The sequence below is a fragment of the Methylomonas sp. MgM2 genome (assembly GCF_054172045.1).
This window is the reverse complement of sequence record NZ_JBSYXO010000003.1, coordinates 115,344-230,686: the sequence shown is the minus strand read 5'-3', so window position 1 is coordinate 230,686 and position 115,343 is coordinate 115,344. Positions and strand designations below refer to the sequence as shown.

The following is a 115,343-nucleotide window of genomic DNA, read 5'->3' as shown; positions in this document are numbered from 1 at the left end:
GAGCGGATGCTTTTTCGGAATCCGCGCTTCCAGGGTTCGGTAACTGAACAGTTCTTCTTGATTAATGTCGGCGCGCGCATGAGAGCAATGCAATATATTTGAGATAGAACTGTTTTGTCATTTAAAACAATATCCTATGAGTCATCCTCACGCCTGACTCAACGACTCAATCGCTTGCGGGCGAGATAAAATCAACAGCCTGTTAAGCCTTGCAGTTTGGGTGGCAGTTTGCCGCTTACTGTGGTTGGCCGGGAAAACGATTTTGGGAGTATGAATGCCGCGCCGTCAGTGGAGGCCTGCGTGAGAACGTAAAACGCTAGTCGCGTAGAATGTGCTAGTTTCAGGATAGGGGTGGCCATGAGTAAACCGACCCCAAGCCGTCAACAAGATTTAATTTGCAGGGACAACAAATGGCAAATAAGCCGTCCTTCAAAGTGTAGGTGCGATTAGCTTGCGTAATCGCACATTTCGAAGCCAACATGCCTCCGATTACGCTATCGCTAATCGGAGCTACGCGGGCTAAAACTTTGCTGATTTCTCCGCTTCGACCTCGAGCAAGACTATCGCCACATGGACTTTGCCATCCGCGCTCAAAGGCACTTGACCCAGATAACTGGAGCAAACCGCTTCGATAAACGATTCTCTAAGGTTTTCCGGAATCCGTTGCGTGTAAGGCAGCCAAGTGGTTCGAATCCAGCCTGCCAAACCCGCCCGACCCTCGTGGGTCATATCTTTGGCGACGAGTTCGAGCCGTTTGACGATAAAGCCGGTGACTTCCAGCATCACCCGGTATTCATCGACCGCTGGAAAGGTATACGGAAACTCGAAGCCGATAAAATAACGCGACTATGGAGCCATATTCTTGACTCGGTCAATTGCTGCCAGCATGCCGGTAGCATCGCCTTTGCCGCCCATGAGCAGCAGGATTTTGCCGCCGCTTTTCAGGCTTCGGTATAAACCGTCGAGCACCGGGTGGTGCTGCTTGACCCAATGCAGCACCGCGTTGGAGAAAACCACGTCAAAACACTCGGCAAAGCTTAACTTCCCTGCATCCATGACCTGGAAGGTTAAGTTGGGATGCTGCTTTTCCGGATATCGGCGCTTGGCCAAAGCGATCATCGCGTCCGAGTTGTCGATGCCGACCACCGTGCCGCAGTCGACGATTGTGGCGATTTCCGCCGTGACTTTGCCATTGCCGCAGCCTAAATCCAGTACGGTTTCGCGTCCGGTTAACTGCAAACCTGCCATCAGTTCTTTGGCCCATTGCTGTTGGGCCTGCGAGTTTCGGGCATAGTCCCGGGCATTCCAACGGTAAGTCTCCAATTTTGTCTCCTGTGTCATGGCGTAGGGTTTACGGCTGCGTCAGCCGCCGTGCTATTTGCGCTAAAACCGCCGTCTTTAATATCACGGCGTTGCATAAAGCCAATATCGTCGGCCAAGCGATTGCAACCACTGATCAGCGCCTTGATCGATGCGCTGACGATGTTGCCGTCCATGCCGACGCCATAGGCGGTTGGGCCGTTTGCAGCCGCCAGTTCGACAAAGGCGCAAGCCTGGGCATCGCTGCCGCTGCCGACCGAGCGTTCCTCGTAACTGCGCACCGATACTGCGCCGCCGAGCGAGCCTAAGGCCTGGATGGCCGCGGCTATCGGTCCGTTACCCGCGCCGGTTAAATCGCGCGGTTTGCCGTCCCATTCGATTTGCAGCTGTATGCCTTGGCCTTGCGCATGCTCGAACAATTGATGGCCCAGATAACGCAACGGCTTTGCCGCGTTGAGATAAGTTTGGGCAAATAGCTGCCACAACTGTTCCGCGCCGATTTCGCCGCCGTGGCGGTCGGCATGGCCTTGCACCACTTGCGAAAATTCCATCTGCAGATGGCGCGGCAACACGACGCCATAATGGCTTTCCAGTAAGTGGGCGATGCCGCCCTTGCCGGACTGGCTATTGATGCGGATCACCGCGTCGAAACCGCGGCCGACGTCGGCCGGATCGAAGGGCAGATACGGCACGTTCCAGGCCTTACCGGGCTGTTGCGCGGCAAAGCCTTTCTTGATGGCGTCCTGGTGCGAGCCGGAAAACGCGGTGAACACCAACTCGCCGGCATAGGGTTGGCGCGGCGGCACGGCCAGACCGGTGCAAGCCTCGAAATCACGCACCACCGCATTGATGTCCGAAAAATCCAGGCCCGGCGCCACGCCCTGGGTGTACAGATTCAAGGCCAGCGTCACCAAATCCACGTTGCCGGTGCGCTCGCCGTTGCCGAACAAGCAACCCTCGACGCGCTCGGCGCCGGCCATCAACGCCAGTTCGGCGGCGGCTACCGCGGTGCCGCGGTCGTTGTGCGGATGCACGCTGAGAACGACGCTGTCGCGGCGGGCGATTTGGCGGTGCATCCATTCGATCTGGTCGGCGTAAACGTTCGGCGTCGCCGTTTCCACCGACGCCGGCAAATTCAGGATGATCTTGTTGTCGGGCGCCGCGCCCCAGGCGGCGCTGACCGCATCGCAAAACTCGACGGCGAAATCCGGCTCGGTGGCGCTGAAGGTTTCCAGGCTGTATTGCAAGCGCCATTGGGTTTCCGGCTGGTCTTCAGTCAATTGCTTGACCAATCGCACCGCATCGACGGCCATCGCCAACACCTCGGCCCGGCTCATGCCCAATACCAGTTCGCGAAACGGTGAGGATGTGGCGTTGACGATATGCACGATGGCCGAGCGCGCGCCGCGCAAGGCTTCTACTGTACGCCGCAACAGCGTTTCGCGGGCGTGGCTAAGTACTTCGATGGTCACGTCGTCCGGTATCAAGGCCTCGTCTATCAAGCGGCGCACGAAATCGAAGTCGGTCTGCGAGGCCGACGGAAACGCCACTTCGATTTCCTTGAAACCGATGCCGCACAAGGTGCGGAACAGGCGCAGTTTGCGTTCGGCGTTCATCGGTTCGAACAAGGCTTGGTTGCCGTCGCGTAAATCGGTGCTCATCCAGATCGGGGCTTGGGTCAGCGTGCGATTGGGCCATTGCCGGTCGGCAAGCGCCATCGGCGGGAATGGACGGTATTTGCTGGAAGGGTCGGTCAACACGGCTTTAAGTTCCTAAAGATTTGGTAGCCGATAAGATAAGCCAAACCGATCGTCAGGCGATTGCGTTTATGCCATGAAAAATGCCATATTTTGATATAATATTGCGGTAGTAACGGAGAATGGTTTATTTAATTGTTTTAGTGTTTGGATAACGGGCATTTTATGGAACTGGATCGCTACGACAGTCAAATCTTGAACATCCTGCAAACCGACGGCCGCATCAGCAACCAGGAATTGGCCGACCGCATCGGCCTGTCGCCGTCGCCTTGCCTGCGGCGGGTGCGGGCGTTGGAGGAGGGCGGCCTGATCGTCGGCTACCGGGCGCTGTTGGATGCCAAAGCCTTGGGTCTGACGCTGACGGCCTTGATCCACATTTCTATGGACCAACACACGCCGGAACGTTTCAGCGCCTTCGAAGCGGCGGTTGCCGGGATTCCGGAAGTGATGGAATGCCTGTTGATCACCGGCCAGGCCGCCGATTACCAACTCAAGGTTATGGTCAAGGACTTGGACGCCTATCAGGAGTTGCTGTTGAAACGCATCACCGGCATTCCCGGCGTGAGCGGGGTGCATTCCAGCTTCGTGTTGCGGCGGGTGGTGGATAAGACGGCGTTTCCGCTCGGGGCCGGGCTATGAAGTTTCCGAATCCTATATGGCTGATTGCTTGACTGAGCGCTGACCTGATTTCCTACCCTATACCATTATCCAAGGCTACCGCGAGTACAAGCGCACACGGGAATGTTCTGTTGCGGTCCAAGCGGGAAACGCAATACGGTTATATGCAGTCGGTTGGCGAGCGGCGTCGGTTAGGGTATGCTTTCTTGCCCATTTTATTGATATGCCGGGCCTAGCGGTTAGAGGGTCCGGTGAATGATAAAGATGACTTTTAGGCGCCTACATGAGCACACACACTAACTCGCAACGCATCACTATTCCGCGGATTACAAGCCTTAAAGGAAAAGGCCGTATTGTCTCGCTAACCGCTTATACCGCCCCCATGGCGGCGCTGATGGACGAGTTTGTCGATCTGATAATAGTCGGCGACTCTACCGGTATGGTAGCTTACGGTATGGATTCAACGCTGACGGTGACATTGGATATGATGATCCGTCACGGGCAGGCGGTGGTGAAGGGTAGCTCTCGCGCATGTGTCATCATCGATATGCCGTTTGCCAGTTACCAGGAGTCGCCGCAACAGGCCTTTCGGAACGCGGCGAAAGTGATGGCCGAAACCGGCGCGCAAGGCGTCAAATTGGAAGGCGGCAATGAAATGTTGGAAACGGTTGATTTCCTCACCAGCCGCGGGATTCCGGTAATGCCGCATATCGGCCTGATGCCGCAGCACGTTAATGCGATGGGTGGGTATAAGTTTCAGGCTAGGACGGCCGAAGACATTGAACAACTGGTTGCGCTGGCGTCGGCATTTGAGCGGCGCAACGCATTCAGTCTGTTGATTGAAGGTACTTCGGAAGCCGCTGCACGCAATGTCACCGAGGCAGTGAGAATTCCCACGATCGGCATCGGCGCTTCGCCGGCCTGCGATGGTCAAGTATTGGTTACTGAAGATGCGCTGGGATTATTTTCCGACTATACCCCCAGATTCGTGAAACGATATATCGATCTGAGTGCATTGATTCGGGATGCCTTTGCCCGCTATGAACATGAAGTCCGTACCGGCGCTTTCCCGGCCTTGGAGCATTGTTTTGGAGTCGACAAAAATCCGCCTGACGGTACCGACGGCTGAGGCTTGAGTTTTGCGCATTTATTGCCGATTAGACCGCTCGAAAAATGACGGATATCTGCATCATTTTTGATTTGGACGGCACGCTGGTCGATAGCGAGGGTTTGTGCAATCAAGCCTTTCTCGACCTATTGCCGCAACTGGACGACACCTTGCCGTCGTTGGTGCAACGTTATCGCGGACTTAAACTGGCGCCCATACTGGCCGATATTGAACAACGCCTGGGACTGAAACTACCGAGCGGCTTCGAGCCGGTTTATCGTCAGCGTGTTGCGGAACTCTTCGCGACAGATTTAAAGCCCATGCCGGGCTCTAGCCGTGGTTGTTTCAAATCTGGCTGAAACGACGTCCGGTCGGGAAAATGAGGCCCCGACTTAATAAACGTCTCTGACGTAGCGTTTATCTTTTTTCAGCTGATTGACATATTCGGTCGCCTCCGTCACGGATTTATTGCCGTGTATCCTTATGATGTCCAACAAAGCTTGATCGACGTCTTTGGCCATGCGATAAGCGTCGCCGCAGACGAAGAAATAACCCCCTTCTTCCAGCCACGCATAGAGTTCCGCTCCGTTTTCCATCATGCGGTCTTGGACATAGATTTTTTCCGGCTGGTCGCGGGAGAAGGCCAGGTCCAGACGTGTCAATAGGCCGCTGGCTTGCATGGCTTCGATTTCGTCGCGGTAGATGAAATCGGTGTCGGCATTGCGGTCGCCGAAAAACAGCCAATTCTTGCCTTTAGCGTTTCGGGCTTCGCGCTCTTGCAGGAACGCGCGGAACGGAGCGATACCGGTACCGGGACCAACCATGACCATAGGCAGGCTGTCATCGCTAGGAACACGGAAGTTATTGTTCGGCGTGAAGAAAATCTTTACCTCGCTGTCGTCGGTAGCCAAGTCGGCCAGATAGGTGGAGCATACGCCCTTATGGTGGCGGCCATGCGCATCGTAACGGACGCTGGCAACACACAAATGCACCGAATCGGGATGTTTTTTACTGCTGGACGAAATCGAGTAGGCTCGGTGTTGCAAGGGTTTCAGCAAACTAAGAAATTCGGCAGCCGACATTTCGATGCCGGGGAATTGCAGCAATAAGTCCAAGGTATCGCGTCCCCATAGATAATCGTTGAGCCTATCTTTATCGCCATTCTTTATCAGCGAATTGAGTTCCTGATCGCCGGAGCGGTTTGCGATTTCCTCCAATAATTCTTTGCTGGGCAGTTTAATTTCAAACTGGGTGCGTAAAATCTCGGCCAATGCCATCAGCCCACCGTTGACCGGCACTTCTTCGTTGCCGCTACAGCCCAGAACTTTCAGGATTTCCGATACTAATTCAGGACAGTTTGTCGGGATCACGCACATGGCATCACCCGCTTCATAGCTCAAATCGGAGCCAGCGATCGATATTTCGTAATGGCGAGTTTCCTTTGACGAGTGTTCGGCTGTCAGCAAACGGTTGACCAGCATTTTTGCCGGGAACGGGTTTTTGCGGTTGTAAGCTGATTTGGCGGCGCTTGGCGCTTCGCTGTCTATAATCGAAACGGTGGCGGCGCCTTCGGCCATCAACGGAATCACTTCGCTGATCCATTTTTCCGCCGGGGCTTCAAAGTCGACGTCGCAATCGACGCGATCGAAAAAGCGGGTAGCGCCCAACTCCCGGAGGCGATTATCCCAATCTACGCCGGCTTGGCAGAATAAATCGTAGCTGGTGTCGCCTAAGGCCAGAACCGAATATTTGACGTTTTCCAAGCGCGGCGCACCGTCGCCGCTGGCCGCTTCCCACAGTATTTCAGCATTATCCGGCATGGCGCCCTCGCCGTAAGTACTAGTGATGACGAGCAGGTATTCCATACCGGCTAATTGACCGACTTCGACTTCATCCATCCCTTTTACGACCGGAACTAAACCGTGCGCTTTAGCTCTGTTTGCGGCATCGTTGGCCAAGGATTCGGAATTGCCGGTTTGACTGCCATAAAGGATGTGCAGAGTGCGGGCGTTGGCGGGATTTATGCTGTTTGCGCTGTGCAGCATATGGCTGTGCATACCGGCAAAAAAGCCGCTCAGCCAGGCACGTTGAGTATCACTGTAAGGCGCGTTTAAAGGGATAAAAGGTGCTTTCATTATTTTACCATCTGTGGGCAGCATCGGAGCTGGCCGGTCTCTTTAATAGATTTTATCAGTTAGCGATAGGGCGGGCTTGCGCCCGCCTGTTATCAGATCAAGCCGACTCGCTTTCCAGCATGCCTTTGACTATGCTTAGGCTTTCCAGGCTGGCCAGGTTTTTATCGACGGACGGTACACCGGTTAGCGCCCGGCGGTTGATGTTGTCCTGTTCGATAATCCAGGCGGTGGAGCCGATGGAATAGATGCTTTGTACGTCGCGCAACATTAAAGTCGCTTTATAGTCGTTCAAGCGTTTTTCCGCCATTAACGTCGCTAATTGAGCGTCGTCATATTGGCTATAGGCTTCGCGCAGGTTTTTAATCAGCGCATCCTGTAGTTTGCGCGGGCGTTCCATGATGAGTTTGCGCGCATGTTCGTCGATCAGGGCATCGCTTAACGGCAGGCCGGCTTTTTGAAGCTGGTCTTTAGCGATTTGCTGCGCTTTGTCGATCACGGCGTAGCTATTGATCAATTTTAAGGTTAGCTCGCCGTCGATGTCTCCATACCCCGGAATCGCACCGTTAAACAACGTGGTATTCGTCAGGTAAGCCTTTTTAACCAACGCGATTTGTTTTTGGGCGAAAGCGACGGAAAGTTCCTCTATCATCGTCTTACGGTCCATGGACTGGCTTAAAAACTCAGCGGTTTGGGTTCTGTTCAACCACAACGGTAAAGCGAATTTGAAGTGCTGGCGAGCTTCCGCCCAATTGCTCAGGATCGCTTTGGCTTTTTCCGAGGCGGTGTATTCGATATGTAACTCCAGCATGTAAAGGATGAACTGCTCGTGGGCTGCTGCGATATCGGAGCCTTCAGTCAGGGTATGAATGCTGACTGAGGTTTTATCATACAAAGCTTCCAGGCGGTTATCGGGGTCGTATTGATAGGCATTACCTCCGGACATGCCGGTGCAGAAACCTTTGCCGAATCCGCCTAAATTCAATACCGCGCCGTTGATCATATATTCGCAAGCGAAATCGCCTACACCCTCAACGACTGCCATCGCGCCGGAGTTACGCACCGCAAAGCGGTCGCCGGCCTCGCCGTTGATAAAGGTTTTGCCGCCGGAGGCGCCGAATAAGGCAAAGTTGCCGATCAGCACGTTTTCGCCGGGCAGCTTCGAGCCGCCGCCGGGCGACTTGACCACGATGATGCCGCCGCAGGAGGTCTTACCGACACCGTCATTACATGTGCCTGTATGCTCCATGCGTATACCGTCGTTGTTGAATGCGGCATAACTTTGGCCCGCCGAGCCATGCGTGCGGACGATGATCGTATCGTCGGCCAGATAGCGGCGGCCGTGTTGATTGGTGTAGATGATTTTCGACTCGGCGATTTTATCATCGCTTAGTTCGTACTGTAGCAGACGCTCCAAATCGATAGCGGTTTGGCCGCCGACGGATTTGTTACGATTATTCAGTTTGAGTTTGTCGCCTTCTATGATCACCCGCGTTTGACCTTTTTCAAACAGCGCCGATTTGACTTTTGGGAAAATGATGTCGTCGATCGAGTAGTCTTTTTCCAAATAAATCGGTTTTTCGATTTTGACTTCCCGCACTTCGGTCAGGAGTTTTTGCAAATGAATCTGGCCGACCATGGCAGGGTGGTCGATTAAATGCAGAAGATGAGTTTGTCCGCGGATTTCGCGCAAGCTGGTATAGCCAAGATCGGCCAGAATTTCTCTGACTTCGTGAGCCAGATTCATGAAAAATTGCGCCAGTACGCGCGGATCGCCTTTGAATTCTTCATGAGCGGTAGTCAAACCTGCCGGACAACGGATGTTGCAGTTTTTCGCCATCACGCAACGCAACATCATCAATGCGGTGGTGCCGAATTCGAACGAGTCACCCCCGAGAATCGCGGATTTGACCACGTCGGCGCCGTTTTGATGCGCCGAACTGCAACGCAAAACGACTTTATCACGCAAGCCGTTCACGGATAATGCTTGATGAACTTCGGCTATGCCTATTTCCGGCGAACGGCCGGTGTTTTTCAAGCTGGTGACCGCCGCGGCACCGGTACCGCCGGTGTTACCGGCCACGTTGATGACGTCGGCTCCGGCCTTGGCTACGCCGACCGCAATGGTGCCTATGCCTTCGGAAGACACCAGCTTGACAACGACTTTTACCCGGGCTGCTTTTGCATCGTGAATCAGCTGTCCTAGGTCTTCGATAGAGTAGGTGTCGTGGTGCGGCGGCGGGCTGACCAGTTCGACTTTGGGGGTGCCGCCGCGTAGCGCGGCGATTTCGACCGATACTTTAGGCGCGGGTAACTGACCGCCTTCGCCGGGTTTCGCGCCCTGGCCGATTTTGATTTCGATCTCTTCTATGGTCGGATCCGCCAAGTAGCCGGCCCACACACCAAAGCGGCCCGATGCGAATTGTTTGATTTTGCTGGAGCGCAGCGTACCGAAACGGCTGGAATGTTCGCCCCCTTCGCCTGAATTGCTTTTCGCGCCGGCTATGTTGGTGCCCATGGCCACCGCCTCGTGCGCCTCGGCCAGCAACGCGCCGTGACTCATGGCGCCGGATGCGAGAGTAGCCGTGATTTCGTGGGCCGGTTGAACGGAATCTAGGGCAATGCCGGGACGGGTATCGCGAATGTTGTTCAGGTAAAAGTAGATCGGACTGTCGCTGTCGTTAGCACGGGCGTTGATGCAGCTGCTTTCAACGGTCAGCACGAAATCGCTTCCGGCAAAACGCACTTTTAAGTGCTCGGACAATTGTCCCAATCTGGCCTTGCTGTTGTTTTCGTTAAAGCGAATGTTGAAAACGGCATCATTCACTTTTTCGACCTGCAGACCGCGGATCGTGAAATTGTTATTGCCGTACAAATCCTGAGCACCCAACAGACGATCGAAATCTTCTTTGCCGAGAGCGGTCGAAACATCGGCAGGAAATTCCATAACGTCGCGCAGCGCGGCAGGGCGACTGGCACGTTCTTGCGCTAAGTTGCGGGTAAAGCTGCGGTAAGCCGGCGTAATGCCGAACGTATCGATTTGTTCCGGCGTGCGTTTTTCATAACCGAAGTCGCGATATGCGGTATCGCTAGCCTGCTTAGCCTGTTGTTTCTGCGGCGTTGGCTCCAGGCCTACTGCCGCACCTGTTTCAGCCGCTATATACAGGATAGGCTCGTCGGTCATGTTGATATATTCGCGTACCGCGATATTGCCGAAGGTGTGGCCGGCGCCTTCCTGACGCTCTTTGAATAAGCCCAGGAACGGAATGTCGTTTTCATCCTTGACCGACATTGCTTTATGGTGCCATTCGGTGGCGCTGGCGGCGATATCGGCGTAACGCACGCCGCCAACCGACGAGTTGATATTTGGGAAGTAGGGCTTTAGTTTGGGTTCGTCGGTATCCAGATAATTGGATTCGAAAAACTCGCCGCCTATATAACTTTCCACCGTACACAGGCCGAATTTGCCCATGGTTTTCATCAGCGATTTTTCGACGCCTTTTTGGAAGTTGTTTAAGGCTTTTTGACGTGTTTGGTTGTCCGGGTATTCGGTTATGATGCGGTTATGCACGCTCAACGGGCAAATTGCCGAGGCGCCGAAGCCCAATATGGTAGCCACATCATGCGGGCTGGCTGCCTGGCCGGTTTCCAAAACCAGCGAAGAATTGAAGCGTAAGCCTTGTTTAACCATATGTTGGTTGGCCGCAGCGACCATCAACAGAGCCGGGATCGCGGCTTTGGTCTGGCCGATATCGGTATCGCTTAGGATGATGATCCCGATATGGTTGCGTGCAGCTTGTTCGACGTGTTCGCAGACCGACTGTATGGATTCTTCTAACGCGTTTTCGTTTTTTTCCGGATCATCGAAATCCGGGGTGTAAACCATGTCCAAGGTGATGGTTTTGACCTCGGTTTGCCGGCGGATTTGTTCCAACTGCGTGCGTTGCAGGATGGGCGATTCGATCATCAACTGTTTGCTGGTGGGAGGTGCGAATGTCGGTTTTGCACCTAAAGCCACGCGCAAAGTCATGCCGTCGCTTTCACGCAACGAGTCCAGCGGCGGGTTGGTGACTTGGGCAAAGCGTTGGCTGAAGTAACGCGACATGCCGCCTTCGGCTGCGCTCAGTGCGTTAGGAGCCAGGCCGTATCCCATAGCCGAGACTTTTTCCAAACCGCTTTGTAGAATCGGATCGAGCAAAAACTTAAAGCTTTCCTGATTCAACGCATAGGCCGTATGGCGTTGATCGATGTTGAACTCGTGGTCGTTGCCGATTTCAGACAGATCGACTTTAGGCAGACCGCTAATGTGAATGCAGCGCTCGGCCAGCATGGCTTTGTAGTCTTTTTCCTTGGCCAGTTTTTCTAAAACTTGGTGGCTGTCGTAAGATTGGCCCGTGCTGTGGTCAAAATATAGCATCCCTCCTGCTTCGATACGGCCCCGTTTCAGTACTTGGTCAGGCGGGAAATCGATTTGGCCGGCTTCCGACATGACGGCCAAATAGTCGGTGGTTTCCACTGAACGCAGCGGGCGCAAGCCTAAGCGGTCGAGGCGGGCGCCGACGCGGATACCGTCGTTGAAAATCAACGCGGCCGGACCGTCGTTTTTTTCTTCATATAAGCTGAAATATTCCAGCATGGCCCTGACGTCGTCGGACAAGGTCGGGTCGTTTTCCCAAGCCGGAGGCATCATTGCCAAAATGGCGGTGACGATGTCCAGCTCGTCTTCGTTGATACGGCGAGTCAGCGTCTGATCAAGACGACCTGAGTCGGATTGTCCGCACGGAAACACGATATGTTTGTTATTTTGGCGGGCGATGGCATTTTCGCTGAGGCGGTTCTTCTTGTCGGTGTTTAACTCCCCGTTATGCGCCATGTATCTGAACGGCTGAGCCATCATCGTCGCCGGTGCGGTGTTGGTTGAAAAACGGGTGTGGAAAAACAAGGTGCTGATTTCGTGATCCTTGTCGTAAAGATCGACGAAATACGGAATGACTTCGAACGAATTCAAGCGGCCTTTATAGACCAATGTGCGCGAACTCATTGACAATGGATAGAAACCGATCAGTTCCGGCCGACTGAAACCGTCGGCTTCGATTGCCAACAGGGCTTTTTGGATGTGTTTTTCAAATTCGTCGCGGCCGGCATCCTTTAAAGAAGCAGGGCGACCGAAAATCAGTTGTTTGATCGGCAGTTGGGCTTTGATCGCTGCCGTGTTGAGTACCAGTTTGTCTACCGGCACGTCACGCCATTTGATGACGGGCAGGTCGAATTCCTTCAGATGGTCTTCAACCAACAGCGTTGCCGCAGAGTCGTAACGGTCATGATCTTCCGGAAAAAAGAAATTGGCGACGCCGAATTGACCTAGTTCCAAATTTTCAATATTCGTAATCTTACGGAAAAACTTAAGCGAAATATCAATATTAACACCCGCACCATCACCTATGCCTTCGGCGCTCATGCCCCCTCGGTGAGGAATCGTACATAGCGCTTCGTGGGACTTGATCAATAGATCATGCGTTTGTTTGCTATCCTTACGCGTGATGAATCCAACTCCGCAACTGTCTTGGGATAAGTCGGAATCATAAAGCATATGTACTGAGTTGTTTTTCTGGGCGTTATTCATCATTGCTATCCAGATCCTGTCATGCTTATTCAAATACGTCGCCGTATAAAAACGGTTCACGCTGTTTATGGTGTTTCGGTCTGCCGCGTGTTAGAGTCGTCGAAAGCAGCCAGAAACATGCGAACTTATTTAAATTTCACTTAGTGAAACTTTCTAATCATAACATGTGGCTGCTTTTCTGTCATTTCACGAGCTGTGGAGTATGCCAGGGAAACTGTTAACTTTTAGTGTTTAAAATCGTGACGAATATGAAACAAGAATTCGATGTAGTCATAGTGGGCGGGGGTATGGTCGGTGCCGCGGTGGCGTGCGGTCTGGGCAATAGTAATCTAAGAGTTGCGGTAATCGAATCGAAAGTGCCGAAACCGTTTTCTTCCGACCAGCCGCATGACCTGCGGGTTTCCGCTTTGAGTGTTGCATCTCGAAAAATCATGGAAACCGTCGGTGCGTGGCAAGGAGTCGTTTCGAGGCGCTTTTGCCCTTTCCGGCGTATGCGGGTGTGGGAAAATGCCGGCGATACGACATTCAATAGTAACGATATCAACGCGCCGGAGTTAGGTTATATCGTTGAAAATCGCGTGACGCAGTTGGCGCTGCTGGACCGATTGGAAGCATTTGATAACGTTAAGTTGATGATGCCGCAAACGATTAGTCAGATTCATTACGATGGCCATGCGAGCGAAATCGTATTGGACGACGGCCAGGTTTTATACGCCAAATTGCTAGTGGGAGCCGATGGCGGGCAGTCACGGGTCAGACAAGCGGTAGGATTGGGTGTGACCGGGTGGGATTACCAACAACATGCTTTGGTAATCTATGTCGAAACAGCATATCCGCAACAGGATATTACCTGGCAGCGTTTTGTTTCCAGCGGTCCTCAAGCCTTTTTGCCGCTCACGGGAAATTACGGTTCGATCGTTTGGTATCAATCTCCTGATGAAGTGCGCCGCTTGCAAGCCTTGTCGTTCGAGCAATTGAAGTCCGAATTGGAGGCTGCTTTTCCCGAGTGTTTGGGGGAAATAACTCGGATATTAGGGGTGGCCAGCTTTCCGCTCAGACGACAGCATGCGCAAAGTTATGTCAAACAGGGCGTGGCGCTGGTCGGCGATGCGGCGCATATGATCAATCCTTTGGCCGGTCAGGGTGTCAATATCGGTTTACTGGATGCCGCAGCCTTGGCCGAAGTCGTGGTTGACGCGCATACGCACGGTAAAAATATTGCCGATGTTTCAGTGCTTAAGTGCTATGAGTCCATGCGCCGCAACGAAAATCTAAAAATGATGACGGTGATGGATCTGTTCTATCAATCCTTCAGTAACGATATTTTACCGGTCAAGCTGATTAGGAATATCGGCTTAGGCTTAGCGGAACGTTTGACTCCTATCCGAAATAAGGTCATGAAAGCAGCGATGGGTTTGGAAGGGAAGTTGCCCAAGTTAGCCAAGGGCGAAAGCCTTTCTGTTAACGGATTTACTAAGTAAATCAAAGTTTGCCGGATGCGATTACAACGGAAAATCCGGAAGCGGCAAATTTTTCGGGTTACGATGACGTCTGTCGAAAAAAATAACCTCGATTGAAGTTGTAATAGTTTTGCAGCAAATGATTGTTACACTCGCCCGGTTTAAGTTTTGAAAACTATAAGATGGCTTGACATTCAGCGTTCCAATTGAACGGTTCCGATTTTTCTATTTTCGGAAATATCTAACCACCTGTGCCTAACCGGCGCACAATGGCGATTTTGTCCGATGACATTAAGGCGACCCAAAATGAATAAATCATATAACGCAACGCTTGACCCCGATTCGATCAAAATCATTGAAGCGCGGCATCATGATCCTTTTTCGATTTTGGGCCGCCATCCGCACGGCAAGCTATTTAAAGTGAAGCTCTATTTACCTTATGCGGAGTCAGTTTATTTCGCCAACGGCGGCCCGGAAATTCCGCGTCTGCCGGAAACCGATTTTTTCGAGTGTGTCGCCGAGCCGAGGGCGTTGGGCGAACATTATCAACTGTCATGGATTGATAAGAACGGCGAGCAACACACGGCTTACGACCCCTATGATTTTGATGTGCAATTATCGGAATTTGACCGCCATTTGTTTGCCGAAGGAAAACACTGGCATGCCTACCGTAAAATGGGGGCACATCTTCATACTGTCGATAACATTTCGGGTGTTTTGTTTACAGTCTGGGCACCGAATGCTGGACGTGTCAGCGTTATAGGCGATTTCAATCGTTGGGACGGCCGTTGCCATCCGATGCGCTGCCTTGGCAGTAGTGGAATTTGGGAGCTTTTTATTCCGGGCCTAGAGGCGGAGCGTTTGTATAAGTTTGAGCTCTTGAATCGCCATACCGGTCAGCTTATCAGCAAAACGGATCCTTATGGGCGGCTGTTTGAGTTGCGGCCCAATACCGCCGCCGTCATCGTGGATGATACCGTTTATGACTGGCAAGATCGGACTTGGATGGAAAACCGAAGTAGTCATGATTGGTTGCACGAACCGATGTCGATTTACGAAGTTCATTTGGGATCATGGAAGCGCGATCATTCGGGCAATGTTCTGGGCTATCGCGATTTGGCCGATCAACTCGTCGACTATGTGAAAGAACTTGGCTTCACTCATATTGAATTAATGCCCATTACCGAACATCCACTGGATGCGTCGTGGGGCTATCAGACAACCGGTTATTTTGCGCCGACCAGCCGCTTCGGCAGGCCGGATGATTTTCGCTATTTCATAGACACTTGCCATCAAAATAATATAGGCGTCATTTTGGACTGGGTTCCCGCTCATTTTCCCAAAGATGATTTTGCATTGGCCCGTTTCGACGGCACCGCGCTTTACGAACACGAGGACCCGCGCAAAGGCGAACATCGGGATTGGGGTACCCTGATCTATAACTACGGCCGCAATGAAGTCAAAAACTTTTTGTTATCCAGTGCGATTTTCTGGTTGGAGGAGTTTCATCTGGACGGTTTAAGGGTCGATGCAGTCGCATCGATGCTCTATTTGGACTACTCCCGTAATGATGGCGAATGGGTTCCGAATCAATACGGCGGCAACGAAAATATCGAGGCCATCGATTTTTTCCGGGAATTGAACACTGTGACGCATCAGCAACATCCGGGCACAGTGATGATGGCGGAGGAGTCGACGGCTTGGGGCGGCGTGACTCGCCCGACATATGTCGGAGGCCTGGGTTTTTCGATGAAATGGAATATGGGGTGGATGAACGACATCCTCGAATATATGAAGGAAGATCCGGTTCATCGCCGTTATCATCATGATAAATTGACCTTCGGTATGCTCTACGCGTTCACCGAAAATTTCGCCTTACCCTTTTCCCACGACGAAGTGGTGCATGGCAAGGGATCGATGGTCAATAAAATGCCGGGCGACGAATGGCAACGCTTTGCGAATCTCCGTTTACTTTATACGATGATGTTCACTTATCCGGGTAAAAAGCTCTTGTTTATGGGCTGCGAATTCGGACAGGGTACGCAATGGGATTCTAGCGCTTCACTGGACTGGTATGTGCTGGATTACTCGCACCATAAAGGCATACAAAACCTTCTGAAAGAATTGAATAGGATTTATCAGTCTGAGCCGACCTTGTTTAAGCACGACTTCGATCATCACGGCTTCGAATGGATAGATTGCCACGATGCCGAGCAATCGGTGATCAGCTACCGGCGTAAAATTCAAGATCAAGAGTTAATCATCGTGCTCAATTTTACGCCGGTCGTTAGACATAACTACCGCATAGGGGTGCCGCTGGAAGGGGTTTATCAGGAAATCTTTAACTCTGATTTGAGTTTGTACGATGGTAGCAACATTGCAAACTCTCCAATCGTGTCGGACCCGATCCAATGGATGAATCTGCCTCAATCGATTTCTCTGACATTACCGCCGTTGGCCGGAATTATTCTGAAAGCCGAAAAGTCCAAGCAGACCGATTTAAATTAGTTTTAGCGAGTAGGGCAACAAACTGATTGCAGTTTCGCTTTAAATTAGGTGGGGGTTATTTTTGAATATTGCCAAAGACTTCGCTTTCGTTGATGTCGGATCGCCCCCTGTGCCACAATAGTTGCCGCAGCCGTATTTCTGTTTCTTTCCGTTGAAACGAAATTCATAGTGCCAATACTGATCGCCCTTCGATTTAACGATAAACCTTTATTATCGGTTTTTTGATATTCCGGTTGCTTTTAACTTCTTTATTTCCGCATCGAATATCGAATCTAAAATTCGGGACAAAATAGCCGGATTAGGGGGGCTAGGGACATAAAAAACCCCGCTAAGCCAGTAAACTTGCGGGGTTGCGGGATTGCTTGGGTCTGCTAGAGACCGCTACAGGCTGTAGTACATATCGAACTCAACAGGATGAGTGCTCATGCGTAGGCGCTGTACGTCTTGTTTTTTCAGTGCAATGTAACCGTCGATCGCATCGTCGGTAAATACACCGCCGCGAGTCAAGAATTCACGATCTTGATCCAGCGCATCTAAAGCTTGATCTAAAGAGAAGCAGACTTGAGGAATGTTTTTCTCTTCTTCCGGCGGCAAATCGTATAGGTCTTTGTCCATTGCGTCGCCTGGATGGATTTTGTTTTGGATACCGTCCAAACCGGCCATCAGCATCGCAGCAAACGCCAAGTATGGGTTAGCAGTTGAATCCGGGAATCGGACTTCGATACGACGTGCTTTAGGGTTATTGACGTAAGGCACGCGGATAGATGCAGAACGGTTACGCGCAGAATAAGCCAGCATCACAGGCGCTTCGAAACCGGGTACCAAACGTTTATAGCTGTTGGTAGAGGCGTTGGTTAGTGCGTTCAAGGCTTTGGCGTGTTTGATGATGCCGCCGATGTAATACAGTGCGATTTCAGACAGGCCGCCATATAAGTTGCCGGTGAACAGGTTAACGCCGCCTTTGGCCAAAGATTGGTGAACGTGCATGCCGTTACCATTGTCGCCAACCAACGGTTTAGGCATGAATGTAGCGGTTTTGCCGTATGCGTGGGCGATGTTGGTGATGACGTATTTCAATTCCAGTACTTCGTCGGCCTTTTTAACCAAGGTGTTGAATTTGGAACCGATTTCGCACTGGCCGGCTGTTGCCACTTCGTGATGGTGTACTTCCAGGGTTTGGCCCATTTCTTCCATTACCAAACACATCGCGGAGCGCATGTCTTGTAAAGAGTCGACTGGTGGGACTGGGAAGTAACCCCCTTTTACGCTTGGGCGGTGACCGATATTGCCGTTTTCGTAGACTTTCTCCGAGTTCCAACCGGCTTCTTCGGAGTCAACTTTATAAGAGCATCCGCTCATGTCGGCAGACCAGCGTACGTCATCGAAAATGAAGAATTCGTTTTCCGGTCCGAATAAGGCAGTGTCGGCAATTCCGGTGGATTGCATGTAAGCTTCGGCGCGTTTTGCGATTGAGCGTGGGTCGCGTTCGTAGCCTTGCATGTCTTTTGGCTCGATGATGTCGCAACGCAAGATCATGGTTTTGTCATCAAAGAACGGATCGATTTTCGCGCTGCTGGGATCAGGCATCAGAATCATGTCGGATTCGTTGATGTGTTTCCAGCCGGCAACAGAAGAGCCATCGAACATTTTACCTTCTTCGAAGGTGTCTTCATCGACAGTGTGAGCAGGGTAGGTCACGTGTTGTTCTTTACCACGCGTATCGCAAAAACGAAAATCGACGAATTTAACGTCATTTTCTTGCATCATTTTTAAAACGTTCTCTACTGACATCGGCCAAAGTCTCCTAAAGTGTGCTTGTTTATTGTTAGTAAGTATATAAACGGCAATTACAATATCATCAATCTTGACAAAGAGCCACAGCAACAAACGCTTATTTTTTGCGTATGATTTCGGGCTCTTTTACGCCAATGGTTTGGATTAAAAGGTTAGGATCATATCCATTGCTATTTCGAACTGGTCGCTTTCAGTTCCTCCGTCAAACGCAGGGCTGGAATTTCCGTCCGCATCGAACCAATCGTAGCGTAGTTCAGGCCGTAGTTTTATCCACGAGGTGGGTGTGTAGTTAACGCCGCCGGTGACTTCGTAATAACTTCCGTCATATCCCGTGCGGAAACCGGTACTGTCTCTGAACCATTCGCCTCGAACACCAGCGGCTAATTTATCATTGATGTCATAATATAAGTAGCTGTTGATTCCGTACCAGTCAGCGTTTTCACCTTCAACCGGTTGGTTGTCTTCGGTGCCGTAGTCATGCTGCAGAACCACGTGCAATTTTTCGGTGAAGTTGTGTTGCAAGACGACGCTGTACATCGTGGTGCCGTTATTGACGTGTTCGCTTTGATTGCCGGTAATTAAAGAAACCGCCAATGAAGTGTCCGCGTCGTCGGTAGTAAACGTTGCTCCGCCGAGGAAGCTCCAGGCGCCCGGATCATCGCGAAAATTGTCCCAACCCATCACGGCGCCACCGGTGATGGAGATATTGTTGTTGATGTCGTAATTCAGTAATGCGCCGGTATGCGTGAACGGTTCGCCATAAAGCATGGTGTAGGCGTGTGAATAAAAGAAGTTGTCCGGAGATGTCACAACCTCATAGCCGATAATGGTGTAAAAATGCCCGATCTTCGCGGTAATACCGTTGCCGAATGGCGCATAGATTTCGGCGTATGCTTGCGGGAATGCAACATCGTAATGACCTACGTCATCGGGCAGGATTTGATTATCCCATCCTCTTGCTTGGGTTTTGGCTGAGTCGGTACCGAACATGAAATCGACACGGCCGCCAAAATCCCAGTCATTGCCTTTGTTCAGGCTCTTCTCAATGAATAAGTTCAACTGATTAAGCTGGAAAGTGTTGACTTGATCGTTAAAGCTAATTGGATAATTGCTTTCGTCTTTGTTGTCGTGAGATGCCCAAGTAACACCCCCGTCTATCCAGCCGCCAACGCTAATGTTGTTGTTTTTTAGGAAGTTGGTGTTGTTAACGTTATATCCGGATAGAGACTCGATCATGCCCGCATCATCGCCGGGTGTGCTTGGTTCGTTTGACGGGGGATACGACTCTAGCCTCAGGCCCTCATCAAATGCTTCGTCTGCGTGTGCATAAAATGGAATTAGTATCAAACCGCCGATCATAAATGAGGGTATGACTTGTTTCATTTGATTTCTCCTAGTAATAGCTTAACCACGCTTTATGCACATGTTGTGCCAATAAATAAATTGTTGTTTTTCCGCTACATACACCTAAGTTGCGGTGTTTAATGGCTTTTTTATGCACCATAATGGGTATATTGGTTCCTGTCTTGGTGCATTAAGTCGGCGTTTTGTTTGAGCCCGTCAATCGAAAAACGGCGTTGCCGATGTTGAGGATCTGTGGATTTTTCAGACGCTCCAAAATAAAGCGAAGCGCGCCAAAGTGGTGCTTTAAATTGGGTGTTTGGTAAGGTTAAGTCGTTAATATCATAAAAAACAGTATGTTATATTTTGGCATATTACCTGCTTGGCCTGCTGTGAAGTTTTTTGTATGTTTTTAATGAGGTAATTAGCTATGAGTGAGTGGGGTGCCAATTTATGAAACTAATCACAGCGATTGTTAAGCCGTTTAAATTGGATGATGTGCGTGAAGCATTGTCCGATATAGGGGTGTCTGGCGTTACTGTTACCGAAGTCAAAGGCTTCGGTCGGCAGAAAGGCCATACCGAGCTATACAGAGGAGCCGAATATGTGGTCGACTTTTTGCCAAAAGCCAAAATCGAGGTGGCAGTGGCTGACAGCATGACAGAGCAAGCTGTTGAAGCCATCGTCAAGGTTGCAAATACCGGCAAAATCGGTGATGGCAAAATCTTTGTCTCTAATTTGGAGAGCGTCGTTCGAATTAGAACGGGCGAATCTGGCGAAGAAGCGCTATAAGTCTTTAATGAGGAGCTACATGTGGAAAACCTAAATAAAGTTGTTGAACTGAGTTATGCGCTGGATACTTTTTATTTTCTGATAACCGGCGCTTTAGTGATGTGGATGGGTGCCGGTTTCGCGATGTTGGAAGCCGGGTTGGTCCGCGCCAAAAACACGACGGAAATTCTGACTAAGAATGTGGCATTGTTTGCAATTGCCTGCACCATGTATCTGCTCTGTGGTTACGGCATCATGTATCCGAGTGAACCTGTCAATAGCGTATGGCCGGGAATCAATTTTCTAATTGGTCCGGACCATACCGTGGAGGAGGTTTTGGGTAGTAACGGTGAAACATATTACTCAGGATTGGCCGATTTCTTCTTCCAAGTGGTGTTCGTCGCAACGGCAATGTCCATCGTGTCCGGTGCCGTCGCTGAACGTATGAAGCTATGGGCGTTTTTATTTTTTGCAGTTGTGATGACCGGTTTCATCTACCCGATCGAAGGCTATTGGAAATGGGGCAAAGGCTTTCTGGATGCGCTAGGGTTTCTGGATTTTGCCGGGTCCGGCGTGGTGCATTTGTGCGGAGCAACCGCCGCACTGGCAGGTGTCTTATTGTTAGGGGCGCGTAAAGGCAAATACGGTCCGAATGGCGAAGTCATTCCTATTCCGGGTAGTAATTTACCTTTGGCTACTTTGGGCACTTTTATTCTATGGATGGGGTGGTTTGGCTTTAACGGCGGTTCCGAATTAAAAGTTTCCGATGTGGGCGAAGCGAATTCGGTGGCGATGGTGTTCGTAAATACCAATGCGGCGGCAGCCGGCGGTTTGATCGCGGCGATGGCGGTTTCTCAAATTAAGTTCGGCAAAGCGGATTTGTCTATGATCCTGAACGGAGCTTTGGCCGGCTTGGTTGCGATTACTGCCGAACCGCTGACTCCCACGCCGCTACAAGCGACCTTGATCGGTGCCGCAGGCGGTGTACTTGTATTCTTTTCTATCATCGCGATGGATAAGTTGAAATTAGATGACCCGGTTGGTGCGTTGTCAGTGCACGGGGTCGTCGGCGTTTGGGGATTGTTGGCGGTTTGTATCACTAATCCGGAAGCGAAACTATCCGCGCAATTAATCGGTATTGCTTCTATCTTCGGCTTCGTATTTGTCAGCAGTTTGCTTGCTTGGTTCGTCATCAAATTGACGATGGGCATTCGAGTGAGTGAAGAAGATGAATACCATGGCGTGGACTTCTCCGAGTGCGGTATGGAAGCCTATCCCGAGTTTACCGATACCAGTAAAGGCTAGAAATTCAAGCCGATGCTTGGTCGAAACCCACGGGCGCCTTACCGGCGCCCACTTTCGTATCCTGTGTATTTAAAGAATCTGAGAGTAAGCCGCAAATTGTATGTTTATCGCTAATTCTTTATTATTGACGGCGGTCTTGATTCTTTAACCATTTAACTGGGGACGCCATGAAATTAATTACTGCAATTATCAAACCGTTTAAATTGGATGATGTTAGAGAAGCGTTATCTGAAATCGGGGTATCAGGTGTGACGGCGACGGAAGTAAAAGGGTTCGGCAGACAAAAAGGCCACACTGAATTGTATCGTGGCGCTGAATATGTGGTGGATTTTTTGCCGAAAGTGAAGCTCGAAATTGCTGTTGCCGATAATATCGTCGATCAAGCCGTGGAAACGATCGTTAAGGCTGCTAATACCGGCAAAATCGGAGACGGCAAAATATTCGTCACGAATTTGGAACAAATTATCCGTATTCGAACCGGGGAAACCGGAGAAGATGCGATATAAGCTAAATGACTGTTTAATTTAGTTAATTTGCTTTCAAAAATCGCCCCTGGCCGCAAGAGCATGCGGTTAGGGGCGATTTTGTTGTGTCTGGGCAAAGGCTAAATTGCAGGTCGATAAAATCAAAATAAAGAATCATGATTAGAATAATTAAAAACATATTACTGGCGACAATAATCGTTTCGCCGCAGCTTGCCGTTGCCGATGAAATTAATCAAGCAAACACCGCATGGGTTTTAACTTCGACGGCGTTGGTTCTGTTCATGACCATTCCAGGTCTTTCCTTGTTCTACGGCGGACTGGTTCGCAGTAAGAATGTCCTATCGGTGTTAATGCAATGCTTTGCCATTACCTGTTTGGTGTCGTTGTTATGGTTGGCCGGCGTTTACAGCTATATCTTTACCGATGGGGGAGGCTGGCAGGCATTCATCGGTGGCGGCAGCAAGATCTTCATGCCGGATATGGGAACCGATAATCTCATCGGCGATATTCCGGAAACCGTGTATTTCATGTTCCAAATGACCTTCGCAATCATTACGCCGGCGCTGGTGGTAGGTGGATTCGCCGAACGCATGAAATTTTCGGCGATGCTGTGGTTCAGCGCGTTGTGGCTGATCGTTGTATATATGCCGATTTGCCATTGGATTTGGGGAAATGGCTGGTTGGCGCAGCTTGGCGCAAAGGATTTCGCCGGAGGCATTGTGATCCATGTCAATGCCGGCGTGGCTGCGTTGGTCGCGGCGCTCGTGCTGGGGACGAGACGCGGCTTCCCGACTACCCCCATGTTGCCTCACAACATGACTATGGTGGTTACCGGCGCCGGCATGCTTTGGTTCGGCTGGTTCGGATTCAATGGCGGTAGTGCTCTGACCTCGGACGGCAAGGCCGGAATGGCGATTGCGGTAACGCATATTGCGGCGGCGGCTGGTTCGCTTAGCTGGATGGTGATCGAATGGTTGCGCTTCGGTAAACCCAGCGTTTTGGGAATTGTGACGGGGATGGTGGCGGGTTTGGGTACCATAACCCCAGCTTCCGGATATGTCGGGCCCATTGGTGGATTGGCGATCGGGACTATTGCCGGAGCCGTTTGTTTTTACGCGACTCAATATATTAAGCGCGTTTTGAAAATAGACGACTCTTTGGATGTTTTTCCGGTCCATGGTGTCGGCGGATGCATCGGTTCCGTTTTGACCGGCGTGTTTGCCGCCGAGCGTTTTGGCGGTTTGGGGCTGGACGGCGTCGGTATTGGCGAACAGGTGGCCGTTCAGGTAATAGCCGTTGCGGCAACTGCTGCGTGGAGCGCACTGTTTAGCTATTTGATTTTGAAATTGATCAAAGGACTGATAGGGCTGCGCGTGACTGAAGACGAAGAGGTACAAGGCCTTGATATCGTGTTGCACGAAGAGACCGGCTACAACAATCTGTAAAGTCGGGTCAGGCAGGTTAAAATAGAGGTTTTTGTAGAGGGATCAGGCCGGCATTCGGTCTGATCTCAATTCAATATCTGAGAAAAACATGTCTATCACTTTGGATACTCTGGAAAAAATCGTTCGTGCCGCCGGCAGCGTGGCAATGTCTTATTTCAACGACCTCGATCAATTGGCCATAAACAAAAAAGCAGCACGCGATCTGGTCACCGATGCCGATGTTGCGGTCGAAAATTATCTCAAACAAGCTTTGACCGAACAGTGTCCCGAGTACGGTTTCTGGGGAGAAGAGAGCGGTAAAACCGATAATCAAAACCAGCGCTGGATCGTCGATCCGATAGACGGTACTCATTCGTTCTCAAAGGGGCAGTATTACTGGGCTGTCAGCGTGGCCTTGGAAATCGACGGCGAATTAATCATGGGCGCGGTTTATGGGCCGGCGCTGGACGACTATTATTGCGCCGAAAAGGGCAAAGGCGCCTGGAAGAACGGCAAACCCATCACGGTTTCGAGCGAAACCGATTTGGGCGCCAGTATGGTTTCTACCGGTTTTGCCTGTTTACGCCAATATTTGAAGGATAATAATTTAGAACGTTTTGCCCGCATCGCACAAGCCACTACCGGCCAACGCCGCCTGGGATCGGCTGCGCTCGACTTATGTACGGTTGCCGACGGCCAAGTCGATGCTTTTTGGGAGCAGGAACTGAATCTGTATGACGTTGCGGCCGGAGCGCTCATCGTAATGGAAGCCGGCGGCACTATGACCGATTTTAAAGGTAATCCGGGCGTGTTCCCGAAACAAACGATGGCGACGAATGGCAAGCTTCTCGGCCAGTTGTTGCCGTTGATGTGATCATTTTTTGTAATCTGGCGGCAATTGTAAGGAAACGTTCGAACACATTGCGTCATGTGGTATCTGTAATACTATCGATTAATTTATCAATTGATTCGGATGCATAAAGGAATCGATAGGCGCTTCTGCGTGGCCCCGATGCTGGATTGGACTGATCGTCACTGCCGGTATTTTTATCGCTTGATGTCGCGCCATGTCTTACTGTATACGGAAATGGTGACCACTGGAGCCATTTTACATGGCGACAGGCAGCGGCATTTGCTGTTTAACGAACAAGAACACCCCGTCGCATTGCAATTGGGCGGCAGCAATCCGCAGGATTTGGCGGATTGCGCTAAGTTTGCCGAAGATTTCGGCTACGACGAAGTCAATCTAAATGTGGGCTGCCCTAGTGACCGGGTGCAAAACGGTAGCTTTGGCGCTTGTCTGATGGCGGAGCCGGCATTGGTGGCGGACTGCATTGCCGCCATGCAACAGGCTGTGTCGATTCCCGTGACGGTGAAATCGCGTATCGGCATTGATGATCGGGATTCCTATGAAGAACTGACGCATTTCATCGCAAGCGTTGCGTCGGCCGGTTGCAATACTTTCATCGTGCACGCCAGAAAAGCTTGGCTCTCCGGCCTTTCTCCTAAGGAAAATCGCGAAATTCCACCTTTACGCTACGATGCGGTTTATCGATTGAAGCGTGATTTCCCGCAGTTAGAGATTGTCATTAACGGCGGAATCACGACTTTGGATGCGTCGTTGGCGATGTTGCATCAAGTTGACGGGGTTATGCTGGGGCGCGAGATTTATCACAATCCCTATTTCCTCAGTTCGGTCGACAGTTGCTTCTTCGGGGACCGGTATTCTATTAAATCAAGGCAAGACCTGATCATCGCTTTGATTCCGTATGTAAGGCATCAGTTAGAGCAAGGCGTGCGTTTGAATAGTATCAGTCGCCATATTCTAGGTCTGTTTCACGGCGAGAAAGGTGCGCGCGCTTGGCGCCGGCATCTCAGCGAAAACGCGACAAAGCCGGGTGCCGACGAGCAAGTATTGTTGCGTGCCTTAGAGTTTACGGTTTGATACTGTATACTCACTTCATTTTTTATCTGAGTACGGCGATGGAAGAATATTTCTCCAAAATCATTCAAGCAATCGGTGAAGACGTCAACCGGGAAGGATTGCGCGATACACCAAAGCGGGCGGCCAAGGCGTTCAGATTCCTCAATAACGGCTACGACAAGAAATTGGAAGACGTCTTAAATAATGCGATTTTCGAAGCCGATACGGAGGATATGGTCATCGTCAAAGACATCGAGCTGTATTCCTTGTGTGAGCATCATTTGCTGCCTTTCATCGGCAAATGCCATATCGGTTATCTGCCGCAAGGCAAGGTATTAGGCTTGTCTAAATTGGCGCGCATCGTCGATATGTACGGGCGCCGCCTGCAAATCCAGGAGAAATTAACCCGACAAATCGCCACGGCAGTGGAAACAGCCATTGATGCGCGCGGCGTGGCGGTGGTGATCGAGGCCAAGCATTTATGCATGATGATGCGCGGCGTGGAAAAACAAAACTCGGTAATGACGACGTCGGTAATGACCGGCATTTTTCGTGAAGAGATCAGTACCCGCTCCGAATTCTTGAATTTAATTAATCGCGGCAAATAGGCGGCCATGTCTGACTTTCCTGAACGAAAAGTCGGGGTATTACTGGTAAATCTCGGCTCCCCCCTGTCTCCAAGTACCGGTGACGTGAGGACTTTTTTGCGGGAGTTTCTGAGCGACCCGCGTGTGGTCAATTTACCAAGACCCTTGTGGTGGCTGATTTTAAACTTGTTTGTTTTGCCGCTGCGTCCCCGAAAATCAGCTCATGCTTATCGTTCGATCTGGACCGATAAAGGTTCGCCGCTTATCGTTTATACGCAACAGTTGAGCGATCAATTGACAAAACGTTATGGTAGCGATCGCTTGGTGTTCGATTGTGCCATGCGTTACGGCAAACCGGCTCTGCGAGAAAAACTGCAGGCGTTCAAAAAACAGGGCGTGGAGGACATCGTCATTTTGCCGATGTATCCGCAATATTCCTCTACTACGACGGCTTCGATTTTCGACCTGGTCGCCGACGAATTTTTAGGATGGCGGCATATTCCTTCGTTAAGCTTTATCAGTGATTATTACCGTCATCCGCTTTATATCAAGGCGCTGGCCGATTCGATACGCGATCATTGGCAAAATCATGGGCAAGCCGCTTTGTTGCTAATGTCGTTTCATGGCCTACCGGCCAAGTTGACCGAGTGGGGCGATCCTTATTTCGAGCAATGTCAAACCACGGCACGCTTATTGGCCGATGAACTGGAATTAAAAGAAAAACATTGGCAGATGGTGTTTCAGTCCCGATTTGGTCGTGCGGAGTGGTTAAAGCCCTATTGTGTCGAAGTCTTGCGCGATTTGCCTAAGCAGGACATCAAACAGATCGACGTGGTGTGTCCGGGTTTCGCGGTTGATTGTCTGGAAACCTTGGAAGAAATTGCGATGACCAATAAAAATATTTTCATTGAGGCCGGCGGCAAGAGCTACCGTTATATTCCGGCTTTGAATGATAGCGAAATCCACGTCGATGCATTGGCTGAAATAATAAAAACCGCCCTGTGATGGCGGGATAGAACCGGGGAGGTAGCATGCAACAAAACATTTTGCAAAGTTGGAATCAGGAAGAATGGCCTGTGATACGCAACAGCAAGCCGTTGCCGATCGGCGAAGGCGTTTTGGATCAGAGCGGGTTCAATACCATCGAGGTCGACGAGCTGTTTGATTATGTTAATTACGCCAGTACCACGGCAGGCCAAACCGTGTTGTATCGGTCGTTGACGCAGCCTTTGAATGATGTCGAGTCGATTCAGGCTAAACAGCAAGCGGTGCGCGAGATTCGCGACAATCCGGCGGTACGGGAGAATGTCGAAAACATCGTCGCCAATGCGGCCAGCGGCGAAAACCGCCTGTATTTGTTGTTGTTCGGTGAGTTCTTGGGTAGTTTCGGCACGGCGCGCGAGGATAATCAAATCGAAGGTTATGGCTATAAACAATATCGGCGCGGCATCAATTTCGTATTGAATTTGGTTGGGGCTATTCAGAATTCCGGCGCGCCACAAACCCCTTATTTACAAGGCGTTTTCGATAAGATAGGCCGCTTTGCGGATAGTCACGATTATTCTTTGATGGTCGGCCCTGTCTACAACAGCGAAAAAGGTATACAAAGCAAGGAAGAGCGCAAGGGGAGCTTTTCCCCCGCTACGATTTTTCGTCCAACTTTATTCAAGCCATTGTTGCTAGGTTTATTGATTGCGGCGATCTGGGGGATTGTCAAAATCTTCCCGACCGATATGTTTTCTTTCTCTAAGGATGGTATTTCGGTGGCATCGGTATTTTTCCTGCCGTTGATGCTCGCTTACATTCCGGTCGTGGGTGGTTACGATCGCGATAATTGTATCATTCCGTTACGCGAACGCTTTAGGTGTTCTGAAAAGTTGGGCGAGTTGCTGGAGGGTTTGGGGCAACTCGACGAATTACTTTCGTTTATTAAATACGCCGAAGATTATGGTGGCGATATGGTGTTGCCCGAAATGCATGATTCCGAGCGGCATAACATTAATCTCACTGATGCGAAGAATCCCGTACTTGGCAAACAAAACCCGGACTATGTCGGTAATGACTTTGCCATCAACGAAGCGAGGTTGGTCTGTGTGACCGGACCAAACAGCGGAGGCAAGACAGCATTTTGTAAGACAGTCACTCAAATTCAATTACTGGCGCAGATCGGTTGTTACGTGCCGGCTAAAGCGGCGAGCCTCAGCGTCGCCGATAGAATATTCTATCAAGCGCCGGAGATCAGTCATCTGGATGACGGCGAGGGTCGTTTTGGGACTGAATTAAAGCGAACACGCGATATTTTCTTGGCAACGACAGCAAAAAGCTTGTTGGTACTTGACGAAATGGCGGAAGGCACTACCTTTGAAGAGAAGATGCGATCGTCGATTGATGTATTGGACGGCTTTTATCGAAAAAGTAACAGCACGATTTTGATTACGCATAACCATCAATTAGTGGATGTGTTCGTTGAAAGAGGGATTGCGATACCCAAACAAGTGGAGTTTGCCGAAGAGATGCCGACGTTTAAATTGATCGATGGTATTTCCAGAGTCAGCCATGCCGATAGGGTGGCGAAAAAGATCGGATTCTCCAAACAAGATATCGATCACTACCTGGCTAAATCGACATGACAATAGGAACCGCCAACAGTCCGTCAGCTACCAGAATCCTGTTATTAGGAAGCGGGGAATTGGGGAAAGAAGTCGCTATTTCATTACAGCGCTTCGGTATCGAGGTTATTGCCGTCGACCGTTATGCCAATGCGCCGGCGATGCAGGTGGCGCATCGCAGTCATGTGATCAATATGACCGATACCGCCGCGGTAAAAGCCTTGATAGCGGCAGAAAAACCGTGTCTCATCGTACCGGAAATCGAAGCCATCGCCACAGCGGCATTGGCCGAAATCGAAGCGGAGGGCATGGCGCGTGTCGTGCCCAACGCGCGTGCTGTTCAGTTGACGATGAACCGAGAAGGAATTCGACAATTGGCGGCGGAAGAATTGGGTTTACCGACATCGAAATACGCATTTGCCGAAACTTTCGAGCAATTGCAGTCGGCCGTTGATGGTGATATCGGTTACCCCTGTTTTGTCAAACCGACCATGTCGTCGTCCGGTAAAGGTCAGTCCATGGTTACAAGTGCCGATGAGCTGCGTACTGCGTGGGATTATGCCAAAGCGGCCGGGCGCACGGATACGGGTAAGGTTATCGCCGAGTCTAAAGTCGAATTTGACTTCGAGATTACTTTATTGACCGTGCGGGCCTTGAATGCGGAAGAACAGGTTTGTACTTATTTTTGCGAACCTATCGGCCATAGACAGGAAAGCGGAGATTATCGCGAGAGCTGGCAGCCGCAGCCGATGAGCGCCAAGGCCATCGATTTAGCCCGGCACATTGCCGGCAAGGTGACTGAAGCGTTGGGCGGTCTGGGGATATTCGGGGTCGAATTGTTCGTTAAAGGGGATGAGGTTTGGTTCAGCGAAGTTAGTCCGCGTCCGCATGATACGGGCATGGTCACTATGGTTAGCCAGCGGCAAAGTGAGTTCGATCTGCATGCGAGGGCGATTTTAGGCTTGCCCGTGTCTACAGCTTTGGATAAGCCGGGCGCGAGTGCGGTTATATTAGGTGGAATCGATGCTAAAGGTGTCGTATACCGCGGGCTCGACCGGGCATTGGCGGAAAATGACGTGGATATTCGGTTGTTTGGGAAACCGGAAGCATTTTTCAAGCGGCGCATGGGTGTGGCGTTAGCGACGGCGGAAACTGTTGTCGATGCTCGAGAAAAAGCCGTCAAAGCGGCAAGGCTGATTACGGTCGCTGCAGCGGATTGAGACTATCGGGTAAATAGGATGAGATTGCTGAAAACTGTTGTTTTGTTATTGACGGTTTCAACAACCGCATCGGCCGATATCTATAAGCGTGTCGGCCCCGATGGGCGTGTGTACTACACCGACCGTCCCGAAAAAGGTCTTCAATATAAACTCGTTATTCGTACGCCTCCTAAGACCTATAAACGCGATTTGAAGTTTATGGCTGCGAATAAAAGTAAATACAACGAGTTGATCGCAAAAACGGCAGCGAAGCATCAAATGGATCCAAAACTGGTGCATGCGGTGATTCAGGCGGAGTCGGCTTATAATCCGAAAGCCATGTCTTCGGCCGGTGCGGTCGGTTTGATGCAGTTGATGCCGGATACCGCGCGCCGTTATGGCGTAACAGATCGGTATGATCCGGAACAAAATGTAGACGGCGGCACCCGTTATTTGAAAGATTTGTTATCCATGTTTAATTCTAACCTGAAGTTGGCCGTGGCTGGCTATAACGCAGGGGAGGGCGCGGTGATGAAACACAATTACGCTATTCCGCCGTATCGAGAAACCCAAGATTACGTTCGGCATGTGCTCAGACTTTACGGGAAGAGTTGAATATGAAATTTAAAAATGCACAGGAAGTGGTGGTCGAGGCAAAAGACCTGTTTTCGTTGCCCGATATCTTTTTTCAACTGAACGAAATGATCCGTAATCCGCGTTATTCTCTAGCTGATATTGGCGATGTGATATCTAAAGATCCCGCCTTGTCGGTCCGATTGCTGAAGATAGTCAACAGCTCTTATTACGGGTTCCAATCTAAAATCGATACGATACCCAGAGCGATCGTGGTTGTGGGGATCGACGATCTGTTCAATTTAGTGGTGGCGACTTGCGTTGTCGACAAGTTCGCTAAAATCCCTACGGATTTGGTTGATATGACTTCGTTTTGGATTCGTAGTGTCCATTGCGGCGTAGTGAACAAACTATTAGCCAAAGAAGTTGGCGCGCCTAATCTTGAGCGGTTATTTCTTGTCGGCTTGCTTCATGATATCGGTTCGTTGGTGATGTATCAGCTAATGCCGGAACAGGCTGCTAAGGTGTTGCGTGCCATTAAAAATGACCGCCGCTTGCTGGTTGACATTGAGCGTCAGGAAATAGGATTTACACACGCCGATGTAGGCGGTGAATTAATGCGGCTATGGGCGTTGCCTGAGTCGTTGTCGGAGGTGGTAAGTTGTTATCGTAATCCTGATTCGGCGGTTGTTCATAAGTTTGACGCGAAACTGCTTAACTTGGCCAGTAGGTTGGTTGATGACAAAGAACTTGGTGAGCCAATTGAGGATACTTTGATTGAAATATCAGATAAAGATTTTGAGTATCTTCGTCTAAATCCCATCCAGATTCAGCAAGTAATGGAGCATTCCGTGCTCGAGTTTCATCAGGTGTTCGAGGGATTGGTGTCGGATGCCAATATCCACTAAGGAATCTTGAGTCCGAATTGGTCGAGAAGCTTAATCAGCTTGATTAATGGTAAGCCGATCAAAGCATTCGGGTCTTCGCCGTTGATTTTGTTAATTAAGCTAATGCCGTAACCTTCCGACTTGAGGCTGCCGGCACAATGAAACGGTTGATCGACTTCAAGATAACGCAGAATTTGGGCATCACTTAGTTTTCGAAAGTACACGTCGCAAATATCGATGTCCGTCAAATGAATTCCTGAGTGACTGTCCAAAACACAAACGCCTGTAAAAAATGTGACTTTCCGGCCTGATTGGGTTTTGAGTTGCGCAAACGCTGTGTCGCGATCGCCTGGTTTGCCGAGTAACCGATCTTTGCAGACCGCCACTTGGTCCGAACCTATGATCAGGTGGTTGGAGAATGCTGCCGCCGCCGCTTGGGCTTTTGCTATTGACAAGCGCAGCGCTAAGTTGTTGGCTGCTTCGTTCGGCATTGGATTTTCATCGATAGGGCAATTGTGCGAGATAAACTCTAAACCTAATTTTTTGAGTATCTCGTAGCGATATTGTGAGCCTGAAGCTAATACTAAGTTCTTCATAATTGGTTCAGAGTCAAGTGCTTGTAAGTTTGACGCAAAGGTTAGTAATCTGTATGATTGTACAGTTATGTCAGACAAACTTCCCGACCTTATAGACCCATTGCTGCTAGCCGAAAGGCGTAGCATATTATCAGGCGCAATAAAAATTTCCGTGCTTGAGCGTTTGTCTGACTTGGTTTTAGCTGATGGCGATGTGGAGATCGAAGTGCAATTCGCCAAGGAAGGTAAGCGGGTTGTGGTCTCGGGTACCATAAAATCAGTAGTGGAATTAGAGTGTCAGTCTTGTTTGCAAGCTTTATCGTGGCCGATTAAGCTCTCGTTTAAGTTGGGTGTGGTGTCTTCGATTGAAGAGGCGGATTTGCTGGAGATCGATTGCGAACCCTTATTGTTAGATGGCGAGAAAGTGTCTTTGAATGCCTTGATCGAAGATGAGATATTGCTGGCATTGCCCGATTATCCTAAGCATCAATACGAGTGTATTACGCTACGTAGCTCGAAAGACGCTGATTTCGACGATGAAACCCAAGCTGAAACCAATAATCCTTTTTCTGTTTTAGCCAAACTTAAAAAAACTGGAGAGTAAAAATGGCAGTACAACAAAATAGAGTGTCGCGCGCAAGACGCGGTCAACGTCGTTCTCACGATGCATTAACCAGCAAAACTCTAGCTCAAGATCCTTTGACCGGTGAAGTTCATTTACGTCACCACATGACTCCGGATGGCTTTTTTAAAGGCCGTCAAATTATCGCTAGCAACAACGATATCGACGAAGAGTAAGACGCGCTTGTCTGTTTGAAACCGTTGAAAATGGCGCAGTCTTACGATTGAGCTAGAAGCGGTTGTATGGTTTTTTGCTGCTTAGGCTTGCGCGGCTTGCTTCGGTTTCTAACAGCTTTCGGTTTGTTTAGTCTTTAATTCAAAATTGACACGCTTTTTCGACGTGTCTCCTCCTTTTTTAACTTCTAAGGGTTAGGTCCTAAGCGTGAGCTCAACTCTATCGATTGATGCTATGGGTGGGGATTTCGGTCCTCAGGTGACGGTTCCTGCGTCACTAGCCTGTTTAAGAAAAAATCCACGGTTGAAATTGATCATGGTGGGTGATCAAGCAATATTAAACGATATGCTATCTGATGAGATACTTGAGTTTAAAGGTAGGCTCAGTATTCAGCATGCCTCTCAAGTCGTTGAAATGGACGAACCGCCGCAAAAAGCGTTAAAGAATAAAAAAGATTCGTCAATGCGGATAGCTATAAACCTAGTTAAAGACGGTAAGGCCGATGCTTGTGTCAGTGCCGGTAATACAGGCGCCTTGATGGCAACCGCGCGTTTTGTCTTAAAAATGATTCCCGGCATCGAGCGTCCGGCGATTATTTCAACATTGCCTTCGGTTTTTGGACATACCCATATGCTGGATCTGGGCGGAAATGTCGATTCGAGTGCCGAGCATTTGTACCAGTTCGCCGTCATGGGCGAAGAAGTGGTGAAGGCCGTTGAAAACATCGAGCGTCCTCGTGTCGGTTTGCTGAATATCGGCGAAGAAGATATGAAGGGTAATGAACAGGTTAAAGCGGCGGCCAAATTGTTGGAAAATTCCGGCTTAAATTACATCGGATACGTAGAAGGAAATTCCATTAATGCAGGAAGCGTTAAAGTCGATCTGATCGTTTCAGACGGTTTTGTCGGTAATGTGGCGCTGAAATCAATCGAAGGGGCTGCCAAGATGATTGCGGTCAAACTGAAGCAAGCCTTTTCTCGGAATGTGTTTACCAAATTACTTGGCCTTTTGGTTTACCCTGTGTTAAAGATATTTAAGGATAGTATCGATCCGCGACTCTATAACGGGGCCAGTTTTATCGGATTGCGAGGATTGGTGATTAAGAGTCATGGGGGGGCGGATGTTTTGGCTTTTGAAACGGCCATTCATTTGGCGGAACTCGAGGTTGAGAAAGGTGTTATACAAAAAATCAGCGAGAAGATAGAAATGGCTTTGGCACAGAAGGATATCGCATGACTCGCTGGAGCAGGGTTACGGGTACCGGCGGCTATTTGCCCGACACCATTCGAACCAATGACGATATTTCCACGATGGTGGATACCTCCGATAGCTGGATCTACGAGCGTACCGGAATCAAGAGTAGGCGTATCGCCGGGCCGGAGGAAACCTCGGCCAGTATGGCCGAAATCGCTTCGCGCCAAGCGATTGAGATGGCGGATATCGACCCACAGGATATCGATTTAATTATCGTTGCCACCGGGACGCCTGATCGGGTCTATCCGAGTACGGCCTGTCTTCTGCAGGAGCGTTTGGGCATCCGCCGGTGCGTGGCTTTCGATGTGCAGGCCGCTTGCTCCGGGTCCGTATTTGCATTGAGTATTGCCGATCAATATCTGAAAACCGGTTTCAGTAAAAATGTTCTGGTTGTGGGCTCGGAGATTTGCTCGCGTATTGTCGACTGGTCCGATAGAACCACTTGTATTTTGTTCGGTGACGGGGCCGGAGCCATGTTGCTGGCCGCCTCGGATCAGCCAGGCATTCTATCCACTCATATCCATTCCGATGGCGGCTATGAAGATTTGTTGTATTGTCCCAATCCGCAAGTTGCAGCGCTGGCTAATCAAAACGAAGCGGGTTTTATTAACATGCGAGGCAATGAAGTATTCAAAGTCGCTGTTAATACACTTGGACGGATAGTTGATGAGACATTGGACGCTAACGGCTTGAAACAAAGCGATATCGATTGGTTGGTGCCGCATCAGGCTAATACCCGCATTATTGCCGCAACTGCGAAAAAACTGGGCATGTCGATGGAGCAAGTCATCTTAACCTTGGAAAACCAGGGTAATACCTCGTCAGCATCCTGTTTACTTGCGTTTAATGAAGGTGTGCGAGACGGCCGGATTAAAAGAGGTCAAATGGTGCTGATGGAAGCGTTCGGCGCCGGTTTTACCTGGGGTTCAGCCTTAATCAAATATTAAAAGAGCTATGAGCGAACAAATTTATAATTTGAGCTTTGTTTTTCCCGGACAGGGTTCGCAGTCGGTCGGCATGATGTCGAAATTGGCCGCCGAGCACGCAGTGGTTAAACAAACTTTTGAGCAGGCATCCGAAGCGCTGAATTTCGACCTGTGGAATTTGGTTGAAAGCGGGCCGGAAGCCGATTTAAATCAAACTCAAAACACGCAGCCGGCAATGTTGGCGGCCGGCGTGGCCGTTTGGCGCATTTGGAACGAGCAAAGCCCAGTTCTTCCCGGATGGATGGCCGGACACAGTTTGGGCGAGTACACCGCGTTGGTTTGTTCGGGGGCAATTTCATTTGAAGATGCCGTTAAATTGGTGGCCGAGCGCGGTCGCTTAATGCAGGAAGCCGTCCCGGCCGGTACAGGCGCGATGGCTGCCATCATCGGCCTGGAAGATCATCAAGTCGTCAACGCTTGTGCGGAAGTGGCCAAGGATGAGGTTGTCGCCGCAGCGAATTTCAACGCGCCCGGCCAAGTGGTAATCGCCGGCAATACCCCGGCGGTTGAAAGGGCCATGGAGGCATTGAAAGCCTTAGGTGCCAAACGGGCGCTGAAACTCCCGGTCAGTGTGCCTTCGCATTGTTTATTGATGCAGGCGGCTTCCGATAAGCTCGATGAAGTATTACAAGGTATTGAAGTTAATATACCGAATGCCACTCTGATTCATAATGCCGACGTCAAATCGCATGGCTCGCCCGAAGTGATTCGTTTCGTCCTTAAAGAGCAGTTGTTTAAACCGGTGCGTTGGGTGGAAACCGTTAAATTTATGCATGAGCAAGGGGTGAGTACCCTTGTCGAGTGTGGACCTGGTAAGGTATTGATGGGGCTGAACAAGCGTATTGTGCCGGATGCCATTCATCTGGGCATTTACGATCCTGAATCTTTAACCAAAGTATTGGAGCAAGTCCATGGATAAAAAAGTTGCGATTGTGACGGGGGCCAGCCGAGGCATAGGCCGAGCGATTGCCGAAAAATTAATGGCGGACGGTTTTTTTGTGATCGGAACGGCGACGTCCGATAACGGTGCGGATGCTATATCCGCTTATCTGGGCGAGAATGGTAAAGGCTATAAATTGAATGTGGCCGATGCTATGGATATCGAGAACTTCATCAAGATTACCGGCGATGAATACGGCACGCCGGCCGTGTTGGTCAATAACGCCGGTATTACCCGCGATAATTTGCTGATGCGGATGAAAGATGAGGAATGGGAAGACATCATTAACACCAATCTGACTGCGATCTTCCGGATGAGCAAAGCCGTATTGCGCGGTATGATGAAAGCCCGCTACGGACGCATCATCAATATTTCGTCTGTCGTTGGGGCCACCGGTAACGCCGGACAAGCCAACTATGCGGCAGCCAAAGCCGGTATGATAGGTTTTGCCAAGTCGATGGCCAAAGAAGTGGGTTCGCGCGGAATTACGGTCAACACTGTGGCGCCTGGTTTTATCGATACCGACATGACTAAAGAACTGTCGGAAGACATTAAATCGAATTTGTTGAGTTCGATCGCGTTGGGACGATTGGGGCAGCCGGAAGAAATCGCGCATGCCGTGTCTTTTCTAGCTTCCGAGCAGGCTTCGTACATCACCGGCGAAACCTTGCATGTCAATGGCGGCATGTACATGCCTTAATAAATTACTAAATCGCATGGGTTAAATAAACCGGCCGCCGCATTGGCACAGCCGGTTTTTTGTTTTGTTAATGTATCACTTTATTTCGGCCGCTTTCTTTGGCTTGATAGAGAGCCTTATCGGCGCGCATCAGAAAGCTTTCAGCATCGTCACCGGATTGCAATGCGGCAATACCGATTGATATCGTGATCCTCCCTAGCGGGGTATTGTCGGTTTTGCGTACTAGCCGGCTTTTTTCCATTTCAACGCGAATAGTCTCGGAGATGTCGACCGCTTCTAGCTTGGAGGTATTGGGCATGATGATGGCTAATTCCTCGCCGCCATATCGGGCAACATAATGATGGGGTCTGGCATGTTTTTTCATCAGGGACGCTACAAATTTGATCACATTGTCTCCGATGGTATGTCCGTAGGTATCATTAACGCGTTTGAAATGATCGATATCGAGTAATGACAAATAAGTATTGTGATTATTGGATTGCCGGACAACGTCGGTCAAGGTTTGGTCGAAAGCTCGCCGGTTAAGCAGGCCGGTTAAGCCGTCTGTAATCGCGATTTCCCGTACCTTGGCAAGTTCCGAACGCAGCTGTTCCATTTCAGCGTTCGCGTTGTTTAATTGCGATTGCATGGCTTGGCTGGTAACTACAAGCGATTTGGTTTCTTGAATGATTTCTTCCAATATGGTCTGGAGCGATGAAATCTCGGAAATGTTTTCTAAAATCGCTGTTTTTTTCTGAAAGCTGTCGCTGGTTTCTTCGGCTTTATTACAGGTCTCGTTGATATTATTACTTGCCTGATCAATGACCTTTTGAATGCGGAGATTGATTTTTTCAAACGACTCGAAAGAAGCATTGCAGATATGTTGTCCGTAAAGCTGCAGACTGGTATCGCAATCGAATGGTTTTTGTTCATAAAGCAATTGATTGATAGCGCAATTTAAAGCGACGTTATGTCCGGCGACGTAATCATAAAAAATCGCGTAGTTGATCGGATTGGCTGCAATGTGATGTTGGGTCAGCAAAGGTACTATTTTTTTTAAATAACCTGCATTCAGTGTCGGTGAAAAGTCGTAAAGAGGAAGGATGGACATGTTTTGCGTTGCTCTACTGGTCATGGAACAAGATGTATTGTTTTTGCTAGTACGTCGATGCTTGCAGCTCTTGCCGCAATGCCATTTATATGCGACGAACTAATACTATAGAAAGGCCACGTATTGAGCGCACGAGCCTGAAATAATATCAGTGAATCCCCATGTGATATGTTATTTAAATAATGATATTCTAAAAATTCGGATTTTCAACAGAGAAGCGTAACTAGTCGGCTTAGGGATGGAGTTTTTCGAAGCGGGGGAAAGATTCTGAGCGGCATCCTAATTTGTATAGATGAAGACTCTTTATTAGGAGAACTTTGCCGATAGGGCGTCAACAAGGCGCGGGTCGGAGCTTGAACCCCTCGGAGCCTGCCGATTTAAATTCAAATCATTCGGCCTATAGTTATAACCCCAATTGAGGATTCATGACTCTTCATTCAAGTTTAGCCAATCATTCTTATCGATTTCTCTCTAGGAGAGAATTGATTTTTTGCGGGGCTAGTTGCTTATCGCGTATGTCCAGTTTCATCCAATTCTTCGTTTGTATAATTAACTCAATGTCGTAAAGGTAGCTTGGATTTAATTGATACGCGTCGTTAATGTTATTGAAACGCGTCGCTTTTTCGAATTTGTTAAACATCACTTTCACCTAAATCACAGTTTTCTGGCCGGCCATCACGCGCTAGCGGGCGATGGGTTATAGCTGGATCAAGCAAATACGATGCCCGAAGAGTCAAACCTTTGTCTATGTATCTCACAGGGCTTGTCAGTATCGGTAGATTGTCCGATTTGTCATTCGATGCTGTCGCTGGTGTCAGAGCTGTCCTTGATCATTTAAAGAAACGCCGTAAATAAATGCCCGTATACGACTTGTCATGTCGGGCAATGTCTGCGGGCGTACCTTCGGCGACCACAGTGCCGCCACCATTGCCGCCTTCCGGTCCCATATCGACTACCCAGTCGGCAGTTTTAATGACGTCCAGGTTATGTTCAATGACGATCAGCGTATTGCCGTGATCGCGAAGGGTGTGCAGTACGCTTAACAACTGTTTGATGTCGTGAAAATGCAAGCCCGTGGTGGGCTCGTCCAATATATAGAGTGTCTTGCCCGTATCGCGTTTGGAAAGCTCTTTCGCTAATTTTACCCGCTGCGCCTCGCCGCCCGATAAGGTGATCGCATTTTGCCCCAGTGTGATGTAACTCAAGCCGACATCGATAAGCGTTTGTAATTTCCGCGCCAAACTCGGGACGGCCGCGAAAAACTGCGAGGCATCTTCTACGGTCATCTCAAGTACTTCGTGTATCGTTTTGCCTTTATATCGGATTTCCAGCGTTTCGCGGTTGTATCGCTTGCCGTGGCAGACATCGCAGGGTACGAAGATATCCGGCAGAAAATGCATTTCCACCTTGATCACGCCGTCACCGGTGCAGGCCTCGCAGCGGCCGCCCTTTACGTTAAAACTAAAACGGCCCGGTGTATATCCGCGGGAGCGGGCCTCGGGAACCGCCGAGAACAATTCGCGTATTGGCGTGAAAATGCCTGTGTAAGTAGCCGGGTTCGACCTTGGCGTGCGGCCGATGGGGCTTTGATCGATGTCGATGACTTTGTCGAAGTTTTCTAAACCGGTGATGGTTTCGCACGGCGCCGGAATGCAGTTGGCGCCGTTAAGCAAACGTGCGGCATGTCTATAAAGCGTATCATTGATAAGCGTCGACTTTCCTGAACCGGATACGCCGGTTACGCAAGTAAAAAGACCAACCGGGAAGTCAACCGTCACGTTGTTAAGATTGTTACCGCTTGCTTTGTGAAGAGTCAATTGCCGATTGGCGTCAGGAGCGGTCGGTTTTTTCGGTACTTCAATAGCCTGCTGGCCGGATAAATATTGCCCGGTCAGCGAAGCGGAGTTGTTTCGAATCTGTTCCGGCGTGCCTTGCGCCACGATCTCGCCGCCGTGCACGCCGGCACCCGGGCCGATATCGACGACGTGATCGGCCGCGGAGATGGCGTCTTCGTCGTGTTCAACGACGATGACGGTATTGCCAAGGTCGCGGAGTCGAAACAATGTGTTTAATAAACGCTGGTTATCGCGCTGATGTAAACCGATAGAAGGCTCATCCAACACGTACATTACCCCGACCAGTCCGGCGCCGATTTGACTAGCCAGCCGGATGCGCTGGGCTTCGCCACCCGATAGAGTGTCCGCGCTGCGGTCCAGCGTCAGATAATCCAGACCGACGTTAACCAAAAACTCCAAGCGTTCCTGAATTTCCTTGTTGATTTTCGCGGCGATTTCGCCACGATGCCCGGGAATCGCTAGCTGTTGGAAAAATGCTAATGTCTGTTTAATCGGTAGCGAGGTTAGATGATGTAACGGCTGCTCTTCGACATATACATGGCGTGCACCCAAATTTAGCCGTGCGCCGTTGCAATCGGTGCAAATTTGCTGAGCTAAATACTTCGACAACTCTTCGCGGACCATTTGCGAGTCGGTTTCCCGGTAACGCCGTTCCATATTCGGAATAATACCTTCGAATGGGTAATGGCTGGTTCTCGCTTTACCGTCACCCATCTGCAGGCGAAAGCTAATCGATTCGTCGCCGCTGCCGTACAAAATGATGGCCTGTATTTTCTTGGGGATTTGTGAAAACGGCAGTTCCGGGTCGAAACCATAGTGTTCCGCTAGAGCGCAAATAATTTGGTAATAATACGCGTTGCGTCTGTCCCATCCGCGCACAGCACCGCCAGCCAAGCTGATTTCGGCGTTATGTACCACCAGCTGCGGATCGAAATGCTGGCGTACCCCGAGGCCATCGCAGCTAGGACAGGCGCCTTTGGGGTTGTTGAATGAAAAAATGCGGGGCTCCAGCTCAGTTAAACTGTAACCGCAGTGCGGGCAAGCATAGCGTTCCGAAAACAGCATTTCTTCGCTGTTTTCCATGGAAGCGGCAATCGCCAGGCCGTCGGATAACCGTAATGCGGTTTCAAAAGATTCCGCCAGTCGTATTGCAAGATCGTCGCGAATCTTAAAGCGGTCGACGATGACCTCTATGGTATGCTTCTTTTTCAAATCCAGTGTGGGGGGCTCGTCTAACTCATAGACTTCGCCGTCGATGCGGGCACGCAAAAAGCCTTGCGCTTTCAGGTCTTCCAGTAACAAGACATGCTCACCCTTGCGATCGTTAACCACAGGCGCGAGTAGCATCCAGCGTTCGCCTTCGGCTTGACTTAATACTTGATCGACCATTTGGCTGATGGTTTGGGCTTGTAGCGATACCCCATGTTCCGGGCAACGCGGGATGCCGACGCGGGCGTACAGCAGTCGCAAATAATCGTAAATCTCGGTGATGGTGCCGACCGTCGAGCGCGGATTGTGAGACGTGGACTTTTGTTCGATCGAAATCGCGGGTGATAAACCTTCGATATGGTCGACATCCGGTTTTTCCATCATCGACAGGAACTGGCGAGCGTAGGCCGACAGTGATTCCACATAACGGCGCTGACCTTCCGCGTAAATCGTGTCGAAGGCGAGCGAGGATTTGCCGGAACCCGACAGGCCGGTGATCACGATCAATTTGTCCCGGGGTAGTTCGAGGTCGATATTTTTGAGATTATGGGTGCGGGCGCCGCGAATACTAATGGTGTCCACTGTATGAATTCCTGCATCTTAAAGAACCTGATACTATACGTGGCTTTCATAATTTAACGCAAAGGGGAGTTGAGGTTTGACACAGGTTCAGGATGTTTCCGGCGCAATGACGTCCATGGAGAAGCGCGCCACTGTATCGTTGGCAAGCATCTATTCATTGCGCATGATGGGTTTGTTCATGTTGTTGCCGGTATTGTCGCTGTTTACCGAGCAAATGCCGGGAGCAACCCCTAAATTGGTGGGTTTGACGATGGGAATTTACGGTCTGACCCAAGCGGTATTGCAAATTCCATTTGGCCTATTGTCGGATAGATTCAATCGCAAGGGAGTGATCGTTATCGGTTTGGTGTTGTTTTTGGCCGGTAGCGTTGTGGCCGCATTGGCAAGCGATATATATGGCATTCTGATAGGCCGTGCCTTGCAAGGTTGCGGTGCGGTTTCCGCGGCCGTGATGGCTTTGCTTGCCGACCTGACTCAAGAGGTCAACCGGACCAAGGCCATGGCAATGATTGGCGCCAGTATCGGCGTATCCTTTGGAGTGGCGATGACAATAGGCCCCATGATTGCGCATCATTTCGGTATTGCCGGTATTTTCTGGTTGATTGCGATTTTGTCCGCGATGGCCGTATTGGTCATCTTATTCGTCGTTCCGAATCCAAAGAAAATTACCATACATCGCGACGCCGAATATATACCATCAGAGCTAAGTTCGGTTATCAAAAACGCGGATTTGTTACGGCTGAATTACGGAATTTTTGCACTGCATTTGATTTTGATGGCCAGTTTCGTCGTGGTTCCGCTTTTGATGCGCGATGCCGGCCTAGGTGCCGGCAAACATTGGCAAGTCTACCTGCCCGTGCTAGTGACCTCGATGGCAGCGATTATTCCATTTGTGATCATCGCCGAGAAAAAACGGAAAATGAAGGGGGTTTTTATCGGCGCGGTTGCATCCATAGTTGTCGCTAATTTAGGCTTTATGTTGTCGCACGAGCATTTGTTCGGCTTGATAGCTTGTTTGTGGATTTTTTTTGCCGGCTTTAATTTATTGGAAGCGACCTTGCCGTCGTTGATTTCCAAAACCGCACCGGGCGATTTGAAAGGTACCGCAATGGGGATTTACTCCAGTTCGCAATTTCTCGGTGCGTTTCTTGGCGGCGCGAGTGGTGGTTGGTTATACGGTGAATTCGGCGCAAGTTCCGTGTTCGTGTTTTCGGCGGCAGTCGCCGCTAGTTGGGTTTTGATTGCTTTGTTCATGTCGACGCCGCGTTATCTGGCGAATTTATTAGTTTCATTGCAAACCGTTAAGCCGGCGCGGGGAGCGGAGTTTTCCAAGGCGCTGTTGGCCATTAACGGCGTTGAAGAGGTACGGCTGCATTTCGAAGAAAGTACCGCTTATCTAAAGGTCGATAGCCAGGTCCTCAACAAGAACGAACTGAATATCTTTTTAAAGCAGTGGCAATAAGCCGCCGCTTGAGTTTTATACGGAGACTATTATGTTAAACAAAGTCATGCTGATCGGGAATCTTGGCGCCGACCCTGAAATTCGCTATATGCCAAGTGGCGATCCGATCGCCACTATCCGCTTGGCTACCACGCGACGCTGGCGAGACCGAAATACCAACGAACGTAGAGAAGAAACCGAGTGGCATCGCGTGGTTTTTTTCGGCGGATTAGCGAAAACAGTCGGTGAATATCTGAAAAAAGGCAGTCAAGTCTACGTCGAGGGACGTATTCGCACGCAAAAATGGCAAGGCCAGGACGGCCAGGACAGGTACACTACCGAAATTGTCGCCGAAAACATGAATATGCTCGGCAGTCGTAGCGGCGGCACGGCAAGCTATTCGGATAGTACGCCCCCGGCCGGCAGTTATGATAACCGCTCATCCGCGCCGCCAGCCCCGCAGTCAACGCCGGCATCGTATGACGACTTTGATGACGATATTCCGTTCTAGAGGTCACCTTAAAGAATAATGTAAAATGTAACGATTGTTCGTTATGAGTAAAACTGAAAGCCCCGTATATCGGGGCTTTTTTGTTCTGTTTGAGATTTCAGGCCCGAGCGCAGACCCAGACGTCAACTCGCTCTACACCATGCCGTTTTAATGTTTGTGTTAGGGCTTCGGCCGTTGCGCCGGTAGTCATGACATCGTCAACAATGGCGATATGCCGATAGTTGATCGGTTGAATTATCGAAAAGGCATTTCTGATGTTTTTTCTGCGTTGGTTCGCCGGTAATTCGGTTTGATGTTTGGTGTCTTTATGTCGAATGCAACTGTTTAATTCCAGCGGAATGCCTAACCGTTTTGAAACGTGCCTGGCGATTTCTATCGATTGATTAAATCCACGTTGCTGGTAGCGATTTCGATGTAAAGGGATAGGAATCATACATTCCGGTAATTCGGCTGTTTCAGCGAGATAATTCGCCAATAAGCTGCCTAAAAGGCGGGCGTGTTTGTAGTGTCGCTTGAATTTTAATCGAGTGATTAAAAAACGCATTACATCGTCATACAAAAAAGGCGCATGGGTTTCATCGAAGCTGGGCGTTTTTTGTAGGCAGCGGCCGCAAAGCTGCGGCAAGTCGATCTCCGTTTCAAAATGTTCGCCGCAGCGATAGCAACAGGAATGATTTCCGGTTAAGTCGTCAAAGCAAGCTTGACAGAGATCCATTCCGCCGAACCCGGGTTGTCCGCATAAGATACAGCGTGGCGGCAGCCATTTATTCTGTATAATATTCAGCCAGTCGTTTACCATAAAACGTTTATCAGGTTGATAAGTGCGTTAGCCCGCAAAGTTGGAGAGTATCAGAATGTCCGTAAGCTCGGAACAAATTAAATTTGAAGCGCCTTTACGTCACGATTGGCGGTTGGCTGAAGCGGAAGCCTTGTTTGCCATGCCGTTTAACGACTTGTTGTTCAAGGCTCAAGCAGTGCATAGATTGTATTTTGATCCGAATGAGATTCAGATTAGCAGCCTGTTGAGTATTAAAACCGGTTCGTGTTCGGAAGACTGCGGTTATTGCCCGCAAAGCGCGCGTTACGATTCCGATTTGCATCCGGAAGCTTTAATGCCGATCGATACAGTGTTAAAAGCCGCGCAACAAGCCAAACAGCAGGGCGCTTCGCGATTCTGCATGGGCGCTGCCTGGCGCAGTCCAAAAGATAGGGACATCGAGCGTGTTGTGGAAATGGTAAAAGGCGTCAAGGCGTTAGGTATGGAAACCTGCGCCACGCTGGGCATGTTGACCGATAAGCAGACTCAAGCCTTGAAAGAAGGGGGGTTGGATTACTACAACCATAACCTGGACACCTCTGAAGATTATTATTCAGAAATCATCTCCACCCGCACTTACCAAGATCGCTTGGACACGCTCGAACGCGTGCGCGATGCGGGTATTAATGTATGTTGCGGCGGCATCGTCGGCATGGGCGAATCTCAAATGGACCGATCTAAGTTGTTAATACAGTTGGCCAATTTGCCCAAGCATCCGGAAAGTGTGCCCATCAATATGCTGGTTCAGGTCGAAGGTACGCCGTTGCACGGCACCGAAAGGCTGGATCCTTTGGAATTTGTGCGGACTATTGCCGCGGCACGTATCATGATGCCGAAATCGCGGGTGCGTCTGTCGGCGGGGCGTAAGGATATGAGCGACGAAATGCAGGCTCTGTGTTTCCTGGCTGGCGCCAATTCAATTTTTTACGGCGACAAGTTGCTGACTACGGATAATCCGTTGACCAATCACGATAAACAATTGTTTGATCGTTTGGGCCTAAATATGGGTGGTTCTAGCTACGCTCGATGAGCAACGGATTTTATGATTTTGCCGACCGACTCGAACAGCTAAAGCATCAAGGTCTGTATCGAAAACGTCGGATCGTCGATGGCGCTCAAGGTGTCGATTTGAATGTCGACTGTCAATCGGTCGTTAATTTCTGCAGTAATGATTACCTGGGTTTAGCCAATCATCCCGAAGTGGTCGCAACGTTTCAACGGGCCGCCGATCGATATGGGGTCGGTAGCGGTTCTGCGCACCTGATCTGTGGACATAGCAGTGCCCACCATGCCCTGGAAGAAGAGTTGGCCGAATTTACCGGGCGGGAACGTGCGCTATTGTTTTCTACAGGATATATGGCCAATCTTGGTGTGATATCGGCGTTGGTCGGGCGAACTGATAGGGTGCTGGAAGACAGGCTAAACCACGCGTCTCTGTTAGACGGCGGTTTGTTGTCACGCGCGCAATTTAAACGCTTTGGTCATGGCGACATGCATCACTTGCAAGGGCTGTTGGCGGAATTTGTTGGCAGGGCTTTGATCGCCAGCGATGGCGTGTTCAGTATGGATGGCGATCTTGCGGATTTGCCGCGCATTTCGGCATTGGCGAAGCAATACCAGGCCGGGTTGATGATAGACGATGCGCATGGGTTTGGCGTGTTGGGAGCAAACGGCGGCGGCATCGTGGAGCATTACGGTTTGAGTCACGATGATGTGCCGATCTTGATCGGAACTTTAGGCAAAGCTTTCGGCACGTTTGGCGCGTTTGTGGTTGGCTCCGAGGAGTTGATCGAGTTCTTGCTTCAAAAGGCCCGAACCTATGTGTTTACCACTGCGTTGCCGCCGGCTGTGGCCGAGGCTACACGCGTCAGTTTGCGCTTGTTGCAAAGCCAAAGTTGGCGCCGCGATAAATTGAAATGTCTAGTCCAACGTTTTCGCTCGGGTGCTGCGCAACTGGGTCTGCAGTTGGCGGAATCATCTACGGCAATTCAGCCGATACTGCTTGGTGATAGCCAAAAGGCTTTGTCCGTCAGTCTTGCATTATTAGAGCGAGGCTTTTGGGTCAGTGCGATTCGGCCACCGACCGTGCCGGCTGGAACTGCACGCTTACGCGTCACTTTGTCTGCCGGGCATGAGTTTGATCAAGTGGACGCATTGCTGGATGCCTTGGATAGGGTGGCGATGTGAGCCGAATTCATATGGAAGTCTACGGCCAAGGCAAGCCGTTGGTCCTGATACACGGCTGGGCCATGCATAGCGGGGTTTGGCGTGATTTTGCCCAACGATTGGCGCGGCATTGCCAGGTGATTTGCGTTGATTTGCCTGGGCATGGGCGCAGTGACGAGATTGGATCGTTTACACTCGAATCCGTCCGCGACGCGCTGCTTCAATCGCTCCCGTTCGAACGCTTTAATTTGCTGGGTTGGTCCTTGGGCGCAACGGCGGCAATGGCGATGGCCGAACATGCGCCGGAACGTGTTTATAATTTGTTGGTGCTGGCAGGTAATCCCCGTTTTTTAAAGAGCGACGACTGGCCGGGTGTTAAACCGGAAATATTGGATGGCTTTGTTGAATCCTTAAACGCCGACGTGGCGCAGACGTTGATCCGGTTTTTGGCGTTACAAGTCAATGGCGTGGCGCACGGAAAACAACTTTTGCAAACGCTCAAGAAAGCGGTTCAAGCCTGTCCGGCGCCTCGATCTGAAATCTTGCAAGCCGGTTTGGAAATATTAAAAACCAGCGATCTGCGCGATTTTATTCTGCGCAATCACTTACCGGTCAAGGTGATTGTCGGCGATAGAGATACGCTGATACCTTTAGCCACTGTCCGGCGAATACGGGAAATCAATCCCAAAATCGAGGTGGAGATACTCGAATCGGCGGGACATGCTCCGTTTTTATCCCATCCGGAGCAATTAATCGCAATAATCATCGATACCTTATGACGATGATAGTGTTTCCGGATAAGACCAAGGTTCGGCGCTCGTTTTCGTCTGCGGCTCGAAGTTACGACGATATGGCAGAACTGCAAAGACGGGTAGGATTGGAACTGCTTAAACGATTTCCGTTAGATGAAGGATCCGGCGTATTGCTCGACCTTGGCTGCGGTACCGGTTTTCTGAGCAATCAGTTGGCAATGCGTGTTACCGATCAACGCTTAATCGCATTGGATTTAGCATTTCCCATGTTACAAACCTGTCGCTGTAATTACCCGAATATGGCAGCCCGATTTGTGTGTGCGGATGCCGAGAGTTTGCCGTTTTCAGCGGGAAGCGTCGCTCAAATATATTCCAATCTGGCATTGCAATGGGTGCAGGATTTAGCCGCGACTCTGGCTGGCTTTAAAGATGTATTAAAACGGAATGGGCGTCTGGTATTTGCTATATTTGGGCCTGAAACGTTGGCCGAATTAAAGTCCGCCTGGGCTGCAGTCGATAATTACATCCATGTCAATACCTTTTATGATACCGAGGCAATTGAAGGTTTTTTAGAGCTCGCAGGGTTTCGTAATATTTGTTGTGAAAGGGTTGTTTATAAATCCAGGTATCCCTCAGTTGTGAGCTTGATGCGGGAGTTGAAAGGAATAGGCGCTCATAATGTCAATCGCGGGCGCAATCCTAAGCCGACCACGAAGATCCGATTACAAAAAATGATCGATTGTTATGAGGCTCAAATGTCTGACCGACATATCATGGCTAGTTACGAAATTATCTTTGTTAAAGCGGAAAGCTAAGGATGAGAGCAGGATATTTTGTGACGGGTACCGATACCAACGTCGGCAAGACGTGGGCAAGTGTCGCGATAATGCGCGCTTTGCAAGCGCAAGGCCGGACTGTAACCGGAATGAAGCCGGTGGCGGCTGGCTGTGAATGGTCGCAAGGGGGCTGGAAAAACGGCGACGCTTTATTATTTCAGCAATACTCTTCGTTGGCGTTCGATTACAAACGGATCAACCCGTACGCGTTTGAAAAACCGGTTTCACCTCATATCGCCTGCGGGAATGTCGAAGTGAGCGCCGACCTGATCTTGCGTGCGTTCGGCGATTTGCAGGTCAGAAGTGATTGTGTCGTGGTGGAAGGCGCCGGAGGATGGCTGTCTCCGCTCGGTCGCGACTTGGATAATGCGGCGTTAGCGAAATTGCTTGAAATACCCATTATTTTAGTCGTTGGTATGCGTTTAGGATGTATTAATCATGCGCGTTTAACCGCTCAGGCAATACGTCAGGCCGAACTGCCTATTGCCGGTTGGTTGGCAGTGCAGTCGGACCCCGATATGACCGAGGTTCACGCCAATCTGGATTTTTTACGAAACGGCTTAAACGCTCCGTTATTGGGGGTGTTGCCAAATCTCGAATCGCCCGACTTTGGTCAGTTGGCTAGCCGCATCAAAATCTAAATCTGGCAGTTTATTGATTCATATCAAAAATTAACCCTATTGAAACTATGACAATGCCGGCTCCATTAAAACAATAATTTGGAGGTACGTTATGGCATTAATCACTTGGACTGCTGAACAGTTTGGCACAAACGTCGGTTTCGCTGATGAAGAACATAAAACGTTATTTGGCTTGTTGAACAAATTGTACGACGAAGCAACCGGCGGCGCTGAACGGGCGACTGTAGGCGCTTCTTTGGACGCACTGATCGCTTATGTTGTAGATCATTTCGCTCATGAAGAAAAGGAAATGCAAGCGGTGGGTTATAACGGCTACGACAAGCATAAAGCGGAGCATGAAGCGCTAATCGGTATTTGTGCGGATTTGCAGAAAAAGTTTCATGCCGGCGAAGCCGATGTTACAGAAGAGGTGGGGCAAATGGTTAAAGGATGGCTGGATAATCATATTCCAACTTACGACAAGGCTTATGGTGCAGTGCTGAGTTAAGCAGTTCTATATATTTTTAAAGTAAAAAGATAGTTTTATATCAGGAAATAAAGGCCTGCGAATAGTATGTTCGCGGGCCTTTTTTGTGTAGTCTGACATGTTGGAAGAAGCTCTTCTGGTTTAGCGAACAGTCATAGGTTAGAATTATCCGGTTTTTTGTGATAGATATCGGTAAAGGGAAGAGTTGTCTGTGTGGTTGCAGGCCGCAAAATTACAATAAGATATACGCATACAAGTTTATTACTACAATCGAGGAGGCTGCTCCGTGAAGAAAACAAAGCAACTGCTCGCGTGTTTAGTTTTGATGGCCGTTGGCCTGGGGACTGCGCACGCGGACTACACTCTTAACTTGGTACAAGGGGTGACGCAACTCAGTCATGAGTTGTATGACCTGCACATGCTCATCCTGTGGATATGCGTTTTTATCGGCATTGCAGTGTTCGGTACCATGTTCTATTCGATTTATCATCATCGTAAATCAAAAGGACATAAAGCGGCCTCATTTCATGAAAATACTACCGTAGAGATAGTATGGACCATCATTCCGACTTTGATATTAATCGGCATGGCCGTTCCAGCGACTAAAGCCGTCATTGATCTGGATAAAGTAGAAGAGTCCGACATGAGTATCAAAGTTACCGGTAAGCAATGGTACTGGGACTATGAATATTTAGATAACGGCATTCATTTCGAAAGTCATTTGGATGAGGCTAGCGAAAAAGTACACCGTGTCAGCACGATGGACCCACGGTCGGTACCAAATTATTTGTTGAACGTGGATAATCCATTGGTTATTCCGACCAAAAAGAAAGTTCGCTTTTTATTCACCGCCGCAGACGTGATCCACTCTTGGTGGGTGCCTGATTTGGGTTGGAAAAAAGATGCTAATCCCGGTTTTATCAACGAAGCCTGGACATACGTGGAAAATCCAGGGACTTATCGGGGCCAATGCACTGAGTTGTGTGGTCGTGACCACGGCTTCATGCCTATCGTTGTGATTGCGATGGAACAAGAACAATATGATGCCTGGGTCAAAGACGCGTTGGCTAAACAAAATCAAGAGCCTGATTTAAGCAATCAAACCCGGTCTTCGTTGATCGCTAAAGGTGAATCGGTTTACCTAAAAAACTGCGTGGCCTGCCATCAAATTGACGGAAAGGGTGTCGACGGTTGGTACCCGCCGCTTAGAGACAGCGCTAAAGTGACCGGCAATATGGATCAACTGATCGGCTTTATCCAAGCGGGAACCAGCAAAATGCCTTCTTTCCGCAAACTGCCGGATGACCAATTGGCGGAACTGATCACCTATATCCGTAACTCGCCCGATATTGGTAATAGCGTGGGCGATGAAATTCAACCCGACCAAATCACTCCTAAATGGGATGACGATGACGATGAGTAAGAAAATTATTTTATCGTTTAACGCATTCTCCAATTTTTGTTGAGGTAAAAAACTATGTCTGCTGTTGTAGCCGAACATGATGAGCATCACGAGCATCACGAGCATGGCCCGGAAAAGGGCATTCTAAGATGGATTATTACTACCAACCACAAAGACATCGGTACACTGTATCTAGTATTCGCGCTGGTTATGTTCTTTGTCGGTGGTACGATGGCCTTGATCATTCGTGCCGAGTTGTTCGAGCCGGGATTGCAATTCGTCGATCCTAACTTCTTTAATTCCATGACCACTATGCACGCCTTGGTGATGGTGTTCGGCGCGGTGATGCCGGCATTTGTCGGCTTGGCCAACTGGATGATTCCGATGATGATCGGTGCTCCGGATATGGCTCTGCCGCGTATGAACAACATGAGTTTCTGGATGTTGGTCGCCGGCGTGCTGCTGATTGCCAGCACATTATTCATGGAAGGTGGAGCGCCTGCTGCCGGTTGGACCTTGTATCCGCCGTTAGTTTTGCAAACCGGCAAAGCCTTGCCATTTGCTATCTTCGCTGTACATTTGTTGGGCGTGTCGTCCATCATGGGCGCTATCAACGTGATTGCGACCATTTTCAACATGCGCGCCCCCGGTATGACGCTGATGAAAATGCCGTTGTTCGTTTGGACTTGGTTGATCACCGCCTTTTTGCTGATTGCCATCATGCCGGTATTTGCCGGTGCGGTGACCATGTTGCTGACCGATCGTTTCTTCGACACCAGCTTCTTCGATGCAGCCGGTGGCGGCGATCCGGTACTTTATCAACACATCTTCTGGTTCTTTGGCCATCCGGAAGTCTATGTGATGATTCTGCCTACTTTCGGCGTGGCTTCGACTATCATTCCTGTGTTCGCGCGTAAACCCTTGTTCGGTTATGCGTCTATGGTTTATGCGACCGGTGCGATTGCATTCCTGTCATTCATCGTTTGGTCTCACCACATGTTTACAGTCGGTTTGCCAGTAGTGGGCGAGCTGTACTTTATGTATGCGACGATGCTGATCGCGATTCCAACCGGTGTTAAAGTCTTCAATTGGACCGCAACCATGTGGAAAGGCTCAATGACTTTCGAAACCCCGATGTTGTTTGCGATCGCGTTTGTGGTACTGTTCACCATGGGCGGTTTCACCGGTTTGATGATGTCAGTTGCGCCGGTCGATTTCCAATACCATGATACCTATTTCATCGTGGCTCACTTCCACTATACACTGGTGCCGGCATCCGTATTTATTTTGATGGCCGCTGGTTACTACTGGTTGCCTAAATGGACCGGGAATATGTACAACGAGAAAATCGGTCGTTTGCATTTTTGGTTGTCCGTTGTGGGTGTGAACATCTTATTCTTCCCTCAACATTTCTTAGGGTTGGCCGGCATGCCAAGACGTATCCCTGATTATGCAATTCAATTTGCGGATTGGAATATGGTGTCCAGTATAGGTGCGTTTATCTATGGTATTAGCCAGTTGTTGTTTGTCTATATTGTTATCGATACCATCAAAGGCGGTGTCGGTAAAGCGACCGATGAAGTGTGGGAAGATGCTGCCAAACATAGTCTGGAATGGACTGTGCCTTCTCCTGCTCCGTATCATACGTTTTCTACACCGCCTGAAGCGATTCCTACAGAGCATATTTAAGTTGGTAAATGACTGAAACGATTTCCCCCGGCCTCACCGGTTGGGGGAATTGCAAATAAAATGAATATAAAGACAAAAAATATTCTGACAGCAGTAGTTTTAATTGCTGTGGCATTGGTGATTTACGTGTTCTCGGTGATGAAGGCGCTGTCGCAATGACTGAAGAGCTAAAGCGCAAAAACACGAGTTTAGTCAAGAAGCTAGTGATCGTGGCTCTGTTGATGTTCGGATTCGGTTATGCCTTGGTGCCGATTTACAATGTGTTTTGCGATATTACCGGACAAAACATAAAAATTGAGGAGGCGACTGAAAAGAGTAATGCTTTTGCCGTCGATCGGAACAGAGAAGTGGCCGTTGAATTCATCACCTCCGTCAATGAATCGACACCATTGGATTTTCGCGCGGAAACCAGCACGATGAAAGTACACCCCGGTCAGTACTATACCGTTAACTTTTACGCTAAGAACAATCTTGCCGGTCCCATTAAAGCCCAAGCCATACCCAGCATCGCTCCGGGTTTGGCGGAAGAATATTTTAAGAAAGTACAGTGTTTTTGTTTTGAGCTTCAAACGTTCGAAGGGCACGAGGAAAAGACCATGCCGGTTCGCTTCGTCGTGAATCCCGAGCTACCGGAACGCTACAAAACGATCACGCTGTCTTACACTTTTTTTGATCTAACTAACAATACTGAAAACTAATGAGAGAGGAAGGTTATGTCTTCGAACGACGCTTATTACATCCCGCATAAAGCGGTATGGCCTGTCATGGCGACCGCCGGCTTGATGATCATGCTGGCTGGATTCGCCAATTATCTGAACGGTTCGTCGATCGGTTCCGGCATGATGCTGGCCGGGTTTGCCACATTTATAGTCATGCTCGGCCTGTGGTTTGCATTGCAAGCTACCGAGAGCGAATCCGGTATGTACAACCACGGCGTTGGTATTTCTTACCGGATGGGAATGATGTGGTTTATTTTCTCCGAAGTGATGTTTTTCGGAGTATTTTTCGGCGCACTCTGGTATGCGCGCAATATGTCCATACCTCATTTGGGCGAAGGCGGAATGATCAGCGGGCCCGGACGCTCTACCCACGACGTGTTGTGGCCTGCGTTCGAAGCGGTCTGGCCGACCAACGGTCCGGGCAATGTAGGCGGCGACTTCGAGCCTATGGGCGCCTTTGGTTTGCCCTTTTTGAACACATTGATTCTTCTGACTAGCGGCGTGACCTGCACTTGGGCGCATCATGGTTTGTTGGCGAAAAACCGAGACCAATTAATCAAGGGATTGATGGCTACCGTCGGTTTGGGCTTTTTATTCGTTGCATTCCAAGCCAGCGAATATTATGAAGCCTACCATGAAATGGGATTGACCTTGGGTTCAGGTATTTACGGTTCTACCTTCTTCATGTTGACCGGATTCCATGGTTTGCACGTCTGTATCGGTGCGATCATCCTGTCGGTCGTTTTGTTCAGAGCGTGGAAAGGTCATTTCAAGCCCGAAAACCATTTTGCGTTCGAGGCGGCTGCCTGGTATTGGCACTTTGTCGACGTTGTTTGGTTGGGTCTGTTTGTGTTTGTTTACATCTTGTAATACGAATAAATGTAAAAAAAGCGCGTGCCATTTGGTTCGCGCTTTTTTTTTGTCAGTGCTTACTGATGCTCGGGCGGCTGGTTATTATTAATTGATTGTGCTTGCTGCATCCTGGCGCCGATACCGCTGGGGCGAAATAGGCCGCCGGCGAATGCCAAAAATAATAAAATAAACAAGACTAACGATAAGGCGATTCGGAAAGTCAACGCCTTCACGGTTTTGTTGGTTTGTTCGGCATTGCCGCTTTTCACTAAATGGAATAAAGCCGAGCCTAAGCTTACTACTATGGCGATAAAAATAACGATAGCAACAATTTTTATGGTCATGATGAATCGAAATAGAAAATAATTTCCCATTCTGGACGATTATGGCCGTCTTGCCAATCACTAACCCTTAATTTGCCGAGTCCAATGAAATTCACGCTATTAAATAGGCCCTACCGACTGAGCTGGATAGGACTGAGTGTTTATTTGATATTAATGACGTTGCTATGTAGTTTAGGCTTTTGGCAGTTGAGTCGGGCAGAACAAAAGAAACAAATTTTGCTCCAGCAGCAAACAGCCATTGACGCAAAAGCCATTAATTTAAACCAACATTTTAACCTTGATGTTGACGCAGTCAGATACCGGAAGGTAGAGCTGACGGGCCGCTACGATGTCGCTCACCAGTTCCTGTTGGAAAATCAAATCGTTGATGGCAAAAACGGTTATTTCGTGTTGACGCCCTGTTTTGTCGACGACCAAAGCAATGTTGTTCTAATTAATCGCGGTTGGATTCCATCAGGAAAGGACAGAAACGACTTGCCGAATGTGTTTTTTAAAGCCGAACCAACACCTATTTCAGGACGCCTGAATCGCTTTCCGTCCGTGGGCATCAAATTGAAAGGCGCCGAAATTCCTAGCGATAGCTGGCCATCGGTTGTGCAAGTCGTTGATACGAAAGTTCTATCTGAAAGGTTGGGTTATACGGTTATGCCGTATCAAATCGAACTGGATGCGGAAGCGCCGCAAGGTTATATACGTAAATGGCAAATCAATGTGCCAATCCCGCCTGAAAAGCACTTAGCCTATGCAGTACAATGGTTCGCTTTGGCATTAACGTTGACCGTGCTGTTTATTTGGATGACTATAAGAAATCGCAGTGAACACTCAGCTTAAAAAAAATCGCATTACTATTTTATTGATTTTTGCGCTGTCCATTGTCCCATTCGGAATCGCTTGGTTTTTGGCCGAGAACCCGGGAAAGGTCAAATTAGGTACGAATAACGGTGAATTGATCAATCCGCCCTTAACTATCGAATATGAGCAATTTGTTGGTAACGATGAATTCTCTGCAGCGAATCTCGATGAATTAAAAGGGCATTGGATATTGATTAACGTGTTGCAATCAGCCCAATGCGAACAAATTTGTCAGGATGGATTGTATAAGACCAATCAAATCACGCTAATGATGGGCAAGGATATTGCCCGAATTCGCCGTCTGGCCTTGATCTATAACCAATCGAATCAATCTTTGCCCGCACAATGGCAGGAAGATGCACGCTTATTGAAAGCGGTGCCGGCAAACGCGTTAAAAGATATTCTTCGTCAAATAGAAGGTAGCGGCCAACCGGGCGGCTTATTGATCATGGATCCCTTGGGTAATTTGATGATGAAATACGCGCCCGGTTACGATCCATATCAGGTCAGAAACGACTTAAATAAATTATTACGAATTTCACAAATTGGTTAGACACATGTTCAAGAAACTCTTCTTATTCGGTGCGATATTGGCCTTAATTGTTATCGTCGTCGGCGCCTATGTTAGGTTGTCCGGCGCCGGATTAGGCTGCCCCGATTGGCCGGGCTGCTATGGAAAGGCCGTGGTGAGCGATAGCATCCAATTTCGAGCCGATGCCCAAGCGGCGTTTCCAAATAGTCCTTTGGATATCGCTAACGCTTGGAAAGAGATGATTCATCGCTATTTGGCGGGCGCGTTGGGCGTTATCGTCCTGGTTTTGTTTTCGATGGCGTGGCGTCAAAAAGGCCAACGTTCCGCGGCGATAGGCTGGACAAGCATGATTTTACTGTTGATCGGAGCGCAAGCCGCATTGGGCATGTGGACCGTCAATTTAAAGATCATGCCGCTCGTGGTGACGTCGCATCTATTGTTGGGATTGATCACGTTTTGGACTATTTGTTGGGCTAATTTGCGCTTGATTTCAAATGTTAGCATTAGAGCGGTGCAATCCGGACCCAGGTTACTGGCGCTGTTCGGAATGTTGGTATTGTTACTGCAAATTGCCTTGGGCGGTTGGTTAAGCAGCAATTATGCGGCGCTTGCATGTACCGATTTTCCGCGCTGTAACGGACAATATTTGCCGGACGATGGTTACGCCGATGCGTTTAATTTGACCGTTGCAAGCGGCGCGTCGATGTCGGCGGCCGGCAAACAGGTGATTCACTCTTTGCATCGCATCGGCGCCTTGGCGACCTTTATCGTTTTGGCCGTGGTAATGCTGACGGCGACATCAGAACATTATCCCAAAGCCGTGCGCCGTAGCGGGGTATGGTTGAGCGCACTGTTGCTTGTTCAAATCGTACTCGGCATTTTTAGCGTGAAGCAGGGCGTTCCGTTGTGGTTGGCCGTTGCGCATAATACGGTTGCCGCCTTGTTGATGCTGCCGTTATTGGGCATTTATTTCTTCAGCAGATACGCATTACCGGGAGAGAAGGCGGAAGAAGCCGCCGTACAACTTAAAGAAATTCCCGGTGAGGCTATTCCTGTCGGGTTGCCGGCGGAGCCAGAATCGCTTTATCGGCGCCTTAAGGCTCAGCTGAGAAAAACGCGTGGTAGTTTGGGTGATGCGATTGCCAGTCTGACGTTTGGTGAAAGCTCGGTTACCCGCGAGTTATTGGATGACATTGAGGCCAATTTGATCATGGCGGATTTGGGTGTAGAGACTACGACACAGATCGTCAATAACCTCAGAGAGAATCTGGAAAAGGATCAACTAAAAGACGTGGAAGCTTTGAGTCTCGCGTTGAAGCAAAACCTTTACGATATGCTTCAGCCTTGCAGTGTGCCGTTAAATATATCCAACGTGAACGGTCCGTTCGTGATTTTGGTAGTCGGCGTTAATGGCGCAGGTAAGACCACGACGATCGGAAAATTGGCGCATCGCTTACAAGCGCAAGGTCATAGCGTCATGCTGGCGGCAGGCGATACGTTTCGAGCGGCGGCGGTGGAGCAGTTGCAAACCTGGGGAGAGCGTAACAATGTCCACGTCATAGCTCAACACACGGGAGCCGATTCCGCGTCGGTGATATTTGATGCTCTGCAATCCGCAAAGTCGAAAGGCATTAGCGTCTTGATAGCCGATACCGCGGGCCGCTTGCACACTAAAGCAAATTTAATGGAAGAGCTGGCTAAAATTAAACGAATTATGGCTAAACTGGATCCAACCGCACCGCATGAAGTGTTGTTGGTGTTGGATGCAGGCACCGGACAAAATGCGTTGTCTCAAGCGCGTTTGTTTAATGAAGCCGTAGGATTGTCGGGGCTTGCATTAACTAAGCTGGATGGAACGGCAAAAGGCGGGGTAATTTTTGCGCTAGCCAATCAATTAAAAGTACCGATTCGTTTTATCGGGGTTGGGGAAGGAATCGATGACTTGCAAGATTTCGATGCCAAGAGTTTCGTCGATGCGTTATTTGTGAAAGACTAAACGATATCATGTTGAGATTCGAACACGTGAGTAAACGTTATCCCGATGCCGGCGATGCATTGGTCGATGTCAATTTTCATTTGGCACGCGGAGAAATGGCGTTTCTGACCGGTCGATCAGGAGCCGGCAAGAGTACCCTGTTAAAGTTGATTGCAATGATGGAACAATGTACTCGGGGGAATGTGATGCTGGACGACAAAAACATTACGCGGATTAGTGACAGAAAAGTCCCCTATATCCGCCGTAATCTGGGGCTTATTTTCCAAGACTATAAATTGCTAAACGACAGAACCGTTTTCGATAATGTGGCCTTGCCGTTGATCGTTTCCGGGTTTCCGCATCAAGAGGTTGCGAGGCGTGTGCGAGCGGCCTTGGATAAGGTAAGCTTGCTCGGGAAGGAAAAAAAACAGCCATTGTCACTTTCCGGCGGGGAGCAACAACGTGTTGGGATAGCCAGAGCGATCGTCAATAAGCCCAAACTGATTTTGGCTGACGAGCCGACCGGCAACTTAGATCCGGATTTATCGGCAGAAGTCATGCGCATGTTCGAACAGTTCATGCAGGTAGGTGTAACGGTGTTGGTCGCAACTCACGATGTTGAGTTGATCAACCGCCTTGGACACAGAGTCTTGCATCTCGACAAAGGGCATTTGGTATCGAGTTGACTATGAAACGAAACCGTTATAAGCAGACAGTGCGCAAACGGCCTCATGATCGGCTGAAGGAGAAATTTCAGGCCTATTTGATCAGTCACGCCCATGGTTTGTTTTCGAGCTTGGGTCGCTTGAGCCGTACGCCGTTTACGTCGACGATGACGGTAACTGTCTTGGCGGTGGCCATCGCTCTAGCGGCCTGCTTTTATATTTTAGTTGCGAATATTGAGCAACTTACGGGTAATTTGCAGGCCAGCAATCAAATGTCGCTGTTTTTGAAAGATGACATTAGTGATGCGAGCGGACAAAAACTGGCCGCTCAGCTGGCAACAAATGCGAACGTCGAAAGCATCAAGTTTATTAGTAAAAAGCAGGCTCTGGAAGAATTCAAAGTCAATAGTGGATTCGGCGATGCGTTGAAAGCATTGGATAGCAACCCATTGCCGCATGTCGTTCAAGTGCTGCCTAAGGACGTGCTGGATAGTCGCGATGCCTTGGATAGTTTGATGGCGGAATTTAAACAAATGCCGGAAGTCGATTTCGTGCAAGTTGACATGCAGTGGGTCGAGCGTTTGCACGCCATCATGCGCATAGCCAGTCGCGGTGTCACGGTGGTTGGGGTTCTGCTCGGATTTGCCGTGACCTTTATTACCGGTAATACCATCCGGTTGGAACTGCATAATCGGCAAGACGAGATTTTTATCTCTAAATTGGTCGGTGCAACCCATTCCTTCATACAAAGGCCGTTTTTATATACCGGGTTCTGGTTGGGATTTATAGCCGGTTTTTCCGCGTGGTTGATTGTAACCGTCATGTTGTTGATTTTGGAATCGCCGGTCGAAAAGCTATCCGAGTTATATAACAGCTCCTTTGAATTACTCTACTTGAGCTTTTCAGATTTCATACTGATATTAATGTTGTCGTCCGGGTTGGCTGTAGTGGGCTCGTGGACGGTTTTGCATTATCAACTGCGTTTAATCAAACCGGAATGACATCAAAGTTTTGGGAAACAAAAACGCTGGACGAGATGACCACCGAAGAGTGGGAGTCTTTGTGCGATGGTTGCGGTAAGTGTTGCTTGATCAAGTTGGAAGACGAAGATACCGGTGAAATTGCGTTTACCAGCGTCGTCTGTGACTTGATCGATCAAGATACTTGTCGATGCACTCGTTATAGCGAGCGGTGCACGCTGGTGCCGGAATGCATCGATTTAAAGCAACATGATTTTTCCGAGTATCAATGGCTGCCTGCCACCTGCGCTTATCGCTTGCTGACCGACGGCGCACCGTTGCCGGACTGGCATCCCTTGATTTCCGGCACTGCCGAATCGGTCAAGGATGCCGGTGTCTCTGTTAGTAGTTACGCAATCAAGGAATCAGAAGTCGACGATCCGGAAGATCACATTATCGAATGGTTGGAGTGAGATATCCATTCGTCCAGTTTGGGTTTTAGTTCCGCGAGTATTTCCGGATAGAGTTCGATAACGTTACGATAGGGGTCGGTTTTAAGATCGTATAATTGATATACCGGACCGCGGTAGGTTGGAATATAAATGAGTTTCCAACGATCATTCTGGATTGAACGGTTTTTGGCTTTTATAACGGTTGGATAATATTTTTCGTCTATTACCAAAGTGCCGGTTTTTATGTCCGGAATCGTTAACAATTCGATAATATCGGGATACGTAATCTGATCCGGATGTAGTCCCGGAATTTTTCCCATCCAGACGCCGGTTTCTTGATAGGCGTAAAGATTGGGGTTTTTGTTTTCTTTTATATAAGGCATTAGATTTACACCATCGATATTCTCCGGTATCTCCATTCCTAGTAAATCTAATATGGTCGGCATAAAATCGATCGAGCGACAAACATGGCTAAATTTCATGTTCTTCGGTACACCAGGACCGCTTATGATAAGTGGTATGCGGGCGCTCGGATCATTACCGACCAATGTATTTCCCTGGCCCCAACATTCAGTTTCAAAGAAATCGGTGCCGTGGTCACTATATATCACGATAAAAGTATTTTCGCGTAAGCCACATTTATCGAGGTGGTCGATAACCTTTCCAACCTCATCATCAAATTCTTTTACACAACTGTCGTATAAATTCATTATTTGACGAAGATCATGATGTTCGGAAGTCGACTCTTGGCTTTCGATAATTTGTTCCGGTGTATTCAGATCCGCCATGATGAAATGTGAATCGCCATTGTATTCATTAGGAGTGAATAAATTGTAATAAGGATACGCTGATCCGAAAGGGGCGTGAGTCGTCGACGTAAAGAGATTGATGAGGAACGGCTGATTGTTTTGTGCAAGCTCCGCAATAGCTTTGCGGCATTGATTGCCCAAATGACTGGTTAAAGGCTTACCGGCTAAATAATATAATTCCGGCAAGAATCGTTTGCCGAAATTATTGTGTGTAAATAACGATAAAAATAGTCGTAGATAAGCAGGGCCCTGTCTCAATAAAAACTTCAAATTCCATTGATCGTCAGGAACCGACAAATTTTGAAAGCCAAAATCTATTTTTTTTAAATCAGCGCCGGCCCAATCGGATATCGCATAGGTTATATAACTATTTTTATTCAGCGATTTTATTAAATTATCATAATTAAGTCGCGTTGCGGTTTTATCCGGGTAGTTATCTCTAATTGAGTGATTGTGAGGCCAAAGACCTGTTAGAAGCGAAGCCAGGCTGGGTGCGGTACGTGCTAATGGAGTGATGCAATTTTCAAACAAAGTTCCTTGTTTGCATAGCATATCGATATTAGGCGTTAAGTTGCGATGATAAGCGTGCATCCCCAGTCTATCGATGCGTAACGTATCGACGCCGATCATTAGGAGGTTTGGTTTATTATTGTTGTGTTTTGTTGCGGGCGGATATTTATCTTTGTGATGATCCTTGGATACTATAAAAAAAAATATTCCTAAAAAGCACAAAAAATACGAGGCTAAATGGCTATCTCCTTCCTTGATGGAAAAAAAAGCACCTAACGCCGACGAAAAAAAGATAAGGCCGTAAATGGCTGCCTTAAATGTTTCAATCAAGCGAGGCGTTAATATTCGCCACAGCGGTAATAATCGAGAGAATCGGAACTGGCACGATGCTTGAAGAGATGAAGGTATATAGAGTAAATGATGGCAAATAAGATAAAAACTAGTAACAGCAATTGACGATATAGCGGATGTGATTATGCCTACTACAGAGACGCCCACGCCAAAGAAAATAGAGATGCTGAATAAAACAATTGGGCCTGGTAACGAGAAAAAATAAATGATCGCTGTTGACCAGAGCCAAAGCCGCAAAAATGCCAGAATGGCATAAGTGTGGAAATGCTTTTCAATAACGGTTTGTATTTTTGGACCGGTCCTACTATAACTATGCAACGCTACAAGCGCCAAAAAAAAAGAAAGCCCGATTGCAGTCAGTAATGGATAAATGGTCAGTAGAGTTAAAGTATTAACCATAAAATACAAATAAATTTATTTATCTTATGTAACGGTTTTGCGGAGCTTGGACTTTAACTAGGCTATCATATTCTTCTAGCGCAAACTTTTTAATCAGTGCTGATATAAAAATCAAATGATATAATAAATCCCAGTACGATACGCCTAAAAACGCCGAACCTACCATATACGCAAATAAAGAAGATTTTAATGCTTTACTATAATTAGTCACCCACGCTAACTCCGGATATCTCATGGTTTTCCTTGTTAGTTTGATTAAACTAATGATACTTCCAGCCAACATGGAAAGCCATATGCTAAGTGCTATGAAACCGTGCTCGGATAAAATCTCTACATAAGCACTGTGCCAATCGCGTAACGTAACGTATCTCCACCCATCAAATCCGCATCCAGTAATTGGGTGTTGTATTACATAGTTCCAGCCATCGGTCCACGCTTGAATTCGATTCATGGCTGATTCGTCTTGTTCATATGTATTAATTGTATCCATACGAGCGAACCATTCTTCAGGCAGATAGGGGGCTAAAAGGTATATGCCTAATATTACAATAGGAATTAGCAGTAACTTCTGCTTGCTTTGATAAATTTGATAACTTCCTGTGGCTATCAGTGCTAACAAAGCACCTCTTGACCAGGAAGAAATTGCCGACAGAATGCAAATAGGAATAGCGAATATCAGAAATCTTTTAAGTAACTTGTTCGATGTTTCGGTATAAAACAGCACCAGTAGCGGAATTACTATAACTGTTGCTAACGCGAATTCGTTATTACCCTCATATTGCGTACCCGGCGGACCCCATACTCGATGTGCAAACCCGTGAGCAATAGCGAATAATCCGCCCTTAAATGCAATAAATCCTATAGAGCACGCAATTGTTACGATCAGGCAGTAAAGCTTAAACTTTGTATTAATTAGCGACAGAGTTAATAAAAATGGAAGATATATCTTGCTAACTTCGATCAGCTTATCATAGGCAAATTTAGGGTTGGTCGCAAATAGTGTTGTGAAAACAAAGTAACACCACAATGCTATAAAGCAATTGACGCGCCAATCAAAAAAAATAGATTGCTTGTCTTTCTCTTTTAAATATAAAGCAAAACTAACTATGAACAGTATAAAATAAAGCGGCAAGGAGCGAACAAATCCCCATGCGTAGGAATGTGGGTTCATATAGCTAAATATCGCTAAGCTCAAAACGCACTTCCAGGGGGACTTTAAAGATATAATGATGAGATAAATAAAAAAAATTAATACGAAGGCGTCGCGCATAACTTATTTTTTGTAATAAAGTTATTTAACGGTTTCCTGTTATCAGGCTATAAAAAAATAGATTGCCGGCGTTTGTTGTTTTTAGAATGGAATGATAATTAAATTTGTACATATTATATCTGTGCGGCAGAAAGACGAAAAAGTGATTGCTATTATATACCTAGAAACGATATGGCATCACGGAAACTTCAGGTGATCTCATATCCTAGCTCTTGCATTGAATGCGAGCATATCTCTCTAAATATACTTTGCTGTTCCCGGTTCCATGATAAAAATGGAGATTGCCGTAATTTAAATTGCTTCAAGGCGTCTATTCCACTTTCGTCAGTTTGGTCTAATGGATGCACAAGAACGTTCTTGACAAAATCAATAGATTTTTTGTCGATCGAGATATCTAAAAAGCTAAATATATTTTTAAAAAATAATTCCGGTTCTTGTGTGAGTTCTTCGTGGCGCACGCAGATAGCATGATTAAAATTATTTAAATATTTGTACTTTTCAAAATTATTATGCCAAGCACTACATTGGCTGCTAAAGTCGTTCTTGCGAAAGCCATGAAACTTGGTCATGCTATGTACGACGTCAATTCCGTTTCGCACAATATAAATAAATTTAGCTCCCGGATAAACTTTGAGAAGCCCTTTAGCGACAGTTTCAGAAGGGAACGTTTTTGCACTCCAACGAGAGGCTAATGTTTTTTTTACTAACAAGGATTTGATAAATTGCTTTAATGCATAATTATTTCCGCCGGCGGTTTCGATGCCGAGTTTGGCCAATAGATCATAAAAATCGGCTAACGGTAGCTTCAGAGATGCACGGTAATATTCTGCACTTTCTGTGTCGAATAGACTGGCGTTACCGCCAATGGAAGTAAGAAAAGGGGCTTCACCCGGCATTGCCAAAATTTGACGGTGCTGTCCTAGCGCTTGCAACAGAATGCTAGTTCCGGATCGGCTAGCCCCGATTATAAATATAGGGTGCTTTATACTTCTTAGCGCTATTAACTTTCCAATATATTCGAGTATCATGTGTTAACAAAGAAAACAGTTATTGTTTATAATAGCCGGCAATTTCTCCTAGGGTAGAAAAAAGCCGCATAAGATAAAATCGCAATCTATCTATATTAAAGGAATAAAATAGACTTAAAAAATTGCTAAGCAATTGCCTATAGAGGTAAAGAGGTACTTTGACCCCCTCATTTTTTCTTGATGCTGTTATAGATTTATTTCGCTGAAAACACATCAGTAAAAGGTAGCTTATTTTTAACCTACTCTTGTCGACATGATGCAGTTGCTCTATATTAGGAGCGTAGTAGATCTTTTCTCCAGCTTCAACTGCGCGGCGAAAAAAATCGGTGTCTTCACTCCCTAGCAAATTATGACCTGTCGGTCCGAGAGTTTCAGAAAACCCTCCCAGTTTGCTAAATATTTCTTTCTTGACAATCGTGTGCCCGCCGCCTGGAAGGGAGTCGCATTCATCGGGTATTATTAACGGCTTGTTTCCCAAATCAAATACTGGAATAGGTGGTGGGTATATGCGATATTTTCCTTCTAAGTGTACCCATGCCGGTTCGTCGCCTTGCCAATCCGGAAATATTCTGCCGCAAAAAATAGATATATCTCGATGTTCAGTTATTACGCTAGTAATTGATTCGAAATAGTTAGAACCGACTGTTTGATCGTCGTCGACAAAACATATAAAACCGTCCTTTATGAGTTCCAATGCTTTGTTTAGGGCATACGATTTCCCGGGGCGGGGTTCGATTTCGACGTTTAGCAAGATGTCGCTATTGGCAAGTTTGTTTTGTCTGAGCTTATTGACTTCAATAATAGTGTCGTCTGTACAAGCATTTGCAATGACTAACAAATTTATTTTTGTATTGATAGGTATCGATGCCGAATATATAGAGTTTATCGCCTTTATTAACAAACTGACTCTATTGTGGGTGCAAATAACGACATTCAAGTGTATGTTCTGCATAACTTAATTTAAAAAGTACTTACAATAGAAATAACATAGTCGTATATGGGCCTCATTTACAAACCAATCGGGCTTAGAAAGTTTATGGGGCAAATTTGAAACTTCGTAACCGCATCGGGAAAGTGTCGGGCCGGCTATTGCTTCAAATATTTTGGTTTGCTTAGGACTCATCCTCCTCTTCCACTTCTGTCTGTTTTCGCGGTTTAGTGGCTGTGTTAATAAAGGGGTTTTGCCTGTTTCACTTGATTTTTTAAAATTGATTAATGATTCGCTATACTCAATATTCAAAAAGCGACATAGTTCCTGAAAGACAGTTTGCGGCGAGGAAAGAAGGGATTCATACTTCAATTCGAAATAAATATTAGGATTATTTTTCCCAAAATCTATACCGGAGTTGACGTACTTATTCCAAATATAGGCTGCGTGATAAATATTAAAAACTCTTAAATCCCATCGTCTTGCCAACATTGATAATCCGCAATCTCTCCCGTCTCTGATTATATGTACGATTCGCGCAGTAGGAAACATTTCCATTATTGTGTTCAGATGTAATATGTAATAAGGGGTTTTTTCGCCCCAATATGTTTTTCCTTCAGCTTGCGCGTTTAACTGAAAGAGTGCTGATATCACGCCTGGAACGGTTGATATTTTATTGTTATGAATCTGCTCGGCTAACTTTTCGATGTCGAATTTGATACCGTGAAAGTCATCATCAAAAAAATCCCTTTTCGCTTGGTATATTTCTGATAAAAGTGAACTTAAATTCGCTTTTATTTTAAGATCTCCAAACTCAGCGCGCCGCTGATAAAAGGGAATGAAAAAATGTGATTCTCCACTCGGTAAGGAAATTTCCGGATGGGATTTAAGCATGTATTGGAGCAGCGTGGTACCGGATCTAGGAGCTCCAACGATGAAAATAGGCGGATTCAGGTTAATCATTTGACGACCTTGAGAGTCGAATGCGTTTGGTGTCGATTTTTGAAATAACCCTCTATCATGCCTAAGAAGTAATATACATTCATAAGTTGCCTGAAAGAGTTATCAAAACCATTGTATATTGTTAAGTATATATAACGGTAAATCGCTCTAATTAGTTGCGGGACAACGAAAAAAGGAATACCAAAAACCTGACGTTTATAAAACGAATCGTCGGAAGTGGCCCGTTGTATTCCTGCATTATGATGTAACGTCAGAAAGAAGGTTTTCCTCAATTGGTGAGGTAAAAGTTTGTGAAAGACGAGTGCGTCGGGGTTATAGTAAAGCGCTCCATGCGCTTGCACTAGGCGATAAAAAAAGTCAGTTTCTTCGCCTTTGAATAATTCGTCTTTCTTTAAACCTTCACCTTTTCGGCCTAAATTAACATTAAAATCACCAATTAAATCGATTACTTGCCTTCGTATTGCCATATTCCCACCGAAAGGGGATTTATCAATGCCATCTATCGCGCAGGGGATAGGGCCAAAATCTTGATGCCCTAAAAAACCATATAGATCCGGCGTTATCCATTTCGGTAGCCGCTCTGGAGATTCCAGGTGAATTCGTCCTCCGACCGCATCACAGTTTTTGTCCTCAAATGTTGTGTAAATAGACTGTAGCCAATTTGGAGTGACTCTAATGTCGTCGTCTATAAATAATAGATACTGTCCTTTAGAGTTTTTTATTCCGGTATTCCGTGCAAAAGAAAGCCCCTGTTTTTCTTCAAAAATATAATGAATATTCAGTCGTGAAGACTTCGCATAGTTTTCGATTACGGACTTGGTTTCATCAGACGAGTTATTATCAACTACGTTGATTTCCCAATCTAGATTATCATCGATTTCTTGATTTTCAAGGAAAGTCAGGCATTCGACTAGATTATAAGAGCGGTTATAAGTGCAAATGATAACGCTAAGGTGCATAATTAGAGACCCTCAAGCCTTAAATCTTTCTATTAAACGACTTGTGTAGTATTTCACGGGATAAAAATGACTAGAGTCATTCATTCCAAATGTTATTTTTTGCTTTAATCGCCACCGGGAATCGTTTCCATATACTTCGATTCGATGTAGGAGATAAGGGTCGCGCTTCGGAGTATTGAAGCCCGAACGGGTTGAGCAGGCCAGTTTGAAACCAGCCATTTCCACTTGCTTTCGGTTTTCGTCGGTAAACAATCCAAACGGGTATGCAAAATAGTTACATTCCTTGCCTAATTGTTGTTCAATTGTAGTCTTTGACGCTGTTATTTCTTGGCAAGCAATATCATCAGTTAAATCCGGTAATTTTGGATGATTAACAGTATGCGCCCCAAAGGTAATGTTATTGCGCGACATTTCTTTGATTTGGGTCCAACTCAATAGCTTACGTGAAGGAAAGCCTCTACTTTCCATCCAAATATTCGTTGATCCTATATGGCCGGTCGTTAAGAAAATAGTGGCCGGAATGTTGTATTTTGTTAGGATCGGATAGGCGTTGGTGTAATTATCCTCGAAGCCATCGTCCAATGTTATCGCAATAGTTTTTTGCGGAATGCTCTTGCCCAATACGAAATAATCTTCGATTGTTTTTAATGAGACTATATTGAATTTTTTTAACCGCAAATGCGCCATGTGTTTTTCGAACAGTTCAGGCGGGCATGCATACTTAATTTCCTTATCCGATTCGGGTGTGGAAATCATGTGATACATTAAAATAATAAACCTATTCATTCGTTGTTTCTTGTGCTGATGTAATTAACCAAGCCGGAAAATAAACGGTACGGCAAAAAACTTGTTGCAATATAGGGCAGGTCGCTGAAACGATATGTATTTGACAGAAACATTCTGCGAAAAAGACGTTGAGCTGAAAGCAAGTCTCGTTTCCAAAAAGCGGTATAGGCTTGCGTTATTAGAAAATCATTGATTATCTCGCTTCGTGCCTTGGCAGGTATGTGTGCGATGATATCAGGATAATTTTTATAAAAATCCTTTTTTACATGCCATGCGTCGATGACCTGTTTCCATTTGACGGCAGAAATTTGGCCTTGGTTGTGCCACCGGTAATAGGCGAGAACTTCCGGAACCTGAACGATTCGCCGAGTTACGGTACATATACGTAACCAAAAATCGTAGTCCATCGATGAGAATCGTTTTGTTGAGAAGCCATGTACTTGATCGACTACGCTTTTACGAATTAACGCGGCGTGTATAGGCCAAGGGCCGCTGGAAAGAAACGAAAGAACGATGTCATTTTTAGCGTAATCCGGCGGAATGTATGGGGGACCGTTTTGACCGTCTTCTACAACATTCTGCCATCCGCAGTAACTTAATTCGGCGTTTTTATCGATCAAAGCCTTATGGAGTTTCTGTATACAATCAGGAGACCAATAGTCGTCGGCATCCAGAAAAGCTATAAGTTCACCTCGCGCGTGTTTTAAACCTAAGTTCCTGGCAGGATAAGGGCCTTGATTTTGCTGTCTGATAACTTTTATTTTTTTATTGCTACTGATCGCATCTTGTAAGATTTCCGGGCTATTATCCGAAGAACCGTCGTCAATTACAATTAATTCGATATTGCTATAAGTTTGTCCGAAAACACATGAAATGGTGCTATTCAAAAATTTTTGCGCGTTATAACAGGGCATAATCACTGAAACTAACATGTTTGAGGTTTTCATTCCTGTCAGGCCTTAAAAAGAGATTGTTCGACGTAGTCACAGATTATATGGCCAATTAAAATGTGCGCTTCTTGAATTCGTGCAGTATTATCGGACGGAACAACTATACACCTATCAGCCAAATGCTTTAATTCACCACCATTTCTCCCTGTAAGTCCGATTGTTTTCGTTCCAATTGCTTTTGCCACCCTAATAGCGTTGAGTATATTCTTACTGTTCCCCGAGGTTGTTATGCCAATTAGAACGTCTTGTTGTGTGCACAATGCCGATACTTGTCTGGAAAAAACATCGTCATATCCGTAGTCATTGCTTAGGGCAGTAATTATTGAGCTATCGGTTGTTAGTGCAATAGATGGAAGCCCTTTACGCTCTTGTTCGAATCGCCCGACAAGTTCGGCCGCAAGGTGCTGGCAGTCGGCCGCACTTCCACCATTTCCAATCCAATAAATCCGGCCGTTATTCTGTAATATAGATGCCAATAACTCTGATATCTCTGTAATTTGAGGAACTATTTGAAATAACTGGTTTACCGTATCTATATGGCTGGTTATTCGGCTATTAACAAAGGTCATATTATTTACTCGTCAGAGTGCATCAAGTTCCAATGTGCTTTTTACTGTATTGATCACTTCTGTTACTGTTATATTATCCATGCATCGCAGCCGATATGGGCAAAAGCATTGGGTCTTATTTTCTTTCCAAACACCTAAAGACGGCTTTTCTTGGCAAGGCTGGCAATCGTACTTTTTAGATATTACGGTAACGTTATCTAGAAATTTGGGGAAAACCTTTTTAGCACTTGTAGGGCCGATGATTGGAAATACCGGTTTACCTAGAGCGATAGCCATGTGCGTTAATCCACAATCGTTACCTATCACATAGCCTGCTTGGTTTATTAAGGCTGCCGTATCTTCTAATGATAGTCGACCAATGTAATTTTTAACATGTCCAGGGAAACTCATATTTGCATCAAAGCGGTCCGCAAATCTTCTGGCAAATCGCCACATTTTGCCCTGATAGTTTAGTGTATTGCCGAATAGCTTTTTACACCAGTTAGGAAATACGATTCTATTTGAATGATCCAGATCGGTAGGTAAGCCGACGACGGCCACATCCTGTATGTGATTTGCTAAAGCGGGATAGTTTGCCCATTTGCGGATGATCATCTGCATTCCGCCGCCAGGTATTAGAACGCAAGTATTTTTCGATATATCTTCGAAGATGCGTTCGGATGGATAACAAAAAGGTTGTGTACGGGTCTCGGTATTGGGAGCTATTAGTCGTGCGATGTTTGTATATAATTCGATTTCGGAATGCAAATTATGGCTTTCGCGCCAATCCCACATTGGGTGCAAAATGATCGCATCTTTGAAGTTCGAAAAATAAATTGGCGAACCATGTACTTCGAAGCCGTATACGTATATTTCGTACTGCTGTTCAATGAATGTATCGGGTGTTGTGGAAACGGTACGAATGAATGGGCAGCGTGCAAATAAGGTTTCGACGTTCGGCGTTTCTCCTTGTAAACACAAGTCCACACTGTACCCGGCATCGCTAAGCGTTTTTACCATCGGTGTCGCCATCAACATGTTTCCCATGCCGCTGCCTAAATGAATTAGGATTCTTTTATCGTTCATTTTTATCACCTGATGTTTTGCCCAACGTTATTCATGGATTATATATTAGGCTGGGCAAATCTTGCTATATTTCGTTGTAATGCAAGGTAAATAAGCGTCCTTATAATATTAAGGTGTTGAACTTAATAAAATAGTTCAAAAATATTACAATAAATAATTGCAAAAAATCATGTATGTTCTGTCAATTTTATACAATTATTATTTGTTAGGTTCTGCAATTGTTAAACTAAATCTATAGATTGGCTCTTTCGCAGACAATAATTTATTGATGTGGACGACTTAATCCAACAAACGACGAAGTGCTTTCCAGTCATTTAGATGCGTCGAACTCCAAAAACCGATTATTCAAACGATCAAGTTTTCTTTCGTAATGCTAGAACAGTGAACCGCGAGAAAATAGTATTGTTGGGAAACGATCACTATTCAATAAGGTGCGTTTTGGTCCTAGCTTTTCTGCGGCGCTAAAGGAGTTTAGAGCGTCAGGATTGTAGGTGTTCAGGTTTGCTCATATCCAAAACTAAAAATAAATGACTATAGATTTTCATGTGTTTTGGCAGAACAAAATTAAAACATCTAGCTAAAAAATCTGTCCATTTAGATGCCCTAAAATGATTGAATAATAAGAAGTGTTTTAAATTCTTAACTTCATATATCTCGCTTCCATTCGAATGGCCTTTGAATAAGGTTATCTTTCCATAACAAGAGAAAATGTCTAGCAGTTGTGCTGGGGTGTATTCTCGAATGTGATATTTCCATGCACACCTTGTTACAGACCAGTTTGGTGTCGATACGCATACTCTATTTTTGGCAACTCTCACTAAATTTTTTGCAAATTCATAATCCTCTAAAACGTGCTCGATAACATCTATACAGACAATAACATCAACATAATCATCATTAACCTCCTTAAGGTCGATAATTTCTATATTTTCTTTTTTTAGTCTTGGGTCTAAATCAATTCCAGTTACCTTTTTGGCTTTTTTTTTCAAAATATCAATTCCATCTCCTAAGCCACATCCAACATCTAATACAGTTTTGTTTTCGCAGAAATTGCTAGCAAATTCATACCATCTGCGCTGACCTAGACCTCGACCAGAATGAACGGTTTCATCTCCCACCGTAAGATAATTCATATTTTGTATAGGTGAATGCATCATATTTTTATATAAGTCAATGAAGGAGTTGCTTTAATATAAAGTTAAATTTTGACTGTCAAAGTGGTGTAACGTGGTTACCAATGATCCAATCGCCACCATCAATTTGTAGATCATGAAAGTAAACGTCATTCCCTAGCGAATCTTTCCAGTTTAAATGACTAAATATTGGCTGTGAATTTGATATTTTAACCACTTGTTCGGATAGATTTATTAACAGAAATTCAAACGTTTTGTCATCGGATAGGTTGATGGCAAAAATATATGAGTCAATCATCTCTGGCAAGGAAATTTGTTTTCCGAATGAAACTGCTTCACCATTAGCTCCTAAAAGGGATGGAGAAAGTCCTAACCCGGAAGCGTTATTTTGCCGTATTGCTTCGACTAACCATTTTCGATATATCATGTCTGGTTTAGAAAGACAAACATAATATAGAGCTTCCAGCCAAAAACCAGGGGCGTATTGTTTACCGGCACCTAATTCCTGATAGCGTTTAATTAGACCGCTTTGTTGGGTGAATTCAAGTGCTTTTTGAAGAATTGATTCGTCGAGTTGGCCTGGAAAGGCTCGTGCATACCGTGCCAAATCCATCAAATTGATCGTTTGGTAGTCGATTGCCCAAGTGCGCAAAGATAATTCCCGATCAATATATCCATTAGGCATCACTAGTCGTGGAAACTTCGCTTTGATATCGGGTAACTTTTTTACTAAGTATTCAGACGCAATTCGCTTAATAGCGCGGACCAGTAGCGGTAATTCCTTTGCAATGTCGGTTGGAAGCATAGTCAGGCCGATTGCCCAAAATAGAGGCTTGTAGAGCCAATTGGCAGGCTGTAACGAAAGTACGGCTCGAGTGCTATTCAGTGCGGAGGAAATTAATTCATCATATTGGCGGTCGCCGGTCAATTGTGCATAGCGATTAATCGCTATGGTCGAGTCCAGGTGTGTATTGAGTACCAGCATATTGGAAGCTTTTTTGCCTAGGGTCTTGTTCGGAATCCAGCGAAAAGGCCCGTTATTCATGGCCGTTTCGCTAAGTTCCAGCGAATCGTGCAGAAACCATACGCCGCAGTCCAGTTGATCGGTTGTTTTAGATAAAAAATTTACAGCTTTTTCTAAGGCGATTTTGACGGTCGGGCATTTGCTTCGTGCGTACTCGTCTAACAGCATATGTACCGCGCTGGTGTGTAGACGATAATGGCACTCGGAGCTATCGGTCCACATACCGTGATACCAACCTCCATCGTCAGATTGCCGATGAATGACGGATAATACCAATTGCAATTGAAAATAACGGTAAAGCGATTTTCCTGTCGATCTTTCCAAGCCCGAGTATATCGTATACAAGGAGTGCGCTTCATTTTCAGAGAAGCATCGTTTGTTATGAGGCCAAGAATAACGAGCGTCATAGACGGAACCAAAAATTAAATAACGATATAAATCAGACGGTTTGTTGATGCTGGAGTGCGATCCCCAAAGAAAGTAACTTTGTGATTCAATGGGATTAAAATGCACAAGTTTTTCTATTAGGGTATCTGAATCAAAGAGCCAAATAGTTAAACATAGATTGCTATTTGGTATTCCGGTAAATGTAAATTGACCTCTGTCTTTTTGCCAGCTAATTTCTATAGGAAAGGAAGGTCGCTCGTCTATTATTTGATTTTGTTCATTGGTTTGCCTTTGCTTTGGAAGGTCTGGTATCCATATAATTGGTTTATTTATATCATTGGCTTTTCCAAAAAAACCACCGAAGATCGCTCTTTCAATAGTATAGGTGTCATCGAAAATCAACGTTAAAACTTGATCTTTTGTGATTTCAATAAAAACGGAATTGTTTCCTTGAAACGAGTCAATAATTATCTTTCCGGCTTCTATATTGAAATGGTATCTATTTGCATAGTCTACTCTTAAATCGGAGGTTCGGTTTTCATCGAAAATGTTATTAATGTCAATTATGGTCATGGTATATTATTTTTCGACCGAATCTTTTAAAAGAAATATTTTAATTCCATTATGCTGTGGTAGATAGCTAAAAATATGGATATATAGTCTATTATATGTATAATTTGTTCTTATGTTGACCTTATCTTTTTATTCGAGCTGTCTATTTTATTCAAATTCCTGATCATATCAGGGCAATCTCCGAAGTTTCGTAGGAGGTAATCTAAAATCCCCCTCCGTCTTGCACGTAGAACTGGGGAAAACCAGGTTTTGTTATAAGAAACGGTTGCCCAAAATAGGCGTTTAATAAAATTTCGATTTTCACAAGATGAAAAATGGAATTTGGGTAGGAATGGTTTAAAAGAGCTTGCTAATATTCGAAACCAGTCTGGCCGAGACAGGTTCTTTTCAGCCCATAACAGACGATTTCGAAAGCTAAAATATTGACGAAGCGGGGAGTTTTCTGTTTCGAAAGAGGCTCCAATTTTGTGCCAAACGTGTGCGGTCGAAACAAGCATACATTCAAACCCGGCGTTAATTGCCCTTCGGCACCAGTCAGATTCCTCGTAAACTAGAAAAAAACGCTCGTCTAATAACCCTATGGAATCTGTTACTTCGGCGCGAAAAAAAAATGCGGCTCCACACGCATAATCCGTATTACTCTCAATGTTACTTGGTACGGTTTCATTCTGGTAGGGATAGTCAAAAGCTAGCGTGTGCTTATTCCAATGCGCTCCAGCAAACCAAATGATATCTGGTTTGTTCATATAGAATATCAATGCACCAAATATCCCTGTAGCAGGATTATTATGTGCTGAATATACTAGCTCTTCAAGAATATTAGGTGCGACTATGGTGTCATTATTTAGTAAAAAAATAAAGTCGGCTTTCCTTTTTATTGCGTGTCTAATTCCAATATTATTGCCTCCGGCATAACCTAAGTTACGCCCTGTTGGAATTACTGTGAAAGGATAAGGTGGGTTATAGTCATTTAATGATGTTAATGAATTGTCTGTCGATCCATTATCAACTACAATAACATCAAAATTAGGATAATTAAATTTTTTTAAACAATTTAGGCAAACAAGTGTGTCATTAATGCCGTTCCAGTTAAGGATAATAATCGATATTGAAGGATTTAGCATATTCGATTAAAGTGAAGTAATTATTAGAGTTGCCATTGTACCGGAACGGAAATTAGTCTTAGCTCGTCTTGTAATGGCGCGTTATTAGACTTTGCGCAGACATTAAAATATTTTAGATTTTCGCCGTGAAATATTACCCGACCACGGCGGTCTATAACTGCGAATCTGATCCCATATGTACCAGGTACCAAAGGATAGGAGGGTATTACGTGCCGAATTTCGTGCTTGCCTTTATTATACGATTGAGTCAGTCCTAATACTGAGCTGGATTCACCGGTCAGATATACGAAATCTGTTGTGTGGGTTCCGATGTGAAACTCTGGATTTTCAATAGGGGCGTTGAGATCGAAGCTAATCTTTATACGTAAAGCATCGCCTTCAGTTATCGATTCGGTAACTTTTTGGTCGATGTCGAGAATGTCCACGCGAATATCTTGTATTTCACCGGACGAGATTATCCTCGCGGATTTATTTTTTATCTTCTGATCGTGAATCGTTTGATTGCTTATTTGATAAAATCTATCACAGGTCGAATGAGAATCGCCGTCTTGTAGAATCGATCCATGACTCAGTAATATAACACGCGAGCACATGCGTTCGACTTGGCGGATATTATGGCTTACTAATAATACGGTTCTGCCTTGTCGTCTAATCAGTTCTTCCATTCTGTCAAAGCATTTCCGTTGAAATGCCAAATCGCCAACCGCTAACACTTCATCAACGATCAGAATATCGGCTTCCATGCTAGTGGCAATGGAAAAGCCCAGTTTGACAGTCATTCCTGAACTATATCGTTTTACCGGTGTGTCGATGAATTGCCCCAATTCAGAAAATTCGATGATTTCATCAAGTTTTTGCCGGACAACCTTTTTGGGAATTCCCAGAATGGCCGCATTCAAGAAGATATTTTCTCTTCCGGTCAATTCGGGGTTGACACCGGCGCCAACTTCAATCAAGGGGGCCACGCTGCCTTTGACACTGACCTTGCCCTTGGTCGGTTTACTTATGCTAGCCAGATGTTTCAGCAATGTACTTTTTCCGGCGCCATTGTGTCCGATTACGCCAACGACTTCTCCTTGCTCGATAGAAAAGCTAATATCATTCAGCGCCTTAAATCGTTCGCGTTCGTGAGTGGGCCGGAAGGTTAAGCGTCTAAAAGCATTAAGAGCGGTTTCTCGTAAGCTCGTCAAGTTACCTAGCTGATATTCTTTGGTAAGATGGCTAACTTCTATTATTGGCATGGTGATTAAGGTATTTAATGTTGAAATTCTTTTATATTAGATGGGAAGCTAGATTACATCTACGAACCAACTTTCGGCCCGTTTAAAAAACCAGTAACTAAACGGTAATATACTAAGGGTTAAGAAAAGGCCGGGGTATAGCGAATGAAAATCGGGAGCTATCCCTTTAATCAGAGTTCTTTGAAAGCCGTCAATAATCCCAACTAATGGATTTAAGGTGTATAGAGTATAGAGTTTCTCGGACCAAACGCCAGCAGCTTGTTCTATGAGTAATTTTTTTTGTACTAAGCTTAAAGGGTAAATGACAGGCGAGCCATACATTAATAATGACAGTGCTATAGGTATAGCCTGACCGATATCCCGGTAATAAACATTCATGGCTGCTCCGAAGAAACTAATAGTCAATGCTACGACCATCGTGTATAAAATAAATGCAGGGATCCATAAGGCAAAGATACTAGGAGTGATTTCATAATAAAACATCATCATAGCGAGAATGCCGAAGCTTATAAATAATTCTACGAGCTTTGTAACCATGGCTGTTAATGGGAATACTTCTCTAGGAAAGTATATTTTCTTAATCAGCGACGCATTAGAGGTAACGCTATTCACCCCCTCCGCAACCGATTCCTGAAAAAATACCCATGGTATTAATGCCGCAAAAGTAATCAAGGGGTAAGGGATGGCGCCGGTATCAATACCGACAAAACTTTTCACCAGAGTAAATACCAATGTTAATAACACAGGTTTAAGGACTGCCCATAAAATACCGAGGTATGCTTGTTTGTAACGGACAACGATGTTTTTCCAGGTTAACGCAGCGATGAGCTCGCGATATTTATACAGGTTGGTGGCTAATTTAAACATGTTATGTATCTAAAGGTAACTGCTGCAAATAAGTGTGCTATTTTACTTTTAGCTTTTTAATTTTTTCGAGTTTGCTTTTAAGTGATTTTTTATTGGGATTATGCTCTAGTCCCATTCGAATATATTTTTCCGCTTCATCGTAGTTTTTGAGTTTAATGTATAAGTCAGCCATTCCTAAATATGCAGGCGAGAAGCGTTTGTTCTTCTCAATGGCTGCTCTGAAGTCTGATATTGCTTCTTTGTAGTTCCCAATATCCTTATGAAGGTTACCTCTTTCCGAATATAAGAATGGCAGTAAAGGGAAATTAGGGTCTCGATTCTGACCAATAGCATATGTAGTCCCTTCTAGAAAAGGAGTTAAACATGCCTTCATTTCTTTTTCAGGATACTCATAGCATACAGGGATTTTGAATTTTCCATAGCAATAATGGTTTAGAAATACCATACCCTCTCCCCACATTTTTCTGTAGTCTTTTTTGGGTCTATGAATAATTGCTATTGCTTTTCCGTCTTCGCAAAAAGGTGGCACCATAGTCGCTGCCACTAGTGGATCGACTTGTTTCCTAATAGCATCTTGCCAAGGTTCTTTCGAATATACAGAGTTACTTATTGTAAAAAACAAGAATAATACAATAATTAATTTAGTTTTCATAACTTAAGCATTAACTCTGTGGTTAATTTCTGGTAAATATCTGATTTAAATCTACATTCACCAATAAAATGGATGAAATGGGTTATACCTGTTTTTATTTTTTTACAATCGCAATATTTTGGATGCGGTAACACTGCGCTCCGATTGATATTGGCAACAACGATATTCGACATGACTTGTTCGCTGCCCCATTCACGCCATTTGTTGCCGATAGCTTTTTCTATTTGTTGTGAAACTTCTAAAATAAATGCTTTAGTAAACGAATTCTTAGGAAAACCAGTAAATCCAGCGCAGCCGCGAACATAATTTAAACTATCGATATTATCAATTTTAATAAAGTTTGCTTCGGCTACCATTTGGACATGAGACTCAGGCGTAAGAGTTACATTTCGTCTTACTCGTTCGGAGCAGACTTTCATGGGTTCTATAGTTTGGTTATCCCAAGTGCCGATAACAAAAGCTGTTTCAGTGGCGATGTGTTGATTAACCTCGTCGATTTCAGACAAAGTTAGAGTGTCGCTGTCTAGTTGAATGACGTAGTAATCTTGTACGTAGCGAGCAATTGCTAGTAATCGTTCCCAACATCCGCCTTTAGGGCAGGCTTCTTCGGCAAATTCTTTCGCGTCTTGAATTTCAATTATCGGTATATGATTTTGTAATATTTTAATGTCGTTTTGCGTCAAACTACCATCGTTTATCACTATAACTTTGTTGATGTGTACTTGCTTGGTAAACGATTTAATCGCAATTAAAAACAGTAATACATCCTTATGCTGTAACAATGTCAAAACGGCCACCGCTTCATCCGTTTTTGCTAAAACGGGAGGGGTGTCGTATATCTTTCTGCAAGCGAATGAAAACTTAAGTCTGTTTAATTTGTCTTTTAGCTGATAGAACATGCTGTTTTAGATAATAAATTGCAGTAGACTTGTTCTACGGCACGCGCGTGTGTTTTTACGGAGAAAGTTTGTAGCGCTTTTTCTCGTGCGGCCTGCCCTAAACGATGCATTAGTGTATTTGATTCGTAAAAATTCAGAATTGATTGCGCAAGTGAATCGGCATCCCCCGGAGAGAACAATAACCCGGTTTCATTATCAGCAACCATTTCGCTGGCACCGCCATGATTTGGCGCAATCAGTGGTCGGCCGATTGCCATGGTTTCAATGACGACCGTACCCAGCGGCTCCGGACTGGTCGAAGCCGAAACCACAATATCCAAGCCATTGTAAACCTGTTGCATGTCGTCGATATGACCGGTGAATTTAACTAGATCCGACAGCTCTTCTTTAATTACGCGTAATTTTAGTTCCTGTTCGTATTCTTTACACTCTTCCGGAGTGCCTCCAATAATGAGCATTTTTAGATTGCGTATTTTACCGTTTAGTATTTTTGCAGCGTCGATAAAGAGGTTTTGACCTTTCCACGGTATCAAGAGTCCTACCAAACCTACGGTAAAATCCTCATCGGAAATTTCAAACCGATGCCGAAACTTTTTACCATCGATATTAGTTTCCAGTTTTTCTAGTGCAATGCCGTCATAAATTACGCTTATTTTTTCCTTTGGAATGTTGACATTTTGTTGCATGCTGTTGGCTATCCATGACGAAACCGAAATAAAATGATCGGGTAAGTTATATGCCCAACGCATCAGGCGAGAGCCGTTCTGATCTCCACGGACATGACATACGCTAGGAATTCGTAAGCATCTAGCGACCAATAAGGCTGCCCTGTTACAAAGCGGTTCATTGTTGGCATGAATTAAATCGGCTTTGAAACGCCACGAGGTCCACAATAACTGGAGAAAAAACGGTAGGAAATTGCAAATATCGTCGAGGCGCGCCAAAAATTGCTGATATAGAAAACGCAAGGGAGGTATATTGTATAGCCATCGCTTTTTGGTTAGCGAACGCTGTAATGCCGGGATGTCTATGCGGCGGTCTGGAATGTGCTTCCAGCGAGCTTCGCCGGCTATCTCTTGATATTGTGGAGCAGTGCGGCCGGTGACGACCATCGGCAAATATTTGGTTTTATCCAGATTCCTGACCAAGTGACGAAGGCAGATTACGGCGCCGCCGTAGCCTATACCGTTCTCCACGTAAAGGATACGCGCGGGTTGATTTTTATTTTCCATATCGCTGTTAATTCAGACAGGCTTCTCGAGATGCTTTCATAAAACAAACGTTTTGTTAATTTTTTGTTTTATCCCTTTGATTCGGTTTATCGCGCCTTGCGGTAATGAACACGATATAAAATATAGCAAAGAACGGAAACTCGACTTTTCTTTTAAGCTTTGTAAAAATGCTTGGCGCGCTTTAAGGGTATTTTCGTTAACGAAATACCAATAACCCAGTGTCCAATACGCATCGGATACGATAGCGTCAGGGTTTACTTTTTGTGCGATCAATTGATCCCGGGTGTGTTCACGGATCGATGCCATCACCATCGGTAGTTGAGATAGCATGCGTTCGGTTGCCGTAGTCGCGCTTTCGGAATGTTTTCGACGGTAAATCAGAGCCTCCGGCACGCAGGCGACAGGATGTCTCGCTGCGATTTTTGCCCATAATTCCAGGTCTTCGCCAAAACGTATGTCGGACCGGAATAAGCCTAATTCAAGTACGGTGTCGCGCCTGAACAAAGCGGAACTGGTTGGTACAAAATTTTTTCCTACCAGCGCCGCCAGGGCGTTTGGTAGAGGCTGTCCGGAAATTTTCTTTAAATCGACTAGTAAATTATGCTTGTCCAAGCTGGAAGGGGTAATGATATTGCCGTCTACATCGATTTCGGCTTCATCGCCAAAAATAAAGTGTAATGCCGAGTTCTTCCGTAGGGCGTCGAGTTGAAACCGGGTTTTATTGGGTGTCCATTGGTCATCGGCGTCCAACAAGGCTATCCAGTCCCCAGACGCTAATTCGATGGCTTTGTTGCGGGCGGCGGAGGGCCCTTGGTTAACCTGTTTATGATAAATGATGTTACCGGACAAACCGGCCAACACTTGTTCGGTGTTATCGGTAGAGCCGTCGTCGACCACGATGATTTCTTCTATAGGTGCGGTCTGTGCGTTAATACTCGAGATGGCGGCGGCGATAAACTTTGCGCTATTGTAAGTAGGAATGACAGCGCTGATTTTCATAGACGATTTACAGAGTGAATTTGTAAAGGCAGTTGCACGTTAAGCATCATTCAAGTTTACAATGATTTACATTTGTTGAGGAAATTTAAATGCTGAAGATTTTGGATATTCCGAGTCAGTGGCATCGACCTATGCTGATACTGCTGATCGCCGTATTTGTATCAATAGCCGCGTTTAGTTCGACTTGGTTGTCAATTGTCGCTATCTGGAATAGATCGGAGACATTTGCCCACGGATTTTTAGTGGCGCCGATCAGCGTTTGGTTGGTTTGGAACCGACGAGAAAATTATCGAAATTTGATCCCATCCTTTAGTTTCGGAGCCCTGATTGCGATGTCGGCATGGGGCTTTGTATGGTTAATCGCGGATTTGGTTGATGTTTTAGTTATAAAACAGTGGGCGGTTGTTGGCATTTTGACCAGTAGTATTTGGGCGACTGTTGGAACCCGAGTCGCCGCTAAGATATTGTTCCCGCTGTTATTCCTGTTTTTTATGGTGCCATTCGGCGAGCAATTCATACCTTGGCTCATGGATTACACGGCGACTTTCGTCGTAGCAATGTTGCGCCTGACCGGGATTAGCGTTTATCGCGAAGGGACGTTTTTTACATTGACTTCCGGGCAATGGTCGGTCGTGGAAGGCTGCAGCGGCTTGCGTTATCTGATTGCGTCTTTTACTTTGGGTACTGTTTACGCCTATCTTAATTACAACAGTTTGATTAAACGCGCTGTTTTTATGCTGGCGTCTTTTTTGGTGCCGATTCTCGCCAATGGTCTTCGCGCTTATATGATAGTGATGATAGGCCATTTAAGTAGCATGAAGTTAGCGACAGGCGTCGATCATATTATCTACGGTTGGGTTTTCTTCGGATTGGTGATGCTGTTGCTGTTTTACGTCGGATCGTTTTGGCATGAAAACCCGACGGCTAATAACGTTTCCCAGACTCCGGTCCTAGAAACCTATCAATACCCGAGAGTATATCCGTTGTTACCGGTGATTTTGCTATCGCTCATTATTTGGCCGTTAACCGCCGATGCGTTGCATAAGCGCCAAGCGGTTCAAGCTCGAATTCCCAGTGATATATTGGAGGCTTTGCCGGCGGGCGCTAACGATATACCGGATTGGGATTGGCGGCCGGAGTTTAAGGGCGTGATGGCTGATGCTCGGCGCTTTATGGCTGACGACAATTCGACCATTGGGATTTACCTAGCTAATTTCGGTGACGAAACCCAGGGGGGCGAGTTGGTCAATTCGCAAAATTATTTGGTCCCGCAAAAGCATAAGGTTTGGAATGTTACGCATAAGGCAAAGATAACGGCGGATTGGATGAAACGGCCGATCGAGATCGATGAGTCGAGGTTGACCAGTGCGCATCGAGATTTATTGGTTTGGCGTTGGTATCGGGTTGGTGCGGTCGATACTTCCAACGATTACTACGCCAAATGGCTGCAATTGTTAAAACGGTTATCGGGGGATGCGGCATCGGAATTAATGATCGTTCTGTATACTGAAACGCCACATGATGACTATGAACGAGCTAGACAACAACTGAGAAAAGCGGCGTTAGTCTGTTGTAGCTAGATACGGCGTATTAGCTAGTCACTTTTCGCCGCGGGCATAATCGAGCTGGACTTGGGAAGAGGTTCGGCTAAATATTAGGCATAGCGTTCATCTACTTTGCCATCTCCGCCGCAAAATACAATCGATGCGAGGCTTGAGAAGATCCCGTGCTCGACGATACCGGGAATGGCGTTGAGCGTGTCGTTCAAGGTTTTGCGATCTACCTCGCGATTGAATTTGGTATCCAGGACCAGGCTGCCGTAAGAGGTCACAAATAGCCCGTCGCCGTTCTTGCGCAGAGACGGGGCGCCACCACTTTCGACAAGACTGCGTTGTACTAATTGCCAAGCAAAGGGCATGACTTCGATCGGAATCGGGAAATTTTGACCTATAAACTCGACTTCCTTGCTGGGATCGATCAACACCCAAAAAGCATTGGCCGCTTTAGCCAACAGTTTTTCGCGGACTAGATCGGAGCCCCGGCCTTTCAGCAGAGTTAAATCCGGCGCGACCTCATCGGCTCCATCGACATAAACATCCAGCACATCGATACATTCTATGCCCCGCAGAGCTAAGCCTAGTTCATGGGCCTTGATGGCGCTGACCACCGAGCTGGCGACCACTTGGATTTGCAACGATTCCTGTTGATGGCGGCGAGCTAAAGCCTCGATAAAGTAATTGGCTGTGGAGCCGGTACCGAGCCCGACCAGCATGCCGTTTTCGATTCGTTGGGCGGCGTGTTCCGCGACGCGTTGTTTGTCGTTCATGGCAGGCTCCTCGTTAATCGTTCGTTAGTATTCTGTGCAATAGCTAAAGCTATTGCACTACGGCCGGTTCGGCCTAGGAGTAAAAAAGCTTTAGCTTTTTTCTTCCAGTTTGTTCAAACGGCTTTCCAGGTTTTTGATTATTTGCAAAAGCTCCGGCAATTTTGCCAGCGCAGCCAGTTCTCGCCAAATGACTTTCCTGTCCTTGGCCGGACTGCCCCAAACCTGGCTGCCGGGGTCTATGTCTTGTGACACGCCGCTACGAGCCATGACCACGGCACGGCTGCCGATCTTGACGTGATCGGCCACGCCGACGCTGCCGGCCAGAATCGCGCCGTCGCCGATTTCGCATGAGCCGGAAATACCGCACTGGCCGCAAACGATGACGTTGCGGCCGACTATGTTGTTATGGCCGAGCTGTACCAGGTTGTCGATCTTGCTGCCCCAGCCGATGCGGGTAGCGCCCAAGGCGCCGCGGTCTATGCATGTGTTGGCGCCTATTTCGACATTATCGTCGATGACCACATTGCCGACGTGCGGCACCTTGACGTGCTGGTTGTTGCGGTATTTGTAGCCGAATCCGTCGGCCCCGATAATGCTGCCGGCATGAATAGTGACGTTATCGCCGATCACAGTATTGTCGTAAATCACCACGTCGGGATGCAGCCTGCAGTTTCGGCCTATGGCGACATTGCGGCCAATGTGCACGCCGGCTTCGACGACCGTTTCGTCGCCTAGACTCGATCCTTCGCCGATGCTGGAAAATGGCCCGATATGTATGTTTTGGCCTAGTTTGACGTCCGCGGCCAATGCGGCTTGCGGCGAAACCTGCTTTTTCCTGGGTGGTTCCGGGTGCAATACAGATACCGCAGTCAGAAAACTCATCTCCGGGTCATCGCCGACCAGTAAGGTCATCCCGGCGGGAGCCACGCCTTCGTCGAGTAAGGCTTCCGAGATAAAACAGGCAGAAGCCTGACAATCCTTCAGGTGTTTTTTATACTTTCCGTCGCTCAGCACGGTCACTTGCTCATGCTGTGCCGACATGATGTCGGCAGCGGATGATATAGACGCATTGCCATCGCCGCCTAGCGGGCGGGCATTGCACAGTTGGGCGAGTTCGCTGATTAACATGTCACGTCCTATTTCCAGATTCCTACGATATTGGTAAAGTCGTCCGTCCACGGTTGCAGATCGAAGGTCAACGGCAGCTTTTGCCAATGGCCGAGACGACTCTGCCGTAAGCGCTCCAACCGCTGGGGCTGCTTTGCTAATACCACCCAGTCGGTAGCGACTATTAATGGAGCCGGGTTTGTCGGTTTGAATTCCTGTAACAGGCCGGACAACCGCAAATGTTCGGCATGTTCGGCCAAAACTTTTTTCAGAGCCAAATGGCGGTTAGTAATATGGAAGGCCAGCAAGCCGTCGTTTTTTAGTTTAGCAAAGTATAGTTCGATCGCCTCGTGGGTCAGTAAATGCGTGGGAACGGCGTCGGAACTGAAAGCGTCCATAATTAGCAAATCCAGGCTGTGATCGGCTTCTTTGCTAAGGGATAAACGACCATCTCCGGCGATCATTTTGGCTGCCGGATTACAGCGTTCCAGATAATGGAACCATCGGGTGTCTTGTGCGACCTCGATGACTAATGGATCGATTTCATAAAAGCGCCAATCCTGACCGGGTTTCGTGTAACAGGCCAATGCGCCCGCGCCCAAGCCGACCGCGCCGATGCGCCAATTTTGATTTTCGTTATCGAACTCCGCGAATAATTGCCCGATCGGACCGGGCCGGCTGTAATAGGTTAAAGGGGTGGTGATTTCTGACGGAATCAGACGCTCCGCACCGTGTTTAGTTGTGCCATGGTACAACTCATGGACTTTTTCGGGATGGCCGTTTTCGTCCGGGATGACGGTTTCTCGAACCGATAGCACGCCGAAGAAGGTCCGGTCTTGGTACAGCGTATTGCTGGCCATACTATGTAGGCCGATGGCGAAGACCAAGATCACTGCCGTTAACGAACCTAAACCTAAAGGGCTGTGACGTACCGAATAAGTTAAACCGGCCAGCAAAATCAGGGCGCCGCCGATGATGTCCAGATATTCGAATAGGGCATCTGTACTGAAATAAATGCCGAAGCCTAAAATCAACAGCAATAGCGGGAACAGGGATTGCAGAAACCAGTGACCGCTGAAAAAGCCGGGGCGTAAGAACAAGGCCGCGACGATCATGATCGGATATTCGTAAACCGCGTTAAACACAAATGGCGCTACAAAGGTATTGAACAGGCCGCCGAGCATACCGCCGAATGACATCACTAGGTAATAACGAGTCAAATGCCGGGTATGGGGTCTATGTTTGGCCAATTCGCCGTGGCACACCATCACCGCTAGGAAGAATGCCGAACAATGCAAGACCAAATCCAGCCAGTAAGGCAATACGGCCGGGTTGATGAAAGAATAGGCTATGAACACCAGCAACACGGCTGGTTGGGCCGCTAGCATAGCCGAATGGAGGCGGTGCCCCCATTTGGAAAACACCAAGATGAAGGACAGCAAATACAGAGTCAGCGGCAATATCCACAGCAAGGGTACGGCGGCGATGTCCGTGCTGATGTATTGGGTCAAGCCCAATAACAAACTGGACGGGACAAACGCCAAGGCCAGCCAATGCAGTTGCTGAGTTACGGGTACAGGTGACTCGTCCGCATTATTGTTTGCGGTTGCGAGGCCATTGTCATTTTCTTTGCTAAGCCGGCTGCGCCATAGGGTTGCCGCGCAGACCAGAATCAACACGCAAAGCAAGCCGTAGCCTATGCTCCAGACGAGGCGTTGATTGCTCAAGCCGATATTCGGTTCTATCAGAAACGGGTAGCTGAGCAGGGCCAACAGGCTGCCGGCATTACTGGCGGCATAAAGATAATAAGGATCATGGCTGCTGTGATGGCCCAAATGCGAGAACCATTTTTGCAGTAACGGAGCCGTTGTGGATACCACGAAAAACGGCAGGCCGATGGCTAAGAACAATGTCCAGATCAACCAGAACGTGGGATTGGTTTCGGTCGGCGGACTTGGATCTGCCGGAAGCGCTACGGGTAGCGCTAACACGCTGAAAATCATCAGCGCCGTATGTATTTGTATTTGACGTTGATCTCCGGCATGGCGGCTTAACCAATGCGCATAAAAATAGCCGCCGAAAAGCAAGGTCTGATAAAACACCATACAGGTATTCCATACCGCCGGTGTGCCGCCTAACAAGGGTAGTAGCAGTTTGCCGAACATCGGCTGCAACGCGAACATCAGCAATGCGCTGAGAAACAGCGTGCCGGCAAATAAAATGACGGGCGATAAGTTGGATTCGGAAGTAGTCTGCGTGTTTTGATTCATTGTTATTGTTTTTATTTAAAAATGTATGCCGTCGATACGGCTGCGGTTTTTTTTCCAACGGCCATTGGCATATTCTATGGCTTCCTGAACGTTTAAGTCGCGAGTTCCGCCGCCGGTACGTACAAATAATTTCGGTAAATTGCCTTGTTGTAAAAACACCGGTCTATAGGCCGGCGACACGATAACCCGGCAGACGTCTTTGCTATCGACGACATGAAAGAGTACGTGTACGGACGGACAAAGATCGGCGCCTAAATTACTGGAAATCGATGTCATCAATGTTTGTTCGAAACCGTCCTGGTTGGGCTTTTTCAAGGTTTGGTAATCCTGTTCGAGGCCGATGATTTCACCGTTATCGCTTACCCCGATTAACAATGTGCCGCCGACGTGGCTATTGAAAAAACCGGCTAACGTTTTTAGCACGACATTTTCCAAATTCCGGTTAATACGTTGTTCGATCATGTCCCAGCGTAGCGAGGATTTAAATTCCAATAGTGGGCCTTCGCCTTGGCGAATAATCGAAGGCAGGTCTTTATCCAGTTCCGAGTTTAAAGACTCCAGGTGAGACAAGCGTTTGTGCACTTGCTTGTAAAACCACAATGATGCCAAACCCAACATCGCCCCGATTTCGGCGTAAAACATCAGTAGGTTATTTTGGTTGAGATCGCCGCTTACAATTTCACCTATCTGAGTAAAGACATACTCCAAAGAAGAAAGAGGGTCGGCGTTGTTTTCTCTGGAGCTGATGTAATCGTAGCTGGGAGCCAGCAAGAATACGCCGATGGCCGCCCCGGTTAGCGCGGCCATGGCGTAGATTTTAAGTTGTTGTTTCCAGATTGAAATGATTAGCAGGAAAAATCGTTTCATTAAAGCCAAGCTTTATAAAGTCGTTTGTATCGAACGGGACGTAAACATATTGCGCATTTGCGAAACGATCGCGCCTCACAAATTCGCTAAAGTGTATCACGCGATGCATTGAAGCCTTGTAACGATTTCAAGCTTTACTAGTGCTCGAGTTTTCATTTCAGGGCGTCGTGCTTATAAGGCCGGGATTTCACTTATTTTCCGAGCGGGATGTGTGATTTCGCTCATATGACGACTAGACATGAGTTGGTGTCACGGTGTGTATCGAGCTGTTGATTTGTAACGACACTGGGGCAATGGCGTTTTAATCGAGCGGGAGGGTGAAGAGGTTACACGAGTAGGTGTGCTGTTTTTCAGTGATTGGTCCATAGTTTGCATGTTAGGTGCGCTGCCGCAAATTACGGTCGGCGTTTGTTATTGCTTTGAAAAACTATTCATACCGACGCCGGTACGATGCTTCGAATAAGCGTCGGCGTTGCAAAACGTTGTTGTTATTGTGCTCTTTCACAAGGAGAAATTATGCGGAAATCGTTATTTATCGAAAAGCGCTATCTACCAATCTGTGTTTTCGGTTTATTGGGTCTTGTAGGCCAAGCCTCGGCGAATGTGATGTACAACACTTATAACCAATACGCTTCGAATATCGGTACCGATGGTGATGGCGATGATGGGTACACTCGTTCCGACTATGGTACTGGCGAGCCGGTTGCTTGGGTGGGTACTGATGAGGGACATTTACCCTTTGGTTTGAATTACCGCGAACTTAGATTTGCGAACTGGGCGGTGAATTTGGAGGCAGTTGGTAAGACAGAATCAGTATCCAGCCAAAATGCGCACGATTCATACGCAGTGTGGGCGGATATAGATACCTCCCCGGGTGGCTGGTTCGATGGTGAAATAGGTACGATGTACTCGATGGATCTTGGATTAATTAAATCAGACTTGACTCAACAGGTCACTCTTACTGTCAGCAATATTGATCCTTTAAGTTGGCAGAACTTTGGGATCACTGTTTACTCCGGGGCTGATCAACTGCATCCGAAAACTGTCTATGAATATTCGCACGACGAGTGTTGCGACGCAGATGGTAACCCCGTCCCGGTTTATGACTATGTTGATTACAATTACTTGTCAACCATGAGTCATTACGGCTACTGGAATTCTAATTACTTTCCAGAGGCTCATCAACCAGCACAAAAGGATGATCCATTTGGTTCCGACCATATTTTTTACTTGACTCATGGAGACCAAAGCACCGTGACATTCACGGCGCAAGAAGGCGAGATCTATGTCGTTCTGCTTGGAGGTAATTCTGGCGGGGATAGGTATAAAAGTAGCATGGGCTACACCTTAGATGTGGCCTCGTCGCCCGTGCCGATTCCGGGAGCGGTCTGGTTTTTCGGTAGCGTATTGGGTTTATTCAGCTATTTTCAACGTCGAAAAAGGCTTTGATCCATTGCCAAGGGTTCGTAAGTTTAGTTGGCGGCTTTATTTCCGAACCTTCAGATGAGTTAGCTCAATTAACAATTATCAGGCGTGTCGCCCGTTTGTTTATTGATCTTCAAGCTGTGACAAATCCCGCACCGCGCCCTTGTCGGCGGATGTGGCAAAGTGGGCGTAGGCCTTGAGAGCCACCGAAACCTTGCGCGTGCGGGGCTTGACGGGTTTCCAGCCCTGCTTGTCCTGTTCCGCGCGGCGCTGGGCCAATTCCTCGTCGGATAGCAAAACGTTGATCGAGCGATTGGGAATGTCGATACGAATGCGGTCGCCGTTTTTCAACAAGCCGATGGCGCCGCCCGCCGCCGCCTCCGGTGAACAATGGCCGATCGACAGGCCGGATGTGCCGCCCGAAAAGCGGCCGTCGGTCAAAAGAGCACAGGCCTTGCCCAAGCCTTTGGACTTGATATAGCTGGTCGGGTACAGCATTTCCTGCATCCCCGGGCCGCCTTTAGGGCCTTCGTAGCGCACGACCACCACATCGCCGGCCTTGACCTTGTCGTTCAGTATGTTTTCAACGGCTTCGTCTTGCGACTCGACCACGTGGGCACAGCCTTCGAATACCAACAGGCTATCGTCGACGCCGGCGGTTTTCACGACGCAGCCGTCCAGCGCGATGTTTCCGTACAACACTGCCAAGCCGCCTTCTTTGCTGAAGGCGTGATCGAAGGAGCGGATGCAGCCTTCGGCGCGGTCCAGGTCCGGACTGGGCCAACGCGCGTCCTGGCTGAAGGCGGTCTGGGTTGGAATGCCGCCGGGGCCTGCCAGATAAAAGGTTTTGACCGCATCGCTAGTATTTCCCATCAGGTCCCATTGCGCCAAGGCGTCGCCCAGGGTTTTGGCATGGACTGTGGGCACGTCGGTGTGTAATTTACCGGCCCGGTTCAGTTCGGCCAGAATGGCCATGATGCCGCCGGCCCGGTGCACGTCTTCGATGTGGTATTTGTTGGTGTTCGGTGCCACCTTGCACAACTGCGGCACCGCTTTGGACATGCGGTCTATGTCCGCCATCGTGAAATCGATACCGGCTTCTTGAGCAACGGCCAGCAAATGCAAAATGGTGTTGGTCGAGCCGCCCATCGCAATGTCCAGCGCAATGGCGTTTTCGAAGGCTTTGAAACCTACCGAACGCGGTAGCACCGATTCATCGTTTTGTTCGTAGTATTGTTTGGCCAATTCGACGATACGCCGCCCGGCCTGTTTGAATAAAGTTTCGCGGTCGGCGTGGGTGGCGACTAAGGTACCGTTGCCCGGCAGGGACAGGCCCAGAGCTTCGGTCAAACAGTTCATCGAATTGGCGGTGAACATGCCGGAACAGGAACCGCAAGTCGGGCAGGCGGAGCGCTCGACAGCCGCCAAATCGCTATCGGATACTTTGCTGTCGGCCGCCATCACCATGGCGTCGATCAAATCCAGCTTTTTGATTTCGGCGGTATCGGCCAAGCGGACTTTACCGGCTTCCATCGGGCCGCCGGATACGAAGATCGCCGGGATATTCAGGCGCATAGCCGCCATCAGCATGCCGGGTGTGATCTTGTCGCAATTGGAAATGCAGACCAAGGCATCGGCGCAGTGGGCATTGACCATGTACTCGACGCTGTCGGCGATCAAATCGCGGCTGGGCAAGCTATACAACATGCCGTCGTGACCCATCGCAATGCCGTCGTCCACCGCAATGGTGTTGAATTCTTTCGCGACGCCGCCCGCTTGTTCTATCTCGCGCGCCACCAGTTGCCCGAGGTTTTTCAGATGCACATGGCCGGGCACGAACTGGGTGAAGGAGTTCGCAATCGCGATAATCGGCTTGTCGAAGTCGCCTTCTTTCATGCCGGTGGCTCGCCACAGCGCGCGAGCGCCCGCCATATTGCGGCCTTGAGTAGTGGTATGAGAACGGTATACAGGCATGGTAATTTCCAACTGAAAGCAAATGGCGGCCGCTTAAAACTGCCGCGGTGAAAAGTATTGCGTCAACTGTAGCGCGAACCTGCGCTTAAATCCGTTAAAAAATCAAAAGGTGTCCCAACCGCTTGAGCGGCGGCGCCAACTCAGTTTCGGCAGAATATAACCCAACAGTACCCCGAACAACGCCAGCCCTCCACCGTACAAAAACCAATCTTGGTTGGTACTGTCGGTCATGGCGAGATTTTCGCGTTTCAATTGCTGCAATTCGCGCTCAACAGTTACGACGCGTTCTTGCAATTGGTCCCGTTGCTGTTTTAACTGTATGGCGTTAGCAGCAGTTTGCCGTAGTTCGCTGAGTTCCGCACTGAGCTTGTCCCTCTCTTTGCTGGCCTCGTCGCCGTTCGTTCGAGCTTCCATTAAACGCTTGTTTTCTTCCAGGGCGGCTTCCAGTTTCTTGTTCGCCGCTTCCAATTGGTTGCGTCCGCTTGGCTCGTAGCTAATGTAGCGGGTCAGAATATAACCTTCGGCGCCGTTTGCGGCTTGAACGTAGGTATAACCGTTTTCGGTATTATCTCCCAGAATGGTGAGAGACATACCGTTTGGAAGCATCTTAACTATCCGGCTACGCTCACTCTCGCCGCTACGTAGCGGCAGGTCAACCTTATCCGTTACATAACCGGTTCTCGCTTGCGCTAGACTACTGGTTGCAAGTAAAACAAGAATACGGGCAATAATTTTTTTCACAATGACACTCTCTGTCAGCAAACTCAAAAGGTCCAATTCTAGCGAAATTATCGGCAGATTAGAAATTCGAGCAGGGCTTTTTGTGCATGCAATCGATTTTCCGCCTCAGCGAAAACAACACTTTGTGGTCCGTCGATTACGGCGGCTGCGACTTCCTCGCCACGGTGAGCGGGTAAGCAGTGCATGAACAGCGCATCCGGATTCGCGGCTTGCATGACTTGACTGGTCACTTGAAAGTCGCGAAAAGCAAACTCGCGATTTTTTTGCTCTTCTTCTTGACCCATACTGGCCCATACATCGGTAACGATCAAATCGGCGTTACGCGCTGCCGGTTCCGGAGTGTTGAAAAATGCCACTCTATCGGCAGCGGGATCGACGATACTTTGTTCCGGCCGGTAATCGAGGGGGCATGCGATATTGAGCTTGAAATCGAACTGACGTGCGGCGTTGATATACGAATGGCACATATTATTGCCATCGCCGATCCAGGTGACCGTTTTGCCGGCGATGTCGCCGCGGTGTTCAAAATAGGTTTGCATGTCGGCTAACAATTGGCATGGATGCAGTAAGTCTGTCAGGCCATTAATGACCGGAACCCGCGAATATTGCGCGAATGTGGTAACGGTTTCGTGAGCGTGTGTGCGCAGCATGATGCAGTCGACCATGCTGGAAATCACTTTGGCGCTGTCCTCCAGCGGCTCGCCCCGCCCAAGCTGTGTATCCCGCGGAGATAGAAAGATCGCGCTGCCGCCGAACTGTACCATGCCGGCTTCGAACGAAAGGCGCGTGCGAGTAGACGATTTTTCGAATATCATCGCCAGTACTTTGCCTTTCAGCGGCTGAAAATCCGGATCGCGTTTGATCTTTAAGTCAATGGCCCTCTGAATCAGATGGTACAACTCGTCCCTGCTTAGATCCAGCAGGCTGGTGAAATGTCTGGGTCGCATAGTGTCACTAATGAAATTGTTCTTGTATGAGCGTCGACAGGATTTCGGTCAACAATGCAATTTGTTCTTCAGTAATCAGTAGCGGGGGCAATAAGCGTATCGTGGTGTCTGCGGTAACGTTGATTAGCAGCCCCTTTTGCAGTGCTTTGGCTACTAGCTCGCCGCAAGGCTTGTCGAGCTCGATGCCTATCATCAAACCTTTGTGCCGGATGGAAACTACGTGAGTATTCGCTTCCGTTCTTTTGGCGAGCGCTTCGCAAATCAAGGCGCCCTTGTGTTCCGCGCCGGCAATCAAATCGCCTGACTGTAATGTCTCGATAACTGCCAATGCCGCGCTACATGCCAGCGGATTGCCGCCGAAGGTGGAGCCGTGGTTGCCGGCAACCAAAATGTCTGCCGCTTTACCATGGGTCATGCACGCGCCGATAGGCAGGCCATTGCCCAAGGCTTTGGCCAAGGTGCAGACGTCCGGCAAAATGCCGTTGTGCTGATAAGCCAAAAAACGCCCGGTACGGCCGATTCCGGTTTGGATTTCGTCCAGCATCATTAATAAGCCGTAGTCGTCGCATAATTTGCGAATCTTATTAAGATAATCGCTATCGGGAATATTGACACCGCCTTCGCCTTGAATGGGCTCGACCATCACCGCGACGACGTTTTCGTTACGCTTGATCGCCGAATCGAGCGCCTCGATGTCGTTAAATGGTACGTGGACAAAGCCTTCTAATAACGGGGCAAAATCTTGTTTCACCTTTGCATTTCCGGTCGCGCTCAGTGCGCCCATGGTGCGACCGTGAAAGCTTTTGTCCATCGTAATGATGACAGGATGTTCTATTCTTTGTTGATGGCCATGTTTACGCGCAATTTTGATTGCGGCTTCGTTCGCTTCGGCACCGGAATTGCAGAAGAAGACGTTTTCCATGCCGCTAAGCCGGCATAAGCTGTCCGCCAATTCTTCTTGCAGCGCTACGCCGTATAGATTCGAGGTATGTATCAGTTTTTGGCTTTGCCGACAGATGGCACTATGAATCGCCGGGTGGGCATGACCAAGATTGCATACGGCGATGCCGGCTAAAGCGTCGAGATAGCGATTGCCGTTGCAGTCCCATAACCAAGCGCCTTCGCCGCGCTCGAATGTGACTGCCTGGCGAGCATATGTGGGCATAATATGGCTTGTCATTTCTTTCGGGTTGTCAATGTGATTGTGGGAAGCAGCGAACTAGAAAAAGGGCCGGATTATATTTTTTTGAAGATCAATAAGCAATAAGATAGTTTGTCAAAAGTGAATGAGACGACAAATTCGAGTATGTAGCGGGTGTTTTTTAGATATATGTGATACTGTAACAGCGAAGGTAAAAGATGATGTTTTTGTGATTTATAATTGATTTTATTGATAATTTATTCTATCTTGTTTACGGAAGTTAAGATTTTACAAACACTATGCTGCAACGAATTTTAGTAAACCGAACCAGTGACGACAGTGACGTCGTTTTGTCCAGGCGCCGTTTTATTCGAAATTTGGCCTGCGGGTCGTTATTGACATTGGGTTCGCCTCTTATGGCCGAGGCTGCAAAGGCTCGCTTTCCAATACATAAAACATTGGCGTTTGAAAATACCCATACCGGCGACAAACTGAAATTAACCTACTTTGAAAAAGGCCGTTATGTTAAATCGGCTTTGCAGGAGATTAACTTTCTGTTAAGGGATTTCCGTACGGGTGATGTGTTTCCGATAGATACTGCGTTGCTCGATCAATTGCATGAATTGAAGCTAATGCTGCATATAAATCGTCCATTTCATATCATTTCCGGTTATCGTTCGCCGCAAACCAATGCTGAACTACGTAGTCATAGTTCCGGAGTTGCCAATAACAGTTTGCACATGCAAGGCAGAGCGATTGACATTCGTTTAGAAGGCTACGATATCAGGCATATCCGGGACGCAGCATTGTCCTTGCGCCGCGGTGGTGTGGGTTATTACCCGAAATCGGACTTTGTTCATCTCGATACCGGAAAATTCAGAACTTGGTAATCCGTTCTAAGGATTAAGCCAAAAACAACTTCCCGTTTTGCCGGTGCGAACCCTGGGGCATACCGAATGAGGAACGCCGTGAACCCTTCCGTGGAGGCTCGACGGCAGCATCCTTGCTGCCGACATCCTCATTCGGTACGTCCCCAGTGACTATTGCCATATCGGGAAGTTATTTTGGACGATATCCTAAGGCGCAATCCCGTCGGCGCGTCTTTCGACCGGCAATGTTAACCGCTATTAGACCGGCGTGCCGTTAATACGCTACTGTTTCCCGGATAAGGGAACCTGCCCAAGGCTTTTTCTAAGGCGGCGTCTTGATCGTATATGTCCGGGTAAAAATTTAGGCGGTCGTCCTGGTCGATAAAGACTGTGGTGTAGAAAAACAATACGGGAATGGCGTTTTTTAAGGGGACGCGACGGGTTTTGGGGCCATCCATTGCCTCTCGAATATTTTCTTGGTTCCATGCGGAGTTCGGCTGATGTCCGAGTACAAATTCGGCCAGCTTTTCGGCTTTTTCAACTCTGACGCAGCCGTGACTGAAGTCGCGGCGGCTTCGATTAAATAAACTGGGTGTCGAAGTGTCGTGCAGGTAAACGTCGGCTTTGTTCGGGAAGATAAACTTCACTTTGCCAAGCGGGTTCTTTTTGCCGGGGCGCTGGCGCGCGCGCACTCGGCCGCGTTTTATGTCATCGAAAATATTGTCCCAAGATCCGGAATTGCCCTCGTATACTTGAACCAGTTCGATATCTTGGTTTTGTAAGTATCCCCAGTTGTTATACAGCTTGGGTAATATTTCCTTGGTCATGATACTTCTAGGGATGTTCCAGTAAGGCATGAACTCCAGATACTTCATTGGTTCAAACAACACGGGCGTCTGATTTCTCAAGGCTTTGCCGATAATGACCTTCATGCTTAACATTTCCGGGGCATTCAATGAATCGAATGCCCAAAGCCGATACGCAGGGATGTTCACTACAATCAACGGGCCGTTTAAATTATCGGGTAGCCACCGCAATCGTTCCATGCCTAACTCAATTTGCTGGATCTTTTGCTCGGTAGAAAGATTAAGCAGTTCAGCCGTACGCTGACCGATGATGCCATCGACTTGGAGGCCGTTTGTGCGTTGGAATTCTTTTACCGCTTCCACAAGCGACTTGGAGTAACGTTTCTCCGATGAGGTTTTCGGATTGGTTGGCGTCGGAGGCAGTAACTCAAGTGTAATGAGGCGGCGGTGCAACTCGGGGATTTGGGGGTGATAATCGCCTGGGCGTAAGGGTTTGTCGATCATTAACGTTTGAAAATTAGTCTCCCTAGATGCTTTGCGATATTTGCTTAAAGCCTGTTTCAATTTACGGTATTGCTCATACTGAGGAGCCGCGGCTGCCGGGATTTGTTCTAGAGTGTCTTGTTCGAGGCTTTGCTTAATCAGCATTGCCGCATTCAATGCTGTTTTGTTCCCAAATTCGGCGGGGTAACCGAATTCCTGCGGTCTAACTTTGCCGTTATGTAAGTCATTAATAAAGCGCAATAATGATATGGACAGGGCGGTGTCAAATTTTGCTAGCTCGTGGACTGCATTCTCCGGTATGGTCGCAGCGAGTTCGAAATGCTGGCGCAAGATTTCGGTGTCGTAGTCCTTGGGGTCTAGCCCGTCCTCGTCGGCCTTTGCTAAAAGCGATAAAGCCTTTTCAATCGTGGATAAAGAATAATTTTTGCCGAGCCATAACAATTGGTTGTCATTTAATCGGTAAAGGTTGCTCAATTGGTCGAATTGAGCGGAAAAATCGGATTTTACCAACAGCACGTTCTGCTTAGTTGTGAGCAGTGTGGTAATTGCTTCGGAAACGTTCTCTTCGTTTGAGGAAGGTGCGGCACTAATGTCGGCTTGGACAAGCAAAGACAGTAGCAAGAACATTGGAAAGAATCGGCGCGTATTCACAAATAGTTTCTCGAAACGATTAATAAATATCAAACTCAATGGACGAATGCCGTTTGTTGCATTTGAATTTTCGGCATTTGATGATTAATGCCAATGCCAGGTAATACGCCCTTTATACATTATATTTAATCTACGGTGGCTAACTTGGTTGAAAATTTGCTTAATTTTGTGATTCGATTTTCGTTGTAAGGTTCCATTCGTGAAAAAATCTGTCTGACGGAGCCAAACGGCATACAAGAATAACCTAGGTCTTTACTCGGGAATTAAATAAGACTAAAATAGTCCCAATTAAGGAATTATCATGCTAAAGCTAAGTAAACTGACAGATTACGCAACAGTGATTCTAAGTGTTATCGCCAAGGACCAATGCCGGATACATGGTGCATTGGAGCTTGCCGAAACAACGGGAATTGCGTTGCCGACTGTGAGTAAAATATTGAAGATTTTAGCGAGGGCGGGTGTTTTGTCTTCGACACGCGGCGCCAAAGGCGGTTATAGCTTGGCGAGGGATCCGGAAAAAATTTCGGTTGCGACCGTCATCAGTGCGTTGGAGGGACCGATTGCGTTGACCGAGTGTTCCATATCGCACAAAGGCTGCGATCAAGCCAGCGGCTGTCGGATTCAAGGCAACTGGCATTTAATTAACCAGAAGATTGCGCATGCGCTGGAATCCGTGACTTTGGCCGATATGATCATGCCGTTCAAGCAGCCGGACGAAGTCAGCATTCCCGTCAATCGCTTATATCGTTAAATTTATCAAGAGCGCCTATGTCAGCTACAGCACAAGAGATCGAACATCTGATCAGTCAGAAATATAAACAAGGTTTTTTTACCGAGCTCGAAGCCGAGACATTTCCGCCCGGTTTGGATGAAGATGTGATTCGTCGATTATCTATAGTCAAAAACGAGCCCGAGTTTATGTTGGAATATCGGCTAAAAGCGTTTCGTCACTGGCAAACGATGTCTGAGCCCGACTGGGCGCAACTTAAAATCGATCCGATCGATTACCAGGCTATTAGTTATTATTCGGCGCCGAAGTCAAAAAAAGACGGGCCAAAGAGTTTGGATGAGGTGGATCCGGAGTTGCTGGAAACCTATAAAAAACTCGGCATCCCATTGGATGAACAAGAACGCTTGGCCGGCATTGCAGTCGATGCCGTGTTCGACAGCGTTTCCGTTGCTACTACTTTCAAAGAAAAACTGAAAGAAGCCGGTGTGATTTTCTGCCCGATCTCGGAAGCCTTGCGCGATTATCCGGATTTGGTTCAACAATATCTCGGCACCGTCGTGCCGCCGGGCGACAATTTCTTTGCGGCGTTGAATTCGGCGGTGTTCACCGACGGCTCCTTCGTTTACATTCCCAAAGGCGTGCGGTGTCCGATGGAGTTGTCGACCTATTTTCGGATTAATGCCGCCAATACCGGTCAATTCGAGCGCACACTGATCATCGCGGACGAAGGCTCGTATGTGTCTTATTTGGAAGGCTGTACCGCCCCCATGCGCGACGAAAACCAGTTGCATGCGGCCGTGGTCGAATTGGTCGCATTGGATAACGCCCAAATCAAATATTCGACCGTACAGAACTGGTATCCGGGCGACAAAGACGGCAAAGGCGGTATTTATAATTTTGTTACCAAGCGTGCCGAATGCCGCGGCCATAATTCCAAAGTGTCGTGGACTCAAGTCGAGACCGGTTCGGCCATCACTTGGAAATATCCTAGCTGCGTCTTGCTCGGAGACGATTCGGTCGGCGAGTTTTATTCGGTGGCCTTGACCAATAATCTGCAGCAAGCCGATACAGGCACCAAGATGATACACATCGGCAAAAACACCCGCAGTACCATTGTGTCCAAGGGTATATCCGCGGGCCGTGCGCAAAATACCTACCGCGGTCTGGTCAAAGTCGCCAAGTCGGCGAGCAATGCGCGCAACCATACCCAGTGCGATTCATTGTTGGTCGGCGATAAATGCGGCGCGCATACTTTTCCTTACGTGGAGGTCAAGCAACCTTCCGCGCAAGTCGAGCACGAGGCGACGACCTCCAAAATCAGCGAAGATCAGTTGTTTTTCTGTCAGCAACGCGGCTTGTCGCCGGAAGACGCGGTGTCGATGATCGTCAACGGTTTTTGTAAAGAAGTGTTCAAGGAGCTGCCGATGGAGTTCGCTGTAGAGGCGCAAGCGTTGCTGGGAATAAGTTTGGAAGGGGCTGTCGGATAAGGAGTGCTTGTGTTGCGATCTTGGCAGCGTAAATCGGAGCTTTCGGGCCAGATTTTTAATCGGGAAGAACATCCGGGATTTTTTCGCGGCGCATTGGCCTGGCGGGGCTCGGTTACGCCGAGAATCATCCCAGGCGTGCTGACCGTCGTTTGTTATAACTGGATCGTGCTTCTGGCCAACGAGCGCCTTTATCCATTTCCGCATCTGGATATCACACCTTTCGAATATATCGGCGCCGTATTGGGTTTGGTATTGGTTTTCAGAACCAACGCCGGTCATGATCGGTGGTGGGAGGCGCGAAAATTATGGGGTGGAATCGTCAATCAGAGTCGGAATTTGCTGTTGATGGCTTGGAATTACGGAGCCACCGACGAACAATGGCGACGGGAAATGACAAAATGGATTATGACTTTTCCGTTTTCGGTTAAGGAATCATTGCGCCAACAATCGATGTTCGACGAGCTCAAAGATTTGCTGAGCGACGCTGAAATGATCCAGTTAAAACAAGCTCAACATATGCCGATGTGGGTTAGCGGAAATATAACCGGTTTGCTCGAACTGGCGCGAGTTAACCGTCAACTCGATGCCATCATCGTGGCCGAGCTTGAAAAACAACGTGCATTGTTGATCGATTACGTAGGCGGTTGTGAACGCATATTGAAAACCCCGATGCCTTTGGTTTACGCGATCAAGACGCGGCGCTTTATTTTGCTTTATTTATTCTTGTTGCCGTTGTCATTGATCGAGTCCGGATGGGTAATGTCGACGTTTATCACGGCTTTGGTCGCTTACCCATTGCTATCCTTGGATCGAATCGGTTTCGAATTGCAAAACCCGTTTTCCGAGAAAAATTTGAGTCATCTGCCGCTAGGTGCCATTTGTCAAACGGTTTTAGCAAACGGCACGGCTATACCCAAACACGCTCATCGCGAAATTTCTTAATTATAGAGAATCAGAAAAATGCTTAGCATACAAAATTTGCATGTTTCAGTCGGCGACAAACCCATTTTGAAAGGTTTGTCTCTGGATATCAAACCAGGTGAAGTGCATGCCATCATGGGGCCAAATGGTGCGGGTAAAAGCACCTTGTCCCATGTTCTGTCCGGAAAATCGGGTTATACCGTCACCGAGGGCAAAGTGACTTACAACGGTAGAGACCTGCTGGAGATGGAACCGGAACTACGTGCGCGTGAAGGGGTGTTTTTGGCCTTCCAATATCCGGTCGAAATTCCGGGAGTCAGTAACATTTACTTGCTGAAGGCGGCCTTGAACGCGATGCGAAAACATCATGGCCTGCCGGAAGTCGATGCGATGGACTTTCTAACCTTGGTCAAAAGCAAAGTCAAATTATTGCAAATGGATGAAAAATTCTTGTACCGTGCGGTCAACGAAGGCTTTTCCGGCGGCGAGAAAAAACGCAATGAAATTCTGCAGGCGGCGGTGTTGGAGCCTAAGCTGTGCATACTGGACGAAACCGATTCCGGTTTGGATATCGACGCCTTGCGCATCGTCGCCGAAGGCGTGAATTCCTTGCGTTCGCCGGACCGCGCGTTCTTGATGATTACCCATTACCAGCGACTGCTGAACTACATCAAGCCCGACGTGGTACACGTTCTGGCGGAAGGCCGCATCGCCAAGAGCGGCGGGCCGGAGCTGGCGCTGGAATTGGAGGAAAAAGGCTACAGTTGGCTGGAAGGGCAAGCGGCATGATAACGGCGGATCAGTCCACTTATTCCTATTTAACGGCTTATCATTCCGCTGTCGCGTCGTTGCCGGGTAAGGATCTACCTTGGTTGCAGCAATTTAGGGAGGACGGAATAAAAGCGTTCGAGGCTCACGGTTTTCCGAATCCGCGTGACGAAGAATGGCGATACACCAATTTATCGTTATTGACTAAGACCCTGTTTGCGCCGGTTCAAGCGATGTCGGTCGATGAAGCTTGGTTGGCTGACTATCGATTGGAGAACGCCTGGAGCATCGTGTTGGTCAATGGGCTTTTTTCGGAAGCGCTGTCTCGCCTGAGCGGTCTGCCGGACGACGTGTCGATACAAAACCTGCGCAGCCATCCCGCCGCCGCGCAAAAGCGCTTGGGAACAGCGGTTGGAAATGGCGAGCACAGCTTGATCGCTTTCAACGGCGCGTGGTTTGGCGACGGCGTCGTGATTGAAATTGGCGCTAAACGGCGATTGGGCAAGCCTTTGCAAATCTTGCATGTGGTAAATGCAAGCGATGCCTTGGCGGCCAGCCGCAATCTGTTGGTGCTCGATGAATGCGCGGAAGCGGAAATCATCGAAACCTACATCGGATGCCCGGATGCTTATTTTTCCGCGGTGGTCAACGAATGCTTTTTGGGGCATGGGGCCGGCTTGACGCTGCACAAACTGCAGTTTGAAGGCGGCAAGGCTTGCCACTTTGGCGGTACCTATGCCAAACAAGCGCCCAACAGCCGGCTTAGCCATCATAATTTCGCCTTTGGCGGCTTATTAGCCAGGAGCGATATACGCAGTGATTTGGAATTGGCCGCCGAATGCTACGTAAATGGCTTGTATGTCGGTGGCGGCCGACAGCATATCGACAACCATACCCGGATTAATCATTTGAAACCGCAAGGCGTAAGCCGTGAGTTTTATAAAGGCGTGCTGGATAAAAGGGCGCGAGGGGTGTTTCAAGGCCGCGTTGTTGTGGCCGAAGACGCCCAGCAGACGGATTCCGAGATGAATAATCGGAATCTGCTGTTGTCCGCGGACGCCGAAGTCGATGCCAAACCGCAGCTAGAGATTTACGCCGACGACGTCAAATGTTCGCACGGGGTGACTGTCGGACAGCTGGAAGAGAAATCGGTATTCTATCTACAATCGCGCGGTCTGGACGAAGACGCCGCTAGAAACGTTCTGACCTTTGCGTTTGCGAACGAAATGATCGACAAGGTCGAAAACGCGGAGCTGAAAGCCTTGCTGTTGCGGCAGTTATTGGCGCGCTTTCCGACCATGGAACTGTAAAGCCGTCCTTGCACAAAACGGCGGCTTGTTTATGCGGACTTACATGATCGATCAAAAGAACCCAGTTTTTTAAATAGAGACAAATTTTAGCAATGACCACATTTCCAATCGAACGAGTCCGTGCCGATTTTCCGATTCTGCAGGAAAAGGTACGCAACAAGCCGCTGGTGTATCTTGACAACGCGGCCAGCAGTCAGAAGCCACGGACGGTGATTGATACGATTGCCCACGTTTATTCGCACGATTACGCCAACATCCATCGCGGCGTGCATACGCTAAGCGAACGATCCACCGATCGTTTCGAAGCGACGCGGGAGAAGGTCAGGGCATTCATCAATGCCGCTAGCGAGAAGGAAATCATCTTTGTGCGCGGGGCGACGGAAGGCATCAATTTGATTGCGCAAAGTTACGGCCGCTCGCAGCTCAAAGCCGGAGACGAGATCCTGATTAGCGCCATGGAGCACCACGCCAACATTGTGCCGTGGCAGATGTTGTGCCAACAGATCGGGACGGTGCTAAAGGTGGCGCCGATGACTCAAAAGGGCGAATTAATTTTCGAAGAATTCGAAAAGTTGCTGGGCGATAACACCAAACTGGTCTCTATCGCCCACATGTCTAATGCGTTGGGTACGATTAATCCGGTGGAGCAAATCGTTGCCGCAGCCCATGCGAAAAATATTCCGGTTTTACTGGATGGTGCTCAGGCCATCCCGCATATGCCGGTGGATGTCAAGGCTTTGGATTGCGATTTTTATGTTTTTTCCGGGCACAAAATGTACGCGCCGTCCGGTACCGGCGTCGTCTATGGAAAAAAAGCGCTGCTGGAAGCCATGCCGCCGTACCAAGGCGGGGGCGATATGATACGCACGGTGACTTTCGAAAAAACCGAATATGCCGGCGTGCCGCGGAAATTCGAGGCCGGTACGCCGGCGATAGCCGAAGTCATCGGTTTGGGGGCTGCCATCGACTATCTGAACACTATCGGCATGCACAATATCGCCGCTTACGAGGCCGAATTGTTGGCTTACGCGACTGAACAAGCCGAGCAAATCAAAGGCCTGAATATCGTTGGCCAGGCGCAGCATAAGGGCGGTATCCTGTCGTTCACGCTGGACCATATTCATCCGCACGATATCGGCACGATGCTGGACAGTCTGGGCATCGCGATCCGCGCGGGCCACCATTGCGCGATGCCGGTCATGGATTTTTACGGGGTACCGGCCACCGCGCGGGCTTCGTTCGCGATGTACAATACCCGTGAAGAAATTGACGTATTGATGCAAGGCATCAAATCCTTAATAGAGGTATTTGGCTAATGTTTGAAGAACTGAGGGACCTATACCAAGAGGTCATATTCGATCACAACCGCAATCCGCGCAACTTCCGCATCATGGAGGATGCCAACCGCCGGGTGAACGGTTTCAATCCCTTGTGCGGCGACAAGCTGACCTTGTTTTTGAAAATAGACGACCATGTGATTAAAGATGCCAGTTTTCAGGGCTCGGGTTGCGCAATTTCAACGGCTTCGGTGTCTTTGATGACCGAAATCGTCAAAGGCATGACGGAAGACGAAGCGGAGACGCTATTCAAGCAATTCCATGAAATGACCACCGGTAAAACGGAGGAAATCAACCTGGAAGCGCTAGGTAAATTGGCGGTATTGGCCGGAGTACGCGAGTATCCGGCCCGGGTCAAATGTGCAACCCTGGCTTGGCATACTTTGGATGCGGCTTTGAAAAATCAAGAGGAAGCGGTTTCCACCGAATAAACTAGAGCTAGGCCGAGGGAGGGTGTAACCCTTACCCGGCGTTATTCGATGAGCAATATTGCCCTATTGTATGCCGATCTGGTCGACAGCTCGCTGCAGGCGCTGGCCGAGCGCTTGGAATTCCCTTTGACACTTTTTTCTGCTGCCGAGAGAAGTAATTACGATTTTTTTCTTTGCTATCGCGACGGCTGTTTGAAATTATTGGACAAACAAACCCTGAGAAAAGGCGGTTTGTTTGTCGAAATCGACCCGCGGCCGGGCGAACAACATTCCTATCCGGCACCGAAAAAAGACCTGCTGGCGCAAGCCGTCGGCAAAAAGACGCAAATCGTTGTCGATGCCACGGCCGGCTGGGCGCAGGATAGTTTGTCGCTGTTTCGGATGGGCTATCAGGTGACCAGCATCGAGCGCTCGCCGGTTATGGCCGCTTTGATCATGGACGGTTATAAACGCTTGGCGGAAAAGGACTGGGTGCAAAGGCGCGGTTTGCAAGCCCCCGAATTACTGATCGGCAATTCGATCGAGTTGCTGGCTAATTTACCGGAAAAGCCGGATTGCATCTATCTGGATCCGATGTTTCCGGCTAAACGCAAAAAATCGGCGGCGACGCGCAAATCGATGGCGATATTACACGATATCCTGGGTGACGATTTGGATCGAGAAGCCTTGTTCGAGGCGGCGATAGCCGCCACCGGCCGTCGAGTTGTCGTTAAGAGCCCGGATTACGCCGAGCCTATGGGCGGCAAGCCTAGCGAGAGTTTTCAGGGTAAATTGCTTAGATACGATGTTTATATCGTATGATCAATACCCGGCAAGGAGTGCAAAAGCTTCTGCTTTTGCACAAAAAAGCTAAAGCTTTTTACTCCGAAATCGCAATCCGGGAGTGCAATCGCTTTAGCTATTGCTTAATAGCCCTCCGATGTTCATCTCTGCATTTAGCCGTTACGACACTAAATTTAGTGCGTGCTGTAATGCGATTCGATATATTTTTCGACCAATGCTTGGAATTCACCGGCGATATTGTCGCCTTTCAGCGTAACGGTTTTGACGCCGTCTTCATAGACCGGAGCCACGGGCGATTCGCCGCTGCCGGGCAGACTGATGCCAATGTTGGCGTTTTTACTTTCGCCGGGACCGTTGACGACGCAGCCCATGACGGCGACTTCCATGTTTTCCACGCCTTTGTATTTGGTTCTCCAAACCGGCATTTGCTCGCGCAGATAAGCTTGGATGTCTTGCGCTAGATGTTGGAAATAATCGCTGGTGGTGCGTCCGCAGCCGGGGCAGGCGATGACCATGGGCGTGAATGAGCGGAAGCCCATGGTTTGCAGGATTTCCTGGGCAACGATCACTTCTTTGGTGCGCGCGGAACCCGGCTCCGGTGTTAATGAAATACGGATGGTGTCCCCTATGCCCTGCTGCATCAGCACGCCCAAGGCGGCCGAGGAAGCGACGATGCCTTTCGACCCCATGCCGGCCTCTGTCAATCCCAGATGTAATGCATAGTCGCAACGGTTGGAAAGGTCTTCATAAATGTTGATCAGTTCCTGCACGTTGCTGATTTTGCAGGACAAGATGATTTTATCTTTGTTTAGGCCGAGCTCTTCTGCTTTGGCAGCGCTTTCCAACGCCGATAAGACAATCGCTTCGCGAGTGATGGCCGATAACTCCTTCGGCTCGGCTAATTGGCGGTTTTCATCCAGTAAACGAGTCAATACCGCCTGATCTAAACTGCCGCCGTTGACGCCAATGCGCACCGGTTTATTATATTGAATGGCAAATTCTATCATTTGCTGAAACTGCGGGTCGCGGGCTTTACCCTTGCCGACGTTGCCGGGATTGATGCGGTATTTGGATAACGCTTGCGCGCATTCGGGGTATTTCTCTAATAACTTATGGCCGTTGAAGTGGAAGTCGCCGATAATAGGCGTGGTAAAGCCTTTCTGGGTAAGTTGGTTGACAATCTCCGGGACCGCTTTGGCCGCTTCTTCGGTGTTGACCGTCACTCTGACCATTTCAGAACCTGCCGTGGCTAATTCCATAATCTGGTTAACGCTTCCTGCAACATCAGCGGTATCGGTATTCGTCATGGACTGCACGACGATAGGCGCGCCGCCACCGACTTTGATGTTTCCAACCGATACTTGTTGTGTGTGTTTTCTGGGGCTAATCGACATAGAATTGTTTGCAAAAAATCGAAGTTATCTGAAAAATACCAAGTAAATCACTTTGGATTGTGAATTATACCCCCTTACTAGTTAGACGAAAGAGCAAATTGTGCGGATAAACTACTTTTCTGATGTGCACCTTGAGTTCGGCGAGCAAAGTCCGCCGGATACCGACGCCGACATTATCGTCGCCGCCGGCGACATAGGCGTGTTTGATCAAGGGGCGGCTTGGCTTAAGGCGATCGACAAGCCGATTATCTACGTAGCCGGTAACCACGAGTTTTACAATTGCGAGTACCGGCAGGTAATGGCCGCGTTAAGAAGAGAGTGCGCGGACTCGAACATTAAATTCCTTGAAAAGGATCAATTGATCTTTCAAGGTGTGCGCTTTCTGGGTTGTACCTTATGGACGGACTTGTACGTAGACGGCGACGAAAAAGCCGAGGCCATAGGCAAGACCTTAAACGATTTTAGAAAAATCCGTTTCAACGAAAATGCTTTCAATCAGTCTCATTTCTCGGCATTGCACCAAGAATCGAAAGCTTGGCTGGAAAAGCAGTTGGCTCAACCGTTTCCCGGAAAAACGGTGGTCGTTACCCATCACGCTCCGACCGAATGGAGTTGGATAGAGACGCCGAACTCATTGAAGAAAATGGCATATTGCAACGATTTGAAATGGTTATTTCACGAATATGAAATAGCGGCTTGGTTTCACGGTCACGTGCATAACATGGGAGACTATCGAATTGCCGATGCGCGCATATTGAGTAATACCCGAGGCTATGTAGGGCGCAGAACTGTAGCGGCTTTTGACATAAACAAGACGGTCGATATTTGATGCTCCGCATATCGAACTTATCATTTTTTTCGAGGCGTCCGGATAAATGTCTAGGCCTTTTTGGCCATTGAGTCGGATTTTAAGTTGTGATGTAATGGTGCGGTTTTATGTCTTGAACTGTTCTTCGAGTTTTGTCGTTCTCGGGGGGCTTTTGGCTGCAATTTGTCTGGAGAGCAGGCGTATCAATTATGCAATTTACAATTAAAAAAGGTTTGGATTTGCCTATCACGGGCGGGCCCGAACAACAGATAAGCGATGGTAACAGCGTCAAATCCGTTGCCGTTTTAGGTGGGGATTATGTCGGTCTGAAGCCTAAAATGATGGTGGCTGAAGGGGATAAGGTCAAACTGGGCCAAGTTCTATTCTCCGATAAGAAAAATCCGGGCGTTAACATTACTTCGCCGGGCGCCGGTGTCGTCAGCGCTATAAATCGAGGTGAAAGACGCGCCTTGTTATCGGTCGTCATCGAGCTCAAAGGTAAAGACCAGGAATCGTTCGCCAGTTATAAAGAAGGCGATTTGGCGGGGCTGAGCGCCGATCAAGTTAAGGAGAATCTGTTGGCTTCCGGCCTTTGGACATCCTTTGTGACTCGCCCTTACGGAAAAGTTCCGGCGATCGACGGCACACCGAGTTCAATTTTCGTTACGGCGATCGATACCCGGCCATTGGCGGCAGATCCCTCCGTGATCATTAGAGAACGCGCTAGCGATTTTGCTAATGGTTTGACAGTCATTTCCAAACTGACTAACGGTAAAACCTATCTTTGCAAAGCGGCGGGTGCCGACGTCAGCGGCAACGGGGCCGTGCAAGTAGCGGAGTTCGCCGGGCCTCATCCGGCCGGTTTGCCCAGCACGCATATCCACTTTATTGATCCCGTTAACGCCAACAAATTCGTTTGGCACATCGACTATCAATCAGTCATCGCCATTGGTGCATTGTTCACCACCGGTAAATTGAACGTCGAAAGAGTGGTTTCTTTGGCCGGTCCTACCGTCAAAAATCCTCGTTTGGTGCGCACTCGAGTCGGAGCCAATCTGGAAGACTTGGTCGCAGGCGAATTGCATGCGGACGCTGAAAACCGTGTCATTTCAGGTTCCGTACTTTACGGTCATCAAGCTACCGGCCCGGTTGCATTCTTGGGTGCCAACTGTATGCAAGTATCTGTTTTGAAGGAAGGTCGCGAGCGCGAATTCTTCGGCTGGATTGTGCCGGGCCAAAACAAATACTCGGCGATGAACGTCTATGTATCTAGCCGTGATCGCCAAAAAGGTCGGCTGTTTCCGTTGACTACCGATAAAAACGGCAGTAATCGCGCGATCGTGCCGGTCGGCGTCTACGAATCCGTGATGCCGATGGATATTCTGGCCACACCTTTATTGAAAGCGATTGTTGTGGGGGATACCGATCAAGCGCAATTATTGGGTTGTCTGGAATTGGACGAAGAAGACGTTTCGTTGTTCACATTTGTCGATCCGGGCAAACACGATTTCGCACCCGTGCTTAGAGCTAATTTAACTAAAATCGAGAAGGAAGGATAAATGTCGGCTAGAGACTTTTTAGATAGCATAGAGCCGCATTTTACAAAGGGCGGTAAATTCGAAAAGTACTACGGTCTCTACGAGATGGTGGATACTTTTATGTATACCCCGTCCGATGTAACGCGCGGTAAGACTCACGTTCGCGACGGCAACGACCTGAAACGCACGATGACTTTTGTCGTGTTTGCGACGGCGGCCTGTATCTTGATGGCCTGGTATAACACCGGTTATCAAGCGAATTTGGCGATGGAAGCGATGGGTAAAACCTCCATCGATAACTGGCGCCGTATCCCGATGATATTGTTCGGTTACAGCCCTTACAACCCGTTGTCTTGCCTGGTGCACGGCATGCTGTATTTCTTTCCGATCTACATCACCACGTTGGCCGTGGGCGGTATTTGGGAGGTGCTGTTTGCAACCGTGCGCAAACATGAAGTCAATGAAGGCTTCTTAGTGTCTTCTATGCTGTATACCCTGATCCTGCCGCCCGATATGCCTTTATGGCAAGTGGCCCTGGGTATTTCCTTCGGCATTGTATTGGGTAAAGAGGTTTTCGGCGGTACCGGCAAAAACTTCCTGAACCCGGCCTTGACCGGTCGCGCCTTCTTGTTCTTTGCTTATCCCGCATCGATTTCGGGTGACTCGGTCTGGGTCGCGGTGGACGGTTTCAGCGGCGCGACGGCTTTGTCCTTGGGTGCTGCAGGCGGTGTCGACAATATTGCCGGCACTTACGGCTGGTTTCAATCTTTCTTGGGTTTTATTCCCGGGTCCATGGGCGAAACTTCGACCTTGGCTTGCTTATTGGGCGCCGCGTTTTTATTGTACACCCGCATCGCGTCGTACCGCATCATGGGCGGGGTCATGATAGGGATGATCGCGATGTCGGCTCTGTTGAACGTGATCGGCAGCAGCACCAATCATATGTTCGCGACACCATGGTACTGGCATTTGGTATTGGGCGGTTTCGCGTTCGGTATGGTTTACATGGCCACCGATCCGGTTTCCGCGGCCGTGACCGATACCGGTCGCTGGATTTACGGAATCATGATCGGTTGTATGGTAGTGATCATTCGGGTAGTCAATCCTGCTTTTCCAGAGGGCATGATGCTTGCGATTCTTTTCTCAAACATGTTTGCTCCTTTGATTGATTACTTTGTTGTTCAAGCAAATATTAGAAGAAGGATCAAACGCCATGCATAACGCTGAAAAGAAGACCTGCAAGTATAACGAGCAGCTTTGTAAATATTACGAACAATTCCGTGTCTATGCAGACCGTGTCCTGGCGCTGAGTAACGATAGTTTGGAAAAAACCATCGCTGTGGCGTTAGCCTTGTGCTTGGTGTGCGCGGTATTGGTATCGCTTGCGACCGTCGCGTTGAGACCGTTGCAAAGCTATAACAAAGCGCTGGACATGAAGAAAAATATTCTGGATGTGGCCGGTTTGTTAGACGAAAGTACCGATATCGACCAAGCTTTTAAAGACCGCATCGAAGCTAAATTGGTGGATTTGGCGACCGGCGAATATGTGGATGGCAACGTCGATGAATACGATCAACGCAAAGCCGCCAAAGACCCGGCTCTGAGCGAAGCGATTCCGGCTGATAAAGATGTCGCCAGCATTCGCAGCAAGCCTAATGTCGCCAAGGTGTTTTTGGTGAAAAGCGGCGATCAACTGCAATCGATCATTTTGCCCGTCAGCGGCTACGGCTTGTGGTCCACCATGTACGGCTTCTTGGCTTTGGAAGCCGACGGGCAAACCGTGCAAAGCATCAATTTGTACGACCAAGGCGAAACGCCTGGTCTGGGCGGCGAGGTGGTCAACCCTAACTGGCGTGCTTTATGGAAAGGCAAGAAAGTCTATGGTGAAAATGGCGACGTGGCGTTGTCTCTTGTAAAAGGCTCCGTCGATACCAGTCGTCCGGATGCTGTTTATAGAGTCGATGGCTTGGCCGGTGCCACTTTAACCAGTCGTGGTGTTAGCAATCTGATCCAATATTGGATGGGTGAAGAAGGTTTCGCCACTTATCTAAACAAAGTCAGATCAAATGGTTAGGAGGTAATCATGGATAAAGAAACTAAAAAGGTGTTATTCGAGCCGTTGGTCGATAACAACCCGATTACCTTGCAGGTATTGGGTGTCTGTTCGGCGTTGGCGGTGACTTCTCAAATGTCGACTTCGTTAATCATGGCGATTGCCTTGACGACGGTTGTTGCGTGCTCGAGCGCCGCGATCAGCGCGGTACGCCATCACGCGCCCAGCAGTATTCGTATCATCATTCAGATGATCATCATCGCGTCGTTGGTTATCGTGGTTGATCAGGTTTTGAAAGCGTTTGCTTTCGAAATCAGTAAAAAGCTGTCGGTATTTGTCGGTCTGATTATCACCAACTGCATCGTGATGGGCCGAGCCGAAGCGTATGCGATGAAAAACCCACCGCTGCAAAGCTTTATCGACGGTGTTGGTAACGGCATGGGCTATAGCTTGATTCTGGTGTTGGTTGCCTTTTTCAGAGAAACGCTGGGTTCCGGTAAATTGTTAGGCTATGACGTCCTGCCGTTGGTTAAAGACGGCGGTTGGTATGTGCCTAACGGTATGATGCTGTTGCCCCCGAGCGCATTTTTCCTGATCGGTTTGATCATTTGGGCCTTCCGTACCTGGAAGCCGAAACAGATCGAACATAACGAGTTCAAAATCATGGCGATTGCCCACGGTGAAGGAGGGCACCACTAATGGAAGCTTATATCAGCCTGTTTGTTAAAGCGGTTTTCATCGAAAACCTGGCCCTGTCCTTCTTCCTGGGCATGTGTACTTTCTTGGCGGTTTCCAAGAAAATCTCCACCGCCATGGGTCTAGGGATAGCCGTGATGGTGGTGCAAACTTTGACCGTTCCTGCCAACAACTTCATCTATCAAACCCTGCTGAAAGAAGATGCCTTGTCTTGGATGGGTATCACCGGTGTGGACCTGAGCTTCTTGAGCTTGCTCAGCTGTATCGGCATGATTGCAGCGTTGGTTCAGATCCTGGAAATGACCTTGGATAAATTCTTTCCGGCTTTGTACAACGCATTGGGTATCTTCTTACCTTTGATTACCGTTAACTGTGCGATTTTGGCGGGCAGTTTGTTCATGATCGAACGCGACTACGATTTCAACGAAAGTGTCGTGTACGGTATCGGTTCAGGGTTTGGGTGGGCATTGGCGATCACTTTGATGGCCGGTGTGCGCGAGAAACTGAAATACAGTGATATACCTGCTGCATTGCAAGGTTTAGGGATCACTTTCATTACAGCCGGATTGATGTCTCTGGGCTTCATGGCTTTCTCTGGAATTCAATTGTAAAGGGTATCGTAATGCTAGAAATTGCATTAGGTGTTATTTTCTTCACGGTAATCGTGATTGCGCTGGTATTTCTGATCATCGGCGCAAAAAGCAAGCTGGTAGCCGCCGGAGACGTGGAAATTTTGATCAATCATGAGAAAAAGATTCACGTGCCGGCCGGCGCCAAATTATTAAACGCGTTGTCCGACAACCAACTGTTTGTTTCCTCCGCCTGCGGCGGCGGTGGCTCTTGTGGTCAATGTAAAGTGAAAGTGTACTCGGGTGGTGGGGAAATTCTGCCGACCGAGCTGTCGCATATCACTAAACGCGAAGCGGCAGAAGGCGAACGTCTGGCTTGCCAAGTAGCGGTTAAAACCGATATGGAAATCGAGGTCGAGGATAGCGTATTCGGCGTGAAAAAATGGCAATGTACGGTCAAGTCCAACGATAACGTCGCGACTTTCATTAAAGAGCTGGTGCTGGAGTTGCCGGAAGGCGAACGCATCGACTACCGTGCCGGCGGTTATATTCAGATCGAGTGTCCGCCGCACGTCTCCAAATACGCCGATATGGATGTCGGCGAGGAATATCGTTCTGATTGGGATAAATACAATCTATGGCGCTATGTGTCCGAGGTAAAAGAGCCGGCATTGCGTGCTTACTCCATGGCTTCTTATCCGGAAGAGAAAGAAATCATGTTGAACGTGCGTGTTGCGACGCCGCCTCCCGGTGCGCCCGATAGCGTGCCGCCGGGCGTGATGTCATCATTCATCTTCAACCTAAAACCGGGCGACCAAGTTTGGGTATCCGGTCCTTACGGCGAATTTTTCGCCAAAGAAACCGACGCCGAAATGGTTTTCGTCGGCGGCGGTGCCGGTATGGCGCCGATGCGTTCGCATATCTTCGACCAATTGCGCAGGTTGAAGTCCAATCGCAAAATGACCTTCTGGTACGGCGCTCGCAGCAAACGCGAAATGTTCTATGTGGAAGATTTCGACATGCTGGCTCGCGAAAACGAGAACTTCGAATGGCACGTGGCCTTGTCCGATCCTTTGCCTGAAGATAACTGGAAAGGTTATACCGGCTTCATTCACAACGTCTTGTTTGAAGAATTCATTAAAAACCATCCGAATCCGGAAGACTGCGAATACTACATGTGCGGGCCTCCGATCATGAACTCTTCGGTCATTAACATGTTGTTGGCTAACGGTGTCGATAGGGAAAACATCTTCCTGGACGATTTCGGCGGCTAATCCAGCATGCGCTGACGGAACGAGGAGCGATCTTGTGATTTCTCCTCGTTTTTTGTTTTCTGGAAGGCTGTTTACTTGGTATGTTGGCTAAGGTTCGATTTCTAGACATCTACATGCGGTTGAACCTTAATTTCGATGTTTGTCAAACTGACTAATTAGATAGCTGAGATTTTTGAAATTCGAGGAGAACGATAATGGCTTACTTTTTAGCGACCTTTATATTCATGTTGATCGTTATTGCGATTATGGCTGTCGGTGTGATTTTCGGCCGCCATGCGATCAAAGGTTCGTGTGGGGGTACGGGTAACTGCATTTGCAAGGAAAAATGCGATCAACGCAAGAAACTGGAAGCGGAGCAGGCGGTACAGGGGCATTGATCGACAAGTTAGACGGGTTTCCATTCGACCCGGCATGCTCAAAAATCCATATTCAAGAGCGGGCTGTATATAGTATAGGGACCGTTTCCAACTAAGCGGCCGTTAAGCCGATCGGCTAAGTTACGTTAGACGATATTATTTAACAGAGATTTTGCCATCGAAGCGCCGGTGAGGCGTGTAGTTGTTTAAGTCTTATCGGTGAGCTCCAGTGTCGGCCTTTACTGAATTCGCGAGGCCGGCCCGATTCTGTAAATCGACGAATTTATTCCAAGGCGTCGGTTAAATCGCCCATGTTTTCCCTTACACCGGGTAGCGGTTCCAGTCCAAAGCGGCGCGAAATCAATTTTATGATGGATGTCGTGTCGTATTGCGTGCTGTCAATGTAATGTTTCTTCACGAAAGGTGAAATAAAAATCGCCGGAATGCGAGTGCCGGGGCCCCAGCGATCACCTTTCGGCGGCGAAACATGATCCCAAAAGCCGCCGTTTTCGTCGTAAGTTACGACGATGAACATATTGGGCCATTGCGGGCTAGCCTGCAACCGTTTGATCAGCTCGGCTATGTGTTGGTCGCCGGACATTACGTCGCTATAACCCGGATGTTGATTCAAACTACCCTGTGGCTTGTAAAATACAACGGCCGGCAATGTGCCGTTTGCGATGTCTTGTTGCAGGTCGCGGTAATCTTTGAAATGCTCGGCACGCTGGCGACGGCCGGCTTCGGTGCGGGGATCAAAACGGCTGAAATAGTTAAAAGGCTGATGATGCGGCTGGAAGTTAGGTGCGCCGTCGGCCTTTTTGAAAATGACTTTACGCGGTCGGTCGGGTGCTTGCGTACCATCTGCCAAAGCCATGTCCCAGGCACCCGCATACCACACCCAGTCAATTTGTTTGTCAGACAAGGTATCGCCTATGGTTTTAGCATTTTGCGGCGTCAATGGCGCCGACGCGCCTTTTGCATTGCCGTCTGCTAACAATAAATTACCGGTTTTAGCCGGAGGCGTATTGCTAGGTTGAAAGGGCGGCGGTGTGAAGTCGATAGCGTAGCTACGTTGAGAGTCGGGGTCGGCCGGTGTGAAATTTAAATCACCCAGGTATTTAGGCGGGCCCTGCAGTGCACTGCCGGCTTCGACCGCCAATTTTCCGGTGAGCGGATCGAGCACCGATACGCGTCCTTCGGGTGCCGGCGCCATATAGGGAGTGCAGGCACAGATCAGCCAGAAATGATTCAAAAAAGAGCCGCCGTAGGCTGCCATGAAAAAATTATCGGCTAATGTATATTCCTGGGCCAGCTTCCACATGGCCATGTCGGAGCCATTGTAATAACCCATCGTCAAGCCGCCGGCGTTGGAAAAGGCGGCAAATTGATCGTTGCGGCCGTTGTTGATTTGTAACTGATGGTTGTAAAACCGGTGAATTAAATCCGGAGACGGTTTTTCGATGCCATTGGATGTTGGAGAACCCCCGGGAGGGGCGTTGATTTGAAACGGGCGGTTATCTAAACTGCCGACAAAGTTCCAGTTCGAGTCTTTGCTGTTCCAGACTGGAGGTAAATGCGGCAATACGCTTTTGCCGTCTCGATCGGTCTGGATATAACTCTCAGGTCGCGCCAGAGCCTCGGCAATGCCGTTGGCGCCCGGAAATAATCCGTAAAGATTATCGAAGCTACGGTTCTCGGCATATATGACGACTATAACGTCGATCTTATTTAATGTTGATTTCGACGCCGGCGGAGTAAGGTCGGAATTGGCCGAAGACGAATGCTGGCTGGCGCAACTTGTGGCTATCAGGAGGCAGGCCAACGATATAATGTCGGTAGCGCGACGCGGGCTAGGCGCGGATATGCGGCGTTTGTAAAAAAGGCTCATAGCGCATCTGTTAGTTACGAAGCTAAGCTTTGTTTAGCCGCTTTCTGATTTAGGAACGGAGAGCCGATAGCCTAATCCTCTGACCGTTTGGATCATCGCTGCTCTATCATACCCGGCGAGCCGCAATCGCAGCCGGCGGATCTGCACGTCAACCGTGCGCTCTTCAATATAAATGGTTCGGCCCCAAACCTCCTCCAATAATTCGTCACGAGTATGGACTTTTTCCGGATGCCGCATCAAGAACTCTAGCAGTTTATATTCGACAGGTGTCAAATCCAATCGGTGTTCGCCAATTTGCAGCTGCCGCTGATCGCTGTCCAAGAGTAAGTCGGCAACTTTTAAAAATTCCGCACGATCGTCACTTTTATGTTTACGCATGATCGCCTGAATGCGTGCGATCAGCTCCTTAGTCGAAAAAGGTTTCAGCATATAATCGTCCGCACCTAATTCGAAACTGGAAAGTTTGTCTTCTTCTTGGTTCCGCGCAGATAACAAAATAATCGGTAACGACTCCGTATGGGTCTTGAACCTAAGAATTTTGACGAGATCGATGCCGCTGATACCCGGTAGCATCCAGTCCAAAATCAATAAGTCGGCCGTATCCGTCAAAAGCCATTGCAAGGCGTCTTCGGCACTTGGAAGGCAAGTGACATTGATGTTCGCGTCTTCAAGGGCTAATTGTAATGCTTCCCTGATGGTGGGGTCATCATCGACAACCAATACTTTCAAAGCCGACATAAAACAAATATCCGGAGCGTTGTTAGTTTTTCCATGAAGTATAATCTACGGGATTAGAGAGGTCTGAAACTGCTTTAGAAATGTGTTGGCTTGCACTTTGCTCTGTTTCCGGCTAACAACGATTCTAATTGCAAATTATGACAATTATGTGAAATTTAATAATCGACGACGCGGATCAACTCTGTCGTTTACCTGAAAAGGAGGGCGTTATGGCTAGAGAGCTTATTTTAATGCGTCATGCCAAATCCGATTGGCCGGAAGGCGTAGCCGATTTCAATCGACCGTTAAAAAAACGCGGCAGAAAAGCAGCGCAAGCGGTGGGCGAATGGTTGCTGGCTTTGAATTTATTGCCGGATTGGATTGTAGCGTCGCCTGCACAACGGGCTCGTGAAACCGCGGAAAAACTATGTAAGGGTTTAGGGCTAAAGAAAC

General features: G+C 48.0%; 105 protein-coding genes (2 of these 105 cut by a window edge). 61 read left to right on the top strand and 44 right to left on the bottom strand.

The genetic code is table 11. The annotated features are described in order from the left end of the window. The 4 genes from ACW73I_RS04265 to leuA form a co-directional block, all read right to left on the bottom strand. A protein-coding gene (locus ACW73I_RS04265) for a hypothetical protein (protein ID WP_458027991.1) crosses the window boundary here: on the bottom strand, positions 1-93 show its 5' end (the start). The gene continues 495 nt to the left of window position 1, outside the view; the window shows 93 of its 588 coding nt (coding positions 1-93); the start codon lies at positions 91-93; its stop codon lies beyond the left edge, outside the window. Between the two features lie 426 nt (positions 94-519). Further along, on the bottom strand, positions 520-783 hold the full coding sequence (locus ACW73I_RS04260) for a hypothetical protein (RefSeq protein ID WP_458027990.1): 264 nt from the start codon (positions 781-783) through the stop codon (positions 520-522). Between the two features lie 63 nt (positions 784-846). After that, positions 847-1,323 carry a class I SAM-dependent methyltransferase gene (locus ACW73I_RS04255; protein ID WP_458027989.1) on the bottom strand — a complete coding sequence of 159 codons (477 nt, stop codon included), beginning with the start codon at positions 1,321-1,323 and terminating at the stop codon, positions 847-849. 14 nt (positions 1,324-1,337) lie between these two features. Beyond that, positions 1,338-3,080 (bottom strand): 2-isopropylmalate synthase, encoded by a 1,743-nt coding sequence (gene leuA, locus ACW73I_RS04250; protein WP_458027988.1) that lies wholly within the window; start codon positions 3,078-3,080, stop codon positions 1,338-1,340. 162 nt (positions 3,081-3,242) lie between these two features. Here leuA and ACW73I_RS04245 point away from each other — a divergent pair, with 162 nt between their 5' ends. The 3 genes from ACW73I_RS04245 to ACW73I_RS04235 all read left to right on the top strand — a co-directional run bounded on the left by ACW73I_RS04245 (position 3,243) and on the right by ACW73I_RS04235 (position 5,162). Beyond that, entirely contained in the window at positions 3,243-3,716 is a 474-nt protein-coding gene (locus tag ACW73I_RS04245; protein WP_458027987.1) for an Lrp/AsnC family transcriptional regulator, read from the top strand. A 262-nt stretch (positions 3,717-3,978) separates the two neighbouring features. Then, a complete protein-coding gene (panB, locus tag ACW73I_RS04240) occupies positions 3,979-4,824 on the top strand; it encodes a 3-methyl-2-oxobutanoate hydroxymethyltransferase (protein WP_458027986.1) in 846 nt (281 codons plus the stop codon). Positions 4,825-4,868: 44 nt separating this feature from the next. Next, positions 4,869-5,162, top strand: coding sequence for an HAD hydrolase-like protein (locus ACW73I_RS04235; protein ID WP_458027985.1), 294 nt, complete (start codon positions 4,869-4,871; stop codon positions 5,160-5,162). Positions 5,163-5,195: 33 nt separating this feature from the next. Here the strand turns inward: ACW73I_RS04235 and ACW73I_RS04230 are convergent, their stop codons facing one another. Both ACW73I_RS04230 and ACW73I_RS04225 read right to left on the bottom strand, forming a co-directional pair. Beyond that, a complete protein-coding gene (locus ACW73I_RS04230) occupies positions 5,196-6,938 on the bottom strand; it encodes a sulfite reductase subunit alpha (protein WP_458027984.1) in 1,743 nt (580 codons plus the stop codon). Between the two features lie 97 nt (positions 6,939-7,035). After that, a complete protein-coding gene (locus tag ACW73I_RS04225) occupies positions 7,036-12,561 on the bottom strand; it encodes a glutamate synthase-related protein (RefSeq protein ID WP_458027983.1) in 5,526 nt (1,841 codons plus the stop codon). Positions 12,562-12,806: 245 nt separating this feature from the next. Here ACW73I_RS04225 and ACW73I_RS04220 point away from each other — a divergent pair, with 245 nt between their 5' ends. Together ACW73I_RS04220 and glgB are read left to right on the top strand one after the other, a co-directional pair. After that, positions 12,807-14,039 (top strand): FAD-dependent monooxygenase, encoded by a 1,233-nt coding sequence (locus tag ACW73I_RS04220; RefSeq protein WP_458027982.1) that lies wholly within the window; start codon positions 12,807-12,809, stop codon positions 14,037-14,039. 285 nt (positions 14,040-14,324) lie between these two features. Beyond that, positions 14,325-16,526: a 1,4-alpha-glucan branching protein GlgB gene (gene glgB / locus ACW73I_RS04215; protein ID WP_458027981.1), complete on the top strand. Its 2,202-nt coding sequence runs from the start codon at positions 14,325-14,327 to the stop codon at positions 16,524-16,526. A gap of 381 nt (positions 16,527-16,907) precedes the next feature. On the opposite strand, the gene glnA is transcribed toward glgB, so the two are convergent. Together glnA and ACW73I_RS04205 are read right to left on the bottom strand one after the other, a co-directional pair. Next, positions 16,908-18,317, bottom strand: coding sequence for a glutamate--ammonia ligase (gene glnA, locus ACW73I_RS04210; protein WP_458027980.1), 1,410 nt, complete (start codon positions 18,315-18,317; stop codon positions 16,908-16,910). A gap of 147 nt (positions 18,318-18,464) precedes the next feature. After that, positions 18,465-19,703 carry a porin gene (locus ACW73I_RS04205; protein WP_458027979.1) on the bottom strand — a complete coding sequence of 413 codons (1,239 nt, stop codon included), beginning with the start codon at positions 19,701-19,703 and terminating at the stop codon, positions 18,465-18,467. 411 nt (positions 19,704-20,114) lie between these two features. Between ACW73I_RS04205 and ACW73I_RS04200 the strand changes: the two genes are divergently transcribed. The 12 genes from ACW73I_RS04200 to ACW73I_RS04145 all read left to right on the top strand — a co-directional run bounded on the left by ACW73I_RS04200 (position 20,115) and on the right by ACW73I_RS04145 (position 31,446). Next, the gene (locus tag ACW73I_RS04200; protein ID WP_458027978.1) at positions 20,115-20,453 is read left to right on the top strand and encodes a P-II family nitrogen regulator; all 339 of its coding nucleotides are present in this window, start codon (positions 20,115-20,117) and stop codon (positions 20,451-20,453) included. A gap of 21 nt (positions 20,454-20,474) precedes the next feature. Then, a complete protein-coding gene (locus ACW73I_RS04195) occupies positions 20,475-21,737 on the top strand; it encodes an ammonium transporter (RefSeq protein WP_458027977.1) in 1,263 nt (420 codons plus the stop codon). Between the two features lie 167 nt (positions 21,738-21,904). Beyond that, positions 21,905-22,243 (top strand): P-II family nitrogen regulator, encoded by a 339-nt coding sequence (gene glnK, locus ACW73I_RS04190; RefSeq protein WP_458027976.1) that lies wholly within the window; start codon positions 21,905-21,907, stop codon positions 22,241-22,243. Positions 22,244-22,377: 134 nt separating this feature from the next. Further along, complete coding sequence (locus ACW73I_RS04185) at positions 22,378-23,667, top strand: ammonium transporter (RefSeq protein WP_458027975.1); 1,290 nt, start codon at positions 22,378-22,380, stop codon at positions 23,665-23,667. 88 nt (positions 23,668-23,755) lie between these two features. After that, positions 23,756-24,520: an inositol monophosphatase family protein gene (locus tag ACW73I_RS04180; RefSeq protein ID WP_458027974.1), complete on the top strand. Its 765-nt coding sequence runs from the start codon at positions 23,756-23,758 to the stop codon at positions 24,518-24,520. A gap of 99 nt (positions 24,521-24,619) precedes the next feature. Beyond that, positions 24,620-25,591, top strand: a complete 972-nt coding sequence (gene dusA, locus ACW73I_RS04175; RefSeq protein ID WP_458027973.1) for a tRNA dihydrouridine(20/20a) synthase DusA — start codon at positions 24,620-24,622, stop codon at positions 25,589-25,591. Between the two features lie 38 nt (positions 25,592-25,629). After that, entirely contained in the window at positions 25,630-26,178 is a 549-nt protein-coding gene (gene folE / locus ACW73I_RS04170; RefSeq protein ID WP_458027972.1) for a GTP cyclohydrolase I FolE, read from the top strand. 6 nt (positions 26,179-26,184) lie between these two features. Next, positions 26,185-27,162, top strand: coding sequence for a ferrochelatase (hemH, locus tag ACW73I_RS04165; protein WP_458027971.1), 978 nt, complete (start codon positions 26,185-26,187; stop codon positions 27,160-27,162). Positions 27,163-27,188: 26 nt separating this feature from the next. Beyond that, on the top strand, positions 27,189-28,787 hold the full coding sequence (locus ACW73I_RS04160) for a MutS-related protein (RefSeq protein WP_458027970.1): 1,599 nt from the start codon (positions 27,189-27,191) through the stop codon (positions 28,785-28,787). Then, positions 28,784-29,986 (top strand): formate-dependent phosphoribosylglycinamide formyltransferase, encoded by a 1,203-nt coding sequence (gene purT, locus ACW73I_RS04155; protein WP_458027969.1) that lies wholly within the window; start codon positions 28,784-28,786, stop codon positions 29,984-29,986. The genes ACW73I_RS04160 and purT overlap by 4 nt, the downstream gene beginning before the upstream one ends. Positions 29,987-30,004: 18 nt before the next feature. Then, positions 30,005-30,580, top strand: a complete 576-nt coding sequence (locus ACW73I_RS04150; RefSeq protein WP_458027968.1) for a lytic transglycosylase domain-containing protein — start codon at positions 30,005-30,007, stop codon at positions 30,578-30,580. A gap of 2 nt (positions 30,581-30,582) precedes the next feature. Further along, entirely contained in the window at positions 30,583-31,446 is an 864-nt protein-coding gene (locus ACW73I_RS04145) for an HDOD domain-containing protein (protein ID WP_458027967.1), read from the top strand. Here the strand turns inward: ACW73I_RS04145 and ACW73I_RS04140 are convergent. Next, a complete protein-coding gene (locus ACW73I_RS04140; protein ID WP_458027966.1) occupies positions 31,443-32,099 on the bottom strand; it encodes a Maf family protein in 657 nt (218 codons plus the stop codon). The genes ACW73I_RS04145 and ACW73I_RS04140 overlap by 4 nt on opposite strands. Between ACW73I_RS04140 and ACW73I_RS04135 the strand changes: the two genes are divergently transcribed. From ACW73I_RS04135 to fabG, 6 genes are all read left to right on the top strand, one after another. Next, complete coding sequence (locus ACW73I_RS04135) at positions 32,089-32,604, top strand: YceD family protein (protein WP_458027965.1); 516 nt, start codon at positions 32,089-32,091, stop codon at positions 32,602-32,604. The genes ACW73I_RS04140 and ACW73I_RS04135 overlap by 11 nt on opposite strands. 2 nt (positions 32,605-32,606) lie before the next feature. Further along, positions 32,607-32,798, top strand: coding sequence for a 50S ribosomal protein L32 (gene rpmF, locus ACW73I_RS04130; RefSeq protein ID WP_458027964.1), 192 nt, complete (start codon positions 32,607-32,609; stop codon positions 32,796-32,798). A 205-nt stretch (positions 32,799-33,003) separates the two neighbouring features. Beyond that, complete coding sequence (gene plsX / locus ACW73I_RS04125; protein ID WP_458027963.1) at positions 33,004-34,032, top strand: phosphate acyltransferase PlsX; 1,029 nt, start codon at positions 33,004-33,006, stop codon at positions 34,030-34,032. Continuing rightward, a complete protein-coding gene (locus tag ACW73I_RS04120) occupies positions 34,029-34,997 on the top strand; it encodes a beta-ketoacyl-ACP synthase III (RefSeq protein WP_458027962.1) in 969 nt (322 codons plus the stop codon). The genes plsX and ACW73I_RS04120 overlap by 4 nt, the downstream gene beginning before the upstream one ends. Positions 34,998-35,004: 7 nt before the next feature. Then, complete coding sequence (gene fabD, locus ACW73I_RS04115) at positions 35,005-35,955, top strand: ACP S-malonyltransferase (protein WP_458027961.1); 951 nt, start codon at positions 35,005-35,007, stop codon at positions 35,953-35,955. Beyond that, complete coding sequence (gene fabG / locus ACW73I_RS04110) at positions 35,948-36,676, top strand: 3-oxoacyl-ACP reductase FabG (RefSeq protein WP_458027960.1); 729 nt, start codon at positions 35,948-35,950, stop codon at positions 36,674-36,676. The genes fabD and fabG overlap by 8 nt, the downstream gene beginning before the upstream one ends. A 67-nt stretch (positions 36,677-36,743) precedes the next feature. Here fabG and ACW73I_RS04105 read toward each other — a convergent pair whose 3' ends face one another. Next, on the bottom strand, positions 36,744-37,766 hold the full coding sequence (locus tag ACW73I_RS04105; protein WP_458027959.1) for a GGDEF domain-containing protein: 1,023 nt from the start codon (positions 37,764-37,766) through the stop codon (positions 36,744-36,746). An 830-nt stretch (positions 37,767-38,596) separates the two neighbouring features. Beyond that, entirely contained in the window at positions 38,597-41,413 is a 2,817-nt protein-coding gene (gene uvrA, locus ACW73I_RS04100; RefSeq protein ID WP_458027958.1) for an excinuclease ABC subunit UvrA, read from the bottom strand. A gap of 76 nt (positions 41,414-41,489) precedes the next feature. Here uvrA and ACW73I_RS04095 point away from each other — a divergent pair, with 76 nt between their 5' ends. Together ACW73I_RS04095 and ssb are read left to right on the top strand one after the other, a co-directional pair. Then, positions 41,490-42,875: an MFS transporter gene (locus ACW73I_RS04095; RefSeq protein ID WP_458027957.1), complete on the top strand. Its 1,386-nt coding sequence runs from the start codon at positions 41,490-41,492 to the stop codon at positions 42,873-42,875. Positions 42,876-42,906: 31 nt separating this feature from the next. Further along, on the top strand, positions 42,907-43,365 hold the full coding sequence (gene ssb, locus ACW73I_RS04090) for a single-stranded DNA-binding protein (protein ID WP_458027956.1): 459 nt from the start codon (positions 42,907-42,909) through the stop codon (positions 43,363-43,365). Positions 43,366-43,462: 97 nt separating this feature from the next. On the opposite strand, the gene ACW73I_RS04085 is transcribed toward ssb, so the two are convergent. Beyond that, positions 43,463-44,164 (bottom strand): double zinc ribbon domain-containing protein, encoded by a 702-nt coding sequence (locus ACW73I_RS04085; protein WP_458027955.1) that lies wholly within the window; start codon positions 44,162-44,164, stop codon positions 43,463-43,465. A 55-nt stretch (positions 44,165-44,219) separates the two neighbouring features. On the opposite strand from ACW73I_RS04085, the gene bioB reads away from it, so the two are divergent. The 10 genes from bioB to ACW73I_RS04035 all read left to right on the top strand — a co-directional run bounded on the left by bioB (position 44,220) and on the right by ACW73I_RS04035 (position 53,723). After that, on the top strand, positions 44,220-45,212 hold the full coding sequence (bioB, locus tag ACW73I_RS04080; RefSeq protein WP_458027954.1) for a biotin synthase BioB: 993 nt from the start codon (positions 44,220-44,222) through the stop codon (positions 45,210-45,212). Further along, complete coding sequence (gene bioF / locus ACW73I_RS04075) at positions 45,209-46,369, top strand: 8-amino-7-oxononanoate synthase (RefSeq protein WP_458027953.1); 1,161 nt, start codon at positions 45,209-45,211, stop codon at positions 46,367-46,369. The genes bioB and bioF overlap by 4 nt, the downstream gene beginning before the upstream one ends. Next, a complete protein-coding gene (bioH, locus tag ACW73I_RS04070; RefSeq protein ID WP_458027952.1) occupies positions 46,366-47,127 on the top strand; it encodes a pimeloyl-ACP methyl ester esterase BioH in 762 nt (253 codons plus the stop codon). Before bioF ends, bioH begins: the two co-directional genes overlap by 4 nt. Beyond that, positions 47,124-47,915: a malonyl-ACP O-methyltransferase BioC gene (gene bioC, locus ACW73I_RS04065; RefSeq protein WP_458027951.1), complete on the top strand. Its 792-nt coding sequence runs from the start codon at positions 47,124-47,126 to the stop codon at positions 47,913-47,915. Before bioH ends, bioC begins: the two co-directional genes overlap by 4 nt. Positions 47,916-47,935: 20 nt before the next feature. Next, positions 47,936-48,577 carry a dethiobiotin synthase gene (gene bioD / locus ACW73I_RS04060; RefSeq protein ID WP_458027950.1) on the top strand — a complete coding sequence of 214 codons (642 nt, stop codon included), beginning with the start codon at positions 47,936-47,938 and terminating at the stop codon, positions 48,575-48,577. Between the two features lie 91 nt (positions 48,578-48,668). Next, complete coding sequence (locus ACW73I_RS04055; RefSeq protein WP_458027949.1) at positions 48,669-49,064, top strand: bacteriohemerythrin; 396 nt, start codon at positions 48,669-48,671, stop codon at positions 49,062-49,064. A gap of 265 nt (positions 49,065-49,329) precedes the next feature. Beyond that, positions 49,330-50,466: a cytochrome c oxidase subunit II gene (coxB, locus tag ACW73I_RS04050; RefSeq protein WP_458027948.1), complete on the top strand. Its 1,137-nt coding sequence runs from the start codon at positions 49,330-49,332 to the stop codon at positions 50,464-50,466. Between the two features lie 54 nt (positions 50,467-50,520). Then, entirely contained in the window at positions 50,521-52,134 is a 1,614-nt protein-coding gene (ctaD, locus tag ACW73I_RS04045; RefSeq protein WP_458027947.1) for a cytochrome c oxidase subunit I, read from the top strand. 155 nt (positions 52,135-52,289) lie between these two features. Then, positions 52,290-52,832, top strand: a complete 543-nt coding sequence (locus ACW73I_RS04040) for a cytochrome c oxidase assembly protein (RefSeq protein ID WP_458027946.1) — start codon at positions 52,290-52,292, stop codon at positions 52,830-52,832. Between the two features lie 15 nt (positions 52,833-52,847). Next, positions 52,848-53,723 (top strand): cytochrome c oxidase subunit 3, encoded by an 876-nt coding sequence (locus ACW73I_RS04035; RefSeq protein WP_458027945.1) that lies wholly within the window; start codon positions 52,848-52,850, stop codon positions 53,721-53,723. 59 nt (positions 53,724-53,782) lie between these two features. Here ACW73I_RS04035 and ACW73I_RS04030 read toward each other — a convergent pair whose 3' ends face one another. After that, positions 53,783-54,049 (bottom strand): twin transmembrane helix small protein, encoded by a 267-nt coding sequence (locus ACW73I_RS04030; protein ID WP_458027944.1) that lies wholly within the window; start codon positions 54,047-54,049, stop codon positions 53,783-53,785. 84 nt (positions 54,050-54,133) lie between these two features. Between ACW73I_RS04030 and ACW73I_RS04025 the strand changes: the two genes are divergently transcribed. The 6 genes from ACW73I_RS04025 to ACW73I_RS04000 are packed head-to-tail and all read left to right on the top strand — an operon-like array spanning position 54,134 to position 59,505. Then, entirely contained in the window at positions 54,134-54,880 is a 747-nt protein-coding gene (locus ACW73I_RS04025; RefSeq protein WP_458027943.1) for an SURF1 family protein, read from the top strand. Further along, positions 54,864-55,454: a hypothetical protein gene (locus ACW73I_RS04020; protein ID WP_458027942.1), complete on the top strand. Its 591-nt coding sequence runs from the start codon at positions 54,864-54,866 to the stop codon at positions 55,452-55,454. Before ACW73I_RS04025 ends, ACW73I_RS04020 begins: the two co-directional genes overlap by 17 nt. A gap of 4 nt (positions 55,455-55,458) precedes the next feature. Beyond that, positions 55,459-57,429, top strand: coding sequence for a signal recognition particle-docking protein FtsY (gene ftsY, locus ACW73I_RS04015; RefSeq protein ID WP_458027941.1), 1,971 nt, complete (start codon positions 55,459-55,461; stop codon positions 57,427-57,429). Positions 57,430-57,437: 8 nt separating this feature from the next. Continuing rightward, on the top strand, positions 57,438-58,094 hold the full coding sequence (ftsE, locus tag ACW73I_RS04010) for a cell division ATP-binding protein FtsE (protein WP_458027940.1): 657 nt from the start codon (positions 57,438-57,440) through the stop codon (positions 58,092-58,094). 2 nt (positions 58,095-58,096) lie between these two features. Further along, positions 58,097-59,074: a permease-like cell division protein FtsX gene (gene ftsX, locus ACW73I_RS04005; RefSeq protein WP_458027939.1), complete on the top strand. Its 978-nt coding sequence runs from the start codon at positions 58,097-58,099 to the stop codon at positions 59,072-59,074. Continuing rightward, complete coding sequence (locus ACW73I_RS04000; protein ID WP_458027938.1) at positions 59,071-59,505, top strand: YcgN family cysteine cluster protein; 435 nt, start codon at positions 59,071-59,073, stop codon at positions 59,503-59,505. The genes ftsX and ACW73I_RS04000 overlap by 4 nt, the downstream gene beginning before the upstream one ends. On the opposite strand, the gene ACW73I_RS03995 is transcribed toward ACW73I_RS04000, so the two are convergent. The 19 genes from ACW73I_RS03995 to ACW73I_RS03905 form a co-directional block, all read right to left on the bottom strand. Continuing rightward, a complete protein-coding gene (locus ACW73I_RS03995) occupies positions 59,481-61,553 on the bottom strand; it encodes a sulfatase family protein (protein WP_458027937.1) in 2,073 nt (690 codons plus the stop codon). The genes ACW73I_RS04000 and ACW73I_RS03995 overlap by 25 nt on opposite strands. A 19-nt stretch (positions 61,554-61,572) precedes the next feature. Then, positions 61,573-62,823, bottom strand: coding sequence for a putative O-glycosylation ligase, exosortase A system-associated (locus ACW73I_RS03990; RefSeq protein ID WP_458027936.1), 1,251 nt, complete (start codon positions 62,821-62,823; stop codon positions 61,573-61,575). 188 nt (positions 62,824-63,011) lie between these two features. Further along, on the bottom strand, positions 63,012-63,851 hold the full coding sequence (locus ACW73I_RS03985; protein WP_458027935.1) for a sulfotransferase family protein: 840 nt from the start codon (positions 63,849-63,851) through the stop codon (positions 63,012-63,014). Between the two features lie 19 nt (positions 63,852-63,870). Further along, positions 63,871-64,803 (bottom strand): glycosyltransferase family 2 protein, encoded by a 933-nt coding sequence (locus tag ACW73I_RS03980; protein WP_458027934.1) that lies wholly within the window; start codon positions 64,801-64,803, stop codon positions 63,871-63,873. A 3-nt stretch (positions 64,804-64,806) separates the two neighbouring features. Next, entirely contained in the window at positions 64,807-65,742 is a 936-nt protein-coding gene (locus ACW73I_RS03975; RefSeq protein ID WP_458027933.1) for a sulfotransferase family protein, read from the bottom strand. Then, the gene (locus ACW73I_RS03970) at positions 65,739-66,701 is read right to left on the bottom strand and encodes a glycosyltransferase (RefSeq protein ID WP_458027932.1); all 963 of its coding nucleotides are present in this window, start codon (positions 66,699-66,701) and stop codon (positions 65,739-65,741) included. The genes ACW73I_RS03975 and ACW73I_RS03970 overlap by 4 nt, the downstream gene beginning before the upstream one ends. Before the next feature lie 12 nt (positions 66,702-66,713). Further along, on the bottom strand, positions 66,714-67,487 hold the full coding sequence (locus tag ACW73I_RS03965; protein ID WP_458027931.1) for a polysaccharide deacetylase family protein: 774 nt from the start codon (positions 67,485-67,487) through the stop codon (positions 66,714-66,716). After that, a complete protein-coding gene (locus ACW73I_RS03960; RefSeq protein WP_458028023.1) occupies positions 67,484-68,401 on the bottom strand; it encodes a glycosyltransferase family 2 protein in 918 nt (305 codons plus the stop codon). The genes ACW73I_RS03965 and ACW73I_RS03960 overlap by 4 nt, the downstream gene beginning before the upstream one ends. 38 nt (positions 68,402-68,439) lie before the next feature. Then, complete coding sequence (gene gmhA / locus ACW73I_RS03955; RefSeq protein WP_458027930.1) at positions 68,440-69,006, bottom strand: D-sedoheptulose 7-phosphate isomerase; 567 nt, start codon at positions 69,004-69,006, stop codon at positions 68,440-68,442. A gap of 12 nt (positions 69,007-69,018) precedes the next feature. Continuing rightward, positions 69,019-70,071, bottom strand: coding sequence for a glycosyltransferase family 9 protein (locus ACW73I_RS03950; RefSeq protein ID WP_458027929.1), 1,053 nt, complete (start codon positions 70,069-70,071; stop codon positions 69,019-69,021). A 479-nt stretch (positions 70,072-70,550) separates the two neighbouring features. Next, positions 70,551-71,204 (bottom strand): class I SAM-dependent methyltransferase, encoded by a 654-nt coding sequence (locus ACW73I_RS03945; RefSeq protein ID WP_458027928.1) that lies wholly within the window; start codon positions 71,202-71,204, stop codon positions 70,551-70,553. 79 nt (positions 71,205-71,283) lie between these two features. Further along, on the bottom strand, positions 71,284-73,188 hold the full coding sequence (locus tag ACW73I_RS03940) for a hypothetical protein (RefSeq protein ID WP_458027927.1): 1,905 nt from the start codon (positions 73,186-73,188) through the stop codon (positions 71,284-71,286). Positions 73,189-73,298: 110 nt separating this feature from the next. Further along, the gene (locus tag ACW73I_RS03935; RefSeq protein WP_458027926.1) at positions 73,299-74,312 is read right to left on the bottom strand and encodes a glycosyltransferase family 2 protein; all 1,014 of its coding nucleotides are present in this window, start codon (positions 74,310-74,312) and stop codon (positions 73,299-73,301) included. Positions 74,313-74,335: 23 nt separating this feature from the next. Further along, on the bottom strand, positions 74,336-75,553 hold the full coding sequence (locus tag ACW73I_RS03930; RefSeq protein WP_458027925.1) for an ABC transporter ATP-binding protein: 1,218 nt from the start codon (positions 75,551-75,553) through the stop codon (positions 74,336-74,338). A 48-nt stretch (positions 75,554-75,601) separates the two neighbouring features. Next, positions 75,602-76,420: an ABC transporter permease gene (locus ACW73I_RS03925; protein ID WP_458027924.1), complete on the bottom strand. Its 819-nt coding sequence runs from the start codon at positions 76,418-76,420 to the stop codon at positions 75,602-75,604. Positions 76,421-76,457: 37 nt separating this feature from the next. Beyond that, entirely contained in the window at positions 76,458-77,072 is a 615-nt protein-coding gene (locus ACW73I_RS03920; RefSeq protein ID WP_458027923.1) for a tetratricopeptide repeat protein, read from the bottom strand. Further along, positions 77,069-77,971 carry a hypothetical protein gene (locus tag ACW73I_RS03915; RefSeq protein WP_458027922.1) on the bottom strand — a complete coding sequence of 301 codons (903 nt, stop codon included), beginning with the start codon at positions 77,969-77,971 and terminating at the stop codon, positions 77,069-77,071. Before ACW73I_RS03915 ends, ACW73I_RS03920 begins: the two co-directional genes overlap by 4 nt. Further along, positions 77,956-79,203: a glycosyltransferase family 4 protein gene (locus ACW73I_RS03910; RefSeq protein WP_458027921.1), complete on the bottom strand. Its 1,248-nt coding sequence runs from the start codon at positions 79,201-79,203 to the stop codon at positions 77,956-77,958. Before ACW73I_RS03910 ends, ACW73I_RS03915 begins: the two co-directional genes overlap by 16 nt. A gap of 36 nt (positions 79,204-79,239) precedes the next feature. Next, positions 79,240-80,202: a glycosyltransferase family 2 protein gene (locus tag ACW73I_RS03905; protein ID WP_458027920.1), complete on the bottom strand. Its 963-nt coding sequence runs from the start codon at positions 80,200-80,202 to the stop codon at positions 79,240-79,242. 89 nt (positions 80,203-80,291) lie between these two features. Between ACW73I_RS03905 and xrtA the strand changes: the two genes are divergently transcribed. Then, positions 80,292-81,782 carry an exosortase A gene (gene xrtA / locus ACW73I_RS03900; RefSeq protein WP_458027918.1) on the top strand — a complete coding sequence of 497 codons (1,491 nt, stop codon included), beginning with the start codon at positions 80,292-80,294 and terminating at the stop codon, positions 81,780-81,782. Positions 81,783-81,856: 74 nt separating this feature from the next. Here the strand turns inward: xrtA and rpiA are convergent, their stop codons facing one another. The 4 genes from rpiA to ACW73I_RS03880 form a co-directional block, all read right to left on the bottom strand. After that, the gene (gene rpiA, locus ACW73I_RS03895) at positions 81,857-82,528 is read right to left on the bottom strand and encodes a ribose-5-phosphate isomerase RpiA (protein ID WP_458027917.1); all 672 of its coding nucleotides are present in this window, start codon (positions 82,526-82,528) and stop codon (positions 81,857-81,859) included. Positions 82,529-82,618: 90 nt separating this feature from the next. Next, positions 82,619-83,656 (bottom strand): UDP-3-O-(3-hydroxymyristoyl)glucosamine N-acyltransferase, encoded by a 1,038-nt coding sequence (gene lpxD / locus ACW73I_RS03890; protein WP_458027915.1) that lies wholly within the window; start codon positions 83,654-83,656, stop codon positions 82,619-82,621. A gap of 8 nt (positions 83,657-83,664) precedes the next feature. Next, positions 83,665-85,905 carry a spermidine synthase gene (locus ACW73I_RS03885; protein WP_458027914.1) on the bottom strand — a complete coding sequence of 747 codons (2,241 nt, stop codon included), beginning with the start codon at positions 85,903-85,905 and terminating at the stop codon, positions 83,665-83,667. A gap of 15 nt (positions 85,906-85,920) precedes the next feature. Next, positions 85,921-86,772: an AlbA family DNA-binding domain-containing protein gene (locus tag ACW73I_RS03880; RefSeq protein WP_458027913.1), complete on the bottom strand. Its 852-nt coding sequence runs from the start codon at positions 86,770-86,772 to the stop codon at positions 85,921-85,923. Positions 86,773-87,288: 516 nt separating this feature from the next. On the opposite strand from ACW73I_RS03880, the gene ACW73I_RS03875 reads away from it, so the two are divergent. Then, positions 87,289-88,221 carry a hypothetical protein gene (locus ACW73I_RS03875; RefSeq protein ID WP_458027912.1) on the top strand — a complete coding sequence of 311 codons (933 nt, stop codon included), beginning with the start codon at positions 87,289-87,291 and terminating at the stop codon, positions 88,219-88,221. A 99-nt stretch (positions 88,222-88,320) separates the two neighbouring features. Here the strand turns inward: ACW73I_RS03875 and ilvD are convergent, their stop codons facing one another. From ilvD to ACW73I_RS03855, 4 genes are all read right to left on the bottom strand, one after another. Further along, positions 88,321-90,171: a dihydroxy-acid dehydratase gene (gene ilvD / locus ACW73I_RS03870; RefSeq protein WP_458027911.1), complete on the bottom strand. Its 1,851-nt coding sequence runs from the start codon at positions 90,169-90,171 to the stop codon at positions 88,321-88,323. 102 nt (positions 90,172-90,273) lie between these two features. Then, positions 90,274-90,912: a TIGR04211 family SH3 domain-containing protein gene (locus ACW73I_RS03865; protein ID WP_458027909.1), complete on the bottom strand. Its 639-nt coding sequence runs from the start codon at positions 90,910-90,912 to the stop codon at positions 90,274-90,276. A 47-nt stretch (positions 90,913-90,959) separates the two neighbouring features. Further along, positions 90,960-91,859: an ornithine carbamoyltransferase gene (gene argF, locus ACW73I_RS03860; RefSeq protein WP_458027907.1), complete on the bottom strand. Its 900-nt coding sequence runs from the start codon at positions 91,857-91,859 to the stop codon at positions 90,960-90,962. Positions 91,860-91,866: 7 nt separating this feature from the next. Further along, complete coding sequence (locus tag ACW73I_RS03855; protein ID WP_458027906.1) at positions 91,867-93,039, bottom strand: acetylornithine transaminase; 1,173 nt, start codon at positions 93,037-93,039, stop codon at positions 91,867-91,869. 260 nt (positions 93,040-93,299) lie between these two features. Between ACW73I_RS03855 and ACW73I_RS03850 the strand changes: the two genes are divergently transcribed. Continuing rightward, complete coding sequence (locus ACW73I_RS03850) at positions 93,300-93,890, top strand: YcbK family protein (RefSeq protein WP_458027905.1); 591 nt, start codon at positions 93,300-93,302, stop codon at positions 93,888-93,890. A 227-nt stretch (positions 93,891-94,117) separates the two neighbouring features. Here the strand turns inward: ACW73I_RS03850 and ACW73I_RS03845 are convergent, their stop codons facing one another. Next, positions 94,118-95,806 (bottom strand): L,D-transpeptidase family protein, encoded by a 1,689-nt coding sequence (locus tag ACW73I_RS03845; RefSeq protein WP_458027903.1) that lies wholly within the window; start codon positions 95,804-95,806, stop codon positions 94,118-94,120. 325 nt (positions 95,807-96,131) lie between these two features. Between ACW73I_RS03845 and ACW73I_RS03840 the strand changes: the two genes are divergently transcribed. The 8 genes from ACW73I_RS03840 to ACW73I_RS03805 all read left to right on the top strand — a co-directional run bounded on the left by ACW73I_RS03840 (position 96,132) and on the right by ACW73I_RS03805 (position 103,615). Beyond that, the gene (locus tag ACW73I_RS03840; protein ID WP_458027901.1) at positions 96,132-96,581 is read left to right on the top strand and encodes an SUF system Fe-S cluster assembly regulator; all 450 of its coding nucleotides are present in this window, start codon (positions 96,132-96,134) and stop codon (positions 96,579-96,581) included. 17 nt (positions 96,582-96,598) lie between these two features. Further along, positions 96,599-98,047: a Fe-S cluster assembly protein SufB gene (gene sufB / locus ACW73I_RS03835; protein ID WP_458027900.1), complete on the top strand. Its 1,449-nt coding sequence runs from the start codon at positions 96,599-96,601 to the stop codon at positions 98,045-98,047. 9 nt (positions 98,048-98,056) lie between these two features. Continuing rightward, entirely contained in the window at positions 98,057-98,989 is a 933-nt protein-coding gene (locus tag ACW73I_RS03830; protein WP_458027899.1) for a bestrophin family protein, read from the top strand. Between the two features lie 9 nt (positions 98,990-98,998). Next, on the top strand, positions 98,999-99,757 hold the full coding sequence (gene sufC, locus ACW73I_RS03825) for a Fe-S cluster assembly ATPase SufC (RefSeq protein WP_458028022.1): 759 nt from the start codon (positions 98,999-99,001) through the stop codon (positions 99,755-99,757). Next, positions 99,754-101,046, top strand: coding sequence for a Fe-S cluster assembly protein SufD (sufD, locus tag ACW73I_RS03820; protein ID WP_458027898.1), 1,293 nt, complete (start codon positions 99,754-99,756; stop codon positions 101,044-101,046). Before sufC ends, sufD begins: the two co-directional genes overlap by 4 nt. A 92-nt stretch (positions 101,047-101,138) precedes the next feature. Further along, a complete protein-coding gene (locus ACW73I_RS03815; RefSeq protein WP_458027897.1) occupies positions 101,139-102,362 on the top strand; it encodes a SufS family cysteine desulfurase in 1,224 nt (407 codons plus the stop codon). After that, positions 102,362-102,814 (top strand): Fe-S cluster assembly sulfur transfer protein SufU, encoded by a 453-nt coding sequence (sufU, locus tag ACW73I_RS03810; protein ID WP_458027895.1) that lies wholly within the window; start codon positions 102,362-102,364, stop codon positions 102,812-102,814. The genes ACW73I_RS03815 and sufU overlap by 1 nt, the downstream gene beginning before the upstream one ends. 48 nt (positions 102,815-102,862) lie before the next feature. Continuing rightward, complete coding sequence (locus tag ACW73I_RS03805) at positions 102,863-103,615, top strand: class I SAM-dependent methyltransferase (protein ID WP_458027893.1); 753 nt, start codon at positions 102,863-102,865, stop codon at positions 103,613-103,615. 155 nt (positions 103,616-103,770) lie between these two features. Here the strand turns inward: ACW73I_RS03805 and ispG are convergent, their stop codons facing one another. Then, on the bottom strand, positions 103,771-104,991 hold the full coding sequence (gene ispG / locus ACW73I_RS03800; RefSeq protein ID WP_458027892.1) for a flavodoxin-dependent (E)-4-hydroxy-3-methylbut-2-enyl-diphosphate synthase: 1,221 nt from the start codon (positions 104,989-104,991) through the stop codon (positions 103,771-103,773). 100 nt (positions 104,992-105,091) lie between these two features. Here ispG and ACW73I_RS03795 point away from each other — a divergent pair, with 100 nt between their 5' ends. From ACW73I_RS03795 to nqrM, 8 genes are all read left to right on the top strand, one after another. Next, a complete protein-coding gene (locus tag ACW73I_RS03795; protein WP_458027891.1) occupies positions 105,092-105,820 on the top strand; it encodes a metallophosphoesterase in 729 nt (242 codons plus the stop codon). Between the two features lie 188 nt (positions 105,821-106,008). Then, positions 106,009-107,358 (top strand): Na(+)-translocating NADH-quinone reductase subunit A, encoded by a 1,350-nt coding sequence (locus ACW73I_RS03790; protein ID WP_458027890.1) that lies wholly within the window; start codon positions 106,009-106,011, stop codon positions 107,356-107,358. After that, positions 107,359-108,558, top strand: a complete 1,200-nt coding sequence (locus ACW73I_RS03785) for an NADH:ubiquinone reductase (Na(+)-transporting) subunit B (protein WP_458027889.1) — start codon at positions 107,359-107,361, stop codon at positions 108,556-108,558. Beyond that, positions 108,551-109,411, top strand: a complete 861-nt coding sequence (locus tag ACW73I_RS03780; protein WP_458027888.1) for a Na(+)-translocating NADH-quinone reductase subunit C — start codon at positions 108,551-108,553, stop codon at positions 109,409-109,411. Before ACW73I_RS03785 ends, ACW73I_RS03780 begins: the two co-directional genes overlap by 8 nt. A 9-nt stretch (positions 109,412-109,420) precedes the next feature. Next, positions 109,421-110,089 carry an NADH:ubiquinone reductase (Na(+)-transporting) subunit D gene (locus ACW73I_RS03775; RefSeq protein WP_458027887.1) on the top strand — a complete coding sequence of 223 codons (669 nt, stop codon included), beginning with the start codon at positions 109,421-109,423 and terminating at the stop codon, positions 110,087-110,089. Then, on the top strand, positions 110,089-110,697 hold the full coding sequence (gene nqrE, locus ACW73I_RS03770) for an NADH:ubiquinone reductase (Na(+)-transporting) subunit E (protein WP_458027886.1): 609 nt from the start codon (positions 110,089-110,091) through the stop codon (positions 110,695-110,697). Before ACW73I_RS03775 ends, nqrE begins: the two co-directional genes overlap by 1 nt. Before the next feature lie 11 nt (positions 110,698-110,708). Further along, a complete protein-coding gene (gene nqrF, locus ACW73I_RS03765) occupies positions 110,709-111,929 on the top strand; it encodes an NADH:ubiquinone reductase (Na(+)-transporting) subunit F (RefSeq protein WP_458027885.1) in 1,221 nt (406 codons plus the stop codon). A 194-nt stretch (positions 111,930-112,123) separates the two neighbouring features. Beyond that, positions 112,124-112,306: a (Na+)-NQR maturation NqrM gene (gene nqrM, locus ACW73I_RS03760; protein ID WP_458027884.1), complete on the top strand. Its 183-nt coding sequence runs from the start codon at positions 112,124-112,126 to the stop codon at positions 112,304-112,306. Positions 112,307-112,568: 262 nt separating this feature from the next. Here the strand turns inward: nqrM and acpA are convergent, their stop codons facing one another. Both acpA and ACW73I_RS03750 read right to left on the bottom strand, forming a co-directional pair. Then, positions 112,569-114,173 (bottom strand): acid phosphatase, encoded by a 1,605-nt coding sequence (gene acpA, locus ACW73I_RS03755; protein ID WP_458027883.1) that lies wholly within the window; start codon positions 114,171-114,173, stop codon positions 112,569-112,571. 33 nt (positions 114,174-114,206) lie between these two features. Next, complete coding sequence (locus ACW73I_RS03750) at positions 114,207-114,911, bottom strand: response regulator (RefSeq protein ID WP_458027882.1); 705 nt, start codon at positions 114,909-114,911, stop codon at positions 114,207-114,209. A 209-nt stretch (positions 114,912-115,120) separates the two neighbouring features. Here ACW73I_RS03750 and ACW73I_RS03745 point away from each other — a divergent pair, with 209 nt between their 5' ends. Next, positions 115,121-115,343: the 5' portion of a SixA phosphatase family protein gene (locus tag ACW73I_RS03745; RefSeq protein WP_458027881.1), read on the top strand. The gene runs 308 nt beyond the window's last position; 223 of the gene's 531 nt are visible here — the first part of the coding sequence; it begins with the start codon at positions 115,121-115,123; its stop codon lies beyond the right edge, outside the window.

Coding starts and splice junctions, on each gene's coding strand:
- ACW73I_RS04260 (WP_458027990.1), bottom strand. CDS start 783: ATGCTGGAAGTCACCGGCTTTATCGTCAAACGGCTCGAACTCGTCGCC.
- ACW73I_RS04245 (WP_458027987.1), top strand. CDS start 3,243: ATGGAACTGGATCGCTACGACAGTCAAATCTTGAACATCCTGCAAACC.
- panB (WP_458027986.1), top strand. CDS start 3,979: ATGAGCACACACACTAACTCGCAACGCATCACTATTCCGCGGATTACA.
- ACW73I_RS04235 (WP_458027985.1), top strand. CDS start 4,869: ATGACGGATATCTGCATCATTTTTGATTTGGACGGCACGCTGGTCGAT.
- ACW73I_RS04230 (WP_458027984.1), bottom strand. CDS start 6,938: ATGAAAGCACCTTTTATCCCTTTAAACGCGCCTTACAGTGATACTCAA.
- ACW73I_RS04225 (WP_458027983.1), bottom strand. CDS start 12,561: ATGATGAATAACGCCCAGAAAAACAACTCAGTACATATGCTTTATGAT.
- ACW73I_RS04220 (WP_458027982.1), top strand. CDS start 12,807: ATGAAACAAGAATTCGATGTAGTCATAGTGGGCGGGGGTATGGTCGGT.
- glgB (WP_458027981.1), top strand. CDS start 14,325: ATGAATAAATCATATAACGCAACGCTTGACCCCGATTCGATCAAAATC.
- glnA (WP_458027980.1), bottom strand. CDS start 18,317: ATGTCAGTAGAGAACGTTTTAAAAATGATGCAAGAAAATGACGTTAAA.
- ACW73I_RS04205 (WP_458027979.1), bottom strand. CDS start 19,703: ATGAAACAAGTCATACCCTCATTTATGATCGGCGGTTTGATACTAATT.
- ACW73I_RS04200 (WP_458027978.1), top strand. CDS start 20,115: ATGAAACTAATCACAGCGATTGTTAAGCCGTTTAAATTGGATGATGTG.
- glnK (WP_458027976.1), top strand. CDS start 21,905: ATGAAATTAATTACTGCAATTATCAAACCGTTTAAATTGGATGATGTT.
- ACW73I_RS04185 (WP_458027975.1), top strand. CDS start 22,378: ATGATTAGAATAATTAAAAACATATTACTGGCGACAATAATCGTTTCG.
- ACW73I_RS04180 (WP_458027974.1), top strand. CDS start 23,756: ATGTCTATCACTTTGGATACTCTGGAAAAAATCGTTCGTGCCGCCGGC.
- dusA (WP_458027973.1), top strand. CDS start 24,620: ATGCATAAAGGAATCGATAGGCGCTTCTGCGTGGCCCCGATGCTGGAT.
- folE (WP_458027972.1), top strand. CDS start 25,630: ATGGAAGAATATTTCTCCAAAATCATTCAAGCAATCGGTGAAGACGTC.
- hemH (WP_458027971.1), top strand. CDS start 26,185: ATGTCTGACTTTCCTGAACGAAAAGTCGGGGTATTACTGGTAAATCTC.
- ACW73I_RS04160 (WP_458027970.1), top strand. CDS start 27,189: ATGCAACAAAACATTTTGCAAAGTTGGAATCAGGAAGAATGGCCTGTG.
- purT (WP_458027969.1), top strand. CDS start 28,784: ATGACAATAGGAACCGCCAACAGTCCGTCAGCTACCAGAATCCTGTTA.
- ACW73I_RS04150 (WP_458027968.1), top strand. CDS start 30,005: ATGAGATTGCTGAAAACTGTTGTTTTGTTATTGACGGTTTCAACAACC.
- ACW73I_RS04145 (WP_458027967.1), top strand. CDS start 30,583: ATGAAATTTAAAAATGCACAGGAAGTGGTGGTCGAGGCAAAAGACCTG.
- ACW73I_RS04135 (WP_458027965.1), top strand. CDS start 32,089: ATGTCAGACAAACTTCCCGACCTTATAGACCCATTGCTGCTAGCCGAA.
- rpmF (WP_458027964.1), top strand. CDS start 32,607: ATGGCAGTACAACAAAATAGAGTGTCGCGCGCAAGACGCGGTCAACGT.
- ACW73I_RS04120 (WP_458027962.1), top strand. CDS start 34,029: ATGACTCGCTGGAGCAGGGTTACGGGTACCGGCGGCTATTTGCCCGAC.
- fabD (WP_458027961.1), top strand. CDS start 35,005: ATGAGCGAACAAATTTATAATTTGAGCTTTGTTTTTCCCGGACAGGGT.
- fabG (WP_458027960.1), top strand. CDS start 35,948: ATGGATAAAAAAGTTGCGATTGTGACGGGGGCCAGCCGAGGCATAGGC.
- ACW73I_RS04105 (WP_458027959.1), bottom strand. CDS start 37,766: ATGTCCATCCTTCCTCTTTACGACTTTTCACCGACACTGAATGCAGGT.
- ssb (WP_458027956.1), top strand. CDS start 42,907: ATGTTAAACAAAGTCATGCTGATCGGGAATCTTGGCGCCGACCCTGAA.
- ACW73I_RS04085 (WP_458027955.1), bottom strand. CDS start 44,164: ATGGTAAACGACTGGCTGAATATTATACAGAATAAATGGCTGCCGCCA.
- bioB (WP_458027954.1), top strand. CDS start 44,220: ATGTCCGTAAGCTCGGAACAAATTAAATTTGAAGCGCCTTTACGTCAC.
- bioF (WP_458027953.1), top strand. CDS start 45,209: ATGAGCAACGGATTTTATGATTTTGCCGACCGACTCGAACAGCTAAAG.
- bioC (WP_458027951.1), top strand. CDS start 47,124: ATGACGATGATAGTGTTTCCGGATAAGACCAAGGTTCGGCGCTCGTTT.
- ACW73I_RS04055 (WP_458027949.1), top strand. CDS start 48,669: ATGGCATTAATCACTTGGACTGCTGAACAGTTTGGCACAAACGTCGGT.
- ctaD (WP_458027947.1), top strand. CDS start 50,521: ATGTCTGCTGTTGTAGCCGAACATGATGAGCATCACGAGCATCACGAG.
- ACW73I_RS04040 (WP_458027946.1), top strand. CDS start 52,290: ATGACTGAAGAGCTAAAGCGCAAAAACACGAGTTTAGTCAAGAAGCTA.
- ACW73I_RS04035 (WP_458027945.1), top strand. CDS start 52,848: ATGTCTTCGAACGACGCTTATTACATCCCGCATAAAGCGGTATGGCCT.
- ACW73I_RS04030 (WP_458027944.1), bottom strand. CDS start 54,049: ATGACCATAAAAATTGTTGCTATCGTTATTTTTATCGCCATAGTAGTA.
- ACW73I_RS04025 (WP_458027943.1), top strand. CDS start 54,134: ATGAAATTCACGCTATTAAATAGGCCCTACCGACTGAGCTGGATAGGA.
- ftsY (WP_458027941.1), top strand. CDS start 55,459: ATGTTCAAGAAACTCTTCTTATTCGGTGCGATATTGGCCTTAATTGTT.
- ftsE (WP_458027940.1), top strand. CDS start 57,438: ATGTTGAGATTCGAACACGTGAGTAAACGTTATCCCGATGCCGGCGAT.
- ftsX (WP_458027939.1), top strand. CDS start 58,097: ATGAAACGAAACCGTTATAAGCAGACAGTGCGCAAACGGCCTCATGAT.
- ACW73I_RS04000 (WP_458027938.1), top strand. CDS start 59,071: ATGACATCAAAGTTTTGGGAAACAAAAACGCTGGACGAGATGACCACC.
- ACW73I_RS03995 (WP_458027937.1), bottom strand. CDS start 61,553: ATGGTTAATACTTTAACTCTACTGACCATTTATCCATTACTGACTGCA.
- ACW73I_RS03990 (WP_458027936.1), bottom strand. CDS start 62,823: ATGCGCGACGCCTTCGTATTAATTTTTTTTATTTATCTCATCATTATA.
- ACW73I_RS03985 (WP_458027935.1), bottom strand. CDS start 63,851: ATGATACTCGAATATATTGGAAAGTTAATAGCGCTAAGAAGTATAAAG.
- ACW73I_RS03980 (WP_458027934.1), bottom strand. CDS start 64,803: ATGCAGAACATACACTTGAATGTCGTTATTTGCACCCACAATAGAGTC.
- ACW73I_RS03975 (WP_458027933.1), bottom strand. CDS start 65,742: ATGATTAACCTGAATCCGCCTATTTTCATCGTTGGAGCTCCTAGATCC.
- ACW73I_RS03970 (WP_458027932.1), bottom strand. CDS start 66,701: ATGCACCTTAGCGTTATCATTTGCACTTATAACCGCTCTTATAATCTA.
- ACW73I_RS03965 (WP_458027931.1), bottom strand. CDS start 67,487: ATGAATAGGTTTATTATTTTAATGTATCACATGATTTCCACACCCGAA.
- ACW73I_RS03960 (WP_458028023.1), bottom strand. CDS start 68,401: ATGCCCTGTTATAACGCGCAAAAATTTTTGAATAGCACCATTTCATGT.
- gmhA (WP_458027930.1), bottom strand. CDS start 69,006: ATGACCTTTGTTAATAGCCGAATAACCAGCCATATAGATACGGTAAAC.
- ACW73I_RS03950 (WP_458027929.1), bottom strand. CDS start 70,071: ATGAACGATAAAAGAATCCTAATTCATTTAGGCAGCGGCATGGGAAAC.
- ACW73I_RS03945 (WP_458027928.1), bottom strand. CDS start 71,204: ATGAATTATCTTACGGTGGGAGATGAAACCGTTCATTCTGGTCGAGGT.
- ACW73I_RS03940 (WP_458027927.1), bottom strand. CDS start 73,188: ATGACCATAATTGACATTAATAACATTTTCGATGAAAACCGAACCTCC.
- ACW73I_RS03935 (WP_458027926.1), bottom strand. CDS start 74,312: ATGCTAAATCCTTCAATATCGATTATTATCCTTAACTGGAACGGCATT.
- ACW73I_RS03930 (WP_458027925.1), bottom strand. CDS start 75,553: ATGCCAATAATAGAAGTTAGCCATCTTACCAAAGAATATCAGCTAGGT.
- ACW73I_RS03925 (WP_458027924.1), bottom strand. CDS start 76,420: ATGTTTAAATTAGCCACCAACCTGTATAAATATCGCGAGCTCATCGCT.
- ACW73I_RS03920 (WP_458027923.1), bottom strand. CDS start 77,072: ATGAAAACTAAATTAATTATTGTATTATTCTTGTTTTTTACAATAAGT.
- ACW73I_RS03915 (WP_458027922.1), bottom strand. CDS start 77,971: ATGTTCTATCAGCTAAAAGACAAATTAAACAGACTTAAGTTTTCATTC.
- ACW73I_RS03910 (WP_458027921.1), bottom strand. CDS start 79,203: ATGGAAAATAAAAATCAACCCGCGCGTATCCTTTACGTGGAGAACGGT.
- ACW73I_RS03905 (WP_458027920.1), bottom strand. CDS start 80,202: ATGAAAATCAGCGCTGTCATTCCTACTTACAATAGCGCAAAGTTTATC.
- xrtA (WP_458027918.1), top strand. CDS start 80,292: ATGCTGAAGATTTTGGATATTCCGAGTCAGTGGCATCGACCTATGCTG.
- rpiA (WP_458027917.1), bottom strand. CDS start 82,528: ATGAACGACAAACAACGCGTCGCGGAACACGCCGCCCAACGAATCGAA.
- lpxD (WP_458027915.1), bottom strand. CDS start 83,656: ATGTTAATCAGCGAACTCGCCCAACTGTGCAATGCCCGCCCGCTAGGC.
- ACW73I_RS03885 (WP_458027914.1), bottom strand. CDS start 85,905: ATGAATCAAAACACGCAGACTACTTCCGAATCCAACTTATCGCCCGTC.
- ACW73I_RS03880 (WP_458027913.1), bottom strand. CDS start 86,772: ATGAAACGATTTTTCCTGCTAATCATTTCAATCTGGAAACAACAACTT.
- ACW73I_RS03875 (WP_458027912.1), top strand. CDS start 87,289: ATGCGGAAATCGTTATTTATCGAAAAGCGCTATCTACCAATCTGTGTT.
- ilvD (WP_458027911.1), bottom strand. CDS start 90,171: ATGCCTGTATACCGTTCTCATACCACTACTCAAGGCCGCAATATGGCG.
- argF (WP_458027907.1), bottom strand. CDS start 91,859: ATGCGACCCAGACATTTCACCAGCCTGCTGGATCTAAGCAGGGACGAG.
- ACW73I_RS03855 (WP_458027906.1), bottom strand. CDS start 93,039: ATGACAAGCCATATTATGCCCACATATGCTCGCCAGGCAGTCACATTC.
- ACW73I_RS03850 (WP_458027905.1), top strand. CDS start 93,300: ATGCTGCAACGAATTTTAGTAAACCGAACCAGTGACGACAGTGACGTC.
- ACW73I_RS03845 (WP_458027903.1), bottom strand. CDS start 95,806: ATGTTCTTGCTACTGTCTTTGCTTGTCCAAGCCGACATTAGTGCCGCA.
- ACW73I_RS03840 (WP_458027901.1), top strand. CDS start 96,132: ATGCTAAAGCTAAGTAAACTGACAGATTACGCAACAGTGATTCTAAGT.
- sufB (WP_458027900.1), top strand. CDS start 96,599: ATGTCAGCTACAGCACAAGAGATCGAACATCTGATCAGTCAGAAATAT.
- sufD (WP_458027898.1), top strand. CDS start 99,754: ATGATAACGGCGGATCAGTCCACTTATTCCTATTTAACGGCTTATCAT.
- ACW73I_RS03815 (WP_458027897.1), top strand. CDS start 101,139: ATGACCACATTTCCAATCGAACGAGTCCGTGCCGATTTTCCGATTCTG.
- sufU (WP_458027895.1), top strand. CDS start 102,362: ATGTTTGAAGAACTGAGGGACCTATACCAAGAGGTCATATTCGATCAC.
- ACW73I_RS03805 (WP_458027893.1), top strand. CDS start 102,863: ATGAGCAATATTGCCCTATTGTATGCCGATCTGGTCGACAGCTCGCTG.
- ispG (WP_458027892.1), bottom strand. CDS start 104,991: ATGTCGATTAGCCCCAGAAAACACACACAACAAGTATCGGTTGGAAAC.
- ACW73I_RS03790 (WP_458027890.1), top strand. CDS start 106,009: ATGCAATTTACAATTAAAAAAGGTTTGGATTTGCCTATCACGGGCGGG.
- ACW73I_RS03785 (WP_458027889.1), top strand. CDS start 107,359: ATGTCGGCTAGAGACTTTTTAGATAGCATAGAGCCGCATTTTACAAAG.
- ACW73I_RS03780 (WP_458027888.1), top strand. CDS start 108,551: ATGCATAACGCTGAAAAGAAGACCTGCAAGTATAACGAGCAGCTTTGT.
- ACW73I_RS03775 (WP_458027887.1), top strand. CDS start 109,421: ATGGATAAAGAAACTAAAAAGGTGTTATTCGAGCCGTTGGTCGATAAC.
- nqrE (WP_458027886.1), top strand. CDS start 110,089: ATGGAAGCTTATATCAGCCTGTTTGTTAAAGCGGTTTTCATCGAAAAC.
- nqrF (WP_458027885.1), top strand. CDS start 110,709: ATGCTAGAAATTGCATTAGGTGTTATTTTCTTCACGGTAATCGTGATT.
- nqrM (WP_458027884.1), top strand. CDS start 112,124: ATGGCTTACTTTTTAGCGACCTTTATATTCATGTTGATCGTTATTGCG.
- acpA (WP_458027883.1), bottom strand. CDS start 114,173: ATGAGCCTTTTTTACAAACGCCGCATATCCGCGCCTAGCCCGCGTCGC.
- ACW73I_RS03750 (WP_458027882.1), bottom strand. CDS start 114,911: ATGTCGGCTTTGAAAGTATTGGTTGTCGATGATGACCCCACCATCAGG.